Below are 115,343 nucleotides of genomic sequence, written 5' to 3'. Positions count from 1 at the left end.
GCGCGGCGGCGTCGGCGGCCTCGCGGGCGTACAGCCGGGCGGCGGCCCGCCGCTGGCGGGGCAGCCAGCGGGCCACGGCGCCGTCCAGGGGCGGCAGCCAGCGGGCGGGCTCGCTCAGGAAACGCCCGTAGGGCGGGGTGTCGTCGAGCACCACGTCGAGCAGGTCGGTGCGGCGCAGCGTCAGCAGGCGCAGCACCTCGGGGAGCACGGCCGCGGAGGGGTCGAGGGCCAGCACCTCGGCGACGCGCTCGTCGCGGGAGGCGGGGTCGGCCAGCCACAGCGGCACGGCCTCGCGCACGGTGGCGTCGTCGCCGAATCGGACGGCCTGGCGCAGCAGTTCCTGGAGCTCGGGCATGCGCGCGGCACGGCGGCCGACGGCGCGGGCGAGGGCGAAGGTCAGGCCGTGGTCGACCTTCTCGGCGCCCGCCTCCAGCCAGGGCCGCAGCGCCTCGAAGACCTGGTGCTCCTGGCCGCGCCTGAGGGTGCGGTCCAGCCGCCCGAGGTCGGCGCCGCCGGCGTTTCCGCAGAGGCGGACCACGGTGCGCAGGGCCCAGCCGACGAGGTCGCGGTGTGCGGTGGCGGCGTGTTCGCGCAGCACGGCGTCGGCGAGGCGGCCGAGGGCGGCGCGGAGCGGGGCGGAGGAGTCGCGGGCGGCGATGGCGTCGGCGGCGAGGCGGTCGAGGTGGTCGGCGGCCTCCTCGGTGAACAGGCCGGGGTGGACGCCCGTGAGGGCCTCCAGGGCGGCGTGGCGGACCCGCTCCTGCTCGTTGCGCAGCCGCGTCGCGGCGTCGTCCAGGGCAGCGGTGACGGCCCGGGGGTCGGCGGAGAGGGCGGCGTTGCGGGCGAACAGGCGCCAGGCGGCGGCGCGGTCGTCGGCGTTGGAGTCGTGCGTGGCGGCGAGCAGTTCGGCGCGGACCTCGGCGGGCGGCAGGTGGACCAGCGCGGACAGCTCGACGAGCCGGGGCCGCCGCTGCTCGCGCGCCCGGTGGGCGAGGCGGCGCGCCTCGGCGTGGCGGCGGGCGTGGGGCAGCAGGGCGAGAATCCGGTCGTCGACGGGGCGCTCGGGGCGCTCGCCGTCGGCCCCGGTGCCCGGGTCGGTGGCGACGGATTCGAGGAGTTCGGCGCGGCGGGAGGGTGGCACGGCCCGCACCAGCTGAGCGAGGCGGGCCGGGTCCTCGGCCCAGGCGCGGCCGAGGGCGGCGAGGGAGGTGAGGGAGGGCAGCTGGTGGTGGACGAGGCGGCGCAGCAGCTTGCGCGGCAGGCCGGAGTGGGCGAGCTGGTTGACGCGGTACGGGTCGCTCAGCAGCAGGCGCAGCGTGCGGCCGGGATCGGCCGCGGCGAGGCGGTTCAGCCGTTCCCACAGCGGGCGGGGCAGCCACCCGAAGGTGTGGCGTTCCAGCAGGTCCAGGACGCGGGCCGGGCGGCGGTCGGCGGCCAGCGCCATGCCCGGGGCGTGCCGATCCCACCACATGCCGTGCGATGCGTCGGGGAGGGCGGCGAGCTGGCGTTCCGCCTCGTCGAGCAGGGCGTCGGGGTGGCGGCGGAGCATCGCGTGCCAGGTGCGCAGGGCGGGGAAGAGCTCGGGCAGCAGGCGCGCGACGGTCTCGGGGCCGCAGCCGGGCAGCAGCCGGGCCGCCTCGGCGTCGCCCCACGCGGCGCGGTGGCGGTCGATGAGCTGGTCGGCGAGGGTGGTGCGGCGGCCGGTCACGATGGTGGCCAGCAGCTCGCGGCGGACGGCGGCGGGCGCGTCCTCCAGGGCCACCTCCAGGGCGTAGTCGCCGATGTCCAGCCGGGTGGCGGCGCGCAGGGCGTAGCGGCGCGCGACCGGGTCGGGGTCGGTGAGGTGGCCGGCGAGGTAGCCCTTGTCGCCGCCCGCGGCGGCGGCCGCGGCTGCCAGCCGACGGCCGTGAACGCCGTGCCCGGCGAGGTCTTCGAGCAGGTCCCTGAGCTCCCCGCGGGCGGCGGACAGGCGGGCGCGGGCGGCCAGTTCGCGCATGCGCCGGGGGTACGGGAGGGCGTCGAGGTCGCTGAGGAGACGGTCCGCTCCGGCTTCGGTCATGCGGGCGATTGTGCCCTCCCGCGCCGGGGGGAGGCCGCGCCGGGCGGCGCAGGCGGTTTCCGGCAGCTCGGGAGTCAGTTCGGTTTCCCGGTCGTAACATGCCCCCATGCGACCCCACTCGACGCCTCCCGGGCTGCGCGAGCGCAGGAAGCTGCGCACCGAGCAGGATCTGCTGCGTTCCGGCCTCGAGCTGTTTCTCAGCCGGGGGTACGCCCAGACGACGGTCGGGGACATCGCGCGCGGCGCGGAGGTGTCCGAGCGCACCTTCTTCCGGTACTTCGCCAGCAAGGAGGAGCTGGTGCTGCGGCCGATGCGGGAGGCCAGCGCGCTGTTCCTGGCGGAGGTGGAGCGGCGGCCGCCGGGCGAGGAACCGCTGTGGGCGCTGCGGGAGGCGGGCCGCTCGGTGATGCGCGCCATGTCGGGCGAGAGCCAGTGCACCTATCTGCGGGCGATGCGGCTGATGTGCACGGAGTCCGACGTGCTGGCGGCGGCGCTGCGGCTGGCCGCCCAGCAGCAGTGCCTGCTCGCACGGGTGCTGTGCGTGCGGGAGGGGATCGACCCGGAGGATCCGCGTCCGGCGCTGCTGGCGGGGGCGTTCCACTCGGCGTGGCTGCTGGCCGCGCTCGCCTGGGACAAGCGCTGCGACGGCAGCCCGCAGGCGTTGCAGGACGCGGCCGACGACCACCTCGGGCTGATGCGCGCGGCGGTGCAGGGCAACTGGCGGGACGCCCCGTAGGTCCTGTCCCGCGTCTCGCCGGCAGTGGCCGGAGAGCGGTGGTCAGCCGGTGGTGGCCGCGGCCTTCCGGCGCCGCTCGTCGTAGCGCCGCTGGGTGGCCAGGACCTCCGGCAGGCTGCGCTCGACCCAGCGGGCCAGGTCCCAGACCTGGCGGGCGGCCTCCTCGCCGAGGGGCGTCAGCGAGTAGTCCACGTGCGGGGGGATGACGGGGCGGGCCTCGCGGCGGACGAAGCCGTCGCGCTCCAGGGTCTGGAGGGTCTGGGCGAGCATCTTCTCGCTGATGCCGCCGATGGAGCGGCGCAGCTCGCTGAAGCGCAGGCTCTCCTCGCCCAGCAGCCGGGCCAGCAGGAGCACGCCCCACCGGCTGGTGACGTGCTCCAGCACGCTGCGCGAGGGGCAGTTGGCGGCGTTGACGTCCGGATTCTCGCAAGGGCTCACTCCCATGCCAGTACCTTACGTCAGCGTGGGTACTTACACCAGGTTAGTGTTGAGGTTAGCGTGGGTGGCGAGCCACTCAATGGGATTAACGGAATCAATGAAATGAAGGGGACGTACCACATGCTCGTCGTCACCGGAGCCACCGGCCACCTCGGCCGCCTCGTCATCGAAGCCCTCCTCACGACCGTGCCCGCCGACCAGGTCGCGGCCGTCGCCCGCGACGAGGAGAAGGCCCAGCCGCTCGCCCAGCGCGGCGTGGAGGTGCGCGTCGGGGACTACGACCGGCCGGACACGCTCGGCGGCGCCTTCCGCGCCGGGGACCGGGTGCTGTTCGTCTCCGGCAGCGAGGTCGGGCGGCGGGTGCCGCAGCACGAGGCGGTCGTCGCCGAGGCCAGGCGGGCGGGCGTCGCGCTGCTGGCGTACACGAGCATCCTGGGCGGCCCCGCCGCGGACTTCACGCTCGCCCGGGAGCACCAGGCGACCGAGCGGATGATCCTCGACTCCGGCCTGCCCTACACCTTCCTGCGCAACGGCTGGTACCACGAGAACTACACCGAGAACCTGGCCCCGGTGCTGGAGCACGGCGCGGTCGTCGGCAGCGCCGGGCAGGGCCGGGTCGCCTCGGCCTCCCGCGCCGACTACGCCGCCGCTGCCGCCGCCGTGCTGACGGGCGAGGGCCACGAGGGCCGGGCGTACGAGCTGAGCGGCGATGTCGCCTGGAGCTACGCCGAGTACGCCGCCGAGGTGGCCCGCCAGTCGGGCCGGGAGATCGTCTACTCCGAGGTGCCGCCCGAGCAGCACGTGGCGATCCTCACCGGCGCCGGGCTGCCGGAGCCGCTGGCGCGGGTCCTCGTCGACGTGGACGCGGCGATCGGGCGCGGGCTGCTGGCGGGCACCACGGGCGAGCTGGCCGCGCTCATCGGCCGCCCGACCACGCCGCTCGCCGACGCCGTCGCCGAGGGGATCGCGGCGGCCAAGGCGGCGTAACGCCCCGGCGCAGGGTCCCCGGAGGCCGGCCACACCCGGTCGGCAGTCTGCCGCACCGGGAAGGCCGGCCTGAGGTGATGTCACCCCAGCCACCCCAACGAGTGATATGAACTCCTCGTGTGTAGCTGAATTCCTTGCGGACTGCCGGGAGTTACGGGCAGGGTGCGAGACATGACACAGCGCACTCGATCCATGACTCACCGTGGGACATCCGGAGGGACCGTGACGCTCACCGGCAGGGAAGCCGATCCGCGTCTGCGCTCGCAGAGCTGGCCGCTCACGGCACGCCGGGAGGATCTGGCGCGCTTCAGGCGGCTGGCCTCACTCGCCATGCGGGAGTGGGGCCAGCCGCCGCGGGTGGCGGAGGTGGTGCTCCACGGCGTCACCGAGCTGCTGTCGAACGTGGCGCGGCACGTCCCCGATCCCCGCTGCACGCTGGAGCTGGCGCTGACCGCCGACGCCGTCGAGGTCACCGTCCACGACCGCTCCCCGACGCTGCCCCGCATCACGCTGCCGGACTGGACCGCCGAGGAGGGCCGCGGCCTGTGGCTGCTGCGCGAGATGGCCGACGGGCTCGGCTACGCCCCGACCGAGAACGGCAAGCGCGTCTGGGTCCGCGTCAGCACCGACCGGGCGGGTTGGTGAATTCCTCCAGGGCCTGGAGGAGCCGAAGGGCCGATCCGGCAAGATCGCCTGAGCAGGTCACGCAACACCGACCTCTGGCACGGGGTGCGCCCCGATCCCGCGAGACGGTCACACGCTCCGACCTGGCCGACTGAGCCGGATTCGGCCCGGCTAGCACTCCAGTCTGGCTTCGCGATCTTGTGTCCGCCCCGGCCGGGAACGGGTACGGCCACCGCGTGATCATCGGGGGTCGTGCGGACTCCTGAGGATCGTGCGGTGGCCGCGGGCCACAGCGTGGACCCTGTCCGCTGGCGGATGATGGTCGACCGGGCCATGGCCCGAATCGCGGGCCGGTTCGGCGCGTGGAACCCCGAGCGAGCGCCCGCTCCTCTTTGCCGGGCCTGCTCTCGGGCGTCGAGCGGAAGACCTGCCGGCGGCTTGCCGAACAGGCCGGCCTGGCCCGGCCCGGGCCGATGCAGCGCCTGCTGCGCTTCGCCCGCTGGAACGCCGACGCCGTTCGCGACGAGGTACGCGCCTACGCCGCCGAACACCTGGGCACCGACATCACGCTCGCCATCCTCGCCCGGCCTTCCTCACGGCCGTCGCCGCCACCCTCACCCAACCCGTCAGCCCCTGTCGCAAGACGCCACTTTCTGATTAGTTGTGATCATATACAATATGATCAAGTCCAGTTCTATTGACTCATGTTCATCTCTGGTCCATCGTGCTTAGGCATGGTCGGCCCTGCGCCCCGGCACGCAGTCCCACCACGTCGCCTGATTCCTCGGCGACGGCTTGACCGAGCCAGAGCCGCCCAACACAGCTGTGTCCGGAGCCGGGTCCAGCGACGAGAGCCGTCGCAGGGCACGCACCGGCGCAGACAGCCCGGAACACGATCTTCCGGGGTGTCTGTGCGGGTGCTCCGGCGTGGTTCCGGCTTCACACCGGATGACAAATCGATCCGGGTGCTCGCACGAAGTCCGTGAGGGAAGCGGGGGCGCGACCCGAAGGACGACGGACGATGGAGTGCGCCAACGGTTCCGCACGCCTGGGCGTGCGGCGCAGATGTGCCCTGAAGGGTACGGCGGCGGGCGCCGAAGCGGTCGCGCTCGGCCCGACGCCGCCGTGGGCAACCAGGGCCGCACCCCCGGCGAGCGGCCGGCAGGCGTGAAGCCTCAATCCTGGCGCAGCCAGCCGGTCACAGACCAACAGCCCCCACGGCAGCGGCGCAGTACGGAGACGCGGGCGGCCTCCCTGCCGGGCTCACCCCCGCCAGCAGGTCCCGGGCAGCTCGGTCCTCCCCCCTACACCCCCACAAGGAGTCACACATGTCCATGCGCAGGCGCGCATTCCTCACGCTCGGCGCCGCAACCGGCGTGGGCCTCACCCTGACCGGCGCCGGTCGGGCACTCGGCCGCTCCCCCGCCCCCCGGGCCCACACCCCCCGGCAAGCGCCGGCCGAGCCGTTCGCCATCGGCGTGCGCGAGTACGCCTGGACCCGCGGCGACCGCCCGTGCACCACCTTCGTCTACTACCCCGCCACCGGCGAACCCGGCGGCGACCCCATCCCCGACGCCCCCGTCGCCGAAGGCGCCTTCCCCGTCTGCAACTACACCCACGGCCTCGGGGCCAGCCCGCAGGGCTCCGAGTTCGTCATCCGCCCCCTGGCCGAGGCCGGCTTCATCGTCCCCGCCCCCTACTTCCAGATCAACATGGGCGACGTCTACAGCGGCGAACAGTCCAAGGACGTCTCCGAGATCCTCACCCAGACCCTCGCGCTCAACGAGGCCGACGACCCGCTGGCCGGCCACATCGACGCCTCCCCCGGCGTCGGCGTGTCCGGCCACTCGGCCGGTGGCATGACCACCCACGGCCTGCTGACCATCGCGCCCGACGACCGGATCACCGCCGCGATCCCGCAGTCCACCGTCGACATGGGCGACCCCGACGGCACGGTCGCGGCCAAGACCCTGTTCGTCCACGGCGACCAGGACCCCACCTGCCCCTACGACGAAGGCCGCCAGGCCTATGAGGAACTGCCCGCGCCCAAGGCGTTCCTCACCTTCCTCGGCGGGGACCACGGCAGTTTCTGGAGCGACGACCGCTTCCCCCTCACGTGCGTGGACTGGATGCGCTGGAGCCTGTACGGCGACACCGCCGCACTCGAGCGCCTGCCCGAGGACGCCGCCGGCGACGACACCTCCTGGGAGTTCGTCCAGGAGTAGGCCCGCCGGCGCGGAGGCGGTGTCGGAGCTGGTTTTCGTCCGCACCGCATCCGTGCACCTCCGAGCGAAAGGAGTGATCATGATACGTACCACCCGTGTGTATCCGGGACGACGGCGGCTGCTGGTCGCCGCGTCGTTGTTCGCGTTGGTGGCGGCGCTGCTCTCGGCGGCCGGTTCCGTTGCCGCGACGGGGAGCAGGGCAGGCGGCGAGGCCGCATCACGCGGGCCTCTCGTCGCGTTGTCCGAGCAGGTCGCCCACTACGCTGCCGCGGACTATGCGGCCGGCTCCTGGGCATCCTTCGCGTCGGCCAGGGACGACGCCGCGCAGCTGATCGAACAGGGCGACGCAACCGCCGCGGAGCGTACCCAGGCGCGCGCGGCGCTCCAGGAGGCCACCGGCGACCTGGTGATGGTGCGCGGCCTGAAGACTCTGGTCGCCGACTATGAGACGCGCGTCCCGGCCGACTACACCGCGGAGTCCTGGGCCCCCTTCGCCGAGGCGTTGACCACCGCGGCCGATGTCGCCGGCGACCCGTCCGCGACCACTCCGGAGGTCGCGGACGCCAAGACGGACCTGCAGACCGCCGCGTCCGGGCTGGAGCCGTTGCAGGGGTCGTTCGAAACCATCACCAACGACACCTTCTGGAACGACACCGACGGCAACCCCATCTACTCGCAGGGCGGTGGGGTGTTCCGGTTCGGCGACACCTACTACTGGTACGGCGTTCACTACGCCGGCGCCGAGTACTACAGAGAGGATCCGTCCCGGCAGTACGACGACGACGTCACCTTCGTGTCGATCCCGGTGTACTCCTCCAAGGACCTGGTGAACTGGACGTTCGAGAACGAGGTCGCCACCGCCGACACGGAGAACCTCTTCGGCTGGGTGGGACGTCTTGGCGTGGTGTACAACGAGAACACCGGCAAGTACGTGCTCCTCACGCAAGGGCCGGGCGGGATCGTGTTCCTCCAGGGCGACTCGCCCACCGACGACTTCGCCTACGCCGCCACCCAGGGGCAGATCGAAGGCAACCCGACGCCGGGCACCGGAGACCAGACCGTCTTCACCGACGACGACGGGCAGGACTACCTGGTCTACTCCAACTCGGAGGGACGCAACCACGCCTTCGTCTCCAAGATCGCCGAGTCCGACTCCCTCAGCGTGGAGCCCGCAGTGGAGGTCGGCTACCACGCCGATGGCCGCGAAGGCAACGCCATGTTCAAGCTGGATGGCACCTATTACGTGGCGGCATCCGACCTGCACGGCTGGAACTCCTCGGTCAACCACGTCATCGAGTCCGCCTCCGGCGACATCCAGGGTGACTACTCCGAGGAGTACACCCTCCCGGGCACCGAGATGGACTACAGCCACGTGACCCAGACCGGCTTCTTCGTGACCGTGGGGGGAACCCAGCAGACCACGGTGCTCTATGCCGGCGACCGCTGGGCCGACTTCGCCTGGAACGGTATCGGCTACAACCAGTGGATGCCGATCACCCAGAACGACTCCGGGGAGCTCCGGTTCCACTCGGTGAGCCAGTGGCAGTTCAACGCCGTCACCGGAGAATGGCGCGTCGGGCCGCAGAACAACCACATCCTCAACCCCGACTTCCAGGCCGACCGGATCATCGTCCCCGAAGTGCAAGGGTGGACGAACTACGTCGACTCCGGGCCGGACATGGTGACCAATGTCGAGGGGGGCGCCAACTCCAGCCGCTTCGCGCTGCAGCTGGGCGCCGAGGAGTCCTACTCCGGAGGCGTGCGGCAGGAGATCGACGTGCCGGCCGGCGTCTACACGCTGTCCTTGTCCGCCTGGGCAACTGATTCGCTCGACTCCGCGGAGGTAGTGATCACCGACGCCGACGGCAACGAGCATTCGCTCGACGTCTCCTCCCCGAGCGACTGGGCCGGTCACGAACTGCCGGGCATCGACCTGCCCGGCGGGCCTGTCACCGTCACCGTCCGAGCGTCGGACGCGGACGGCGGCCAGTACCTCGGCGTCGACGGCCTCTCACTCGTCCAGCAGAACGCGTAAATGACTCCCGAGCCGTTGGGGTGCCGGCCGCGGCCGGCACCCCAACGGGCACGCACAGGTCGACACGGTCGCCGGCTCGGCGCGGGCGGGTCGGCAGTGCGTTCCAGCAGGCTTTGCTGTGCGGCTGTGCGGCGTGTGGTTCAGGTGGGGGCCGATCGAACTCGCGCCGCATGTACCGCATGTACCGCATGTACCGCACGTACCGCACGTACGTCGATCGGAGGATTCCCGATGCCCCCCACCGCCCGTGCCGCCGCGCTGTCGGCCGCCGTCTGCGCCACCGTCCTGCTCTCCGCTCTGCCCAGCGGCCCCGCCTTGGCCGCGGCAGACCCCGGTGCGGTGGCGGTCGAGGGCTGCACCGGCACCGCGCCCGTCGTCTGCCACGTCGACGTCGCCCCCGGCACCTACGACGTCACCGCCGTCCTCGGGGGCGCGGAGGCGGGCTCCACTGTCGTCACCGCCGAGGCCCGGCGCACCATGCTCGGGGCGACGGAGACCGCCGCCGGGGAGCAGGTGGCGGAGAGCTTCACCGTCAACGTGCGCGACCCGGAGGGCCAGCCGACCGGGGACACCGGCAGCCCCGGGCTCGACCTGTCCTTCGGCGGCCAGGCGCCGCGGCTGGCCGACCTCACCGTCACCGCCGCCCAGCATCAGCAGCTCTTCCTCGCCGGCGACTCCACCGTCTGCGACCAGTCCACCGCCCCCTACACCGGGTGGGGGCAGGAGCTGCCGCAGTTCTTCACCCAGGGCCTGTCGGTCGCCAACTACGCCGACTCCGGGGAGAGTTCCGGATCCTTCCTGGCCACCTCACAGCTCTTCCCGACCATGAGCCCGCTCATCGGCGAAGGCGACGTGGTACTCATCCAGTTCGGGCACAACGACAAGGAGACCAGCGCCGAGGACTTCCGCGCCAACCTCACCGGCCTGATCGACGGCGTACGCGACCAGGGCGGCACGCCCGTCCTCGTCACGCCGATCGTCCGCCGCTGGTTCAACGACGACGGCACGCTGAACAACGCCACCGCCCTGCACGTCAACGGGCTCGGCGTCGACCTCCCCGCCGAGATGCGCAGCCTGGCCGAGGAACAGGGCGTGGGCCTCATCGACCTCACCGCCCTCACCCAGCAGCGCGTGGAGGAACTCGGCCCGGAGGCCTCCGAGGCCCTCTTCCTCACCAACGAGGCCGACGACAACACCCACACCTCCGAACACGGCGCCACGGAGTTCGCACACCTCGTCCTCAACGAGCTGCGCGCCCAGGAGGTACTCCCCGCCGACGTGTTCCGCTGAGCTGTTCCGCTGATCCAGGCACGGCCGCGCGGGGAGCCCGGTTCCCGGGCTCCCCGCTGGCCTGCGGGGCCTCTCGTGCCGCGCAGGCGCGGGCGAACGGCCGGCGGCTACCGCTCCTGGAGCACGGCGAGAACGTTCCCGGCCGGGTCCTTGAACCACGCGATGCCAACCGGCATGCCCTCCCCGCCCGGGCCGCGCACGATGCCCCGCTCGTCGGCCTCGAAGCCCTCGTACCGCTCGAACGTGATCCCGCGCTCCCGCAGCTGGTCAACGGCGGCGTCGATGTCTCCGACCGGGAAGTTCAGGATGGTGTACGTGGCGGGCACGTGGTTGGGCTTCGGATACACGAGCGTGTCCCGGTCACCGGCGAGATGCAGGATCAGCATGTCACCCGTCACGGACGTGCGAATCCCCAGCGTCTCGCCGTAGAACCGCCTGGCCGCCTCGATGTCGTCCACCGAGAAGCCACTGAACGCCTTGCTGTCGCGGAACACCGCGGTCTCCTTTCACCGACTTCGTTCTTCCCCTTGAAGGGAGACCGCCTCGCTGGCCCGGACTCATCGGTCGCTCACCCCAACGCACCAACGACTCACGCCCGTGGTCGCCGACGCCGCGGCGCTGGCGGCCGCGGTCTCAGACGACTGCGAAGCCGGCCATCACGGCCATGTCCTCGTGACTGGAGCAGGCGGACCATGACGTGGGGGTGTGAACGCCGGAAGTTCGCGACGACGCCGGTCCCCGTCTGAAGGATCCGCAGTCCGTGCAGGTCCATGCCGGCCGGACTCCCACGACGGCCCGGTCTCCCCCGGAGGATGAGCCGGCCACCATCAGGGAACATCCTGGGTACACAGGCCCGGCCACGCCGCCCGCCACCCAGCCCGGCCCACGCGCCCGCCCCCACCAGGAGCCCGGCATGCCCCACACCGACAGCCCCAGGGCCGTCATCACGCCGATGACGGCCGCCCACGCCCGGGAGGTCCTGGCGATCTACCAGGCCGGGATCGACGAGGGCAACGCCACCTTCGAGACCGCCGCGCCCACCTGGGACGCCTTCGACGCCGACCGGCTGCCCGGGCACCGCTTCGTCGCCCTCCACCCCGACGGCGGGCGGGTCCTCGGCTGGGTCGCGGTCAGCCGCGTCTCCCCTCGCGCCGCCTACGCCGGCGTCGTGGAGCACTCCGTCTACATCCACCCCGACGCCCGCGGCCGGGGCGTCGCGACCGCCCTGCTGACCACGCTGATCACCTCAACCGAGGCCGCGGGCGTCTGGACCATCCAGTCCGGCATCTTCCCCGAGAACGCCGCCAGCCTCGCCCTCCACCAGCGCCTCGGCTTCCGCGTCTTCGGCACCCGCGAACGCGTCGGCCGCCACCACGGCGTCTGGCGCGACGTGATCCTCATCGAACGCCGCAGCCCCGCCGTCACGTGAGGTGGTACGCCCCCGGTCCGGTCAGGCGGCGGACGGCCCGGAAGCGGCCGCTGGTGTGGGCGGGAAGATCAGGGCGACGAGCGCCAGCCCGATCGCGGCACCGGCCAGCTGGGCCGCGAGGAAGGCGGCCACCGCGCCCGGGGCGATGCCGGCGAAGGTGTCGGTGAAGGCGCGTCCGATCGTCACCGCCGGGTTGGCGAAGGAGGTGGAGGAGGTGAACCAGTAGGCGGCGCCGATGTAGGCGGCGACGGCCACGGGCGCCAGGTGCGCCCGGTCGGCACGGGACAGGCCGAAGATCAGCAGGACGAGCCCGGCGGTCGCGACGACCTCGCCGAGCAGCAGGTGCCCGGCCGAGCGGTCGTGCGTGGACCAGGCCACCACCGGCTCGGCGAACATGGCGTTGGCCAGCATCGCCCCGCCTATCGCCCCCGCGATCTGCGCCGGCATGTAGGCCAGCGCCTCCCGTGCGCTGGCCCCGGGGCCGCCGCGCCGGCCGGTGAACCACGCCGCGAGGGTGACCGCCGGGTTGAAGTGCGCCCCGGAGACCGGGCCGAGGAGCGCGATGAGCACGCCGAGACCGAAGACCGTGGCCAGGGAGTTGGCCAGCAGCTGCACGCCCGCGTCCCGGCTCAGCTCGGTTGCCTGGATGCCGGAGCCGACCACGACGGCCACCAGCGCCCCGGTTCCCAGCAGCTCGGCCGCCGCCCGGCGGGCCGCGAGGAGCCGGGTGGGCGCGGCGGTGGCGGTGCCCTGGGGTGTGGCGTCGGTGGTGCTCAACGGCGGTCTCCTCAAGGAGCGGGGAGCGGGAGGGCGGGAGGGCGGGAGGGCGGCGGGGTGTCAGGGGCAGGCGCGCTTGACGGCGTTCTCGGCGGTGGCGCGGGCGGCGGCGGCCAGCTCGGCGAAGGCGTCGGCGACGGAGGCGATGACCTCGGGCCTCAGCCGGTAATAGGTGAACCGGCCGCACGGTTCGGTCTCCACCACCCCGGCCTCGCGCAGCACCCGCAGGTGGTTGGAGAGGTTGGTCTGCCGCGCTCCGGTCTCCTCGACGAGGTGGGTGGTGCACAGCGTCTCGCGGGCGAGCAGGGCCACGATCCGCATCCGGAGCGGGTCGGCCAGCACCCGGATGAGATCAGTATCGACTGACGTCAGCATGAGCTGATACTGTCACACATCAGCGTGGGCTGACACCACCCTGTGCTGATGACGAAGCCGCCGAAGGCCGATCCCATGACCGCCTCGCCGCACGCCCCGTCCCCGTTCTGCCCGACGACCGCCTGGCCACCGGCGAGGCACGCCCCTCTGACCCGCACGCCGCCGCCACTCGCCGCGAAGGAAGAACGCCCGATGACCTCCTCCCCCGCCGCCTCCGTGCTGTTCGTCTGCGTCCACAACGCAGGGCGCTCCCAGATGGCCGCCGGGTTCCTCTCCCACCTGGCCGGCGACCGCATCGAGGTCCGCTCCGCCGGCTCACTGCCCGCCGACCAGGTCAACCCCGCCGCCGTCCAGGCCATGAGCGAGGTCGGCGTCGACATCTCCCGGCGAACGCCCAAGGTGCTCACCACCGAGGCCGTGATGGCCTCCGACTACGTCATCACCATGGGCTGCGGCGACGCCTGCCCCGTCTTCCCCGGCAAGGCCTACCTCGACTGGGAGCTGCCCGACCCCGCGGGCAGGGGCGTCGACGCCGTCCGCCCCATCCGCGACGAGATCAAGGCCCGCGTCGAGGCCCTCATCGCCGAGATCGACGCCCGGCAGGACCGGTGACGGCCCGAGCCGCCGCCGCGGCCACGCCTCACCCAGAGGCGGCTTCCTGGCGCTCCTCCTGACAGGGCGCCGGGACGCGCGATGCTGGAAGACGGGAGCCCGAAGACCCTGGTCGTTGCCACCAGGGCCTCGCCGGATCTCGCCGGAGGTGGATGATCATGATGCGCGCCGTGTGGAACGGCGCGGTCCTCGCGCGGGCGGACCGCACCGTCGTCGTGGAGGGCACCCACTACTTCCCGCCCGAGTCGCTTCATCGCGCGTACTTCACCGAGAGCCGCGCGAGGTCGCTGTGCCCGTGGAAGGGGATCGCCCGCTACTTCACGGTGACCGTCGACGGCGACGTGAAGGCGAAGGCCGCCTGGCGCTACCCGCACCCCAGCCCGTTCGCCAGGAGGATCAAGAACCAGGTCGCCTTCGGGAACGGCGTCACGGTCGAGGAAGTCGTCACGGTCGAGGATGCCGAGGAAGCGGCGTCGGAGGACGGCAGGTGAGGCTCACCCACTCCCCCGACGCGGCGGAGCGGGCCATGGCGTCCTGTGCCACCGCGCTCGCCACGGCGTCGTCCAGCGTCGCCCCGTGCGGGGTGCCCTCGACGACCGAGCGCAGGAACTGGTACGCCTCGATGACCTTCAGGTCGTCGTAGCCCATGCTCATGGCCGCCCCCGGCTGGAAGGCGGCGTACTCGCCGTGGCCCGGGCCGGCGTGCACCGTGCTGACGGGCTGGTCCTGGTAGCCGGTCCCACGGCTGACACCGAGCTCGCCCATACGCCGGAAGTCCCAGAAGAGCGCACCGGTCGTGCCGTGGATCTCGAAGCCGTAGCTGTTCTGCTCCCCGACCGAGACCCGGCACGCCTCCAGCACGCCGCGGGCGCCGGAGGCGAAGCGCAGCAGGCAGCTCACGTAGTCGGCGTTCCCGACCCGTCCCGGCTCGCCGCCCGCGGCGCGGGCGTGACCGGAGGTGGCGCCGGTGGGCCGGGGCCGCTCGGGCACGAAGACCGCGGTGTCGGCGGTCAGCGAGTCGATCTCGCCGAGGAGGTGGCGGGCGAGGTCGACGCCGTGCGAGGCCAGGTCCCCCAGCACGCCGCTGCCGCCGCGCTCGGGCTCGAACCGCCAGGTCAGGGCGCCCTCGGGGTGGGCCGCGTAGTCGCTGAACAGGCGGATGCGGGCGTGCGTGACCGTGCCGATCTCCCCGGCGGCGATCATCTCGCGGGCGGCGGCGACGGCGGGCGCGTGGCGGTAGTTGAAGCCGACCGCCCCTCGCACGCCCGCTCTGGCGGCCGCGTCCGCCACCGCGCGGGCGTCCCCGGCGGTCAGGCCGACCGGCTTCTCGATCCAGAGGTGCTTGCCCGCCTCGGCCATCGCCACGCCGATCTCGCGGTGCAGGAAGTTCGGGGCGGTGACGCTCACCGCCCGCACCCGGGGGTCTGCGGCGACCTCCCGCCAGTCCCGGGTCGCGGAGGAGAAGCCGTACCGCCCCGCCGCCTCCTCGGCCCGGCCGGGCACCTCGTCGGCGACGGCCACGAGTTCCGGCCGCACGGGCAGCTGCGGGAAGTGGTGCGGCAGGCGGGCGTACGCCTGGGTGTGCACGCGCCCCATCCAGCCGAATCCGACCACGGCGACGCCGAGCGTGTTCACGATGACCGCCCCTCCTTCTTTTGGACCGTTCCAGAGCCTGGCGCCCCACCATGAGTGCCAATCCCAGGATGTATGGAACGGTCCATGACCATGAGAGCTCCGGCCATCCGTGATGTCGCCGAGCGGGCCGGCGTGTCGAAGTCGGGCACCACGGCCCCGCCGTCACCCGGCGTCTGAGGGCGAACCGCCGAGGCGGCCACACCATCGCGGCCCGGGGGTGCCCCCCGAAGAGGCACTCCCGGGCCGGCGTACGATCCGGGCCTGGGGCCCGGGGCAGGCGGCTATTCGGCGTGGACGAGCTCGCGTTCGTCCGTGTCGTCCGCCCGCTCCGACCGCTTCCCCCGCGGTGCGTCCTCCGCGCCAGGCGCAGGCTCCGCGTGCCGCGCGGCGCCGCGCCGGGGCACGATCCCGGTCACGGCGATGACCAGGCCGATCACGGCGAGTGCCGTGACGACGTAGAGGGCGGGGTCGAAGCCGGCCAGCAGGGCGTCGGCCCCGGTCCGGCCCTCGCTGTTGGCGGTGAGCACGGCGGTGACGACGGCGAGCCCGATGGCGCCGCCGACTTGCAGGGAGGTGTTGAGCAGACCGCCCGCCAGGCCCTGCTCCTCGTTGGGGATGCCGGCGGTGGCCTGGATGTTGAAGGAGGCGAACGCCAGGGTGAAGCCGATGCCGAGCAGGACCATGCTGGGCAGGGTGCCCACCGCGTAGGGGGCGTCACGGTCGATGAGCAGGAACAGCACGTAGGCGAGCACGTGGGCGACCAGGCCGCCGGCGATGGTGAGCGCGGTGCCGGCCCGTTCGATCAGCGGCTCCATCCGCGGCGAGCCGAAGGCGACGATCAGCGCGGCGGGCAGGAAGCCGAGCGCGGTCTCCAACGCCGACCAGCCCAGCACCGACTGCAGGTACTGCATCACGACGAACTGGAAGCCGAGGTAGCCGCCGAAGAAGACGGCGATGCCGAGGTTGGCCCTGGCCAGCGGCCCCGAGCGGAGTATGCCGAGCCGCACCAGCGGGTGCTTGCTGCGCTGCTCGATGGTGAGGAAGGCGGCGAGCAGCAGCGCGGCGACCGCGAACTGCAGCAGCGTGCGCGGGTCGCCCCAGCCCGTCTCGGGCGCCTCGACGACGGTGTAGACCAGCAGCAGCATCGCGGCGACGCCGGTGATCGCGCCGGGCAGGTCGTAGCCGCCGGTGCGCGGCGTCCGCTCCTCCTTCGGCAGCACCTTGAGGGCCGCGAAGAACGCGATGAGCGCCACCGGGAAGGGCAGGAAGAAGGTCCACCGCCAGCCGACCTCGGTCAGCAGGCCCGAGAAGACCAGGCCGGCGGAGTAGCCGCTTGCGCCGAAGACGGCGAAGATGCCCAGCGCCTTGTTGCGCGCCGGCCCTTCCGAGAACGTGGTGGTGATGATCGACAGCGCGGCAGGGGCGGTGAACGCCGCCGCCGCGCCCTTCAGCAGCCGGGTGGCGATCAGCAGGCCGCCGTCGCTGACGAGGCCGCCGAGCAGCGAGGTGATGCTGAAAACGGCGACGGCGGCGAGGAAGACCCGGCGCCGTCCGAGCAGGTCGGCGGTGCGCCCGCCCAGCAGCAACAGGCCGCCGTAGGTGAGGACGTAGCCGCTGACGACCCACTGCAGCGTGCTGGTGGACAGGCCGAGGTCGGACTGGATGGCAGGTAGTGCCACGCCAACCATCGAGACGTCGAGCGCGTCAAGGCCGACGACGAGAGAGACGGTGAGCAGGATGCCCCAGAGCCGGGCGTCCCACGTGGTGGAGGTGGTGGACGTGGTGGAAGTGCTCATGACGCGAGACACTACATGCATGCGCAACTAATGACAATGCAATAAATGAGATTGCATAAAATTCCTGCGCGTGCTAACGTCGCCCCCGTGAGCTTGCCCGAGGAACGCGCCCTGGTGGCTCAGTGGCAGGAGCTACTGACCCGCCACGCGGCCGTGTGGCACCCGCTCGAGCGCGAGCTGCAGCAGCGACACGGCATCGGCGTCAGCGAGTTCGAGGCGCTCGAACTGCTCGCCACCCGCGACCACGACAAGTGCCGCGCCGCGGAGCTCGCCGAGGCGGCGCATCTGAGCCAGAGCGCCGCGTCCCGGATGACCGCGCGTCTTGAGCGGGCCGGGCTGGTCCAGCGGGCCGTCTGCGACCTCGACCGCCGCGGCATCTTCGTGACCCTCACCGAGGAGGGCCGCCGCCGCTACGCCGAGGCGAAGCCGACGCACCGCGCCGTGCTGGCCGAGATCCTGGGCGCCCCGGCCTGAGCTGGCGCACCGGGACGGGCTGAGGCCGTCCCGAGAGCCTCGGTCCACGGTGCCCACTGCGGAGCGGCCACGCACGGCACGTGCGCCGGCGCCGCGGCGACCGCGTCAATGTCCCCCACCGATGCCCCGCGCGGCGCGCCGAACCCGCCGGCCTGTGCTTCGGCCGCTGCGCTCGTCCCCTTCTGCGGCATGTCGATGGGGTCCTACGACCTCACGGCGTGTTACACCCGTACGGGCGGGCTCCGCTCGACGAGATGGGTCACGTCCGTCGATGGTCTCCAACGCCGCCCTCCTCGGCCGATCAAGGCGCCGTTTCCCGCCCCGCCCGCCCCGTGGCTCACAGTCGTAGGAGGCGTGTGACGCACAAGAATGGTCCGACGAAAGGCATGTCATGAAGATCGCAGTCCTCGGCGGCACCGGGCTGATCGGGTCACAGGTCGTCAAGAAGCTGAACGCCGCCGGGCACGAGGCCGTACCGCACTCCCCGTCCACCGGAGTCGACGTCATCAGCGGCCAGGGACTGGACGACGCGGTGGCGGCAGCGGACGTCGTCGTCAACCTGACGAACTCCCCGACCTTCGACGAGGCCTCCCCGGCCTTCTTCCAGACCTCGATGGACAACCTTCTGGCCTCGGCCCGGAACGGCGCCGTCGGCCACGTCGTCATCCTCTCGATCGTCGGCGCGGACCGGGTACCGGAACTGGACTACTACCGGGCCAAGGTGCTCCAGGAGAAGATCCTCGCCGCCGGTCCGATTCCCTACTCGATCGTCCGGGCGACGCAGTTCATGGAGTTCATGGACGCCGTCCTGTCCTGGACCGCCGACGGCGACACCGTCCGGTTGCCCGCCACGCCGATCCAGCCGATCGCCTCCAGGGACGTGGCCAACGCCGTGGCGGAGGTCGCCGTGGGTGCCCCGCTGAACGGCATCCGCAACATCGCCGGCCCCGAGATCTTCTCCCTGGACGAACTGGGCCGGATGACCCTGTCCCGCAAAGGCGACAGCCGTACCGTCATCACCGACCCCGCCGCCGGCATGTTCGCCCTCGTCAAGGGTGACGTCCTCACCGACACGCACGCTCACCTCGCCCCCACCCGCTACGCCGACTGGCTCGCCTGACTCTTCGCCCTGTCCACACCCCACCCCGGCACGCGGCCCGGGCAGCGAGCCCGGGGTGCCGAGGGCCTGACGGCCCAGGAGGGAATATCCCGAGGGGGACTTTGCTTGCCGGTTTCTCGCCAGTTCGCGCCAATGCCCTGGTCGCCGCCACCTGCGTTTGTCTCGTTTTCTCGCTTCAGCGCACTTCTTCGCCCTCGTAGAATTAGCGTGCTGCCGTCGAATCCGGAGAAGGGAACGCTACTGTCATGGGCTTAGTCACGACCACGGGAGAGTGGACGGGCGTCAGCGTGTCCGATTTGACGGGCCTCGCAATTCGTCAGGATGATCGCGCCAACAAGAGCGAAATCAGGTGGGGCACGCCCGCCGAAGGCAGTCAGAGCGGCTATGACTTCGAGGGCTACGCCACCGATGCGGTCCTCGACGGTACTGATTTCGCGCTGGGCAAGTTCACGCACCACAACTACCCGATCGTGCTGAACCACGAGCAGTTCTGGGTGTACCTCGCGGTCAGCGTCTACTTCCAGGACAATGATTTCGAGCACCGATTCAAGCTGCGTTTCCGCCATGAAGAGACACCCAACGTACCCGGCTATCAGAACGATCCCGTCAAGCTGCCGGACGTCCACGAGAACGACAGAGTGTATGTCGACGGTGTCGAGTACGAGGTGACCATGACTGGTTTCCTGGTGGAGCATGGGCAGAGAAAAATAAAGATGCCCAATTTCGACACTCCCGAAAAGGGCCACGCCAGCGCCAAGATCTTCGCCCAGTTCAAGCAGACGAGTTCGCCGTCCTCCTGAGCCTCGCGTCCGGCTGGGCCGCTTCTGTGGCCGCCCATCACCGCGATTCCGGTGGCGTCCAGCCGCCCGAACAGCAGCAGTGACAGCGCCACAGCGGCGAGGTGAAACACCAAGCCACAGCCTCAGGACTTACTCATCCGGCCGCCCGGCGCGCGTTCGGCGAAGGTCTCGCCCCGCGCCGCCATCGCCTCCAGTGAGGCGGGCGGCGTGAAGCGGTCGCCGTAGCAGGCCGCCAGCTCCCGCGCGCGGGCGGCGAACCCGGCCGGCCCGCCGGCGTAGCCGTCCACGTACTGGAGCACCCCGCCGGTCCAGGCGGGGAAGCCGATGCCGAGCAGCGAGCCGACGTTGGCGTCCGCGACCGAGGTCACCACGCCCTCGTCCAGCAGCGCCACGGCCTCCAGGACCTCGCTGAACAGCAGCCGCTCGCTCAGGTCACGCAGCCCGTCCGGCGCGGGCTCCGTCGGCGCGGACGCGGCGAAGTGCCGCCGCAGCCCCGGCCACAGCCCCGTACGCCGGCCCTCGGCGTAGTCGTAGAAGCCCGCGCCGGCCGCGCGCCCCGGCCGCCCCAGCTCGTCCGTCATCCGCGCGAAGACCGCCTCGGCCGGATGCGTACGCCACTCCACGCCCGCCGCCTCGGCCGCCGCGCGGTTCTCCTCGCGGATGCGCCGGATGAGCGTCAGCGAGATCTCGTCCACCAGCGCCAGCACCCCCGTCGGATACCCGGCCTGCCGCGACGCCTGCTCGACGGAGGCCGCCGGCACGCCCTCGCCGAGCATGGCGGCGCCCTCGTCGAAGCGGCGCCCGATGACGCGGGAGGTGAAGAAGCCGCGGGAGTCGTTGACCACGATCGGGGTCTTGCCCAGGTGCCGCACCAGGTCGAAGGCGCGGGCCAGCGCCGCCTCGCCGGTCCGCTCCCCCTTGACGATCTCCACCAGCGGCATCCGGTCCACCGGCGAGAAGAAGTGCAGGCCGACGAAGTCCTCAGGCCGCTCCACGCCCTCGGCGAGCCGGCTGACGGGCAGGGTGGAGGTGTTGGAGCACAGCAGCGCGTCGGGCGGAAGGACGTGCTGCGCCTCCTGGAACACCTTCTGCTTCAGGCCCGGGTCCTCGAAGACCGCCTCGATGACGACATCGCAGCCCGCCAGGTCCGCCACGCCGCCGGCCGGCGTGATGCGCTCCAGCAGCGCGCGGCTCCGCTCCGGGGTGGTGTGCCCGCGCTCGGCGGCCGACGCCAGCCGCTCGGCCACGCGCTCCCTGCCGCGCCGCGCCGCCTCCTCGGTGACGTCCTTCAACGCCACCTCCAGGCCCGCCGCCGCGCAGGCCTGGGCGATGCCCGCGCCCATCATCCCGGCGCCCAGCACCGCCACGCGGGCGGCGGCTCGGCGGGGCACGCCGGCGGGGCGGCTGCGGCCGGCGTTGACGGCGGGCAGGTCGACGCCGAAGGCACGGGTCATGTTCCGCGCGGTCTGGTCGATGGCCGCGGCCGCGGCGTACCGGGCCTCGATCAGCTCGGCGGTCTCGAAGCCGACCTGGGCGCCCTCGACCGCCGCGGCAAGGATGTCGCGCGGCGCGCGGTAGGGGGCGCCGCCGGTGCGCTTGCGCAGCAGCGCGGGGAGGCTGGGCAGCACCGCGTCCAGGGCCGGGTCGCCGGGGGCGCCGCCGGGCACCTGGTAGCCGGGCGCGTCCCAGGGCTGCCGGGCCCCGGGGTGGGCTTCGATGAACGCCCGGGCGCGGGCGGCGAGTTCCTCGCGGGTGTCGACGACCTCGTCGACCAGGCCCGCCGCCAGGGCGCGGGCCGGGGTGTGGCGCGTGCCCTCCAGCAGCACCTGCCGCAGCGCGTCGGCGATGCCGAGCAGCCGCACGGCGCGGACGACACCGCCGCCGGCGGGCACCAGGCCGTAGCGGGCCTCGGGCAGGCCGAACCGGCTGGCGGGGGCGTCGAGGGCGATCCGGTGGTGGCAGGCGAGGGCGATCTCGAGACCGCCGCCGAGCGCGGATCCGGTCAGCGCCGCGACGACGGGCCTGCCCAGGGTCTCGATGCGGCGCAGGGCGCGCTTGAGCCGCGTCCCTGCGTCGAGGACCGCCTGGGCGGCGGGCGGCGTGGGCCCGGCGAGCTCGCGCAGGGCGGCCCCGGCGTAGAACTCTGCGCCGCCCAGCTCGATGACGACGCCGCGCACGCGCTCGCCGCCGGCCTCGGCGGCGTGCGCGGCGCCGAGCCGGTCGGCCGCGGCCTCCACGGCCGCCGCCGCGTGGCCGGGGTCGTCGGGGCGCAGGTCGAGGGCGAGGGTGAGGACGTCGTCGGCGTGGGCGGGCTGGCGCGTGGGCTCAGGCATGGTGGCCGGTCTCCCGGGGTGGCTGCGGGTTGGCGGGACGGCGGGGGAGGAGGAGACCCGCCGGGGTCACTGGTCGACTCGCTCGACGATCGTGGCGATGCCCATGCCTCCGCCGACGCAGAGCGTGGCCAGGCCGTAGCGCAGCTCGCGGCGTTCCAGCTCGTCGATGAGGGTGCCGAGGATCATCGCGCCGGTGGCGCCCAGCGGATGGCCCATGGCGATGGCGCCGCCGTTGACGTTGACCCGGTCCAGGTCCACGCCCATCTCCTTCACGAAACGCAGCACCACGGCGGCGAACGCCTCGTTGATCTCGACGAGGTCGATGTCGTCGATGGTGAGCCCGGCCCGGGCCAGCGCCTTGCGGGTGGCGGGGGCGGGGCCGGTGAGCATGATGGTGGGCTCGGACCCGACGACGGCGGCGGAGACGATCCGGGCGCGCGGCGTGAGCCCGAAGCGCTCGCCGGTCTCGCGGCTGCCGATGGCGACCAGCGCCGATCCGTCGACGATGCCGGAGGAGTTGCCCGCGTGGTGGACGTGGTCGATGCGCTCCACCCAGTGGTACTTCTGCAACGCCACCGCGTCGAAGCCGCCCTGCTCGCCGATGGCGGCGAAGGCGGGCTTGAGCCCGGCGAGCGTGTCGGCGGTGGTCCCGGGGCGGATGTGCTCGTCGCGGTCGAGGACCACAAGGCCGCCGGCATCGGTGACGGGGACGACGGAGCGCGCGAAGCGGCCGTCCTTCCAGGCCGCGGCGGCGCGCTCCTGCGAGAGGGCGGCGTACTCGTCCACGTCCCGGCGGGTGAAGCCCTCGATCGTGGCGATGAGGTCGGCGCCGACGCCCTGCGGGATGAAGCCGAGCTCGTGGTTGGTCATCGGGTCCATCGACCAGGGCCCGCCGTCGGAGCCGATCGGGACGCGCGACATCGACTCCACTCCCCCGGCGAGCACCAGGTCGTCGAAGCCGGCGCGGACCTTGGCGGCGGCCAGGTTGACGGCCTCCAGGCCCGAGGCGCAGAAGCGGTTCTCCTGTACGCCGGCCACGCTGTCGGGCAGCCCGGCGGCGACGGCGGCGATCTTGGCGATGTCGGAGCCCTGGTCGCCGTGGGGGCTGACCACGCCGAGCACGACGTCGTCGATGGCGGCCGGGTCGAGGCCGGGCAGGCGGCGCCGCAACTCGCGGATGAGGCCGACGACGAGGTCGATGGGCTTGGTGCCGTGCAGCGCCCCGTTCCGCTTGCCGCGCCCGCGCGGGGTGCGGATCGCCTCGTAGACGTAGGCTTCGGCGGTCATGGGTCCTCCTCCGGGGGGTGGGGCAGCGGTACGCCCCAGTCGCGGGCGATGGCGGCGGCGTCCGAGCCGGGCAGCGCGGGAGAGCGGCGGATGCCGCCGGGGGTGGCGGAGAAGCGGGGCGCGGGGGCGGGCTGGACGACGCCCGCGTGCGTGGTGAAGGTCGCGCGGGAGGCCATGTGGGGGTGGGAGGCGGCCTCGCCGGGGCCGAGCACCGGGGTGACGCAGGCGTCGGAGCCGGCGAAGACCTCTGCCCACTCCTCCCGGGTGCGGCCGGCGAAACGCCGGGCGATGAGGGCGCGCAGCTCCGGCCAGCGGGCGGGGTCCTCGCGGTCGGGGGCGTGGCCTTCGATGCCGAGCAGCCGGACGAACTCGGCGTAGAAGCGCGGCTCCAGCGCGCCCACCGCCATGTGGCCGCCGTCGGAGGTGGCGTAGACGGCGTAGAACGGGGCGCCGCCGTCCAGCAGGTTGGCCTCGCGGCCCTCCCGCCACGTCCCGGCGGCGAGCAGGCCGTGGATCATGGTGGCCAGGTGGGCGGCGCCGTCCACGATGGCGGCGTCCACGACCTGGCCACGGCCGGTGGCGCGGGCGTGGTGCAGCGCCGCGAGGACGCCGACGATGAGGTAGAGCGCGCCGCCCGCGTAGTCCCCCAGCAGGTTGGCGGGCACGGACGGCGGGCCGTCGGCCGGGCCGATCATGGCGAGGGTGCCGCTGAGGGCGAGGTAGTCGATGTCGTGCCCGGCGCGGTCGGCCAGCGGCCCGTCCTGGCCCCAGCCGGTCATCCGCCCGTACACGAGCCGGGGGTTGCGGGCGTGGCAGGGGCCGGGGCCCACGCCGAGGCGTTCGGCGACGCCGGGGCGGTAGCCCTCGATCAGCACCTCGGCACGCTCGGCGAGGTCGAGCACGAGGCGCCTGCCGTCGTCGGTCTTCAGGTCCGCCGTGAGGGAGCGCTTGTTGCGGCCGGTGAGGTCGTCGGCCGGATCGACACCGGTCCAGGGGGCGTCGGGGCGGTCGACGCGCACCACGTCGGCTCCCAGGTCGCCCAGCAGCATCGCGGCGAAGGGGCCGGGGCCGATGCCGGCGAGCTCGACCACGCGCAGGCCGGCGAGAGGGCCCATGCCGTGCCGCGTCGCTGCTGTCATCGAGGGCCCCCAGGCGTGCTCCGCGTTCGTTGCGGTCACAGTCGCGATGATAAGAACGTGTTTCAGTTCTTATCAAGTGCGCCTCGCCCGGGCACGCACGCCGGCCGGCGGCACGACGAAGCGGAGACGCGCACCGGGTGTGCGCGCCCCCGCGTGGGCCGGGTCGGCAAGGGCCCGTCAGCCGTCGCTCTCGGGCGTTCGGCGGTGCGGGCCCGGCCGAGGCTCGGCCGAGGCTCAGCCGAGGTCGATGCCCGGGTAGAGCGGGTGCTGGGCGAGGAGCTCGCCGGCGCGCTCGGCCGTCCGCTTGGCCACGCCGTCCGCCAGCACGTGGCTGGCCTTCGACGGCTTGCCGCTCTTGGTGGTGCCCGGCGTGGTCTGTGAGAGAACGCCGTCGATGAGCGCGGCGACCTCGTCCATGTCGGCGGTGCCGAGGCCCCGTGTGGTCAGCGCCGGGGTGCCGAGCCGGATGCCCGAGGTGTACCAGGCGCCGTTGGGGTCGCGCGGGATGGAGTTGCGGTTGGTGACGATGCCGGACTCCAGGAGCGCGGCCTCGGCCTGGCGGCCGGTCAGCCCGTACCCGGAGACGTCGAGCAGCACGATGTGGTTGTCGGTGCCGCCGGTGACCAGCCGGGCGCCGCGGGTCAGCAGGCCCTCGGCCAGGGCGCGGGAGTTGTCCACCACGTGCTGGGCGTAGTCGCGGAACGCCGGCTGGCGGGCCTCGGCGAGGGCGACGGCCTTGGCCGCCATCACGTGGGGCAGCGGCCCGCCGAGCACCATGGGGCAGCCCCGGTCGACCTGCTGGGCGAGCGAGTCGTCACACAGCACCATGCCGCCGCGCGGGCCGCGCAGCGACTTGTGGGTGGTGGTGGTGACGATCTGGGCGTTCGGCACCGGGTCGAAGTCGCCGGTGAGGACCTTGCCGGCGACGAGCCCGGCGAAGTGCGCCATGTCCACCATGAGGGTGGCGCCCACCTCGTCGGCGATCTCCCGCATGACGCGGAAGTTGATCAGGCGGGGGTAGGCGGAGTAGCCGGCGATGAGGATGAGCGGGCGGAACTCGCGGGCGGCCGCCCGCACCGCGTCGTAGTCGAGGAGGCCGGTGGCGGGGTCGGTGCCGTAGCTGCGCTGGTGGAACATCTTGCCGGAGATGTTGGGGCGGAAGCCGTGCGTGAGGTGGCCGCCGGCGTCCAGCGACATGCCGAGCATCCGCTGGTTCCCCAGGTCGTGGCGCAGTTCCTCCCAGTCGGCCTCGGTCAGGTCGTTGGCCTGCCGGGCGCCGGCCCGCTCCAGCGCCGGGGACTCCACGCGCTGGGCCAGGACCGACCAGAAGGCGACCAGGTTGGCGTCGATGCCGGAGTGCGGCTGCGCGTACGCGTGGCGGGCGCCGAACAGCTCGCGCGCGTGCTCGGCGGCGATGGACTCGACGGTGTCGACGTTCTGGCAGCCGGCGTAGAAGCGGTGCCCGATGGTGCCCTCGGCGTACTTGTCGCTCAGCCAGTTCCCCATGGCCAGCAGCGTGGCCGGGGAGGCGTAGTTCTCGGACGCGATGAGCTTCAGCGACTCGCGCTGGTCGCGCAGCTCGGCGCCGATGGCCTCGGCGATCCGGGGTTCGACGGCGCCGATGACGTCCAGGGCGCCGCGGAAGGCGGCGGACGCGGTGTGCGTGGTGTCGGGGGTGCTCGAAGTCGACATGCGGGCCTCCATGACGAAACGTCTGTGACGGCCCAGGCGCACGGCACCGCCTCGCTCGGCGAGGGGCCGCTCCCCGATGGTCAATTCCATCCGAACGCGCCAGTCACGGCCCGGGGCGAGCGTAGCACCTGGCCCTGGCCGGGCGGGCTCGCCGGATCGGCTCCTGGGCGGAACGGGCGGCGTGGCGCGTGGACGCGGCCGGCCCGGCGGGGGCCGGCCCGCGCGGGCCGGTGTGCCGATGCTGCGGCGTCGCTGCCGCGGCCTGGGGGCCGCGGGCCGCACCGGGTCGAGAGCCGTGCGGGCCCTCACCGGCGGCCGTGGCGCGGTCGTCGTCGGCGCCGAGGCGTCACGAGGTGTGCCAGGCGGCCAGCTCGGTGCGGGTGGGCGGGTCGGCCCCGACGCGGGTACAGGTCAGGGCCGCCGCGGCGGCGCAGCGGGCGAGGGTGGCGGCCAGCTCCTCCTGCCCGGTGGGCGGCCCGCCGTGCCCGGCGATGGCGTCCAGCAGCGCGGACTGGAAGGAGTCGCCCGCGCCCACGGTGTCCGCCACCGCCACGTCCGGGGCTCCGACCCGCACCCCGCCCTCGGCGGTGACCGCCAGCGCGCCCTCGGCCCCCAGGGTCACCACGACCAGGGGCGGCCCCTCGGCCAGCAGCTCGCGGGCGGCGTCCGGCGCGGACAGTCCGGGGAGGAGCCACGCCAGGTCCTCGTCGCTCGACTTCAGCACGTCCACCGCCCCGGCCAGGCTGCGGGCGGTGGCGAGGTAGGCGTCGCGGTCCGGCTGGACGGCGGGGCGCACGTTCAGGTCGGCGACGACCGTGCGGCCCAGCCGCCGCTGTTCCCGGCACAGCTCCAGGACCCGGGAGGCGCCCGGCTCGATGACGACGGCGAGCGAGCCGGTGTGCAGCACGGCGGTGTCCTCGGGCACGGGCAGGTCCAGCGGGTCCCAGTCGGCGAGGAAGTCGTACCGGGCGCCGCCGTCCCGGTCCAGGTACGCCAGGGCCACGATGGTGCGGCCGGGCGGGGTGGTCTTCGCGCGCGTCACCGTCAGGCCGGCGTCCGCCAGGTGACCGCTCACCAGCGCGCCGGGGACGTCGTCGCCCCAGGCCGTGACGAGGGTGACCGGCCGGTCCAGGCGGTGCAGCCCGACCGCCACGTTGGCCGGGCTGCCGCCGGGCACGGCGCGCACCTCGCGCTCGCCGGTGCGCCACAGCAGGTCGACCAGGGCCTCCCCGACGACGGTGACGCGGGCGGAGTCGTTCACGGTGCCTCCAGACTGAGTGCGCGGGATCGCTGGGCTCACTGGGTTCGCGGGGCTCGTGGTCACGCGGACCGCGTCATCCTCGGCCGCGCGTCGCCGCCCGCGCAAGGTTCTCCGTCCGCCGCGCGGTCACCGCCGGCCGGCGGGCGGCGGCCCCTCCCACGGCTCCCACGGCGTCGCCCGGGGGACCCAGGCGGGAACGGCGGCGCGGTAGGCGTCGTACGCCGCGCCGTACGTGCGCCGCAGCCTCGGCTCCTCGTACCAGCGGACGAACGCAGCGCACGCCAGCCAGACCGCGATCCCGTACAGCAGCGGCTCGGGCCGCACCAGCAGCAGCCCCTGCCCGGCGACGATCGCCGGCACCGCCACGTACATCGGATTGCGCACCCGCCGGTAGAGCCCCCCGACGACCAGCCGCTCGGTCGGGGCGAGCGGCGCCGGGGTGCCGCGCCCCTCGCGGACGAAGCGGGCGAACGCCGCCGGCAGCGCGGGCACGGCGACCACCAGCAGCGCGAGCCCTGCCAGCCGCAGTGGCAGGACGCCGAGGTGGTCCCACGGGTAGGGCGACCGCCAGCGGGTCAGCAGCCATGGCAGCAGGCGACGACGGTGCCCGGTGCCGCGAGGAAGAACGCCGAACTGCCCACTGCCGCCATGCCGGTGCGCACGCCGGCATTATCGCCGCGTTCCGGGCTCAGGGAACCGTCGGGACCGTCGCGGTGGCGAGCAGGTGGCCGCTCGCGCCCAGCAGCGACGGCTCGCACTCCACCGCGCGCAGCGCGTCGAGCACGGCCGCGCGCTCCTCGGCGTCGTCGAGGCGTTCGCCCATGCCGCCCACCAGCCAGGCCGCGCCCTCCAGGCCGCGGACGACCGGGGCGGGCAGGCCCGCTTCGGCGAACTCCCCGGCGAGATCGGCGGGATCGTGGAAGTACGCCTCCGTGAACGCGCCGTCGGCACCGGGGCTGTGGTGGCCGGTCCGCACGACCTCGAGCGTGCGTTTCCGCCGCTCCTCGTCGAAGAGGTAGCCCTGGACCAGACCGTCGTGCAGCGGCGCCCACCGGCTGATGGCGGCCGCGGCCACCAGGCCCCCGGGGCGGGCGACGCGGCGGGCCTCGGCCAGCGCGCGGATCCGCGCCGCGCGCTCGGGCAGGTGGTAGAGCGGGCCCAGCAGCAGCACGGCGTCGAAGCCGCTGTCCGCCTCGGGGAGTTGGCGGGCGTCGCCCTGCCGCGCCGCGATGCCCTTGCCCCGCGCCTGCTCGACGTGGAGCGGCACGGGATCCAGCAACTCGACCTCGTGCCCGTCTGCTTGCAGCCAGGCGGCGTGTACGCCGCTGGCGCCGCCGACGTCCAGCACGCGGGCGGGCGGGGCGGGCAGCACGCGGCGCAGCACGTCCCGGGTGCGCCAGAACTCGAGCCTGGAGTCGGCCGGGCGGCCCGGCTCGGGCGCGAGACGGGTCTCCTCGCCGCCTCGCTCGTAGTAGGCGCGGATCGCGGGATGCAGGGTCGGCTGCGCTCTCGTCTCCATTCCCGGATCGTGCCGGGCCGGCGCCATCAGCGGCAACGCTATTTTGGTGCGATGTACCAGGGAGAGGCGACGGAGATACGGGTGCCGGTGGGGCCCGGCGCCGAGCGGTGGGCCACGCGGGCGGGGTGCCGGCGGGTGCTGCTCGTCGTGCACAACGTCACCGCCGCGACCCGGCTGATTGACGTGCTCCCGCTCTTCCGCGACGACCTGCGGATCCAGCTCCTCGCCACCTGCCCGGGATCCTCGCCCTTCCGGGCGGGGGTCCAGGAGCTGCTCGCCGACCTCGGCCTGCCCGTGCTGCCCTGGGAGCAGGCGGTACGCACGCCCGTCGACCTCGCCCTCGCCGCCAGCTACGGGGGCCAACTCCACGCGCTCACCGGCCCGTTGGCCGTTTTGTCACACGGTGTGGGATATAATAAGAAGCTGCCGAACGCCGAACGCCGAACGCCGAACGCCGAACGCCGAACGCCGAACGCCGAACGCCGAACGCCGAACGCCGAACGCCGAACGCCGAACGCCGAACGCCGAACGCCGAACGCCGAACGCCGAACGCCCTGCCCGTGCCGTGCCCGTCTTCGGCATGTCGCCCGAGTGGCTGCTGCACGAGGGGCGCCCCATCGCCACCGCCACCGTCCTCTCCCACCCCGAGCAGCTCGCCCGCCTGCGCGCCGCCTGCCCCGAGGCCGCGCCCACCGCGCGCCTGGCCGGTGACCCCTGCTACGACCGGCTGCTGGCCGCCCTCCCCCACCGCGACCGCTTCCGCCGGGCGCTGGGGATGGCCCACGGCCAGCGGCTCGTGCTCCTCACCTCCACCTGGAACCCCGAATCCCTCTTCGGCGACGGCGGCGGCGACGTCCTGCCCGCCCTCCTCCCCCGGCTCGCGGGCGAGTTGCCCGCGGACGAGTACCGCACCGCCGCCGTGCTGCACCCGAACATCTGGCACGGCCACGGCCCCGGCCAGGTCCGCGCCTGGTGCCGCCGGGCCCGGCAGGCCGGGCTGACGCTGATCGACCCCCTCGCCGACTGGCGGCAGGCGCTGATCGCGGCCGACTGCGTGATCGGCGACCACGGCTCCGTCACCTTCTACGCCGCCGCACTCGGAATCCCCGTGCTGCTCGGCGCGTTCCCTCACGACCAGCTCGACCCCGACTCGCCCGTCGCCGCGCTCGGCCGGGCCGCGCCCGCGCTGCGGCCCGCCTCCCCGCTGCTGCCGCAGCTCGCCGCCGCCATCGACGGCCACCGCCCCGGCCGAAGCTACGCCCACCTCGCCGCCCAGGTCAGCTCCGCGCCCGGCGAGTCCGCCGCGCTGCTGCGCCGCCTGTGCTACGGGCTGATCGGCGTACCGGAGCCCGCCGACCGCCCCGCGCTGCTCGATCCGCTGCCGCTGCCGGACTACCAGCCGCCCGTCCGCACCGCCCCGCTGACCGCGTTCACCCGGCTGCTGGGCGCCGCCCCCGGCGAGCCGCCCGAGATCGAGGTGGCCCGCTTCGCCGGCCCACCGCCCGCGACCGGCTACGCCGTGCACGACACGCACACCGTCGTCAACGAGGACTGCCCCGACCCCAGCCGTCTCTCCCTGGCCGGCGTCATCGTCCGCTACGGCCGCGAGGACGACCCCCGCCTCGGACCCGCCGACGCCTGGACCGCCGAGGCCGCCGCCCGCCACCCCTACGCCGCGCTCACGGCGTTCGTCGGCGGCCCGGACCGGTGCACGGTGCGCACCGGGGACGGCCGCGTGCTCACCCTCGCCGCCGCGCCCGGGCCGCACGGCCGCCGCGACCTCGCCGACCCCGCGGCGTACGCCTCCGCGCTGTACGCCTGGCTGAGCAACGGCAAGTCCGTGGCCGAGCTGGCCGGTGGCATGACGGTCCGCACTGGAGCCGCACGCCACCGGGTGTCGGTCAGCCCTGCGCCGCTCCCGGGTCCCCTCGGCCCGCCGCTGTGAGGCGCTCCCGCGTGCGCGCGACGCCCTCCGCGTCGCCCAGCGCCACGCGAAGCTGCCAGGCCCGCTCCCACCAGGGGCCGCCGCGGGCGTCGTCCGGCTCGCAGCGGGCGCGCAGCTCGGCCACGGCCGCCTCCTGTATCCAGGCGCCCTCGGCCATCATGATCTCCAGCGCCTCGTCGAGCGGCCCGGCCGCCGCCGCGGGGTCGCCCGCCGCGAGCCGGGTCTCGCCGACGCTGGTGAGGACCCGGCCGACGTTGTACCGGTCGGGGACCGGCAGGGCGCGCATCGCCCGCAGCGCGCCGTCGAGTTGCTCCAGCGCCTCGGCGAACCGCCGCCGGCCGCCGAGGGCGCGCCCGATGTGGTGGGCCAGCAGGGCGAGGGCGCGCGGGTCGCCGGCGCGTTCGGCGTGGGGCAGGGCGTCGCGGAAGAGGCGTCCGGCCTCCTCGTGGCGGCCCTGGTCGAGCCGCAGCAGGCCCAGCGACTCCACCGCGGTCGCCATGCCGCGCGGGTGGTCCTCGGGCTCGGTGGCGTACGCCTGCCGGAGCGCGGCCTCGGCCCGCTCGTGCTGCCGCGTCGCCCACAGCGAGAAGCCGCGCTGCACCAGCATCCGCGCCTCGGCGCGGCGGTCGCCGCATGCCCTGGCCGCCTCGATGCCGCGCCCGTGGGTCGTCAGGCAGTCGTCGTGGAAGCCGAGCCGCAGGTGCAGCGCCCACATCGACTCGCACAGCTGCCAGGCGACGTCGTGCAGGCCCGCGTCGGCCGCCGCGCCCACGGCCGCGACCAGCACCGGGCGTTCGGCTCGCAGCACGCCCAGGGCGGCGGCGGGATCGGCGTACGCCGGTGGCCGCCCGGCCAGTTCGCGGGCGAGCCCGCCCAGATACCAGCGGCCCGGCATCACGCTGGTCTGTGCCTCGGCGGCGGTGCGCAGGCACCACTCGGCCCAGGCGCGCAGGGCGCCGGCCGCCTCCGCCTCCGGCTGGGCGGCGGCGTGACGGTGCGCCGGGGCGGACAACCGGACGCGCTCGCCCTCCCGTTCCAGCAGCCCGCCGCCGGTCAGCTCGCCGAGCAGCGTCTCCGTCTCCCCGCGGTCGCGACCCGCCAACGCCGCCAGCGCGGGCACGCCGTGCGACACCCGGGGCAGCCGCCCCAGCAGGCGGTGCAGCCGCGCGGCCCCGGTCGTGAGCCCCCGGTACGCCCGCCCCGCCGCCTCGCCGGCCGGATCCGGTGCGGCGCCGTCGAGTTCACGCGCCATGGCGTCCCAGTCGGGCGACCGGTCGAAGTGCGCGAGCGCGCCGAGGTCGCAGAGGGTGCGGGCGTGCCCGCCGCAGCGCCGCGCGGCCTGGCGGGCGGCCTCTCCCCCGGCCCGGAAGCGGTCCTCGCCCGCGACCATGGCCAGCAGTTCCTCGGCGTCCGGCTGGGCGAGCGGCCCCACGTGCACGACGCGGGCCCCGTGCGCGGCCACCAGAGCGGGCATGCGGTGGCTGGCGGTGACGACCGTGACCGTGCCCGGGGCGCCGACCAGCAACGGCGCCACCTGCTCCGCGGAGCGGGCGTTGTCCAGCACCACCAGCGAACGCCGGCCCGCCAGCCGGTCACGCAACGCCCGCACCTTGCCCGTGAGGTGGGAGGGGATGAGGTCGGGCGGCACGCGGAGGTCGAGGAGCAGTTCGGTGGCGGCCGTGTCGGGGGTCAGTTCCTGCCCGGCGGCGGGCCCGGCGAGGTCGACGGACGGGTGATGGTCCGGCAGGAGATCGGCCAGCTCGTGGGAGAGGTGCCGGGCCAGCAGGCTGCTGCCCGCCCCGTCGCGCTCCCCGAGCAGGAGGAGCAGCAGTGGCCGGCCCGTCGCCTGCCCGACCAGCCGCCGCACCTCGGCGAGTTGCTCCTGACGATCCACCAGCCTGCGGTGGGGAGCGGGAACGCGCACGGCGGGGAGGCCCAGGTGCTGACGGGCGAACTCCTCCAGCAGCGCCGCGATCGCACGGTCCTCGCGGGCCGCGTTCACCACCTCCTCGGCGCGCCGCCGTGCCTCCTCGGGATCGGTCGGCGGCTCGCCGTCCCCGCTGTCGCCGTCCTGCCCGTCCTGCCCTTCCTGCCCGTCCTCCTCGTCCTCCGAGCCGCGCCGCCGCAGGCGCGCCCGGCCCAGCAGCGCGGCCAGCAGGCCAACTCCCCGGCGGCCGCCCTCGTCCGCCGCCGCGACCGCCATCTGTCCCGCCAGCGCCCCGATGACCGCCGTGCCGAACAGCTCCATCTCTTCCCCTCCGTCACGCGCCGTCATCCGTGAACAGCGCTACCGTACCGGGCCGTTCTCTCGCCGGGGCATGACCTCCGAGGTCATCGACGGTCCGGACGCCGCGGGCGATGGTGGGTGCCCCAGGTTCCGCACCCCCGAAGGAGGGCGATGCCCATGTCCGCTATCACCACCTCAGCGCCCCGCACCTGGCTGCGCCGCTGGCTGGCCCTGGACGCGGCCGTCACCACCGCGAACGCCCTCGCCTACCTGCTGGCGGCCGGACCGGTCGGGCGGCTGCTCGGGGTCGACGGCGGACTGCTGGCCGCGCTGGGCGCGTTCCTCCTGCTGTACGGGGCGGCGGTCGGCTGGCTGGCGCGCAGCCCCGAGCCGCGACCGGTGGCGGTGAACTGCGTCGTGGAGGCGAACATCGCGTGGACGGTGGCCAGCTTCGCGGCGCTCGCGCTGTGGCTGGACCCCAGCACGGCGGGCACGGTGTGGATCCCCGCGCAGGCCGCGGTCGTCGCGGCTCTCGCGGCCGCGCAGTACGCCACGCTGCGCGCGGCGCGCACGGCCACGGCCACGGCCACGGCCACGGCCTGACGCGAGCACGCCCCTCAGCCGATACTCCCTCGTCCCCGCGTCGGTCGCGCCGGTAGTGTCCGGCGGGTGAGGTGAATCTCCGGCGGCGCGTCACCGCGCCGTGCACGAGGTCGGACCAGCCGCCATGTCGGGCGGTTCCTTCGCCGTTCCCGGAGATGCTCACCCATGTCACACCACACCACGGTGCCCCGCAGCCAGACGATTGCCGACGCCCTCGCACGCCACTGGGCCCTTCCCGACGCCGAGGTCAGCCCCCTGATGGGGGGCATGAACTCCGTGACCTGGCACGTGAGGCACGACAACGCCGCGTGGGTCGCGAAGGCCGTCCCTGAGGGGCCGCCGGCGGTCCAGCTCCGCTACGGGCTGGAGCTGGCCCTGCGGGTCGAGGACGCCGGTATCCCCTCCGGTGCCCCGGTGCCGGCCAGGGACGGACGCCGTACGGTCCCCGTCGCCGGTCACGAGCTGGCGCTGCTGCGCTGGGTGCCGGGCAGGGAGCTGGACGGCCACGACGAGGGGGACATGCTGCTCATGGGCGCGACCCTCGCCCGCGTCCACCGGGCGCTCGGCTCCGAGCCGGTGTCCAGGGACGAGGCGTGGTCGCGTTTCGACCTGCTGGCGGGGATCGACGACGACGCCGTCCTGGACGCGCGTCCGTGGATGCGGCCCGCGATCGAAGCGGTCGCGACGCGGCTGCGCCGGCTCCGCCCCGAGACTCTGACGTGGGGCCCCGTCCACGGCGATCCCGCGCCCGAGCACTTCCGGTTCGACCCCGCCACCGGCCGGTGCGGCCTCATCGACTGGGGCGCGTCCAGCCCGTGGGCCCGGGTGTACGACCTGGCCACGGTCGTGATGGACGCCGGCGGTCCGCACCGCGCGCGGCCGCTGATCCGTGCCTATACCGACCGGGACGCGCTCTCTCCGGAGGAGACCGACCGCGCCCTGGACGCGCTGCTGGACTACCGGTACGCCATCAACGCCCTCTACTACGCCGGGCGGATCCTGCACGGCGACGTCACCGGCGTCGCGGATCAATCCGGCAACGAGGAGCGCCTGGAGCGGGCACGCCGCTGGCTCGTCCGGCCCTCACGGTGATCAGGGTGGCGCCCGCTGGGTTCGTGGCGGCCGGCTCGCGTGCGCGCATCGGCCATCGGGGCGCCGCGGCGGACGTCCACCACGAGGGCCGGCGTCGCGGGCCCGGCAGGATCGCCCGGACAGAACCTAGCCAGCCGCGGCCCGGCGCAGGTGGTCCGCCGTCTCCGGGTCGGCCGGGAGGAAGGTCTCCACCGCCAGTTCGGAGACCGTCACGTCCACCGGCGTGTTGAAGGTGGCGATCGCCGACAGGAACGACAGCCGCCGGCCGGCGTGTTCGATCACCATCGGCAGCGCGAGCGGACTGCCGGCGTGCCCATCGCCATGGCCATCGCCGGCCCGATCCTCCCCGCCGGGCGGCACCGGCGGCAGCGGATACGCGGCCACCTCCTCGTACAGCTCCCGCAGTGCGCCCGAGCGCGGCAGCGCGAGCTGGCGCCGCATCCGGTCCAGCAGATGCTCGCGCCACTCGCGGAAGTTGAGGATGCGGGGCGCCAGCCCCTCGGGGTGGAGCGCGATCCTCATGGCGTTCATCGGCGGCTGGAGCAGCCAGGGCCGGACGCCGTCGAGCAGCATGGCGATGCCCCGGTTGGCCACCAGCACCCGGAAGCCGCCGTCCACCACCACCGCCGGGTAGGGCTCGTAGCCGGTGAGCAGCCGCTCCAGGCTCTGCCGCACCACGGCCAGCCCGGGGGCGTCGAGCGGCGTCTCGGGGTAGCGGGGGGCGTAGCCGGCCGCGACCAGCAGGGCGTTGCGTTCGCGCACGGGCACGTCCAGGTGCTCGGCCAGCCGCAGCACCATCTCCTCGCTCGGCCGGGACTTGCCGGTCTCGACGTAGCTGATGTGCCGGGACGAGGAGTCGGCGCGCAACGCCAGCTCGAGCTGGCTGATGCCGGCGCGGCGCCGCCACTCCCGCAGCAGCGGGCCGACGCCGTGGCCGGTCGCCCGGACGGTGGCTGGTGTCATGCCCGGAGGCTACCGCCGGAACGCCGCGCGCCCCGCCCGCGCCCGCGCGGGCACCCACACGTCCGGCCGCCCCCCATGGGGGCGGGGGCGGCCGGACGTGTGGCGGTGGAGGCGAAGCGTCAGCCGAAGTTCACGTCCGCGCACCAGTAGTAGACCTGGTCGGCGTGGCCGGCCTCCCAGATCGTGTACACGATGTGGTGTCCGGTGCGTCCGGGCGCGCTGACGTCCAGGGCGTAGTTGTAGCCGCCCTCGGGGTTCGCGGTGCCCGAGCCGGGCGCGTAGGCGTCGGTCTCCTTGACCAGCTCCAGGTCGTCCCAGGTCAGGCGCTGCGTCTTCGGGTCGAAGCCCTGCTTGGTCACGTAGACCATGAAGTACTTCGCTCCGTGGTCCGCCTGGTCCCAGACGTCGACCGAGAAGCTGCCGCTGTTGGCGATGTCGGTGGTGGTCCAGTTCCCCGGGGTGTCGAGGGCGTCGTACGTGCCGTCGCCGGTGTTCCCGGCGCTGCACAGGCTGCCGTCGGGGACGGCGTCCTGGTGGTTGCCCTGCACGTTCTCCCGGTAGAGGCCGTTCCAGTTCCACATGGCGCTGGTGTTGGCCTGCCAGGCCTGCCAGCACATGGGGTCCTCGGTCTCCATATCGGGGTTCTGGAAGTCATCGCCCCACCGGTACCAGCAGCCGTAGTTCCGCGACATGGGGTCGACGGTCGAGCCGTGGGCGCTGGCGGTGTCGCCCGCCCACGGGATGAGGAGGAGCAACGACGCCGTCGCGGCCGCCATGGCCCTGAGCAGCCACGCCCTTCGCTCGCGGGTTCCTTTCATGCTCATGACACCTTGCATGCGTCCTCCATGCGTGCGGCTCGGTGGTTGGGAGCGCTCCCAGACTAGGGGGCGGCCCGTCGAACAGCCAGTCGAAGAACGCGCGAAGGTGTGCCGACGAAGGGGAGCTTCGTGAAGACGAGCTCACCCTGTCGTCACAGCGAGCGCTTGAGCCCGTCGAGAAAGCGCAGCCCGTCGAGGAACTCGGCCGTCTTGCCGTGGGGCTCGGCGGTGGCGCACAGGCTGTCCATGACCGCCATGTAGTCCTCGACGTCCTCGCGCTTGTCCATGTAGAGCGCGCTGTTGAGCTGCTCCAGGTAGACGATGTCGGGCAGGTCCGGCTCCCTGAACCGCAGGATGGTGACCGGGCCCGCCGCAGCGAGCCCGCCGAGGCGGAAGGGGGCGATCTGGAGGGTGATGTTGGGCCGCTCGGCCAGCTCGCGCAGTCGGCGGATCTGCTCCCGCATCGCCTCGGCCCCGCCGAGCGGACGGCGCAGCGCCGCCTCGTCGACCACCGCCCACAGCTTGGGCGCCTCGGGACGCAGCAGCAGCTTCTGCCGCTCCAGGCGCAGCTCGACGCGGCGTTCGACCTGCCGGTGGGAGGCGTGGGGGTGGCCCAGGCGGATGCAGGCGCGGGCGTAGTCCGCGGTCTGGAGCAGGCCGGGGATGAACTGCACCTCGTAGGTGCGGATCACCGAGGCGGCCTCCTCGAGGCCGATCAGCGTCTCGAACCAACTCGGCAGCACGTCGCTGTACTTCTGCCACCAGCCGGGGGTGCTGGCCTGCCGGGCGAGCGTGAGGAACTGGTCGCGCTGCTCCTCGTCGACCACGCCGTAGAGCGTGAGGAGGTCCGCGATGTCCCGCCCCTTGGCGCCCACCCGGCCGAGCTCCAGGCGGCTGATCTTGGCGTGCGAGCCGCGAATGGCGTCGCCGGCCGCCTCCCGGCTGATGCCGGCCCTCTCGCGCAGCCGGCGCAGGTGGGTGCCGAGCACGATCCGCAGCACGGTGGGCCCGCCCCGCGGGTGGGACAGGATGTCCGTCACCGACGAGACGCGGCCTGGCTGAGGCTGAGCTGACGCCATGAGGTCCCCTGAGTGGTGGAATATGCGCCCCAGTGTTCCACTGTCGGGACGCGGCGTACAGCCGCCCTCACCGGTGGCTCCCTGCCGCTCGGGCGGATCGGCGGGCGGCGGACCGGTCAGCCTGCCGCCGCCTCCGGGCCGACGAGGTCGTCGAAGTCGCCGTCCTTGGCCCCCTGTATGAAGGCGGTCATCTCCGCACGGGTGTAGATGAGCGCGGGCCCCTCCGGGTCGCGGGAGTTGCGCACGGCTACCTCGCCGCCGGGCAGCCCGGCGAGCTCAACGCAGTTTCCGTTGGGGTTGCTTCGTGCGCTCTTGCGCCAGACCGCACCGTCGATGCTGGTCGCCGGGAGGCCGTTGGTGAACCGCGGCATGTGCTCTCCTCTGTTGCGTGCTTCGGGTCTCCCGCCCCGTCGTCGCCGGGACGGCTACTGACCGAATACTGCCCTGGATTGACGCGTTCTTGCATCTGTTCATGCATCGGTTCTTGCATCTGTTCGTTCAGATGTACTTGCAGGGATACGCTGGGTTCCACCAGGATGGACCCGGTGGAGTGGTGCCGTGGGCAGGGTCGGGTCACAAGCGCTGCGGAGGTCGTGATGACAGCTCACCCGGCGTGGTGGACAGGCGAGAAGACCGCCGACGGCGTGCTGGGCGGCCGGCGGACAGCGGCCCTGGCCCCACTGCCCCCCTCGGGCCGGCTCCCCTTCGCCGCCCTGGCGCGGCAGCCGTCCGCCGAGCCGCGCGAGGACCGGCAGGCCCCCGACTCCGGTGACGACCCGGGCGCGGACGCCGCGGGATTCGTGACCTTCCCCCTGGCCAACGCCCCCGAGTCGCCCGGCGCCGCGCGCGGCCTCACCCGCACGACGCTGCACGGCTGGGGTCTTCATGAGCTGGCCGACGACGCCTCGGTGGTCGTCTCGGAGCTGGTGACCAACGCCCTGCGGTACGGCGTTCCCCCCGAGGGACAGCGCCGCCCGCTGCCGCCCGCCACCACCGAGCAACCGTTTCTGTTGAGCCTGGTCCACTACGGCGGGTCCGTGCTCTGCGCGGTCTTCGATCCGGGGGCCGAGGTCCCGGTGGTGCGGGAGCCGGACTTCCTCCGCGAGTCGGGGCGCGGCCTGCACGTGCTGCAGTCGCTCTCCGAGAGCTGGGGGTGGACCACGCCCGACCGGCACGGCAAGGCGGTCTGGGCGCTGCTGCAGTCGGGGCGGGAGACGGAGTCGGGGCAGGAGCCGGTCGCCGGCTCGCCGCTCGGGCCGGCCGACGCCGAGTGGGAGCCGCTGACCCGGCTGCTGCTCCTGCTGGAGCTGCTGAGCGGCCCGTCGTGGCTGAAGGCCCTGGGCGCCTCGGCCCGGGGCCCGCTCGGCGGCGGCGAGCACGCGGACTGAGGCGCACGCGGGGCGAAGCGGGCGAATCGTTCTTCCGCTCTGGCCCGCCGGGCCGCCGGCGCTACCCGGGCATGGCGGTCCCGTGCGGTCCAGTGCGGTCCCGTGGTTATCCTCTTCTCTTGTTTCCAAACGACGCCAGCGCCGACGCCGTGAAGGCGTAGCGGCACCGCCCGGATACGCGGCGGCCACCGGGCGGCTTCTGGCCGGTCGGCAGGCGGACGCCGCGACGTCGCGTGACCGGGACATGCTCTGGCGAGCACATCGAGCCACCGGATGGGGAGAAGACCAGACGATGCCGCGGCAAGAGACCACCAGCGTGCTGCGGCGGCTCCCGTGGCGGGGGATCCTCACGCTGCTGCCGCTGGCCGGCGTCGCCTGGTGGGTGGTGGCCAACCGGTCGGTGATCGGCGAGGGTCTCCGGCAGGCCCTCGCCGCCGACGGGACCTGGCTGCTGGCGGCGGTCGGCTGCACCGCGCTGGGCTTCGTCGCGGTGTCCTTCGCGCGGCAGGGCACGGTCCTGGAGCGGCTGCCGGCCGGGCGGCTGCTGGTGACGCAGTTCGCCGCCGGGGCCGCCAACCACCTGCTGCCCGCCGGGATAGGCGGCGGCGCGGTCAACATCCGGTTCATGGCCCGCTGCGGCCTGCCGCCCGCCCGCTACTCGGCTGCGCTCGCCCTGTACTTCCTCGCCGAGGGCGTCTCGCGCGTGGCGCTGCTGCTGGCGCTCCTCCTCGCCTTCCCCGAGGCGCTGCGGCTCCAGGCGCTGCTGCCGGACCGGGTCGGGCTGCCGCTGGTGGCGGCGGGCGCGGCGGTGGTGGCCGTCGCGGCGGTGGCCGTGACGCTGGCGATACGCCGGGTGAGGCGGGCGATACGCACCTTCCTCGGCACGGCGTTGCGGGACGTCCGCGCCGTGCACGCGCGGCCCTCGCGGGTGCTGGCGCTGTGGGGCGGCTCACTGGCGTTTCCCGCGCTCCAGGCCGCCGGGCTGGTGGCGGTCGCGCTGTCGCTGGAGCTGGGAGTGCCCGTGGGGCACGTCGTGCTGGCCTACCTGGCCTCCTCGGTGGTGGCCGCCGCGGTCCCCACCCCCGGCGGCTTCGGCTCGGTGGAGGCCTCGCTCGTCGTCGCGCTGGTCGCCACCGGCGCGAACGTGGCGGCGGCCACCGCGACCGTGCTGGCGTACCGGGTCATCACGGTGTGGCTGCCGCTGCTGCCCGGCGCGCTGGTGCTGGGCGCGCTGGTGCGGCGGGGCATCGTCTGACGCCCCGCCGCGCGATTCGCACGGTCCCCGCGCGGGTCCCTACTGGCCCACCAGGCCGGGCTGGAGCGTCTTGGTGAAGAGCACCGCCCCGCCGACCTCCCGCAGCCGGACCGTCATCTCGCCGCCGTCGCCGTCGATCTCGACCTCGCCGTAGAACTGGTAGCCCTCGGCCGGGGAGACGTTGGCGCGCGTCGGCGCCTTGACGAAGACCCGCTCCGGGCCGAAGGTGGCGTCCAGCTCGCTGGCGGGGAAGGCCCCGGCGTTCAGCGGCCCGGTCACGAACTCCCAGAACGGCGCGAAGTCGGTGAACGCCGCCCGCGCCGGGTCGTAGTGCTGCGCGGAGGTGTGGTGCACGTCCGCGGTCAGCCACACCGTGCCGGTGATGCGGCGGTGCTTGACGAAGCGCAGCAGCTCGGCGATCTGCAGCTCGCGGCCGAGCGGCGCGCCGGGGTCGGCGTTGGCGACGGCCTCGAAGTCGGTCTCGCCGTCCGCGACCACCAGACCGAGCGGCATGTCGGCGGCGATGATCTTCCACATCGCCCGCGAGCGCGCCAGGCCGGCCTTGAGCCATTCCAGCTGCTCGCGGCCGAGGATGCCGACGGGGTCGGAGGCCTGGTCGTTGGGGGAGTTGGCGTTGCGGTGGGTGCGCATGTCGAGCACGAAGACGTCGAGCAGCGGGCCGTGGCGCACCACGCGGTGGACGCGGCCGTCGCGCGGCAGCGGGAAGTACTCGGTGAACGCCTGGCGGGCACGGGCGGCCAGCACGTCCGCCGACTGCTCGGTGTAGCGGCTGTCGCCCAGGATCTCGCCCGGGTACCAGTTGTTGGTCACCTCGTGGTCGTCCCACTGCACGATGGAGGGCACCTGGGCGTTGAAGCGGCGCAGGTTCGCGTCGAGCAGGTTGTAGCGGAAGTTGCCCCGGTACTCGGCGAGGGTCTCGGCCACCTTCGCCTTCTCGGCGGTGGTGACGTTGTGCCACACCCGGCCGTCGGGCAGGGTGACGCTGCCGGTGAGCGGCCCGTCGGCGTAGATGGTGTCGCCGCTGAAGAGGAAGAAGTCCGGGTCCAGCAGGCGCATTTCCTCGAAGGCGCGGTAGCCGCCGATGTCCGGGTTGATGCCCCAGCCCTGCCCGGCGAGGTCGCCGGACCACACCAGGCGCACGCCGTCGCCGCGCCGGGCGGGGGCGGTGCGGAAGGTGCCGGTCACCGGCTCGCCGGTGCGGCGGGGGTCGTCGGGGTCGGCCAGCAGCACCCGGTAGTGGATCTGCTCCCCGGGCGGCAGCCCGAAGAGCGGTGTCGTGCCGGTGAGGTCGCTGCCGGGGGTGAGCAGCGGGCCGGGGAAGCGGCGCGTGGTGCGGAACGACTCGGTGGCCGAGGTCTCCACGATCATGCGGGCGGGGCGGTCGGAGCGTACCCACACCAGCCCGGAGGAGGCGGTGACGTCCCCGGCCTGCACGCCCCAGCGGGCCTGCGGGCGCCCGGAGAGCGCCAGCGCGGGGGCGGCGCCCGTCAGCGCGGGCAGCGCCGGCAGCGTCAGCCCCGCCGAGGCGAGGACGCCGCCGCGCAGCAGGGACCGCCGCCGCACGGGGCCCGGTTTCCCTCCGGGTCCTCCTGATCCGCTCGCCGTCGCCATCGCGTACCTCCTTGGCTGGATATGCTCGAACTGTGGAACGGGCCGCAGCATGGCCCGTCAACCGGAACGCCCGGCAAACGGGGAGCCAACGTTGCCGCCCGGCGGCCGGCGGCGGGCGGCGGCGCGCCCGGCGGTAGGCTCGGGTACGCCGATGGTTCGCCCGGCTCCCGCGCCCGCGGGGGGCGGGCGAGGCAACAGGGAACCCGGTGCGAATCCGGGACTGCCCCGCAGCGGTGAGCGGGAACGACCGCCGTCATCAGGCACTGGGCGCGCATGCGCCTGGGAAGCGACGGCCAGTAGGTTCCGCCGGTCCGGCCCGACGGACCGGCGAACGCCCGCGAGTCCGAATACCTGCCGTCGGTGCGCGCGCCGCCGGTGCGCGCCACAAGGTTTCGGGCCTCGCGGGTGGGTCCGTGCGCGCATGCCGCCGCGCCGTTACGCCGTGGCGGCGGCCGTCGCATGCCACCCTCGGTGCTCGGGGCCTTGCAGGTCAGCGAGCTCGCGAGGAGAGAGCTGTGATCGACAACCCCACCCGCCCCACCGACCCCGCCATCGGATCGACCGTCCTCGGCTACCCCCGGATCGGCCCCCGCCGGGAGCTGAAGCGCGCCGTGGAGCGCTACTGGGCCGGCCGCCTGAGCGCCGAGGAGCTCGCCGCGGCGGGCCGCGAGCTGCGCGCGCGGACCTGGACCGAGCTGGCCGGCAGCGGCCTGACCTCGGTGCCCGGCAACACCTTCTCCCTCTACGACCAGGTGCTGGACACCGCCGTCATGGTGGACGCCGTGCCGCCGCGCTTCCGCGCGCTCGGCCTGCCGCCCCTGGACACCTACTTCGCGATGGCGCGCGGCCGGGGGGACCGCGAGGGCCACGAGGACGTCGTGCCGCTGGAGATGACGAAGTGGTTCGACACCAACTACCACTACATCGTCCCGGAGCTGGGCCCCGGCACCGCCTTCGCGCCGGCCGGAGAGGCAGCCGGGGACCAGGACGTCAAGCCGGTGTCCGAGTACCGGGAGGCGGCGGCGCTGGGCGTGGAGACCCGGCCGGTGCTGCTGGGCCCGGTGACGTTCCTGCTGCTGTCCAAGCCCGCGCCCGGAGCGCCCGCAGGCTTCGCGCCCCTGGACCTGCTCGACCCGCTGCTGGAGTGCTACGCCGAGGTGCTGCGGCGGCTGGCCGCGGCCGGCGCCGCGTGGGTGCAACTCGACGAGCCCGCCTTCGCCGCCGACCGGACGGGTGCCGAGCTGGCCGCGCTGCGCCGCGCCTACGAGCGGCTGGCGGCGGCCCCGGACCGTCCCCGCCTGCTCGTGGCCGGGTACTTCGGCGACCTGGGCCCCGCCCTGCCGGTGCTGGCCGACAGCGCCGTGGAGGCGATCGCCGTGGACCTGGTGGCCGGGCCGGAGGCCGCCCGCGAGATCCCCGCGCTGCCGGGCCTGCGACGCAAGACGCTGGTGGCCGGCGTGGTCGACGGCCGCAACGTGTGGCGCGCCGACCTGCCGGCCGCCGCCGCGACCTGCGCCAGCCTGCTGGGCTCCGTCGGCTCGCTGGCGGTGTCCACCTCCTGCTCGCTGCTGCACGTGCCCTACGACCTGGACGCCGAGACCGGCCCCGACCCGCGGCTGCGCGAGCGGCTGGCGTTCGCCCGCCAGAAGGTGGCGGAGGTGGTGCTGCTGGGCGAGGCGCTGCGCGCGCACGACCCGGCGGTCACCGGGCGGCTGGCGGAGGCCGGCGAGGCGGTGCGGCGCGGCCGGGCGTCGGCGCGCCGCGACGACCGGGTCCGGGCGCGGATCGCGGCGCTGCGGCCGCACCACCGGCGGCGCGCCCCGTACGCCGAGCGGGCACGCGCCCAGGACGAGCGGCTGGGGCTGCCGCCGCTGGCGACCACCACCATCGGCTCGTTCCCGCAGACCGACCAGGTGCGCCGGGCCCGGGGCGAGCTGCGCGCGGGGCGGCTGGACGAGGCGGGCTACACGCGGCGGATGCGGGGCGAGATCGAGCGGGTCATCGCGCTTCAGGAACGCCTGGGCCTGGACGTGCTGGTGCACGGCGAGCCGGAGCGCAGCGACATGGTGCAGTACTTCGCCGAGCGCCTGGAGGGCTTCGCCGCCACCGAGCACGGCTGGGTGCAGTCCTACGGCTCGCGGTGCGTGCGCCCGCCGATCCTCCACGGCGACGTGGCGCGCACCGGCCCGATGACGGTGGAGTGGAGCGCGTACGCCCAGTCGCTGACGAGCCGTCCGGTGAAGGGCATGCTGACCGGGCCGGTGACGATACTGGCCTGGTCCTTCGTCCGCGACGACCAGCCGCCGGCCGCCACCGCCGACCAGGTGGCGCTGGCGCTGCGCGACGAGGTGCGCGACCTGGAGGCGGCGGGCATCCGGATCGTGCAGGTGGACGAGCCGGCGCTGCGCGAGCTGCTGCCGCTGCGGGCAGCCGACCGGCCCGGGTACCTGCGGTGGGCGCTCGACGCCTTCCGGCTGGCGACCGCGGGAGCGGCCGACGCCACGCAGATCCACACCCACATGTGCTACGCGGAGTTCGGCGACGTGATCGCGGCGATCGACGGCCTGGACGCCGACGTGACGACGATCGAGGCGGCCCGCTCCCGCATGGCGGTGCTGGGCGACCTGCGCGCCGCCGGCTTCGGGCGCGGCGTGGGGCCGGGCGTGTACGACATCCACTCGCCCCGCGTGCCCAGCGAGGACGAGGTGGCCGAGGCGCTGGCGGCGGCGGTGCGGACCGTGCCGGCCGAGCGGCTGTGGGTCAACCCGGACTGCGGCCTGAAGACGCGCGGCTACGAGGAGGTGGAGCCGGCGCTGCGCCACATGGTGGCGGCGGCGCGGCGGGCGCGGGTGGCCGCCCGCGGCTGAGCCCCGCGCAATTCGTCCCATCCGGCGCCGGGCGCACGATCCGGCGCCGGATTCGTCTCGGTGTGGTCTCGCCATTCGGCGGCGGGTCGTCGGATTATGACGGACGGGCGTAATAGCCGTCAGAGCCCGTCTGGCGTCGCTCCGGCGACATCTTCCCCCCTCACGGGATAACGGCCTCTGAACCGGTGGCGCGACACCCGATCGCGGGTGTGGAGGTAAGAGGAACATAGATGGGAGGTCGCGCGATGATGTGGTGGCTCGTCGCCACAATCGGCGTGAATCCCCCGGCAATTGGCGCCTCAGACGCCAGTTCGGGCCTGTGATCTCTCCCACAGTGAGGGCCTGGGGGGCAAATCCGGAGTTTCGCTTTCATGACAGGTCTATGTCGCCCGCATTGCGGCAGCCCGCGGCGGGTAGATAAAAGACCAGCGTGTCCTGGTGAAGCGGCGATTCGACCGTTCTGGCGTCCGTGAGGGGGCGCGGCCACCGCACGCGAGCCTCGCGAATTTGACCGCATGGAAAAGCAGCTACTTTACTGCTTCCTGCTAATTCGGTTATATGATCCAGCGGTCGGGAGTGTTCATGCCGATGCCGGTGTCCACGCGGTCCGGTCTGGTCGTCGCGGTCAACCCCGTGCACCGCCCCTCGCCACGTCTCACAGTGGCCGCCGCGCGAGCCGGGGCGCTCGGCATACTGGAGCTTCCCACCGGCGACGAACGGCGCGTCGCTGACTGCCTGGACGTCACCAGCCGCTGGTCCTCACTGCCGTTCGGGGTGCGCGTACGCCCCGGCTGCCCGGTCACCGCCTCCTCGCTGCCCGCCCTGGCGGACACCGTGCTGCTCGCCGACCCGGGCCGCTCCCCCGCCGAGTTCGGCGAACGCCGCGTGCTGGCCGAGGTCACCGACCTGCCCGGTGCCCGCCGTGCCGCGCGCGGCGGCGCCGCGGGCCTGGTCGTGCGCGGCGCCGAAGCCGGAGGCGCCGTCGGCGAGTTGAGCACCTTCGTCCTGCTGCAGCGCGTCCTCGCCGACCCGGAGCTGGCGGAGCTCGCGCTGCCGGTCTGGGCCTGGGGCGGCATAGGTCCCCGCACGGCCGCCGCCGCCGTCGCCGGAGGCGCCGCCGGCGTGGTGCTCGACACCCAGCTCGCGCTCTACGACGCGGCGGGCCTGCCGTTCGAGATCACCGAGGCGCTCTCCGGGCTCGACGGCTCCGAGACCGTGCTCCACCACGGCGTTCGCGTGCTGCGCCGCCGAGGCCCGGGCGCGCCCGGGCTGCCGCGCGACCGCGCCGAGTTCCTGGCGTTTCTCGCCTCGGCGGCCGGCGAAGGCGGCGGCGAGCCGGGGACGGGCCTCCCGCCCGTCCTGCCGGTCGGGCAGGACGCCTTCCTCGCCTCCTGGTTCGCCCGCCGCTGGCCCTCGGTGGCCGAGGCCGTCAAGGGCGTCGCCGCCGCCATCACCGAGGCCGTCGAGGAGGAGACGCCCGCCGCCGCGCTCGCCCCCGGCTCCCCCGCGGCCAGGGCGCTGGGGACCGCGCTGCCCATCGCCCAGGGCCCGATGACCCGGGTCAGCGACCAGCCCGAGTTCGCCGCGGCCGTCGCCGGCGCCGGCGCCCTGCCGTTCCTCGCGCTCGCGCTGTCCTCCGCCGAGCAGACGCGCTCGCTGCTCACCCGCACCCGGCAGGAGCTGGGCGACGCGCCGTGGGGAGTGGGCATCCTCGGCTTCGCCGACGAGGAGATCAGGGCCGCCCAGCTGGCCGCCGTGCGCGAGCTGAAGCCCTCCCACGCGATCATCGCGGGCGGCCGCCCGGCCCAGGCCGCCGCGCTGGAGGCCGAGGGCATCACCGCCTTCCTGCACGTCCCCTCCCCCGGCCTGCTGCGGCAGTTCCTCGCCGCCGGGGCCCGCCGCTTCGTCTTCGAGGGCGCCGAGTGCGGCGGCCACGTCGGGCCGCGCCACAGCTTCCCACTGTGGGAGGCCCAGGTCGCCGAGCTGCTGGCGTTCGCCGAAGAGCAGGGCCCCGAGGCGGCCGCCTCGCTCACCGTGCTCTTCGCGGGCGGCATCCACGACGAGCGCTCCGCCGCCATGGTGGCCGCGCTCGCCGCCCCGCTCACCCGCGCCGGGGCCGGCGTTGGCGTGCTGATGGGCACGGCGTACCTCTTCACGGAGGAGGCGGTGCGGGCCGGCGCGATCCAGCCGCTGTTCCAGCGCCAGATCCTGGCCACCGACCGCACCGAGCTGCTCACCACCGCCCCCGGGCACGCCACCCGCTGCGCGGCCAGCCCCTTCACCGAGGACTTCGCCCGGCTCAAGGCGGAGCTGCGCGAGCGCGGCCTGCCCGAGCGCGAGGCGTGGGAGCGGCTCGAGCGGTTCAACGTCGGCAGGCTGCGGCTGGCCAGCAAGGGCATCGAGCGGGTGGGCGACGAGCTGCGGGAGGTCGGCGAGGAACGGCAGGCCGGCGAGGGCATGTTCATGGCCGGGGACGTCGTGGTGCTGCGTGAGCGGGTCACCACGATCGCCGCCCTCCACGACGCGGTCTCGGCCGGGGCCGCCGGATGGCTGCGCGAGCGGGCCGCCGCGCTGCGCGCCGAGCTGGCGAACGCCGGCTCCGCCCGCCACGCCGGGCCGCCCGCCCCCGAGCCGCTGCGCATCGCGGTCGTCGGCATGGCCGGCATGTTCCCCGGCGCGCCCGACCTGTCGGCGTTCTGGGCCAACATCCTCACCGGCCGGGACTGCGTCACCGAGGTCCCCGCCCACCGCTGGGACCCCGAGCTGTACTTCGCGCCCGACGGCGAGGGCGAGCACACCCCCTCCCGCTGGGGCGGCTTCCTGCCCGAGATCCCCTTCGACCCGCTGCGCTACGGCATCCCGCCGGCCTCGCTCGGCGCCATAGAGCCCGTGCAGCTCCTGGCGTTGGAGGCCGCCCGCCGCGCGCTGGCCGACGCGGGCTGCGACGCGCCGGGCACCGACCACTCCCGCACCTCGGTCGTCTTCGGCGCCGAGGCCGGCAGCGACCTGTCCAACGCCTCCGCGCTGCGCACCGTGCTGCCCGCCTACACCGGCGCGCTGCCGCCGGCCCTCGACGAGCAGCTGCCGAGGCTGACCGAGGACTCCTTCCCCGGCATGCTCGCCAACGTCATCGCCGGCCGCATCGCCAACCGGCTCAACCTCGGCGGCGCCAACTACACGGTGGACGCCGCCTGCGCCTCCTCCCTCACCGCCGTCGACGTGGCGTGCAAGGAGCTGGCGCTGGGCACCAGCGACCTGGTGCTGTGCGGCGGCGCCGACCTGCACAACGGCATCAACGACTACCTCCTCTTCTCCTCCGTGCACGCCCTGTCCCCCACCGGCCGCTCGGCCACCTTCGACGAGACGGCCGACGGCATCGCGCTCGGGGAGGGCGTGGCCTGCGTCGCGTTGAAGCGGCTGGCCGACGCCGAGCGCGACGGCGACCGGATCTACGCCGTCATCGACGGCGTCGGCAGCGCCAGCGACGGCCGCGCCCTGGGCCTGACGGCGCCGCGCCCCGAGGGCCAGCGCGCCGCCCTGACCCGGGCGTTCGCCAACGCCGGCGTCTCGCCCGCGCAGATCGGGCTCATCGAGGCCCACGGCACCGGCACCGTCGTCGGCGACCGCACCGAACTCACCACCCTCACCGAGGTGTTCACCGAGGCCGGCGCGGCGCCGGGCTCCTGCGTGGTCGGCTCGGTGAAGTCGCAGATCGGCCACACCAAGTGCGCCGCGGGCCTGGCGGGGCTGATCAAGGCGACGCTCTCGCTCTACCACGGAGTCAAGCCGCCGACGCTGCACCTGTCGCGCCCCAACGCCGCCTGGCAGGCCGACCGCAGCCCCTTCGCGTTCCACACCGCCGCCCGCCCCTGGGTTGCCGAGCCGGCCGAGCGCGTCGCGGGCGTGAGCGCCTTCGGCTTCGGCGGCACCAACTTCCACGTGGTGCTGCGCGCCCACGACCAAGCCCCGGCCGCGCACGCGCTCGACGAGTGGCCGGTGGAGCTGTTCACCTTCCGGGGCACGGACGAGACCGCCGCCCGCCGTGCCGTGCGCGCCCTCGCCGAGCTGATGACGCGGGCCGAGGCCGACGGCCGGCGGTGGCGGCTGCGCGACTACGCCCGTGCCGCCGCCCGCCGCAGCGACCTGGCCGCCGGGCGCGGGGAGCCGGTGCGGATCGCCGTGCTCGCCGGGAGCCTGGCCGAGCTGGCGGAGCTGCTGGACCGGGCCGCGGCGGGCGAGCACGACCCCGGCGCCGGGCTCTACGCCGCCGAGCCGGACGGCAGCGACGGTGCGGCGCGCGGCAAGCTGGCGTTCCTCTTCCCCGGCCAGGGCAGCCAGCGGCCCGGCATGCTCGCCGAGTTGTTCGTGCTCTTCCCCGAGCTGCGGCGCCACCTCCGCGAGGGCGCCCGGTGGGCCGAGGCGCTCTACCCGCCGGCCGCGTTCGACGAGGAGTCCGCGGCCGCGCAACTCGCCCGCATCACCGACACCGCCGTGGCCCAGCCCGCGCTCGGCATCGTCGAGCTGGCCGCCGCCGAGCTGCTGACGCGGCTCGGGGTCCGCCCGGACATGGCCGGCGGGCACAGCTACGGCGAGCTGGTGGCGCTCGGCGTCGCCGGCTGTCTGACGCCCCGCGAGGTGCTGGCCGCCTCCGCCGCCCGCGCCGAGGCGATCCTCGGCCAGGTGCGGGACGCGGGCGACCCCGGCGCCATGGCCGCCGTCACCGCCGCCCCCGAACGGGTGGACGAGGTGCTGCGGCTGGCCGGCCTGGACGGCGACGTCGTCACCGCCAACCGCAACTCCCCCAGCCAGACCGTGATCTCGGGCCCGGCCGGCGCGGTGACCGCCGCCGTCGGCCGCCTGAGGGACAACGGCCTCGCCGCCCGGCCGCTCACCGTCGCCTGCGCCTTCCACAGCCCGCTCGTGGCCGGGGCGGGCAAGGAGTTCGCCGCCGCGCTCGACGCGCTCGACGTGCGGCCGCCCGGCTTCCCCGTGTGGGCCAACAGCACCGCCGAGCCGTACCCGGCCGACGCCGAGGGAGTGCGCGCCCGCCTCGCCGAGCAGATCGGCGCGCCCGTGCGGTTCGCCGAGGAGATCGAGGCCATGTACGCCGCGGGTGCCCGGGTCTTCCTCGAGGTGGGGCCGGGCAAGGTGCTCAGCGGACTGGTCTCGGCCGTGCTCGACGGCCGCCCGCACCGCGTGATCCGGCTGGAGGGCCGGCCCGGTGAGGGGCCGCGGGGCCTCCTCGCGGCCGTGGCCCAGCTCGCCGTCGCCGGCGTGGACCTGCGTACCGGACCGCTCTTCACCAGCCGCCAGGCTCACGACCCGGAGACCGCCACGGCGGCCACGCTCGCCGCCTCCCCCGCCGGGTGGACCGTGGACGGCCAGCTCGTCCGGCGCGCCGACGGCACCATCCCGCCCAACGCACTGCACCCCGCCCGCCGCATCGCCCCGGAGCTCATCGTGCCCGACACCCCCACTCCCACGCCGACCCCCACCGCCCCGTCCCCGTACCCGTCCGGCCCCGACGCGCTGATCGCCGAGTTCCTGCGCTCGAGCCGGGAGATGATCGCCGCGCAGCGCGACGTGCTGCTGGGCTACCTCGGGGCCGCGCCCGGCGCGCCCGCGGCGCCGGCCCACACGCCGGTGCCCCTGCCGCAGGCCCCCCAGGAGCCATGGGGCGCCGCTCCGGCCCTGGCGCCGGGCGCGCCTGCCCCGGCCCCGACGGCGGAGGCGGCGGCCCCCGCACCGGCCCCGGCACCGGCGCCCGAACCGGCCACGGCCGGGCCGGCGCTGGACCGGGAGGGTGTCCTCGCCTCCGTGCTGGAGGTGGTGGCCGACCGCACCGGCTACCCGGTGGAGATGATCGAGCCCGACCTCGACCTGGAGGCCGACCTCAGCGTCGACTCCATCAAGCGCGCCGAGATCGCCGGCGAGCTCGCCACCCGGCTCGGGCTGCCCATGGCGGCCGGGGCGGACCTCGACGAGCTGAGCACCGCCCGCACCGCTGACACCATCACCGAGCTGCTGCTCGCCCACGTCGGCGGCGCGGACGCGGCGCGCCCGGAGACCGAGCACGCCGACAGCGGCACCGACGCCGAGGCCGCGGCCGGGACCGACACCGGGGCCGGGGCCATGGGCGGGACCACGGACGCAACGACCGCCGAGGGCAGCGTGGTGCCGCCGCAGCGCCTGGAGTTCGCCGAGACCGAGCTCCCCGCTCCCGCCGCCGCGCCCGCCCCCGGCACCGCCGTGCTGCTGCTCGGCGGCGCCGAGCCCACCGCCGCCGCCCTCGCCGAGCGGCTGCGCGCCGCCGGGCTGCGCGCCGAGACCGCCCCGGCGGACGCCGTCGAGGCGAACGCCACCGTGCTCTACCTGGGCGCGCTCGACGCCGAGGAGCCCCCGCTGCCCGAGGCGTTCGAGCTCTTCAAGGCCGTGCTAGCGGCCGGGCCCCGACGCCTGCTCGCCGTCGAACGCCGCACCACCGGCCCCGTCACCGGCCTGCGCGGCTTCTTCCGCTCCGTCGCCCGTGAACACCCCGGCACGGCCGCGACCCTGATCGAGGTGGGCCCCGACGAGGGCCCGGAGGCGCTGGCCGGCGCCGTGCTGGCCGAACTCGCCGCCGCCCCCGCCGACTCCGAACCCGTGGTGCTGGCCGACGGCGGGCGGCGCCGCGCGCTCACCCTGGCCCTCACCGGCCTCGGCCCGCTCGCCGCCACCGGCGCCGGCCCCGCGGGCGACGGCGCGGCCGAGGCCGCCGCGGCCGGCCTGGACCGCGACTCCGTGGTGCTGCTGGTCGGCGGCGCGCGCGGCATCACCGCCCGCTTCGCCCGTACCCTCGCCGCTGCCGCCCGCTGCCGCGTCGAACTGCTGGGCCGCACCCCGCTGTCCGCCGGGCCCGAGGACCCCGCCACGGCGTCGATCCCCGACCGGGCCGGGCTGCGCGCCGCGCTCGCCGCCTCGCGCGCCCCCGGCCTGGAGACCCCCGCGGCGGTCGAGCGCGCCGTCTCCGCGCTGCTGGCCGAGCGCGAGGTCCGCGGCACGCTCCAGGCGCTGCGCGACCTCGGCAGCCCCGTGCGGTACCACGCGGGCGACGTGCTCGACGCCGAGGCGCTCCGCGGTGTGGTCAAGGACATCCACGCCGAACACGGCCGCCTCGACGGCGTGGTGTACGCGGCCGGGGTGATCGAGGACAAGCTGATCGCCGAGAAGACGACCGACTCCTTCCGCCGCGTCTTCGCCACCAAGGTGGCGGGCGCCCAGGTGCTGCTCGACGCGGTGAACGCGCTGCCCGCCGGCTCCCGGCCCCGGTTCGCGGTGCTCTTCGGCAGCATCGCCGCCGCGCTGGGCAACCGCGGCCAGTCCGACTACGCCGCCGCCAACGACGCGCTGGAGGAGCTGGGCCGCCGCTGGTCGGCGCCGGAGGAGGGCCGTCGTGGCGTCACCGTGCACTGGGGCCCGTGGGCCGCGGCCGAGGCCGGCGGCGGCATGGTCACGCCCGAGCTGATGCGCTCCTACGTCGCGCGCGGCATCAAGCTGATCGACCCCGAGGAGGGCCCGCTCGCCCTGCTGCGCGAGCTCGCCTGGGGCGACCCCACGGTCCACTCGGTGGTCTACACGGCGTCCGGCTGGTGAGCCGTGCCATGAGCGAGCGAGGAGAGGCATCGCGCACACCGGTGGCCATCGTCGGCATGGCCGCGTTCTTCCCGGGCTCGCGGGACCTGGCGGGCTACTGGCGCACCATCGTCGACGGGGTCGACGCCATCACCGAGGTACCGGCCGGGCGCTGGGACGCGGAGTTCTACGCCCCCGACGGGCCGCGGCGCGCCGACCGGATGTACTGCCGCCGGGGCGGCTTCGTCGACGCGGACGCCGAGTTCGACCTGGCCCGCTTCGGCATCATGCCCGCCTCCGTGCCCGGCACGGAGCCCGACCAGCTCATCGCCCTGCACGTGGCGCACGAGTCGCTGGCGGACGCGGGCGGCGACGCGGCGCTGCCGGCCGACCGGCAGCGGGTCGGCGTCGTCCTGGGCCGGGGCGGCTACCTCACGCCCGGCCTGGTCCGCCTCGACCAGCGGGTCCGCACCGCCAACCAGCTCACCCGCACGCTGCGGGAGCTGCTGCCGGAGCTGCCGGAGGAGCGGGTGGAGGCGGTGCGCGCCGCGTTCGCCGAGCGACTCGGCCCGGAGCGGCCCGAGTCGGCGATCGGCCTGGTGCCCAACCTCGCCGCCTCGCGGGTCGCCAACCGCCTCGACCTGCGCGGCCCGGCGTACACGGTGGACGCCGCCTGCGCCTCCGCGCTGGTGGCCGTGGACCACGCCGTGCGCGAGCTGGACGCGGGCCGCTGCGACCTCGTGCTGGCCGGCGGCGTTCACCACTGCCACGACATCACGCTGTGGAGCGTCTTCAGCCAGCTCGGCGCCCTCTCGCCGAGTGAACGCATCCGGCCGCTGGACCGGGGCGCCGACGGCGTGCTCATCGGCGAGGGCACCGGCGTGGTGGTGCTGAAGCGGCTGGCGGACGCCGAGCGCGACGGCGACCGGATCTACGCCGTGGTCGCCGGCACCGGCGTGGCCAGCGACGGCCGCGGCGCCAGCCTGCTCAACCCCGACCCGGCCGGGCAGCTGCGGGCGGTGCGGCAGGCGTGGGACGCGGCGGGCCTCGACCCGCGGGCGCCGGACGCCATTGGGCTGCTGGAGGCGCACGGCACCGCCACCCCGGCCGGCGACAGGGCCGAACTCGCCACCGTCGCCGAGGCGTTCGGGCCCGGCGGGCGGGGCGCGTCGCGGGCGGCGATCGGCTCGGTGAAGTCGATGATCGGCCACACCATGCCCGCCGCCGGCATCGCCGGGATGATCAAGACCGCGCTCGCGCTCCACCACGGCGTGCTGCCGCCCACGCTGCACTGCGAGGACCCCAGCCCCGCGCTGGAGGCCACCCGCTTCGCGCCGCTGGCGGCGGCCCGGCCCTGGCAGGGCCCTGAGCGCGCGGGCGTCAACGCCTTCGGCTTCGGCGGCATCAACGCCCACGTGGTGCTGGAACGCCCCGCGTCCGCCGCCCGCCCTGCGCGCCGCCACGCGGTCACGGTGACGGAGCCGGAGCGGGTGCTGCGGCTGGCCGCGCCCGACCCGGCCGGGCTCGCCGCGCTGCTGGACCGCCCCGACGCGGAGGTGCTGGCCGCCTCGCGGGACGAGCGGGAGCTGGTGGGGGCGGACGAGCCCGCCCGGCTCGGCATCGTCGACCCGACGCCGCGGCGGCTGACGCTGGGCCGCAAGGCGGTGGCGCGCGGCGCGGCCTGGCGCGGGCGCGGCGAGGTGTGGTTCAGCCCGCGCCCGCTGCTGGGGCCCGCGGGCGGGGGCCTCACGGCGTTCGTCTTCCCCGGCCTCGAGGCGGAGTTCGACCCGCGCGTGGCGGAGCTGGCCGCGCACTTCGGCCTGCCCTGGTCGGCCGGGGGCGACGCCAGGGTCGGGGACGTCGGCCGCCACGGCACGGCCGTCTTCGAGCTCGGCAGGCTGCTGGACACCGCGCTGCGGCGGGTCGGCGTGCGGCCCGACGCGGTCGCCGGGCACAGCGTCGGCGAGTGGACCGCGATGGCATGCGGCGGCTTCCACTCCCCCGAGGAGGTCGACGCCTTCCTCGCGGACTTCGACCCGGACGCGCTGCGCGTGCCCGGTGCGGTCTTCGCCGTGCTCGGGATGCCCGCCGACCAGGTGACGGCGGAGCTCGCCGGGCGCGAGGATGTCGTCCTCTCCCACGACAACGCGCCGAACCAGTCGATGGTCTGCGGCCCGCAGGACGCGGTCGGCGACCTGGTGGCGCGGATGCGCGAGCGCGGCGTGATCAGCCAGGTGCTGCCGTTCCGGTCCGGCTTCCACACGCCGATGCTGGCCCCCTATCTCGACCCGATCCGGCGGGCGGCGGAGGGCTACACGCTGCACCGCCCCACGGTCCCCGTCTGGTCGGCGACGACGGCCGCGCCCTACCCCGAGGACGCGGACGCGGTGCGCGAGCTGTTCGTGCGCCACCTGCTGGAGCCGGTGCGGTTCCGGCTGATGATCTCCGCCATGTACGAGGCGGGCCACCGCGCGTTCGTCCAGCTCGGCGCGGGCCAGCTCGGCTCGCTGATCGGCGACACGCTGTCCGGGCGCGAGCACCTGGTGGTCTCCGCCCACGCGGGCACGCGCGACAGCCTGGCGCAGCTCCGCCGCGTCGTCACGGCCCTGTGGGTGGACGGCGCGGAGCCCGACGCCGCCCCGCTGCTCGCCTCCGGCGGCCGCCGGGCCGAGCCCCGCCGGCCCCGCCTGCCCGTGCGTCTGGACCTGGACGGCGCGCTGGTGTCGCTGCCGGAGACCGCGCGGGTGGCCGCCGTCGGCGGCTCCGCCGCCACGGCACCGGCCGGGGGCGTGGGTGCGACCGGTGTCCGGCCGCACCCGGCGCGCGCGTTCCCGGCCCGCGGAGCCCCCGCGTGGGCCCCGGCCGCCGCCGCCCCGCATGACACCCGCGGCCCGGCGGGCCCGCCGGCGCCCGCACCGGGCAGGACCGCGCATCCGGCCCGCGTCCCCGCAACCGGCGCCGCCGCCACGGGAGACCGGGACACCGTCTCGGGCGCACTCGCCGACGGCACGTCCACGGCGGCCCACGCCCCTCCGGCCGCCGACGGGCGGGCCCCGCGCCCGGCCACGCCCGCACAGGCGGGCGCCGCCCACCCACCGGCAGGGCCCACCACGGCGACGGACATGGACACGGACACGGCGGCGACCACCCGAGGCCCCGCCCACCATCCGGCCTCAGCCGTCGGAGCGCCGAACGCACCGCACCCCGCGACAGTCCAGGGCCACCGCGGCGGGACCGTGGCCCCCGCCGAGGGCTCGCACCCGGCAGGCGTGGGCGTCGGGCGGGCGCACGCGGGCCCGGGCGGCTCGCCGGGTGCCGTCGGGCCCGTGCGCGGGGACGCCGCCGCGGCGCTCGCGCGCCTCGCGCAGGCGGCCGGCGGACACCCCGTCGCCGCCGAGTTGTCGGCGTTGCTGAGCGACACTGCCGCCGTGGCCGCCGAGTTGATCGGCGCGGCGGCGAAGGCGGGGCCGGCGGCACGGCCGCGCCCGGCCGCGCCGCCACCCCCGGCCCTCCGGGTGCCCGGCCCGCCGCCGAGCGTGCTGCGCGTCGACGTCGCCGCGATGCCCTACCTCCTCGACCACTGCTTCTTCCGGCAGCGGCCGGGCTGGCCCGACGACGCCGACCGGTGGCCGGTGGTGCCCGCCACCACCGTGATCGCGCACCTGATGGAGATCGCCGAGCGCGCCGCCCACGGCCTGCGCGCGGTCGCCCTGCGCGAGGTGCGGCTGCTGAAGTGGATCGCGGCCATGCCCGCCGTGGACGTCCCCGTCACCGTCGCCCGCCCGGCGCCCGACCGGGTCGAGGTGAGCCTGAACGGCTCGGCCCGCGCCGTGGTCGAGATGGCGCCCGGTTACGCCGCCCCGCCCGCGCCCTGGCGTTTCGACCCGGCGGGCGAGCGCGTGCCGGAGATGACGGCCGACCGGCTCTACGGCGAGCGGTGGATGTTCCACGGCCCCCGATTCCAGGGCGTCAGCGAGCTGACGGCCATCGGCGAGCGGCACGTGCGCGGCGTCATCACCGCGCCGGAGGCGCCCGGCGCGCTGCTGGACAACGCCGGGCAGCTCCTCGGCTACTGGATCATGGCGACGCTCACCGAGCGGACCACGGTCTTCCCCATGCGGATGGACCGCATCCGCTTCCACGGCCCCCACCCGCGCCCCGGCGCGCGCGTGGCGTGCCTGGTCCGGATCACCGGCGTCACCGACGAGACCCTCGTCGCGGACGTGCAGCTGGTGCACTCCGGCCGGGTGTGGGCGGAGATCACCGGCTGGGCGGACCGGCGTTTCGACACCGACCCGGGCATCCGGAAGGTCGACCGCTACCCCGGCGCGCACACGCTCTCCGCCCGCCATCCCGAGGGCTGGACCGTGGTGCACGAGCGCTGGCCCGACCTGGCGACCCGCGAGCTGATCATGCGGAACATGCTCGGCGGCGGCGAGCGCGCCGCGTACGAGGCGCTGCCGCCGGTCCGCCGCCGCCAGTGGCTGCTGGGGCGGATCGCCGCGAAGGACGCCGTGCGCGACCTGCTGTGGCGGGAGAACGGCCGCGAGGACATCTACCCGGCCGAGCTCGCGGTGGGCAACGACGAGGCGGGCAGGCCGTTCGTGCGCGGGGTGCACGGGCGCCGGACGGGCGAGCTGACGGTGTCGATAGCGCACCGCGCCGAGGCGGGCGTGGCGATCGCCCGGCGCGGCGGCGGGCCGTGCGGCATCGACATCGAGGAGATCGCCGACCGGCCGCGCGCGACGCTTCGGGCCGCATGCGGCGCCGGGGAGCTCGCGCTGCTCGACCGCCTCGCGGCCGGGAACGGCGGCGGGGGCCAGGACACGGGGCTGTGGTTCACGCGCTTCTGGGCGGCGAAGGAGGCCGTGGCGAAGGCGCGCGGCACCGGACTCAGGGGCCGCCCGGCCGACTACCGGGTGGCCGACGCACCGCCGCACGAGCGGGGCGGTGCGCTGCGGGTCGCGGTCGGGAACGAGTCGTACCTCGTGCGGCTGCGACAGGTGGCCAACCCGCCCACGCTGCCCGAGCGGCGGTACGTGGTCGCGTGGACGGCCAGCGAGAGGGAGGAAGAGGAAAGGCGACATGACTACTGACACACGTACGGGGAGCACCGCCGGCCTGGTCGCCGACGGGGCCGCCGTCCTGGCGGACCTGTCGCGCATGCTGCGCGAACTGCTGGAGGACTACGGCCTCGACGACGCCGAGATCGGCAGGGAGACCACCTTCCACGGCGACCTGGAGCTGGAGAGCATCGACCTGGTGACGCTCTCGGGGAAGCTGCGCGATCACTACGGCGACCGCGTCAACTTCGCGGCGTTCGTCGCCGGTCTCGAACTCGACGAGATCATCGGACTGACCGTGGGCGAGCTGGTCGACTACGTCGTCGCCTCGCTGCGCGCGGGCGAGGCGGGCTGAGCGATGACCGTGATCAACACCGGCGCGATCACCACCCACGTGCAGCGGCTGGACGCCCAGCGCACCGGCGCGGAGGGCGAGGGCGTGGCCGAGGGCGAGCCGCCGGTCGTCGTCTTCGTGCACGGCCTGCTGACCGACAGCCTCGCCAGCTACTACTTCACGCTCGGCCCGGCGTTCGCCGCCGAGGGCATCGACGTGATCATGTACGACCTGCGCGGTCACGGCCGCAGCGACCGCCCGGCCACCGGCTACCGGCTGGAGTGCTTCGTCGAGGACCTCACCGGCCTGCTGGACGCGCTGGGCGAGCGCCGCCCGGTGCACGTGGTGGGCAACTCCTTCGGCGGCACCATCGCCGTCGCGTTCGCCGCCTGGCATCCCGAGCGGGTCGCGACCGTGACCATGATCGAGTCCGAGCCGCCGGTCGCGGCCTGGAGCCGGCACATCGCCGAGGGCCTGGCCGACGCCCGCGAACGCCTCCGCCACGAGGACGCCATCGCCTGGATCGCGGAGCACCACGGCGCCCACACCGCCAAGCTCTCGCGCGCCGCCGGCCGCATCCTGCAGACGACCCCGCTGGCGCAGGAGGTGCCCGCCGGCCGCCTCATCGACGACGACCTCAGCGCCCTGGACCGCCCGCTGCTGGCGATCTACGGCGACCAGACGGGGCTCTTCGAGCAGGCGCCGGAACTGGAGGCGAAGGTGGCCCAGTGCCGCACCGTGGTCATGCACGACCAGGGGCACTCGGTCCTGGTGGAGCGGACCGCCGAGACGCGGGACCTCATCCTCGGTTGGGTACGCGAGCACACCCTGGTGGGGGCCTGACCGGATGGGGCGCGTGAGGCGTTTTCTCTTCGTCGTGCCCCCGCTGGTCGGGCATGTCAACCCGCTGCTCGGGGTGGCCGATGAGCTGACCGGCCGGGGGCACGAGGTGGCGTGGGCCGGGCATGCGGAGCTGATCCGGCGGCAGGCGGGCGACGGGGCGCGGGCGTTCGACTGCGCGGTGCCCGGCGGCGAGCTGCGCCGGCCCCCGGGGCTGACCGGGCCGGAGGCCTTCCGGTTCCTGTGGGAGGAGTTCTTCGTCCCGCTGGCCGAGGCGATGGCGCCGGGGGTCGAGGCGGCGATCGACGCCTTCCGGCCCGACGTGGTGGTCTCCGACATGCACGCACTCGCGGGCGCGCTGGTGGCCGAACGCCGCGGCGTGCCGTGCGTCACCTCCGCCAGCACCTCCGCGGAGCTGGTCGACCCCCTGGCCGCCATGCCGAAGGTGGCCATGTGGGTGGAGGGCCTGCTCGCGGGCCTGCGGGAACGCGTCGGCGACCCCGACTCGGAGGCGGGCGACCCCCGCTTCCCGCCGCACGGCACGATCGCCTTCACCGGGCGGGCGCTGCTGGGCGACGCGGAGCTGACCGTGCCCGAGGAGCAGGTGCGGCTGGTCGGCCCCGCGATCGCCCCGGGCGCGCGCCGCAAGGTGGCCGGGGGCGGGGGCGGGTCGGACGACTTCCCCTGGGAGTGGCTGGACCCGGCGCGGCGCGCGGTGCTCGTCACCCTCGGCACGGCCAACGCCGATGCCGGCGGCCGCTTCCTGGCCGAGGCGGTCGCGGCGCTGGCGGGGCTGGGAGAGACGGTGCAGGGCGTGGTCGTCGATCCCGGCCGCACCTTCGACGCGGCGGGCGTCGCGGTGCCGCCCGGCGTCCTGGTGCGCGAGCACGTGCCCCAGCTGGAGCTTCTCGAACGGGTGGCCGCCGTGGTCTGCCACGCCGGGCACAACACCGTCTGCGAGGCGCTGTGGCACGGCGTGCCGCTGGTGATGGCGCCGATACGGGACGACCAGCCGATCGTCGCCGGGCTGGTGGTGGACGCGGGCGCGGGCGTGCGGGTCCGCTTCAACCGGGTGGACGCGGCCAGGCTCCGCGCCGCCATCGGGGCCGTGCTCGACCCGTCGGGCGGGCACCGGGCGGCGGCCGGGGCGATCGGCCGCTCGTTCCGCGCGGCGGGCGGGGCCGCCGCCGCGGCGGACCACCTCGACCGGGTGGCCGGGCGCGCCGCGGCCCCGCCCGCCAAGTCCGGGCGATGACGAAGTATTTCGCAGCTTTGCCGGAGTATTTCAGGAAGGGCGCCCGTCAACTGTGACTTATCCGACCCGCCGAGGCCACCCGTGGCGTCTGGATGGGCCCTGGCCAGTGTGGCATTGTGCGCGGGAAACGTGACTCATAGGGTCATCGGAGTTTGGGCACGGCGTCAGTGGCAAGCCCTCAGACTAATCCCATAGAGTCAGTGGGAAAGTATTACTGGAGGCGTTGCCGTGAACTGGTTGATGGCGTTGACCGGCCTCGGAGTCGGCACCGTGGTCGGTATGACGGGAATGGGCGGCGGCGCCCTGATGACACCGATCCTCGTCCTCTTCTTCAACGTGAACCCGCTGACCGCGGTCTCCAACGACCTGGTCGCCTCGGCGGTGATGAAGCCGGTGGGCGCCGGGGTCCACCTCCGGCACGGCACGGTCAACAAGCGGCTGGTCTACTGGCTGATGGCCGGCTCGGTCCCGGCCGCCTTCGGCGGCGTGCTGCTCGCGAAGTGGCTCGGCTCGGGCGAGGACGTGGAGCACGTCATCAAGACCGCGCTGGGCGTGGCGCTGCTCATCGCCGCGGGATCCCTGGTGGCCAAGGCGTATCTCCAGATGCGCGAGCGGGTCCAGGGCAAGAAGGTCAGCGACGACGGCGCGCTGTCCATCCGGATCAAGCCGCTGCCGACGGTGATCATCGGCATCGTGGGCGGCGTCGTCGTCGGCATGACCTCGGTCGGCTCGGGATCGCTGATGATCATCGCGCTGCTGGCGCTCTACCCCACCCTGAACGCCAGCTCGCTGGTCGGCACCGACCTGGTGCAGGCGGTGCCGCTGGTCATGTCGGCGGCGCTGGCCCACATCCTCTTCGGCGACTTCGAGTTCGGCATGACGGCGTCGTTGCTGATCGGCTCGATCCCCGGCGTCTATCTCGGCGCCCGATTCTCGTCCCGGGTCAAGGGTGGCCTGGTGCGCAAGGTGCTGACCGTGGTACTGGTGGCATCGGGTCTGCAGTTGCTGGGTGTGCCCATCCCGGCCACGGCGGTCATCGTCGGGCTCGCGATCGTACTCGGCCCGATCGGCTGGATGTGGGCACGCAAGCTCAACGGACTGCCGGCCGTGGCCAAGGTCGAGGCGCGAGAGGTCGAGGCACGAGAGGGTGCGGTGAGTCAGTGACTCCGACGACAGCGACGGAAGCGACGGACGAACGCCAGGCGCCGCCGGACGGCCGCGCCCCGATACTCGTCACCGGCCTGCCGCGCAGCGGCACGAGCTGGGTCGGCAAGATGCTCCAGTCCACCGGCGAGGTGGTGTACGTCAACGAGCCGCTCAACCCCCACCGCCCGCCCGGCCGCTCCCCCGGCGTGCTCAACGCCTCGGTCAGCCACGCCTTCCAGTACATCTGCGCCGACAACGAGGAGCCGTGGCTGCGGGCGTACCGGGATACCACGCGGCTGCGCTACCGCCCGCTGGCCGAGCTGCGCGCCAACCGGGCGCTGCCGGACCTGGCGCGGCTGGCGAAGAACCTCACGGCGTTCTCCACGGGCCGCCTGCGGGGCCGCCGGGCGCTGCTGGACGATCCCTACGCCGTGCTGTCGGCCGCCTGGTTCGCGCGGCGTCTCGGCGCCGTCACCGTGGTGCTGGTGCGCGACCCGGTCACCTGGGCGGGCAGCTGGCGCAAGCTCGGCTGGACGACGTACTTCCACGAGCTGCTGGAGCAGCCGCTGCTCGTGCGCGACCTGCTGGGCGAACGCGCCGAGGAGCTGCGCGCCCTGGTGGGCAGCCAGGACGAGCTGGCGAAGAACGCCACGCTGTGGCGCGTCACCTACGAGGCCGTCGACGCGATGCGCGGGCGGGCCGCCGGTTCGCTGCACGTGGTGCGGTACGAGGACCTGGCCGCCGACCCGGAGCGGGCGTTCGGCGAGCTGGCCCGCACCTGCGGGCTGACGTGGGGCGAGGCGGCGCAGCGGACGGTGCGCGAGGCCACCACCGCGGGCAACGCGCCCACGCGGGCGATGTCGTGGACGCTGAAGGGGGGTCTGTCGCGCACCGCCTACCAGCCGATGGACTCCCAGGCGGCGCTGCGGACGTACAAGGAGCGGCTGACCGCCGAGGAGATCGACCGCGTCACGGAGCTGACCCGGGAGGTCAGGTCGCGCTTCTACGACTGAGCCCTCCGAGGCCGAGCGGGGAGGCCGGGCGCGCGGCCCGGCCTCCCCGCCGGGCCCCGGGCCGGGCCCCGCGGCCGGCTCCTACGGCTGGGCGCGGCGGCGCAGCGGCAGCAGGGAGCGCCGGGTGGGTTTGGTCATCAGCTCCTCCACGAGCACGCCGAAGCGCTCGATGGTCTGAGGCAGGTCGCTCACCTCCGGCTGGGCGGCGAACCGCTCGGGGCGTTCCAGCGCGGCGGCGACCAGGGTGCGGAAGTCGTCCTCGTCCTCGGCCAGCCGGATCAGGCCGTCGGCCGCCACCCGGCGGCTGAAGCGGAGCTGGTGGTCGTCGACGTGCTCGCCGAGGTCCGAACGCCGGGGGACGACGACCGGCACCTTGCCGGCGCCGCGCGCGTCCATGATCGAGCCCGGCCCGCCCTGGCAGACGACGACGGCCGCCTCGCGCAGCGCCTCCTGCAGCTCGTGGTGCGGCAGCAGTTCGTGGGCGACGACGCCCCGGCCGACGGGTGCCGGGGTGTAGCCGTGCTGCACGAGCCACCGCAGCCGGGGCCCGCTGGCGGCGTAGCGCTCGATCCAGCCCATGAGCCGGGGGAAGGGGTGGTGGTCGGTACCGACGGTGACCAGCACCAGCGGGCGCGCGGCGCCGTTTTCAGCCATGCTCATGTCACAGCACCTTTCCGACGACGACGGAGTCGTCGTACAGCTCGCGCTGGTCCTCCCACTGCACGAGGAACAGGTCGGTCACCGGCTTGCACAGCCGCCCGGTGACGGTCCGGCTGTCGATGCGGTCGAAGACCTCCAGGTAGGCGGTGCGTATGCCGCGGAGCCTGGCCACCCAGAAGAAGGGCACGGCGACCCCGGCCCCGGAGCTGATCACCAGGTCGGGGCGGTAGCGCGGGATCAGCCACCAGGCGAGCCGCAGGTTGCGCAGCAGGTTGCGCAGGTTGCGGGTCGTCGGGTGGAACGCCCAGGTGACCTCCTCGTCGGCGAGCAGGGAGCGGGCGTCCGCGCTGTCGAAGGTCACCCACCGCCGCTCGTGCCGCCGCCACCACGGGCTCAGCCGGTGCAGCTGCGCCAGATGGCCGCCGGCGGAGCAGACCATCAGCACCCGCAGCGGGCGCTCGCCGGGTTCCCCCGGCGTTCCGTACCCCTCCTGACCTCGGGGTCTCTTCGGATCCTCGGGCCTTTCGATATTTTCGCTGCCGTTGTGTTCGAAGGTTTCACTGACCATCGGTTCGGCTCTCACCTCCACTGCCGCTCTGTGCGGGTCCGCCGCCACTTCGGCGTTCGCCGCCGCCCAGCCCGTAGCCGTAACGCAGCATGGCGGGCGCGGTCATGGCGGTGACGACGGCCTTGTCCCGGGGACGCATTGCCGACCGCCAGGCGTCATCCACGCGCAACGGAACGGTTCCCTCGGAGAAACGCATCGGGTTGCCGGAAACGCTGTGTTCGGGCGACAGACGCAGTCCCGACGCCTCGACGAAATCGAGATCCCCAGGCCGCATTTCATGGCCCGCCATGGCCGAAATCCGACGCAGCGTGTCCTCGGGATCGGCGACGAAGCGTTCATAACGCAGCGTCATACCGCCCCGGTGAAACAGTCGCAGAACGTCGAAGAGGCCGTTGTATGCGGACCATCTCGCCGCAAGCTTAGGAATCGGAATCCTTGCCATATAGGCGTCTTCTGTGACGATCTCCGGGCGCTTCACCTTCTTCGCCCAGGAGTGGGCGACGCCCCGGCTGTCCCGCATCACGTGAAGTAGCCGCAGGTCAAGGCCGGGGACGCGGCGCAAGACGGCGGCGTAGGAGACGTGTTTGGAGGAGTCGACGATCACCGGGCAGCCGCTGACCTCGCGTATCGCCTGGTAGAGCTGTCCCAGCACGTCCGCCATCTCGCCGAGACGGCCGGCGAATTCGGGGGGCGGGCGGCGGCGCAGCAGCCTGGGCAGATAGCGGGTGCGGTCCACCCGGCGTTGCAGGGCGGCCACCCGCTCGGGGTCGACCGCGTCCCACCCGCCGAACGCCCGCTTGCCGACATCCGTCCAGAACGGACAGGCGTGGAAGCGATTCCCGCAGCCGCACAGGTGGTTCTCCATCGCGCCGCGGGTCCAGAGGAAGACCAGTTCACCGACGTGGCAGAAACCGGGGAGCTCGCCGAGAGCGCGGGAGAGAATCGTGCTTCCGCTGCGGCCTAGCCCTCCGATGTAGAGCACTCGGACCGGATCCATGGAAGCGGAGCATAGGCGCGCCCGAAGCGCGAACACAATGATAACTGGGATAAACACACAACACCCGCACCACCGTCAAAACACGCTCTCGTTATGGCTATGAACAGTCAGTAGACTTCGCGCACGTGACGACGACCGCGACAGGAGTAACGGAGCAGCCCGAAGCGGGAGCCAGCAAGGCTGACCTGGCCGGGGCCGCACGCAGCGGCGCGCTGGGGTTCGCCGGGGCGGTGGTGGCCGCCCTGGGCGGCTTCCTCCTCACCATCGTCATCAGCCGGGGCCTGGGCTCGGCGGGCGCCGGCGTCTTCTTCCAGTCCTTCGCGATCTTCACGATCCTGTCCGCCGCGGGCACGGCCGGGGCCGACACCGGACTGCTGTACGTCGCCACCCGCAGCCGGGCGCTGGGCCGCGTCGCCGAGCTGCGCCGCACCATGGCGATCGCCTTCGGGCCGACGGTGCTGGCCGCGACCGCGATCGCCGTCTCCGTCCACCTCGCCGCCCCCGGCCTGTCCGAGCTGCTCATCGACGAGCAGTACCAGGAGCGGGGCGCCGACTACCTCGCGCTGCTCGCGCCCTTCCTCGTCATCGCGATCATCGGCCTCATCGGCGTCCAGGCCACGCGCGGCTTCGGCGGCCTGCGCTGGTTCGTGGCGATCCAGCAGCTCCTGCTGCCGCTCGGCCGGGTGGCCGCCGTCGCCCTCGTGCTGGCCCTCGGCCTGAGCGGCCTCGCGGTGCCGATGGCCTGGGCCGCCCCGCTGCTGCTCGCCTGCCCGCTGGCGCTCGCCGCGCTCTACCGCCAGCTGCGGCGCGTGGAACGCAACCAGCTCGCGCGGTCGGCGCCGCCGCGCCCGGTCGGGGCGATCGCGAGGGAGTTCTGGGCGTACTCGGCGGGGCGAGGGTTCGCGCAGCTCTTCACGCAGACCATCGTCTGGTTCAACGTGATCATCGTCGGGGCGCTGGGCTCGGCGGCGGAGGCCGGCGTCTTCGCGGCCCTCAGCCGCTTCGTCACCACCGGCACGCTGGTGATGCAGGCGATGCGCCTCGGCATCCAGCCCCAGCTCGGAGCGGCGCTCGCGGTGGGCGAGACCCGCCGGGCGGAGGATCTCTACCGGATCACCACACAGTGGATCATCGCCTCCTCCTGGCCGCTCTACCTGGTCCTGGCGGCGTTCGGGCCGCAGGTGCTGCGGCTGTTCGGCGGGGAGTTCACCTCCGGCGCGGACGCGCTGACGATCCTCACGCTGACGATGCTCTTCAGCCTGGCCACCGGCAACGTCAACACGGTGCTGCTGATGGCGGGCCGCAGCCGCTGGACGGCGGCCAACACCGTCGCCGCGCTCGTCGTCAACATCGGGCTCAACCTGCTGCTCGTGCCCGCCCACGGCATCATCGGGGCCGCCATCGCCTGGTCGGCCAGCATCCTCACCGAGCGGGCGATGGGGATGTACCAGGTGCGGGTGCTGCTCGGGCTGCGCGGCTACGGCAAGGGCTTCGTGCTGGCTATCGCGCTCGCCGCGCTGGTCTACGGCGGCATGGGCCTGGCCATCCGTCTGACCGCGGGCGCCACGCTTCCGGCGTTCGCCGTCTACCTGGCCGTCACCAGCGTCGTCTACCCGGCGGCGCTGTGGGCATGCCGCGACGCGCTGGGGCTGCCCGCGCTGATGGCGGTCTTCCGCCGCCGCGGCGGCGGTGGCGGCGCCGCGGCGGCGGCGGTGCCGGCAGCCCAGGCGGGTCCCCACCCCCGCGACCACGCGCCGCAGCACGCCAAGCCCCGCCACCACGGGCTCTCGCGCTACGCCCGCTGCCGCCGGCGGCGACCGGGAACCCGGCACGACGGCCGCACGGGCTGACGCGCGCGGCTCCGCAGGGGCGTCCCGGCGGGGGACGCCGAGGCACCTCCTCCGGGCCGTGGCGGTGTCGGCGCACGGCGGAGCCACCGGCGGCTTGGGAGAGATCCCTCCGCGCCACGACGCGGAGTCCACCGGCCGCGGCCGGGTTTCCCGCTGCGGCCCTATGGCAGGGACAGGCAGGGACAGAAGAGGCCCCAAGGACCTCGGCAGCGCCGACACGTGCCAAGCCTTCAGCGGCTTCGGAGGCTTCCGCCACGCCACTGGAGACCACCGGTCGGTCGGGGGACGGCGGGTGCCTCCAGGCCTCGCCGGCGTCGGCGCATGCCGGAGCGTTCGACAACGCGGAGACGGCAGGCCGCACGCCCGGCGGCGAGGCCCTCGGATCACCCGGCGGCGGTGACGCCCAAGCGCGGCGCGGTCACAGCCTCCGGCACGGCGCGGCTTGGTGACGGCCCGGTCCCGCCTCAGTTCCGGCGCGGACGGCGAGGCGCCTCGGAGCCCTCGCTGCCCGCCTCCGCCGCAGCCCGTCGGCCGGTACAGCCAGGGGCGTTTCCTCCCGGCCGTGGCCGGGAGGAAACGCCCCCCGTGCGTGACGGTCCGTCAGGGCAGCGGCTACGCGCGGACCGTTCCGTCGGTCCGCGCCGGCGGCACGCGGCGGTGGGCGCCGCCGGCGGGTGCGCCGCGGTCCTCGCGGTCGCCCGGCTCGCTCCGCTCGGACCGGCTCGCGCGGCGGCCGCCGATGACGGCGCAGCCCGCGATCGGCGTACCGAGCCGCTCCAGGCTCAACGCCAGCGCCTCCAGCTCCGGCGCGGTGCTGCGCCCCACCTGGCCGACCACGATCGCCACCGCGCCCGGCAGGCCCGCCAGCGTGAGGATCTCCGAGCGCGTCAGCTGCCCGGAGGCGTCGAGCACCACGTAGCCGCCGGAGGCGGCGAGGTTGGCGACGAGCGCCTGGCCCTCCTCGCCCGCCAGCAGCGCGTGCGCCGCGTCGCCGTGCGCGGCCCGCAGCCCGGGGACGCTCGTCGGCCGCACCGCCTCTCCGCCGTCCGCCTCCTCGGCGCCGGGCAGCAGCGTGGCATACCCCTGGACGCCGTGGGCCCGGGGCCGCCCGGCGTCGAGGGCCGCGAGCCCCGCCGCCTCGCCGCTGGGCCAGCCGGGCATCAGCAGCACCACGTCGTGGCGGGCCTGGGCGATCGCCACGGCCAGGCCGGCGCCGGCCGTGCCGGATCGGGCCGCGCCGCCCTCGTCGGCGACCACGATCACGCGGGTGCCGGCCCGCCGCAGCGCCGGGAGGAGTTGGGCGCGCAGCACGCGGTACGCCTCCGCCGCCGGGCCGGACGGGTCGTCCACGAGCGGGGCGGCGGCGTTGCTCTTGGGGATCTCCGCCAGCACGGGCGCGTGCGCCGCCTGGCCGACGTCGCGGGCGGTGCGCACCCGCTTGTCCAGCCCCTCGCGGGCGAACGCCGCGAGCAGCGCCAGCACCAGGGAGGCGAGCACGCCGCCCGCCAGGAAGGTGGTGCCGCCGGTCAGCGAGGCGGGGCTGGCGGACTCGGCCTCGCGCAGCACGCTGCCCGGCTCGAACGACATGGTCTGCAGGTCGCCGCGGCGGGTGGAGAGGCTCTGGATGCTGCGGTCGGCGATCTGCCGGTCCGCCGCCGCCTCCCGTGCCTCCTGCGAGCCCTCCTCGGCGTTGGCCACGGCCTCCTCGGCGGCGATGAGGTCCTCGCGGGCCGCGTCCAGCGACTCCTCGACGCTGGCGAGCAGTTCCTCCTGCTGCCCGCGCGCCTCCGCCTCCCGGTGGTCGAGGAAGGCGCTGGCGTAGGCGTTGGCGCCGTCGCGGGCCTCCTGCCGGGTGTCGGCGGTGTAGGTCAGGGTGAGGCTCGCGGTGTCGCTCGACGCCGTCACCGACATACGGTCGCGCACCGCGTTCGCGTCGTCGGGCGACCGCAGCAGCTCGGCGAGGCGCTCGGCGACATCGGCTGAACGGGCGGTCTGCGCCTCGGAGTCGGTGTTGACGAGCTGGTCGGCGGTTCTGCCGCTGCTGAACGGGTCGGCGCCGATGGGATTGACCCGGACAATCGCGCTGGCCTCGTACGAGGAGGACCCCAGTTGCGCATAGGCCGCGAACCCCGCGATACCGACCAGAGCGACGAGGAGCACAATTCGCCATCGGCGGCGAGGCACCTCGAAATACCGCCTCACCTCTACGGACTGCGCGTCGGATGTGCCAGTCATGGGAACCACCCGCACGACGATACAACCTGCCCTTTGATCATCTTGAGACGATCCCGTGAACATATAAACATGACATGAACAAAAAACGGCACTCGAGCCGATCATCCGTCCACCGCGAATGCTAATCTCGGGCCCCTGGTCGCTCGGATGGTTTCGGATCGTTAACGGAAGCCGGAGCGGGCTGGATCAACCGGGAAATCAACCAGATTCGGTCCGAATCAACCTGATCAACCTGGATGAGGTCACGCCATGAGTGAGATCACCGCTGAGATCACCGCAGCGACACGCGCCCCGTCGGTGAGCGTCGTCGTGCCGACGCGCGACCGCCCCGAGCTGCTGCTCCGCGCGGTCACCGCGATCCTGGGACAGCGCTACGAGGGCTTCGTCGAGTGCATCGTCGTCTTCGACCAGAGCGACCCGGCGCCCGTGCCGGTCGAGGTGGGCGAGAACCGCGCGCTGAAGCACATACGCAACGAGCGCACACCCGGCCTCGCCGGCGGCCGCAACACCGGAATCCTCGCCGCCAAGGGCGATCTCGTCGCCTTCTGTGACGATGACGACGAATGGCTGCCCGACAAGCTGAGCGCCCAGGCGGAACTGATCGAGCGACACCCCGAGACGCCCCTGGTCTCCAGCGGGATCATCGTCTCCTACGGGGACAAGAACGTTCCCCGCCTCGCCCCCGACCGGGCCCTGATGCGCCCCGACTTCCTGCGCGACCGGATCATGGAGGTGCATCCCAGCACCGTGCTGATCCGCCGCCCCGTGCTGCTCGATCGCATCGGGCTCGTCGATGAGGAGATTCCCGGCGGGTACGGTGAGGACTACGAGTTCCTGCTGCGCGCCGTGGACGTCGGCAGCATTCACGCCGTGAACCGTCCGCTGGTCAAGGTGCTGTGGCACGCGCGGTCATTCTTCTTCGACCGCTGGAAGATGATCATCTCCGCGCTCCACTATCTGCTCGACAAGCACCCCGACTTCGCGACCGAGCCGGTGGGCATGGCGCGCATCGAGGCGCAGCTGGCGTTCGCCCACGCCGGGCTCGGCGAGATGCGGCAGGCCCGGCGCCTGGCGCTGCGGGCGCTCAAGCACAACTGGCGCGAGCAGCGCGCGTACGCCACGCTCCTGGCCAGCACGCGGCTGGTGAAGGTGGACACGATCGTCAAAATGGCGCACCGAGCGGGCCGAGGGATCTAGGGATCCGCCGCCAAGGGATCCAGTGATCTGCCACACCGTCCGAGGAACGTGAACCCCATGCCCGCGACCGCGACTCCCACGCCACCCGCACCGCCCTCGCCCCTGGCCGCGCCCGCGCCCGGGGCCCCGGCGGGCCGCGCCCCGCATCCGCTGCCGCGCTGGCCGCTGTACGCGCTGTTCGTGGTCTTCCCCGTCTGGTGGCTCATGGGCCTGGGCGACATGATCTGGCCCCTGTTCGCGCTGCCGATGTCGGTGCTGCTGCTGCGGCACGGCCAGCTGCGGGCGCCGCGGGGCTTCGGCCTCTGGCTGCTGTTCCTGGTGTGGATGTTCGCCTCGGTCATCGAGATCGACACCGGCGGCCGCATGATCGGCTTCTTCTACCGGGTGCTGATCTACCTCGCCGCCACCGTCATCTTCCTCTACGTCTACAACGGCACCGAGCGCGACCTGCCCGCCCGCCGCGTCGCGCTGGCCCTGACGGCGTACTGGGCGGCGGTGATCGCCGGCGGCTACCTGGGCGTGTTCTTCCCGCACAGCTCGATCAGCACGCCGATGGCCCAGATCGTCCCGCAGGGCCTGCAGTCGAACGAGCTGGTCTCGCACATGGTCACGCCGCGCTTCGCGCAGGGCGACCCGGAGGGCTTCTACGCCAACAAGCCGCGCCCGTCGGCGCCGTTCGCCTACACCAACGGCTGGGGCCACAACTACGCCGAGCTGATCCCGTTCGTGCTGGTCGCGCTGGCCTTCCTGCGGCGCAGCAGGCTGTTCTGGCTGGTGATGGTCCTGCTGCCCCTCTCGCTCATCCCCGCGTATCTCACCGTCAACCGCGGCATGTTCGTGGCGCTGGGCCTGGGCCTGGCGTACGCCGCGCTGCGGATGGCGCTGCGCGGCAACACGCGCGGGCTGGTGGCGCTGGGCGGCCTGATCGTGGTGGCGCTGGGCGTCAACCTCGCCGTCGGCGTCCAGGACCGCGTGGCGGAGCGGGTCGACAACAGCCAGACCAACGAGACGCGCCTGGCGGTCTACGAGGAGGCGTACGAACGCACCCTGGACTCGCCGCTGTTCGGCTACGGCGCGCCGCGCCCCTCGGAGCTGGGCGAGGGCGTGCCGGCGGTCGGCACCCAGGGCCAGTTCTGGAACGTGCTGTTCTCCCACGGCTTCGCGGGCGCCGCGCTCTTCCTCGGCTGGTTCGTCTGGCTGTCGTGGCGGACGCGGGGCTCCCCCACGCCGCTGGCGCTGTGGATGCACGTGGTCGTGCTGATGACGACCGTGATGATGTTCTACTACGGCCTGATGGACTCCGGTCTCATCATCGTGATGATCGCGGGCGCCCTCGCCCTGCGGGAGGCCGAACGCCAGCCGCCGGCCCGGCGGCGGGCCGCACCGCTTCTGACCGGCTGACGAGGGTCCTCTGACGTTCGGTCCACATGGAGTTCATGGGCCGAAATACTTGTGAAGATGTGCCCGATGACACCCCAAGGCGGTCTGGACGCCGCGCCGCGCTCTCACCATAATCGGGGCTCGCGGGGTTCCCGGGGCTGGGTACGCGCGGTGTGGGCTGGGCCGTGCGGAAACGCGAAAGGCACGTTTTCGATGCATGAGTGAACGCGAGGAGAACCATGGGCGCCCACACGCCTGCCAGTACCCGAAGCCCGGAGCGATTCCGCCGGGACCGATTCCGTAAGAGGCGACTACACCGCCGCAGCCGCGGCCTGATCGCGGCGGGACTCGGAATCACCCTTCTCGGGCCGCTGGCGGTCAGCTCCACAGCGGCAGACGCCGCACCCGCCACCGCCTCCAGCGAGAGCGTCCAGTGCGCGCTCAGCGAAATCCTCGTCCCGAGCTGCGGGTTGCTCTGGGGCATCTACACCACGCCCGAAGGAGGAGGCCGGAGCCTCTACGAAGACGTGACCGGCATCGAATCCGACATCGGCCGCGAATTCGACATCATCCACCGCTATCACGACTTCTCGAACAAGGGCTCGCAGGGCATCTTCCCCGACCAGTGGGAGCGGCGGCTCGCCAACGGCGAGGACGGCGCGGACCGCACGCTCCTGCTCAACTGGACCACGCGGATCCATGGCTCCGACGAGCGCGTCTCCTGGCAGCAGGTCGCGAGCGGGGCGTACGACGAGTCGGTGATCCGGCCGGCCGCGCAACGGGTGAAGGAGTGGGACAGGCCCATCTTCCTCGCCTTCGACCACGAGGCCGAGGGCAACCGCCGCCCCACCCAGGGCGATGGAGCGGACTACGTCGCGGCGTGGCGCCACATCTACGAGATCTTCCAGGAGGTCGGCGCCGACAACGTCATCTGGACGTGGATCCACGTCGGCTGGATCGGCCTCGAGCACACCGTCAAGAGCTTCTACCCGGGGGACGAGTACGTCGACTGGATCGGCTACGACCCGTTCAACTACTACGTCTGCCGGGACAATGAATGGCGCTCGCCGGGCGAGGCGATCGGACGCTGGTACAACTGGCTGCAGCGAAACGGCTTCGACCACAAGCCGATCCTGCTGGGCGAGTACGGCACCGTCGCCGATCCGGAGAACGAATGGGCGCAGGCGGAGTGGTATCGCAACCTCGTGCCCGCGTTGCGGAAGTTTCCGCGTATTCGGGCCGTCGCCCACTTCAACACCCACAAGGTGTGCGATACGCGCGTGACCACCCGCCCCGACGTGCTGGAGGCGTGGGGCGAGGCCGGCAGGCATCCGTACGTCACCATCCAGAACGACTGAACCGGCCGGGCCGATCAGCCCGGCCGATGTTCGGATCCGTTCACGCGGATTCCACACATCACCTACATCACCCGTCAGTTGAGCTATTGACATGCATAAGGTCACATTGCTGTACTTATCGCCGCTGCTGCAGAACACACGCTGCACATTGGGGGTTCGATACGGCATTCACGCCATGTGCACGTCTGAAGGGACTCGTCAGGTCTCGCGGCGGCCGTGGGAAGCACCGCTTCCCACCCGCGCGGGGCCGGCGGCAGGCCCCCAGCCTGCAGCAGACGCCCATCTGAGGACATCGCCCCACCTGGTCCTCACACCGCGTCAACCTCTCGTCGCAGAGGCACGGTGACACCGTCGTCGCCGTCCCCCACCCTCTATCACCACGAGAAATGCGGTCACCACCATGACGCAGTCATCCCCCACCGCGGGCCGCGTCCGTCAGCGGCCCGGTGCCGTCACCGTCTCCGTTCCCAGGCGACGGCCCGCAGGGTCGCGGGCGCCGCGATTCACCGGGCTCATAGCCCACGGGCGGCGGTAGCCATGCCACTGCCCACCCTTGAGCTCGCCGAGCCGGGCCCGTTCCGGCCCCACCCCCCACACCGATTCCCCCATCCCTCCGGCCGCGCCCGGGGCCGCCGCTCCAAGGCCCACCGCTGGGAGCGGCGTTACGTCGCCGGCCTCGTCGCGGTGGACGCGCTGGTGGCGGTCGTCGCCACCGCGGCCGCGTGGATGGCGCGGCTCAGCACGCCCGCCAGCAGCGGCCGCCTCGTCCTCAGCCTCCTCCTCCCCGTTCTGTGGGTCGCGGCGCTCGCCATCTGCCGCGCCTACGACACGCGTTTCCTGTTCGTCGGGCCGGAGGAGTACCACCGCACCCTCATGGCAGGGCTCGCCCTCACCTCCGCCGTGGCGGTGATCTCCTACGGCGCCGCCCTGGACGTCGCCCGCGGCTACGTCGCCCTGGCCCTGCCGGGCGTCCTGCTGCTCGACCTTCTCTGCCGCTACGTCATGCGCAAGTGGGTGCACCGACGGCGGGTGAAGTCCGCCCGGTTCATGCAGCGCGTCATGGCCGTCGGCTACGAGCGCCCGATCGCCATGCTGGCCCGGGAGCTTCACCGCCACCGCTACCACGGCATGCGCATCGTCGGGGCCTGCCTGCCACCGCACCGGCCCTACCGCGAGCGCATCGAGGACATCGACGTGCCGGTCTACGGCCGGTTCGGCGACGTCGTCGAGGCCGTCGAGGAGGCCGGGGCCGACACCGTCGCCGTGCTGTCCTGCCCCGAGCTCGACGGCACGGAGCTGCGGCGGCTGGCGTGGCAGCTGGAGGAGAGCAACGTCGACCTCGTCGTCGCGCCCGCGCTGATGGACGTCGCCGGCCCGCGCACCACCATCCGTCCCGTCGACGGCCTGCCGCTGGTGCACGTCGACCACCCGAGGCTCTCGGGCGGGCGGCGGATCGCCAAGGAGCTCTTCGACCGGGCGAGCGCCGGGCTGGCGCTGCTGCTGCTGGCGCCGCTGCTGATCGTCATCGGCGTCGCGATCCGGCTGAGCAGCCAGGGCCCGGCGCTGTTCAGGCAGACCCGGGTCGGCAAGAACGGCGAGACCTTCACGGTGCTGAAGTTCCGCTCGATGTACGTCGACGCGGAGGCCCGCCTGACCGAGCTGCGCGCGGTCAACGAGAAGGACGGCGTGCTGTTCAAGATGCGCGAGGACCCGCGCGTCACCCGGCTGGGCCGGTGGCTGCGGCGTTACTCGCTGGACGAGCTGCCGCAGCTGTTCAACGTGCTGGCCGGGCAGATGTCGCTGGTGGGCCCGCGGCCGCCGCTGCCGAGCGAGGTCGCGCAGTACGCCGGGGACGTCAACCGCCGCCTGGTGGTCAAGCCAGGGCTGACCGGCCTGTGGCAGGTCAGCGGGCGATCGGACCTCTCGTGGGAGGAGTCGGTCCGGATCGACCTGCGGTACGTCGAGAACTGGTCGCTGGCGCTGGACGCGATGATCCTGTGGCGCACCGTCTTCGCCGTCGTCAGATCGCAGGGCGCCTACTGAGGCGCTTCGAGCCCCCCGCGCCTGAACGCCGCCGCCCGCTCGGGCGGCGGCGTTCTGGCGGGCCCGGCTCGGCGGGTCGGGCTCAGGCGGGTCCGAGGGACAGGTGCGCCGGGGGCAGCCGGTCGATGTCGAGCAGGCTGTAGCCGTAGGCGTTGGCCCGCTCCTCGTACCTCTCGCACAGCCGCCGGAACCGGCGGCGGTTCAGGGGGTCGGTGGCCTCGGCCAGGCGCAGCCAGCGGGTGCGGTAGCCGCTGCTGCGGTCGGCCACGGAGTCAGCCGGTATGTCGCCGGGCAGGCCGAGGAAGTCGCGTACGCCGTCGAGGGTTTCGCGGGGCCTGGTCACCAGGCGCTCGTAGCTCAGCAGATGCAGCGCCTTGATGTGCGAGGCGTCGGCGCGCAGCGTGTCGTGGGCGCGGAACCAGTTCTCGAAGAGTGTGGAGAGGCGGGTACGCGGCGCCCATTTCCTGGTCGAGAGTGTGACGATCGCGGGATGGCGCATGATCACCACGAAGCGCGCGTCCGGGAAGAGCTTCTGCAGGAATCGCGTCATGACGAGATTGGCCGGCGACTTCTCCACGAGGAAACGGCGTTCCAGGTCCCAGTACCGCCCCCAATCGCGCAGCAGGCGCTCCCCGTTGCCCGGGGCGGCGAGCGGGGAATTCTCGGTCATGTGGGCCGCGGGCGAGAGGGCGAAGCGGCCGGGCCCGGAGCGGGTGCGCCTCGCGGCGGTGGGATACACCGACTGCAAATACTGCCCTTCGTCCTCCATGACCCCGGTGTCATGAAATCCGCTGACCTCCGGGTGGGCCGCGAGGGCGCGGGTCAGGGGCGTCGTCCCGCTGCGGTGCAGGCCGCCGACGAATACCAGCGTCTGGTCGGGCCGGGGCAGCGACGGTGCCGTTGCGTCTGACACGGAAAGGTCCCTTTCACGCGAATTCCCGGGCTGCGGACGTCATCCGCGCTCATCATATGAGCCCCCGAGCCCCGGCGAAAGATGTCGAAAACACTCGAAACCCTTGGCAAGTGAACAGCGGGCTGTTTCTCTTCAAATGTTTGCGTGCGTGGGGGCCTTGAGCGAAGGGTCTGTGCGTGACAGGAAAAGTGAGCCGCAAGCTGGCCACGGGATTGCTCGCCGCCGTCGTCGCGGCGGGCGGGATCACCGCGGTCTCGGCCACCACGGCGACCTCGGCGGAGCCCCCGGCGACGCTGGCCGGCGAGCCGACCGATCCGAACATCCGCTTCACCGGCCGCTGGGACACCAGCGACCCGGGGGCGTACACGCCCTACTGGGCGGGAGCCTACCTCAGCGTGGGATTCACGGGCACGACGGTGACGCTCCAGCAGCGGGACACCATCGACCTGTACGCCAGCGTCGACGGCGGCCCGATGGTGCTCTTCGACGACGTCAGCGGCGAGGTGAACGTGACGCCCGAGCCGCTCGCCGCGGGCGAGCACACGCTCGTCGTCAGCTACCGCGTGGTGGCGGGCTCGTACACCGGCGACGCGGTCTTCCAGGGGCTGAGCCTGGACGAGGGCGCCGAGACCTATCCCATGCCCGAACGCGAGCACCTGATCGAGTTCGTCGGCGACTCGATCACCGTCGGGACGACGACCTCGGCCAACCACCTCACGGCGTATCCGTGGCTGATCGGCGAGCAGCTGGGCGCCGAGCACACGGCGATCGCGCAGGGCGGGGCGTGCCTGGTCGCCGCCGACTGCGTCGGCCTGGAGCAGCAGTTCGCCAAGCTCAACCCGAACGCCCCCGAGCCCGACTGGGACTTCTCCCGGTACCAGGCGGACGCGGTGGTCATCAACCTCGGGACGAACGACATCGGGCACGACGTGAGCGGCGAGCAGTTCCAGGCGGCGTACACCAATCTGCTGCGCACCGTCCGTGCCTCCTACCCGGACGCCTGGATCTTCGCGATGCGGACCTTCCGGGAGCGGTACGTAGCCGAGACGCAGGCGGCGGTCGACACGGTGATCGGGGAGGGAGACGACCGGGTCTCGTTCGTGGACACGACCGGCTGGCTCGGCGAGAGCGACCTGTCGGACGCGGTGCACCCGAACGACCAGGGGCACCGGACCATCACCGAGCACCTGGCGCCGATCATCGCCGAACGCCTGTGACGCCTCCCGCCGGAGGCGATCGGTGGCCCGGCTCCCGTCTCGGGCAGCTCGTGCAGGTCGCCGGCCAGTGAGCCGGTGTCGATGTCCGCGGCGCTCGGGGGCGGTTTGAGGTGGTGCAGTGCGGTGATCATCAGCTCCGGCTTGCCGCCCCCACTGCCGGCAGAGCGTGGCCCTGCTGGTCCTGGCACACGCCCCGCAGATCCGCCACCGCGAGACCACGACGGGTTCGCGCGGTGGCGGATCAGGCGTCAGACATTGCTCTCGAACTGCTGGCCCGAGTTCGACCAGCCGGGGCTGGCCGAGCCCAGTCGCTCGACCTGGGAGGTGAAGTCGGCGGCGAGCTGCCGCGCTTCGCCCTCGGTCGGGGACGAGGAGGTGATGTTGACGGCCACCGTCAGCACCCCGCTGACCGGCGCCTTGGGCGACAGGCGGACCGGTGTGCAGGTGAAGGTGAAGGTCTGGGGCGAGCGGGAGTCGTAGGAGGCGATGCGGGCCTCGGGGAGGGTGGTGGTCTGGCCGGTGTGGAAGGCCCGGTCCATCGTCGAGAAGACGCCGACGGCGTCGAGGCCCGGCAGCACCTGCCGCCCGGGGCTCAGCTGCTGGACCCGGCCGAAGGCCGCGCCCTGCCGGGCGTTGGCGTAGCGCAGCAGGTGTTCCGGCCCCTGCGTGAGCATGATCGGGAAGGGCGCGCCGTCGAAGACGGCGAACAGCTCCTGCTGCTGGATCAGCAGGCTGTCGCGCAGCTGGAACTCCGACAGGAGGGTCTGGGCCAGACTCTCCATGTCCTCCATGTGCTGGCGGGTCCACCGGCGCGGGCGGAAGTCGAGCACGCAGACCGTGCCGAGGGGCATGCCGGTGTGGTCGAGCAGCGGCGTGCCGAGGTAGGAGCGGGCGCCCAGCTCGTTGACGACGGGATTGCCCTTGAAACGCGGGTAGTCGAAGACATCGTCGAGGGCGAGCTGCGAGCGCTGGGCGATGACATGGGGGCAGAAGCCGAAGTGCAGCGGGCCCTCGCGGCCGACCTTCTCCGGGAGCTCGCTGAGGTCGAAGGATACGCCCCGGTCCTCCGCCTCGCCGCCGTCCTCGGGCTGGGCGGGCGGGGTGTAGACGCCGCGGAACATCTGCCGCTCGTCGCTGATGAAGTTGACCAGAGCGACCGGGGCCTGCGCGAAGTGCCCCGCAAGACGGGCTATGCGGTCGAATTTGGCCTCGGGTTCGGGCGCATTTAGGCCGAGAAGTTGCAGTCGGCGCCTGCGCTGTTCACCCTCGTGCTGGGCTTGGTCGGGTGTCAGAGGGTCCATGACGACACATGAAACCAGACCTGATACCCAACGCGCCGCCCCGCCAGAGAACATCGGATGCCTCAGGCCACAGCCGCGGCGCGCCACCAGGCCGTTGGCCGCGCGGGGAGCATACATACGCCCAACCCTGGATCCTGTCCCGATCGAGCCACGCCCAACCGCCCATCGATCACTTCCCGTCAATCCACGATCGACAACAAACGGAAGCGGCTAGTCGTACGACAATCTTGCTGTGGGCATGTCGTCATCAACCGTGTACGTGCTGCTGCCCCGGCACCGGACCATCCGCAGGCCTGCGGACGTCCGGGGCCCGGTGCTGCGCGCGATCGCTCCGTCGTCAACGCCGCCGTCCGAGACATCGAACGGCCGCCGGAGGAGACGAGTAGGGCGTCGTAGACCAGGCAGACCTCCTCGCGCGGGGTCGTTCCGCCCTGGTGCGAGGCAGCACACCGCCGGGACCCGCGTGTGTATGAAATATCTCACAGCACAGGGTGGTTGTGGCGGTTTAGCGACGCGAATGGCGCAAGTCTGCCCAGTTGGTCCTCCCTTGGACGCTGGCCGCGACATATGGCCGGGAACGTGCGCACCGGCAAGGCGTCTGGCCGGGCCCCGCATGGGTGTCGGTGACCAGAACTGACCAGAGGCAAAACGGGGCTCATTCACTCAGAGGCGACTCGAAAGCGACAGCGGCGAGTTCCAACCTGACTGAACGCACACGTCAGGAGCATCGGAGGAGATTACTGGTGAAGAGGTCAACAGCAGACATCGAGGCCCGCTCGGTGGCCGTGATCGGCATGGCCTGCCGGTTCCCCGGCGCCTCCGGCACCGACGAGCTGTGGGAGCTGCTGCGTGACGGCGTGGACGCCACGAGCGAGACACCCAGCGAACGCTATGACGTGGACGCCCTGTACTCCTCCTCCCCCCGCCCGGGCCCGGGAAGGATCGGCACGCGCCGGGCGGGATACATCGACGGAGTGGCCGACTTCGACGCCGAGTTCTTCGGGATGTCGCACGCCGAGGCGACGGAACTCGACCCGCAGCAGCGCCTGCTGCTGATGACCGCGTGGGAGGCGCTGGAGGACGCGGGGCAGCGCCCCGAGGACCTGGCCGGCAGCCGGACCGGCGTCTTCGTCGGCAGCTCCCGCGCGGATTACCTGGACGCCCAGACCCGGCGGGGACGCGAGGCGTTGAACCCGTCGCTCTATCACAACTTCCGTGCCATGATGCCCGCCCGCCTCTCCTATGTATTCGATCTCCGCGGGCCCAGCGTGCTGCTCGACACCGCCTGCTCCTCCTCCCTGATGGCCGTGCACTCGGCCGTGCAGAGCCTGCGCGCCGGCGAGAGTCCGCTGGCGCTGGCCGCCGGCGTCAGCCTCGCGCTCAGCCCGGACGAGGGCATCATCATGACGAGCGCCGGGATCCTCGCCCGCGACGGCCGCAGCAAGTTCGGCGACGCCGGCGCCGACGGGTACTCCCCCAGCGACGGCGTGGGCGTCGTCGTCCTCAAGTCGCTGGCCGCCGCCCGCGCCGACGGGGACCGCATCCGGGCCGTGATCCAGGGCAGCGCCGTCAGCAACGACGGCCGCAGCGGCGGCGCGCTGATGACCCCCTCGGCCACCGGCCAGGTCGAGGTCCTGCGGTGGGCGTACGAGGACGCCGGGATCTCCCCCGCCGACGTCGACTTCGTCGAGGCGCACGGCACGGGCGACGCGGTGCTGGACCCCGTCGAGTTCGGCGCGCTCGGCGAGGTCCTGGGCGAGGGCAGACCGGCGGACCGGCCCTGCCTGGTCGGCTCGGTCAAGACGAACGTCGGGCACGCCCAGGCGGCGGGCGGCATCGCGGGCTTCGTCAAGGCCGTGCTGTGCCTGGAACACGGCGAGGTCCCCGCGAGCCTCAACATCGACAGCCCCAACCCCCGCGTCGCCTGGGACGATCTGCCGTTGACGGTGCCGGCCAAGCCGCAGCCGCTGCCCGACCACGGCAGGCCCGCCTACGCGGGCGTCACCGGGCAGGGCATCTCCTCGCTCAACGCGCACCTGGTGCTCCGTCAGGGCGAGACGCCCCCCGCCGCGGCCGCCGCCGAGGGCGAGCCGACGCCGTACGTGCTGGCGCTCTCCGCCCGCTCCCCCCGGGCGCTGGCGGAGCTGGCCCGGTCCTACGCCGCGTATCTCGGCCCCGGCGGGAAGGGGTCGGCGTTCGAGCTCCGCGACATCTGTTTCAGCGCCGCCACGCGACGGCAGCACCACGCGCACCGGCTGGCCGCGGTGGCTTCCTCGCATCAGGAGATGGCCGCCGCACTGCGGGCCGGGATCGACGCCGGGGCCGGGGCCGGGGTCCCGGGCGCGCAGGAGCGCGCCGCGCTGCCGGCCGCGGTCGCGGAGCGGTACCTCAGCGGCGAGGCGGTGAACTGGGGCGCCCTGTTCGGCTCCGACTGCAGCTTCGTGCCGCTGCCTGCCTACGCCTGGCAGACGCGGCGTTACTGGCACGACGGGCAGGCCGGCCACGCGGACCCGCCGGAGGAGGCCGCGCGCGAGGCGCGGGCGGAGCGGGCGGCGCCCGGCGCGCGGTCGCCCGGCGCGCGGACGGACGACCTGGCCGCGGCGGTGCTGCGGGAACACGCCCGCACCCAGGCCGCGGACTACTCCGACAGCTCCCTGCTGTCCGACATGGGCATCGACTCGCTGGCGAGGCTGCGCATCATGCTGAAGCTCGCCAGCGACCACGGCTACGACATCGAGGCCGACGAACTCGCCGAGCTCCGCACGGTGGGCGAGTTCCGCAGGTGGCTCAACGTGCAGGAGGCACAGGCGGCATGACGACCACACCGCGGACCGAGCCGGGGGCCCCGCCGCCAGGGCCCCCGCCGCTGACGCTGTACGAGTGGTTCGCCCGCTCCGCGGACCGGTTCGGAGACGCCACCGCGCTGGAGGTGGGGGCGGAGCGGCTGAGCTACCGCGAGCTGCGGCGGCGTGCGGAGGCGCTCGCGGCCCGGCTGCTGGCCGCCGCCGGCGGCGATCGCGCGCCCCGGCGGATCGGGGTGCTCGCCGACCGCTCGGTGGCCACCTACGTCGCCTACCTCGCCGTGGCGCGGACCGGCGCGGCCGTCGTGCCGCTCAACCCGGAGTTCCCCGCCGCCCGCAACGCCGCCATCGCCGCCGCCGCGCGCCTGGAACTGGTGGTGACCGACGCCTCCCCCGAGGCCGCCCTGGCCGGCGCCGCGCTGGGCGTACCGCTGCTCGCCGCGGACCCCGCCGAGCCGTCCCCGGACGCCGGCCCGCCGCCCTGTCCGGCCACGCCGGAGGACATCGCCTACATCATCTTCACCTCGGGATCGACCGGCACCCCCAAGGGCGTTCCGGTGCTCCACCGCAACCTCTCCGCCTACCTGGCCCACGTGGTGCCCCGCTACGGCGCCGGGCCCGACGGCAGGTTCTCCCACACCTTCGACCTGACCTTCGACGCCTCGGTCTTCGACCTGCACGTCGCCTGGGGCTCCGGCGGCGCGCTGGTGGTGCCGAGGCGCAGCCTGCTCATGTCCCCCGTCCGGCTCGTCAACGAGCACCGCATCACCCACTGGTTCTCGGTGCCCTCGGTCGTCTCCTTCGCCGAACGCCTGGGCATCCTGAAGCCGGGCAGCATGCCGACGCTCCGATGGAGCCTGTTCGTGGGCGAGCCGCTGTCCCTCACGGCGGCCGAGGCGTGGCAGGCGGCCGCCCCCGGCAGCACCCTGGAGAACCTCTACGGCCCCTCCGAGGTCACGGTCAGCTGCACCGCGTACCGGCTGCCGCACAGCCCCCGCGACTGGCCGCGGCCCGCCAACGGGACCGTGCCCATCGGCACGTGCCATCCCTCGCTGGAGTACCTGCTGCTCGGCGAGGACGGCCGGCCCGGCACCGACGGCGAGCTGTGCCTGCGGGGGCCGCAGCGCTTCCCCGGCTACCTCGAACCGGAACAGAACATCGACCGGTTCCTGTCCGTGGACGATGACGGTACGGTACACACCTATACCGGCGAGTCACCGCTGACCGATCGTCACTGGTACCGCACCGGTGACCGAGTCGCCGTGCAGGAGGGGTGTCTGGTGCACATGGGACGGGTGGACCACCAGGTCAAGATCCGTGGCTACCGCATCGAGCTCGGCGAGATCGAGGCCGTGCTCAGGCAGCAGGCGGGAGTCAGGGACGCGGTGGTGCTGGCCGTGGACGGCAGCGACGGGGAGAAGGAGCTGCACGCCGTCGTCACCGGTGACTGCCGCGACACCGAGCCGGTCTACGTCGCCCTCGGCGCCCGGCTGCCCTCGTACATGATCCCCCGCCGGATCGCCGTCTTCGACCAGCTTCCCCTCAACGTGAACGGCAAGATCGACCGGCTCGCCCTGGCCGACACGCTCAGGGGGACGCGCACCTGACTCCTCCCCACTCCCCCACTCCCCTGACTCCCCGATCGCCCGGCACCGTCCGAGAAGCCCACCGCGCTCGACCCACGGCGTTCACCATCCCGCTCTCCTGACTGTTTGCGAGGCCCGCACATGTTCGATGTCATCGTGGTGGGGGCGCGGTGCGCCGGATCTCCCACGGCCATGCTCCTGGCCCGCGCGGGATACCGGGTGCTGCTGCTCGACCGGGCTGACTTTCCCTCCGACACCCTCTCCACGCACCTCATCCACCAGCCCGGCGTCGCCGCCCTGGCCCGGTGGGGGCTGCTCGACCGGGTGCGCGCCTCCGGCTGTCCGCCGCTCGACCGGGCCGTCTACGAGGTGGCCGACGTGCGCCTGGAAGGCTGCAGCCGGGGCGTGGACGGTCAGCGGGCGGCCTATGCGCCGCGCCGCCACGTGCTGGACTCCATCCTCGTGGACGGGGCCGTCGCCGCCGGCGTGGAGTTCCGCGGCGGCTGTTCCGTCAGCTCCCTGCTCCACGACGAGGCCGGGCGGGTGGTCGGCGTGCGGGGCACCCACCGGGGCCGGGCGTTCACCGAACAGGCCCGCCTGGTGATCGGCGCGGACGGCATGCGCTCACGGGTCGCCCGCCTCGCGGGGGCGGCGTTCACCGTGCGCAAGCCGCGCCTGACCTGCGCCTACTACGCCTACTGGCAGGACGTGCCGGCGGCGTTCGAGTCGTACGAGGCCCCCGGCGGCTGGGTGGTCACCGTGCCGACGAACGACGGCGCCACGCTGGTCCTCGCCTACTTCCCGCAGTCCCGCTTCGGCGCGGTCCGCGCCGACGCCCAGCAGGCGTACGAGGAGCAGATTCGCGCCACCGCGCCCGCGGTCTTCGAGCGGCTGCCCGGCGGTCGCCGCGTCGAGCGGCTGCGCGGCACGGGCGACCAGCAGAACTTCTTCCGCCAGGCCACCGGCCCCGGCTGGGCGCTGGTGGGCGACGCCGGGCACCACAAGGACTCCATCACCGCGCGCGGCATCACCGACGCCTTCTTCCAGGCGGAGTCCCTGGCGCGGCACATCGGCGACGGGCTGGCCGAAACGCCGCGACTCGACCAGGCGCTACGCGCGTACGCCGCCGAGCGGGACACCGCACTCGCCGAGGGCTTCGAGGCGACGCTGAGCGTGGCGCGCCTGGAGACCCACGAGCAGCGGCTGGAGCTGCTGCGCGCGGTGGGCCGGGACCCGGAGCTGACGGCGACCTACTTCGACCTCGTGGCGGGAATCGCCCCGGCGAAGGCCCTGTACACGGCGAGGCTGATGGCACTCATGTGACGTTGTGTGATCCTCGCCCCTTCGACCTCGAAGTGCCGCGTGACCTGGTACGGTGCAGCGGGTCGGTTGACCCGTTGTTGACGTCACGTCAGGCCGTCACAACCATCCCCCACCCGGGACAACCGGTCACCGCGCACATCCTTCCCTGTGTGTCCCCTAGCTCCATCACTGATCCGCCGCCGTACGAGGAATCAGATGTCAGGCATACGCGACCGGCACAGAGTGCCCAGGGCCTATCGCAGAACGCTCCGGTTCTCACTTGCGCTGCCCGTCCTCATCGCCGCGCTCGCCCTCACGGCGCTGTGGGCGTACGCGGGCAGCGGGCTCGTCAAGGACGGGCTCCGGCTGCGCGACGACGCCGATCTCGCCGAGTCGGTGGCCTCGCCCGCCCATGACCTCCTCACCCTCCTCCAGGACGAACGCCGCCTCACCGCGGCCTGGCAGGCGGACCCGACCGACGAGGCCCGCGCCGCGCTGGACGACGCCCGCAGCGACACCGACGTGGCGGCCGAAACCCTCCGCCGGTCGCGCGCGGGCTTCGACTCGGACCGGGCGTCGGTGCGCGAGCACAGCGCGAGCCTGATCGACGCGCTGGACGAGCTGTCGGAGCAGCGGGAGGCGGTCGACGATCACGCCGTCACCGCCGTCGAGACGTTCCGGGCGTACACGGACGCGGCCACCGAGTCGCTCGGCCTGTTCGGCGCGGCGATCAGGCTCGAGGACGGCGAGCGGCTGGCGCGGGACTCCGCCGCCGCCGTCTCCCTGGTGGAGATCGGTGAGATGGTCTCGCGTCAGCGGGCGCTGGTCGCCGGCGTGAGCCCTGGCGGCGACGTGGACGCCGCCGTGCGCGAGGAGTTCACCCGCGCGCTGGCGCTGCAGCTGCAGGCCCGCACCATGGTCGCCCCCGAGGACCTCCCGGAGCCGGAGGCGGAGGGCTACGAACGCCTCATCGGGTCGCCGCACTTCGCGCAGCTGGTGACGCCGGAGGACCCGGACGGCACCGGGACCGCGGAGCTGCCCGACCCGCCCACGGACTGGCAGGCGGCGGCCGAGACCGTCGGCGAGGAGCTGCGGCGGCTGTCCACGGACGCCATCGACGGCGTGGCGGACGAGGGCTCCTCGCAGTCCGGCCGGCTGCTGCTGACGGCCGTGCTGGGCACCCTGGCGGCTCTCGCGGCGCTGGCGGGTGCGATCGTGCTGGCCCGGCGCCTGACGCGCTCCCTGATCGGCCGCGTCTCCCGGCTCCGGCGCACCACCGAGGAGCTGACCGACAGCGCGCTGCCGCAGCTCGCGGAGCGGCTGGGGCGCGAGCAGCAGTCCGACGCGGCGGCAAGCCCGGGGCTGGAGGGGGACTACGGCGCCGACGAGATCGGGCGGCTCGCCGCCGCCATGCGGCACCAGTGGCAGGAGGTCGTGGAGACCATCAACCGGCAGGCCCGGGGGCGCGAGGGCTCCGAGACCGTCTTCCTCGGCCTGGCCCGCCGCACCCAGGTCCTGATCAACCGCATGATCCCGATGCTCGACAAGCTGGAGCGCCAGCATCAGGACTCGCGGCTGCTGAAGGACATCTTCGCCGTCGACCACCTGGCCACGCGCGTGCGGCGGCACACCGAGAACCTGCTGATCCTGGGCGGCGCCCTGCCCGCCCGCCGCTGGGGCAAGCCGGTGCCCATCTACGAGGTGATGCGCAGCGCGATCTCCGAGACCGAGGACTACAGCAGGGTCGAGGCGCTGCCCGCCCCGCCGGTGTCGCTGACCGGGCGGGCGGTGGCCGACGTCGTCCACCTGCTCGCGGAACTCATCGAGAACGGCACGTCGTTCTCCCCCCCGGAGACCAAGGTGACCGTCAGCGCCGAGGTCGTCGCCCGCGGCCGGGTGGCGCTGGAGGTGGTGGACCGGGGCCTTGGCATGTCGGAGGATGAGTACGACCGCGTGAACCGTCTGCTGGCCGACCCGCCGAAGCTCGACGTGATGACGCTGGGCGAGGCCCCGCGCCTCGGGCTGTTCGTGGTGGCCCGGCTGGCGAAGCGCCACGGGCTGGAGATCGCGCTGCGCAAGTCGCCCTACGGGGGCACGCTCGCCGTCGTGCTGCTGCCCAGCGAGCTGCTGGAGGAGTCCCGTTCGCTGCTGTCGAGCATCCTCCCCGACGCCGCCGCGTCCGACCCCGACGCCGACAGCTCCGCCGCCGACGCCGCCGCCACCGCGGCGACGGCCGCCTTCGCCCCCCCGGCCGCCGTCGAGCCGGAGGAGCGGGACGCGCGCGAGACCCGGGCGGGGGACGGGGCCGGTGAGCCACGCGAGGACGAGGCGCCGGTGCCCGCGGCCGAGGCGGCGCTGGCGGCGGTCCCCGCCAGCGACGGTCTGGACGTCGCGCCGCCGTCGCTGTTCGACTACGACCACGACGACCACAGCGGATATCCCGCGTATGGAGGTGCGGGCCTGTTGCCGAGCACACCGGGCGGGCGGGGGTTGCCCGCCGAGGACGCCGCCTTCACGGAGGGGCGCGCACACCCCCCCGTGGACCGGCCCGCCGACACAGCGAACGCCGCCGCTCCCGCCGGCGACGACGACGTGACACCGCAGCCGTCCGTGCGGACGAAGAGCTCGCTGCGGCTTCCCGTGAGGGTGCGCGGGGAAAGCCTCGCGGAACAACTGCGCCTGGAGCAGCAGGCCGCGTCCACCGGGCAGGGGGACGAGGAGCAGGGCACCGTGCCCTCTCCCGACCGGGCGGGGGCCATCATGGCCGCGATCCAGTCGGGGAACAGGCGCGCCCGCAACGCGAATCCAGCGACGCCAGCAGGTGATCATGACTCCGAGGCGACGACGCCCGGGCACGACGCCGATGCGGAAGGACCTGCGAGGAAGGATCAGCGATGACTGACCAGACCCAAGCCAGCGCCCACCTGAACTGGCTTCTGGACAACCTGGTGGCCGGCGTTCCCGAGACCCACCACGCGATCGTGCTGTCGCAGGACGGGCTGCCGCTCGCCCGCTCCGCCGGCCTCAACCAGGACGACGCCGAGCACCTGTCGGCGGTCGCCTCCGGCCTGCAGAGCCTCTCCCGGGGCGCCGCGCGCCGCTTCCATGGCGGGCACGTGCGGCAGACCGTCATCGAGATGGACAACGCCTTCCTCTTCGTCACGAACGCCGGCCAGCGCGCCCAGCTGGCCGTGCTGGCCTCGGACAAGGTGGACGCGGGCATGGCGGCGTACGAGATGACCCGCATAGTCCAGCAGGTCGGCGACTACCTCAGCGCCGCGCCGCGCACCGAGGCGCCGTCGGGTAGGCACGGTCAGAGTCTGTGACAGCTTCGGAGAACGCGTCGTGGTTTGACGAGGGCTCCGGATACCTCGTTCGGCCCTATGCCATCACCGGGGGTCGCACCCGCCCCAACGGGTCCGACTTCGCGCTGATCACCCTGGTGATGGCGAGCCCGTCCTCCCGTGCTCTCGACAGACGCATGGAGCAGCCCGAACTGAGCGCCATCCTCGACCTGTGCCAGGAGAGGCCACTGGCGGTCGTCGAGATCGCGGCGAAGCTCGACCTTCCGGCGAGCGTGGTGAAGGTGCTCTGCGGAGACCTGCTGGACAAGTCAATGATCTCGATCAAGGCGCCGAGCAGGGAGTCGGCCGCCCCCAGTGTGGAACTACTTGAGAGGGTAATCGATGGCATCCGGAAGCTATGACCGGACGAGTGGTTCCTTCGCCGTGCCTGCGATGCCGACAGCGCTGAAGATCCTGGTCGCCGGCGGCTTCGGCGTGGGCAAGACCACCATGATCGGATCGGTGAGCGAGGTTCCGCCACTGGAGACCGAGGAGTACATGACCCAGGCGAGTCTGGGGATCGACGACCTGGCCGGCACACCGGACAAGGCGACGACCACGGTGGCGATGGACTTCGGCCGGATCACTCTCGACCCGCAGCACGTGCTGTACCTCTTCGGCACGCCGGGTCAGGAGCGCTTCTGGTTCATGTGGGACGACCTCTCCTACGGCGCCCTCGGGGCCGTGGTGCTGGCCGATCCGCGGCGGCTGGCCGACAGCTTCGCCTCGGTGGACTTCTTCGAGCAGCGGCGCATCCCGTTCGCCATCGGCGTCAACTGCTTCTTCGGCCGCCGCGACTGTACGGCCGAGGAGGTGGGCGCCGCCCTGAACCTGCGGTCGCCCGCGCCGGTCATCATGTGTGACGTGCGGCGCCGCAACTCCAGCAAGCGGGTGCTGCTGGCCCTCCTGGAGTCCGCCAAGTCGCTCGCGGTGCGCTGAGAAAAACCACGGATGCCGCCCGCGCCCCGGTTGCTAGGGTGGGCGCCGAGCCGTGACTGGCGTGCTGGGATGGGGAGAACCATCGGGGAGCGGCTCCGTCACCCGAGGACGTCGTGCCGCGCGCCTGGGCCCTTGGCAGCAGACCAGGAGGCACGGCGTGACCCAGCACGTGACCAGCTTCACCAGGCCCCGCATCGTCGGGATCGTCAACATCACCGAGGACTCCTTCTCCGACGGCGGGCTGTACCTGGCCACGGGGGACGCGATGGAGCACGCCCGCCGGCTGCGCGCGGAGGGGGCCGACATCGTCGAGCTCGGCCCCGCCGCGAGCCATCCGGACGCCGCGCCGGTCACGCCCGGGCAGGAGCGGCAGCGGCTGGCCCCGGTCCTGGACCGGCTGGCCGAGGAGAACATCCCGGTCTCGGTCGACTCGTTCCTGCCGGAGACGCACTCCTTCGCCATGGCCAGGGGCGCGGCGTATCTCAACGACATCCAGGGCTTCCCCGACGCGGGCCGGTACGGGGAGCTGGCCGCCGGGGACTGCCGGCTGGTCGTCATGCACTCCGTCCAGCGGCGCGGGCCCGCGACCAGGATGGCGACCGATCCGGCCGCCGTGTGGGAGGGCGTCGAGGGGTTCTTCGCCGAGCGCCTGGCGGCGCTTCAGGCCGGCGGCGTCGCGCGGCACCGGCTGGTGATCGACCCGGGCCTCGGATACTTCCTCGGCAGCACGCCGGAGCCCTCGCTGGCCGTCCTGGCGGGCCTACGCCACCTGAGGGCCCGCTTCGGCGTGCCCGTGCTCGTCTCGGCCTCGCGCAAGTCGTTCCTGCGGGCGCTCACCAAGCGCGCCATCGCCGACTCCGGACCCGCCACCCTGGCCGCCGAGCTGTACGCCGCCTGGCAGGGCGCGGACTACATCCGCACCCACGACGTGGCCGCCCTCAACGACGCGCTCACCGTCCTGGCGGCGATCGCCGACGGCGGCCGGCCCTGGGCGGTCACGCCCTGACGCCTCCCTAGGGCAGGCCCTGGCGGGCCGCCGCCACCCGGTGGAGCACCTGGGCGAGGATCTGGCTGCCGCCGGGCACCGACGGCGGCTCGTAGGTCCAGGCGTGCCCGACCCACGGGTCGGCGAGGTGGTCGTCGGGCACCGGCGTGACGCGCAGCAACGCCCGCCACAGCGGGTCGAGCACCGGCCCGTACGCCCGCGCCTCCTCGCGGTCGGCGACCATCATCACGTTCACCCCCACCGAGGGGCCCTCGTCGGCGATGTAGCGGAGCTGGGTGACGGAGCGGTCGTCGAAGCCGTGGGGGAAGTCGTGGACGATCAGCAGCTGCTCGGCGGTGTCCAGGCCGGGCGGCAGGGCGTCGGTGGCGCCGCTGCGCACCGCCATCTGCGCCAGGTCGACGCGCTGGGTCAGCCGGGCCAGCACCGTGCTCACGCCCGCCGCGCCGGCGGCGGGCGGCTCGCGCAGCACACCGGAATCCAGCAGCGGCGCCAGCGAGCGGGCGGCCGAGCCTGCCGGGTCGATCACGTGGACGCTGAGGTCGCCGACGGGGTGGACGGCGAGCAGCCGGGCCGCGATGGTCGTGGCCGTCTCGGCGGCGAGCCGCCGCAGCTCGTCGGAGTCGACCAGCGCCGACTCCACCGAGGAGCCGCCGGAGCGCCCGCTGTCGATCCACAGGCCGCGCTGCAGCGGGAGCCTCACCAGCATGGGGACCCGCAGGCCGAGGGCCTCGGGGATGCTGAGGTCGCCCAGGCGCAGCGCCATCGGCGGCTCGGTCGGCACCTGGTACGCCTGCCAGACGGGGTTGTCCCAGCCGGCGTAGGCGGGCGGCAGGGCGGGCTCGACGACCTGCGACTCGGCGGTGAGCTGGGCGAGGTCGCGGTCGAAGGCGGCGCGGGCCTGGTCGACGAGCTGGGTGTGCTTGGCGCGGGCCTGGGTGCGGGCGGCGTCGGCGGCCGGGCCGACGCGGGTCCGCGGGTCGGAGAGCACCTTGTCGAGCTCCTGCTCCATGCGGGAGTCGGCGAAGTCGACGGCGCTGCGGTATGCCGCGGCGCTGCGGGCCAGGTCCTCGAACATGCCCCAGACCTGGTTGTAGAGCCGCTCCTCCATGGTCCAGCCGGTGGCGTCGCCCGCGACGGGCTGTCCGGGCTGACCGGGCTGCGGCGCGGGCGCCGCGGGCGGGGGCGGCGGCGTGGCCGGTGCCGCCGGTGCCGCCGCGGCGGACGAGGCGCGGCCCGGGTGCTGGTAGTTGATCCGCCCGTCCGAGGACTGGCCGGACGGCTGCGGGGACGGCTGCGGGGAGGCGGGCGGGGTCTCGGGCTGCCGCGACGCGGTGCCCCCGCCGACCGGCGCGGCGCGCCGGGCGCGGTTCCCGCCCGGCGGCGGCGCCACCGAGCGGGCCATGCCGCTGGCCACGGCCTCGTTGATGGTGGCGGCGAGCTGCTGGGCCTGCGGCAGGCCCTGGTCGCTCAGCATCGCGGCCAGCCCGCCGGCGTAGCCCTGGCCGACGGCCCGCACCTTCCACGCGTCCTGCCTGCGGTACAGCTCGACCGCGACGACGGCGGACTCGGAGCCGAGATCGGTGATGGTGTAGCTCGCGATCTCGGCGCCGTCCAGGGCGGTGACGGCGACGAACGGGGCGGCGACCGCGCCGAAGCTGGTGGGCCCGCCCACCCCCGTGGGCAGCGCGAGCATGACGTTGACCCGGTGCACGGCCTCGGGCAGGGCGCCGAGGTCGACGGCGAGGCGGTGGTCGGCGGCGGCCTGCCGGGAGACCTCGAGCCCGGGCAGCTGCGGCGAGGCGGGGTGAGCTATCCACTCGGCGTCCCGCATCTTCCACTGCTCGTCGTTCAGCGTCGCCCCCGCCACGATCGGCGTCCCGGCCGACACGCGGATCTCCAAGCGGGTCTCGGGCAGAGGGTGGTTCTGCCCGCGGATCAGCTCGGCCGTCATCGATGCGCCCCCTTAAGGCTTCGTTCGCTCGCCTGCGTCCCACGTCGTGCCGCACGGTCCCGGCGGCGTCACCCGCCGCCGGGCACCGGGTCAGCGTATCGGTGCCGCCACCGGCTCACAGATGCGGCAGCAGCGCGGGAAGCAGGTCCTGGAAGGTGCGCCCGTTGGCGGGCTCGCCGATGGCGGTCATCGTCCAGCCGCCGCCCTGACGGTGGACCTTGGCCATGACCTGCGCGGTGTACTGCCCGCCGCCGGTCAGCGTGTAGCGGGCGAGCTCCTGGCCGTTGGTCTCGTCGACCAGGCGGCAGAAGGCGTTCTGCACCTCGGCGAAGGTCTGCCCGGTGAAGGAGTTCACCGTGAAGACGATCTGGTCGATGTGGACCGGCACCCGCTGGAGGTCGACGAGGATCGCCTCGTCGTCGCCGCCCTGCCCGGCGCCGCCGACCAGGTTGTCGCCGGTGTGCCGGACCGAGCCGTCGTCGCTCACCAGGTGGCGGAAGAAGACGACGTCGACGGCCTGCTTGTCGGCGAAGAGAACGGCCGACGCGTCGAGGTCGACCTCGCGCGTGCGCGACCCGAACAGTCCCCGTCGGGGCGCCGCCTGCCAACCGAGTCCCATCCGCACCGCGGTCAGGGTGCCCCCGTCGGACTTCTGCAGGCTGATCGCCTGTCCCTTGGACATGTTGACACTCACGTGCTGTCCCCTCTCGGTTCTCTCACCGTCCTTCCGACGGCTGCCTCGAGACTACGCACTGCCACCGACACTCCGACGCCATGGGCCGCCATTTGTATCGATCCTGCAATACTCCGCGCACGCGCAGGAAATCCCGCAGGCCCAGGGCGCGTGGCACGAACGGGCCGACGGCGGTGAGCGGCGTTCAGCCTCCGGAGGTGTGTTCCTGGATGAGGGAGGCGAACCGCGCCCGGTCGTTCTGGTGCGGGTAGGGCGTGTCGGGCACCGGGACCCCGAGGAAGTCGCACAGCGGCCGCCAGCCGTCGGCGACGTCGAGGACGAGCAGCCGGCCGGGGTCGATCTCCCGCGCCACGGCCTCGTTGTGCTCGCGGAAGACCCGCAGCGCGTGGTCCCTGTCCGTGAAGCGGCCGCCGAAGAGGCCGTCCCAGACGACCTCGCGCGACATGGCCCGCAGCGCCTCGAACGCCTCGCTTGCGCCCGGCTGGGGCGGGGCGGTGGCGGCGGGATAGATGCTGCGGGCGGAGCTCTCGTACCAGCGGTCGGGGTCGCGCACGGTGAGGATCACCTTCGCCTCGGGGAAGGCGGCGGTGATCTCCCGCCAGAAGCGGGATCCGGGCAGGTTGACGCTGGAGCGGTAGCCGGCGTAGATCTCCCGCCAGTTCACGGCCTCGCCGGCGGCGGCGCGCCGCCAGGACGGGACCTGTTCGGGGTGCTCCAGCATGCCGAGCATCGTGTGGCAGGGGCCGAAGCCGAGCCGTTCCAGGGCCGCCGTCAGGGAGTGGGCTCCGGTGCGCCCGAGTCCGGCGCCGAAGACGTCAAGCATGTGTGGTTCCTCTCGGGGGGTGGGGGGTGAGGGTGGCAGCGCGTGAGGGCGGCGAGTGGGGAGCGGCGGCGAAGGGGAAACGCCGAACGCCGCTCACGCGCCTCGTATGAGCAGGGCCCAGATGGTCGCGCCGGGGCCGAAGGCGAGGGCGACGCCGTGCTCGCCGGGGCCGAGGGGGCGGGCGGACTGGAGGCGTTCGACGACACCGAGGACGGCCGGGGAGGCGGTGTTGCCGAACTCCGCCATCGCCGCGCGGGAGGCGGCCACCGACTCGGGCGGCAGCCGCAGGGCCTCCTCGACGCGGTCGATGATGCGGCGGCCGCCGGGGTGGACGGCCCACCAGGCGACCTCGTGCCAGGCGATGCCGTGGCGTTCCAGCAAGGCCCGCGCGGGCACCGCGACGCGGGAGGCCACGACGTCGGGCATGGAGGGCTTGAGCGTGATGCGCAGGCCACGCTCGCCGAGGTGGACCTGGAGGTCGGCGGCGTGGGCGGGCACGGTGAGCTGCTCGGCGTCGATGACGTCCGCCCCGGCGAGGCCGGGGGCGGCGGGGCTGAGCACGACGGCGGCGGCGCCGTCGCCGAAGAGGGTCAGGACGACGGCCGCCTCCTTGTCGTAGGGGGGCGGCTGGACGTGGGGGGAGAAGAGGTCGACGGCCAGCAGCACGGCGGGGCGTTGGTGGCGGGCGACCCAGTCGGCGCAGGTCGTCAGCGCGGGCAGCGCGGCGTAACAGCCCATCGGGCCGAGGGAGAGCACCTGGGCGTCGTCCGGCAGGCCGAGTTCGGGGGCGAGCGCGTCGAGGCCGGGCGCGGAGTGGGTGGTGGTGGTGACGGTGGCGAGCAGCCCGACGTCCCGGGGCGGCAGGCCGGCCCGGCCGAGGGCCCGCGCGACGGTGTCCCGGCCGAGCCGCCTGGCCTCGGCGAGGCCGCGGTCCATGCGGCGCCTGGTGGGCCACCAGCGGGAGTCCTCCTGGAGGAGGTTGACCGCCATGCCCTTGGTGACGATGGCGGAGTTGCCGATGACCCGGGCGACAGCGTCCCCGCCCGCGTCGGCGGCGGTGAGGTGGGCCAGCTCGGCCATCTTCACCGCCGGCGGGGCGAGGAAGCTGACGTCCACGATGCGGGCGTGCGTCATGAGGCGTCGACGTCCACCGTCTGGACCGGGGAGGCACCGATCACCCGGCCGCGCTCGTCGAGCGCCTCGACGCGGAGGTGGTCGATCCCGGTCAGGCCCGGCTCGGGCAGCGGCACCGGCGTGTCCATGCCGTCCCAGGGCGCCCGGGCGAGCGGGCGCAGCTCGTCCTCGGAGTCGCCGCCCAGGACGCGCCACTCGGCGACCCCGGTGGCGCCGTTCCAGATCGCGTGGACCTGTCCGGACGCGCCGTCCACGGTGGCCCCGGGGTCGCCGGCCGGCTCGCCCTCCCAGGCGCATCGGTAGGCGCGGTAGCTGCTGACGCCGGGGGCCATCGCGGCGTCGAAGAGCAGCTCGCCGCCGGGCGAGAACTCCGAGACGCGGCCGGCCCAGCCCCAGCTGACCAGGGTGTTGCCGCCTGGCAGGAGCTGGGCGCCGCCCTCGGCCGAGGCCGACATCAGCTCCGGGTGGATCTGCTGCCTGAGGAGGGTGGCGGTGCCGTGCTCCTCGTCGATCTTGACCCAGACGACGCGGGACTCGTAGCCCATGACGAGGCTGGCGGCGCCGTTGTCGAAGATCCGGTAGACGCCCTCGCCCTCGCCCTGCACGTCGTGCTGCTCGATGAAGCGGGCGCCGAGGCCGAGGCGGAAGTCGCTGTTGCGGCCGCCGAGGCGCCAGATGACCTCGCCGGTCTCCCGGTCGACCTTGTAGACGGTGCTGGCGTGGCGGCCGGAGATGAGCAGGTCGCCGTCGGTGTCGAGGGAGACGGAGTTGACGTGCAGGTAGTCGAGGCGGTCGCTGCCCTGGCCCAGGTGGTCGGTCTCCTCCAGCGGGACGTGGTCGAGGCTGTGCCAGTCGAGGAGCACCTCGCCGGTGGCGATGTCGATCTCCTGCACGACGGCGTCGACGGCGGTGCCGTCCTCGGGTCCGCCGACGGGGCGGAGGTCGTGGGGCACATCCTGGTAGCTGACGACGAGCGCCGTCCCCCGGGGGGTGAGGGTGAACTCGTGGAGATCGATCATCTCGCCGCTGTCCGGGGTCTGGACGGTCGCGATGATCTCGTAGTTCTCGTCGGCGATGTAGCCGGTGCCCCGCCCCATCCCGAGCTCGGTGGTGGTTCCCTCCCACCAGGTCAGCACCGGCTCGCCCCGGTAGGTCTGGACGCGGAAGTTGGTGGCGTTCAGGCCCTGCTCGACCGGGCGGAACCAGACCGTGCGGCCGCGGTCGTCGACGATCTGGGGGCCGCGCAGCGACTCCGCGTCGAGGTACTGCTGCGGCGTGAGGAAGAGCAGCCCGTCGGCCGTCCCGGGGCGGCGGGTGAGGACGTCGATGCCCGGGGGCTTCGAGTCGGCGGTGTCGGGGGAGCCGGCCTCCGGGGCCGCGGTCAGAGCGGCCGGCTCGGGCGACGCGGCAGCCGGGGGGTTCGCCTGCGGTCCGGCCGGTCCGAGGGCTCCCAGAGTGACGGCGAAAATACCGCCGAGCACCACCGCGGACCATTTTCTGGACAGATGCATCTCAGCCTGCCATTCACCTGTGTTTTTCGAGCACGAAGTCGCATTCGATCGCAGGCCCGTTCTATTACGACAGTATTACGACCTCGCCCCTGACCTGGTAATTCGCTTATTTAACATGGCTGTTGAATAAGCTGTCAACGGAACGTTGACCCCCGTTGACTGGGGAAACGATTTATCGCCTGGGGGCGGCGAGAAAAGACCGCGGACACCACCGGATCTCACCACGGAGTTCGCGCGGCTCTCGCGCGCCGCGCCCGTTTCGCGGGGGACGCGCCGTCCACCCGGCGCACGCCCGCCGTATGCTCCCTCGCGCCCTCGGCACCCGCGCGGCCCGCGGCCCGCGGAGGGCGCGCGCGCCCCGGACCGCCCTGACCTGCGGAGATCTCGCAAAACAATCAATCTTGAGCACATATACGAAGAGGTATTGCCAAAGTCGCTCATCTCATGCAATCTCTTGCGTACTTCGCGCTGGCCCTGATCACCGAGCGGACCGCATCCTGCACGAGGCTGCATCCGCCTGATCGAAAGCGACGACGCACGAGAGGACGGCCCATGCCGCACGAACCCCGCCCGGACGCCGGCCCCGACGGAGGCGTCGACATCGACGTCTTCCTGTCCGGCCTGCTGTACTGGGACATCGGCTTCACCGGGCTGGACACTCCCCCGACGTCCGGGGCCGAGGTGTGGTCGCGCGGCATGGGCACCTCCCCGGGCGGCATCGCCAACTTCGCGGTGGCGCTCGCCCGCCTCGGCCTGCGCACCAGCCTGGCGGCGGCCTTCGGGGACGACCTGACCGGCGCGCACTGCTGGCGCGCTCTGGCCGAGACCGAGGGCGTCGGCCTCTCCCGCTCCCGCCGCCTGACGGACTGGCCCACGCCGGTGACCGTCTCGCTGGCGTACCACGGCGACCGCGCCCTGGTCACGCACGGCTCACCCCCGCCTCTGACCCCCGACGAGCTGATCGGCAAGCCACCCCGCAGCCGCGCCGCGATCGCGCACATCGGCCCCGAGCCGCAGGAGTGGATCCGGCTGGCCCACGAGGCGGGCACGCGGGTCTTCGCCGACGTCGGCTGGGACCCGGACGAGCGGTGGAGCGGCGCCGTCCTGGAGCAGCTCCGGATGTGTCACGCGTTCATGCCCAACGCCGAGGAGGCGATGGCGTACACCCGCACCTCCTCGCCGCCCGCCGCGCTGGCGAAGCTGTCCGAGCTGGTGCCGCTCGCCGTCGTGACCTGCGGCGGCGACGGCGTGTACGCCGTGGACGGCACCACCGGGGAGAGCGCCCGCGTGCCGGCGGTGAGGGCCGAGGCCGTCGACACCACCGGCGCCGGCGACGTGTTCGGCGCCGGGCTCGTCGCCGCCACGCTGGCCGGCTGGCCGCTGGTGACGCGGCTGCGGTTCGCCTCGCTGGTCGCCGCGCTGTCCGTGGGGCGCGTCAGCGGGGCCGCGGCCGCCCCCGACTGGCACCGCGTCGCCCGCTGGTGGCACGCGGTCCGCACCGCGCCCGGGACCGGCAACGCCGGCCTGCGCCGGGACTTCGCCTTCCTCGACGAGGCGATCCCCGGCCACGACCCGGGAGCGGTTCTCCCGGAACGCCTTCCAGCAGGCGACCAGGCGGCCCCGCCCCCCGGCGCCGATCACTCCGAACGGTAGGAGACGACAAGTGGATCTGTCCCGTAGACGGTTCGTCCAGACGGCGCTGCTCGCCACGGCGGGCACGCCACTCATGGCCGCGTGCGGCGGCGGCTCGGGAGGCTCGGGCACGACCGACGGCAAGGAACTGACCCTGTGGTACTGGGGCGGCGGCCTGAGCGACAGCGTCGTCGACGACGCCAAGCGGCGCTTCGCCCGCCGCGAGGACATCGAGCTGAGCTCCAGCCTCATCGGCGGCAACTTCCGGCAGAAGCTGCTCACCTCGATGAACGCCCGCAGCAACGTGCCCGACATCACCGGCATCAAGGGCGAGGACATCGCCGCTCTCCTGCCCAACGCCGACCGCTTCATCGACCTCAACACCCTCGGCTTCGACCGGCTCCGCTCCGACTACCTGGAGTGGAAGTGGAAGCAGGGCCAGAGCCAGGACGGCGTCCAGGTGGGCTTCCCCATCGACATCGGCCCCACCGCGCTGTTCTACCGCCACGACCTCCTCGCCGACGCCGGCCTGCCCGCCGAGCCCGACGAGGTGGCCGCCGCCACGGCCACCTGGGACGACTACTTCGCCCTCGGCCAGGAGTTCACCAGGGCCGTCCCCGGCGCGTTCTGGGTCAGGAACACCGGCACCGTCTTCAGCATGGCCATGGGCCAGGGCTCCAGCCGTCTCATCGACGAGAACAACACCTTCATCGGCGACCAGGACCACGTCCGCGCCGCCTGGGACCTCGCCGTGCGGCCCTACGAGCTCGGCATCGACGCGAAGATCAACGACGAGAGCCTCGCCGCCGCGCTGGCCGCGGGCGACCTGGTCACCGAGACCGGCGCCGCATGGGCCGCCCTGGACATCGCCAGCATGGCCCCGGACACCGAGGGGAACTGGCGGGTGGCCCCCCTCCCGGGTGGCCCGTCCAACCTCGGCGGCTCGTTCCTGGCGCTGCCGCGCGAGTGCCGCAACCCGGAGGCGGCGTTCGACATCATCACCTGGCTGCTCAGCCCCGAGAACCAGGCCCGCGGCTTCGAGGAGGCCGCCCTCTTCCCCTCCGCCCCCGCCGCCTACGACCTGCCCGCGCTCACCGCGCCCGACCCGTTCTTCGGCGGCCAGAAGACCGTCGAGGTCTTCGGCCCGGCCGCCGAGGGCATCCCCGCCTTCTACGAGGCCCCGGCCGACGCGGCCGTCTCGGTGCCGTACTACACCGAGCTGACCACCGTCGAGGTCCAGGGAAAAGACCCGGAGGACGCCTGGGAGGACGCCGTCGACGCGGCCCGGCAGATCGCCCGGCAGGAGGGCGTGGGCTGACGTGTCCTCACCGATCAGGCCCGCCGGCCCCGCCGCGGCCGCCCCGGCCGCCGGGCCCGCCACGGCCGGATCCGCCGCGCCCCCGGCCGCCGCGCACGGCCGGGGCGGGCGGCCCCGCCGCCTCGTCCGTCACGCCCGGCCGCCCCGCCGGCACGAGCCGGCCGGGCGGCGGATGCTGTCCAGCTGGCCGCAGTATGTGGCGATCGCGCCGTTCTTCGTGCTCTTCAGCGTCTTCCTGCTCTACCCGATGGTGTACTCGCTGGTCCTGTCGTTCCAGCGCTGGGACGGCTTCGGGCCGCGCGAGTGGGTGGGGCTGGAGAACTTCCGCTTCCTGCTGGACGACCCGACGTTCTGGCTGGCGCTGCGGAACACCCTCGCCATCTGGGTGCTGGGCACCTTCCCCATGCTCTTCATGGCGCTGGTGCTCGCCGCGCTGATCAACTCCACCCGCCGCTTCACCGGCTTCTACCGCATCGCGTACTTCATACCGAACGTCACCTCGATCGTCGCGATCTCGATCTTCTTCTTCGCGATCTTCAACGACCGGTACGGGCTCATCAACGCGACCCTGGAGGCGGTCGACCTGCCGACCGTCCCGTGGATGACCAACCCGTGGGCGATCAAGATCGTGATCGCCTCGCTGATGACCTGGCAGTGGACCGGCTACAACATGATCATCTATCTCGCCGGGCTCCAGGCGATCCCCTCCGAGATCTACGAGGCGGCGCGGATGGACGGCGCGAGCCCGACGCGGATCTTCTTCAGCATCACGGTGCCGCTGCTGCGCCCGATCATCCTCTTCACGGTGGTCATCTCGACCGTGACGGGGCTGCAGAGCTTCACCGAGCCGCAGGTCCTCTTCGGGTCCAACGCCGCCACCAACCCCAACTCCGGCGGCCCGGGCCAGGCCGGGCTGACGACGCTGCTGTACTTCTACCACCAGGCGTTCGACAACCTGAACTTCGGCTACGCGGCCGCGATCGTCTGGGCGTTCTTCCTGGTGATCCTCATGTTCGTCATCGTCAACTGGCGTCTGGTGCAGCGAGGGGGACAGCGATGAAACGCCACACCGCCGCGCGGGCCAGGGGCTTCCTCGTCCACGCCGTCCTGATGACCGGCGTCGCCGTCTCGCTCTTCCCGTTCTACTGGATGATCGTGATGGCCACGAACTCCTCGCGCGACATCACGAGCTATCCGCCGAAGCTGACGCCCGGCCCCCACCTGCTCGACAACATCCAGCGGCTGCTGGAGTCGATCGACTTCTGGGGCTCCATGCTGAACACGGTCATCGTCGCCGTCTCCACCACCGCGCTCGTCCTCTTCCTCGACTCGCTGGCGGCGTTCGCCTTCGCCAAGTACGAGTTCCCCGGGAGGCGTGTGCTGTTCGGCGCGCTCATGGCCATCTTCCTGCTGCCGCTGCAGCTCGCGATCATCCCGCAGTACGTGATCATGGCGGAGCTGGGCTGGCTCGGCTCGCTCCACGCCCTGATCGTCCCCGCGGCGGCGAACGCGTTCGGCATCTTCTGGATGCGGCAGTACATGACCAGCGCCGTGCCGACGGAACTGCTCGACGCCGCCCGCATGGACGGCTGCGGCTTCTTCCGGCAGTACCTGTACGTGGGGCTGCCCTGCTCCCGCCCGGGCCTGGCGTTCCTGGCCATCTACACCTTCGTCGCGGCGTGGAACGACTACGTCTGGCCACTGGTCGCCCTCGTCAACCCCGACCGGCTGACGCTGCAGGTGGCCCTCGCCCAGCTCAACGTCAACTTCGGCCGTCAGGACTACGCCATGGTGATGGCGGGCGTGCTGCTCGCGACCCTGCCGCTGGTGCTGGTCTTCGCGCTGTTCGCCCGCCAGTTCGTCGCCGACGCCGCGAAGGGGGCGCTGCGTGACTGAGGCCCCGATCCGAGAACGCGCAGAAACGAGCAGCGAAAGCGGCCGAAAATGCTTGGAATTGACGAGACATGACGAGTAACGTTCGTGTCGTGCTGGCTGAGCGACGACATCAACTGATCCTGCGGGCCCTGCGATCCGGCGGCCCCTCCACCGTGAGCCACCTCTCCGAGCGGCTCGGCGTCAGCGCCGCCACCGTGCGCCGCGACCTGATGAAGCTGGAGGAGGACGGCCTGCTCACGCGGGTGCACGGCGGCGCGGTCGTCGACGAGGGCGACCAGCCCTTCGCGGAGGTCGCCGAGGTGCGCGTGCCGGAGAAGGACGCGATAGCGGCCCGGGCCGCCGAGCTGGTCCAGGACGGGCAGACGGTGCTGCTCGACATCGGCACCACCGCGTACCGCCTCGCCCGCCAGCTCCGCGGCCGGCGCCTGACCGTCATCACCAGCAACCTCGTGGTCTACGAGGAGCTGGCCGACGACGCCGGCATCGAGCTGGTGCTGCTGGGCGGCATGGTGCGGCGCGAGTACCGCTCCCTCGTCGGCTTCCTGACGGAGGACAACCTCCGCCAGCTCCACGCCGACGTGCTGTTCCTCGGCACCAGCGGCATCCGCCCCGACGGGCAGGTGATGGACACCACCGTCGTGGAGGTGCCCATCAAGCGGGCGATGATCGCCTCCAGCGACCGGGTGGTGCTGCTGGCCGACGTCAGCAAGCTGCCCGGCACGGGGGTCGCCCGCGTCTGCGGGCCCGACGAACTCGACGTCCTGGTGACCAACTCCGCCGCCTCGGACTCGGCGACCTGCGCCGGGCTGAGGGAGGCGGGCGTGAAGGTGGTATACGCATGAGGCTCACGATCCTGGGCGGGGGCGGCTTCCGCGTCCCGCTGGTCTACGGCGCGCTGCTCGACGACCCGGACTCGCCCATCACCCACGTCGTCCTGCACGACCTGGACCCGGACCGGCTCGCGGCCATCGCCGGCGTCCTCACCGAGCAGGCCGAGGCCGCCGCGGGCGCCGCGGGCGCCGCGCCCGGGATCACCGCCACCACCGACCTCGCCGAGGCACTGCGCGGCGCGGACTTCGTCTTCTCCGCCATCCGCGTCGGCGGCCTGGCGGGCCGCGCCGCCGACGAGCGGATCGCGCAGGCGGAGGGCGTGCTCGGCCAGGAGACCACCGGCGCCGGCGGCATCGCCTACGGCCTGCGCACCGTCCCCGTCGCCACCGACATCGCCCGCCACGTCGAACGCCTCGCCCCCGACGCCTGGGTCATCAACTTCACCAACCCCGCCGGCCTGGTCACCGAGGCCATGTCCCGCGTGCTCGGCGACCGCGTCATCGGCATCTGCGACTCCCCCGTCGGCCTCGGCCGCCGCGTCGCCCGCGCCGCCGGCGTCGATCCGGACGCGGCCCGGCTGGACTACGTGGGCCTGAACCACCTCGGCTGGCTGCGCGGCCTCCACGTCGCCGGCCGCGACCACCTCCCCCGGCTTCTCGCCGACCCCGAGGCCCTCGGCTCCTTCGAGGAGGGCAAGCTCTTCGGCCCCGACTGGCTGCGGGCGCTGGGCGCCGTCCCCAACGAGTACCTGCACTACTACTACTTCCACCGCGAGGCGGTCCGCGCCCACCGCGAGGCGAAGCAGACCCGCGGCGCCTTCCTGCGCGAGCAGCAGACCCGCTTCTACGCGGGCAGCGGCGAGCCCGGCGGCGCCCTGCGCGCCTGGGGCCGGACGCGCGCCGAGCGCGAGGCCACCTACATGGTGGAGAACCGGGACGCGGCAGGCATCGGCGAGCGCGACGCCTGCGACATGGAGTCGGGCGGCTATGAGCGGGTAGCACTGGCCCTGATGCGCGCCATCGCCACAAACCAGCCCACCCGCCTCATCCTCAACGTGCGCAACCGCTCCACCCTCGACGCCCTCGACGCCGAGGCCGTCATCGAGGTGCCCTGCCTCGTCGACGGCAACGGCGCCCGCCCCCTCGCCGCCGACCCGCTGCCGTCCTACGCCGCCGGCCTGGTCACCTCCGTCAAGGCCGTGGAACGGGAGATCATGACCGCCGCCGCGACCGGCTCCCGCGCCGCCGCCGTCCGGGCCTTCGCCCTCCACCCCCTGATCGACTCGGTCCACGTGGCCGAGCGCCTCACCGATGCGTACACCCGCGAGCACCCTGGACTCGCCTACCTGCGCCGGAACCGCTAGGAGCCGCACCCCATGCACGACGAACGCCGCCGCATCGAGGAGCGCGTCGAACGCCTCCTGACCCAACGCGTCCAGCCCGCGGTCTACGCCGACTCCGTGCCGCTGGCGCTGGAGGCGTGGCAGGTGCCCGACGAGCCGGTGCCCTTCGCCGAGGCCGCGGCGGCGCCGTACGAGCCCTTTGCCGTGGGCACCCCGTGGGGCCCGCCCTGGGGCACGACCTGGTTCCGGGTGCGCGGCGAGGTGCCCGCCGCCTGGGCGGGGCGGCGCGTCGAGGCCGTCTTCGACCTCGGCTTCGTCGGCGACTGGCCGGGCAACCAGGCCGAGGCCCTGGTGCACACCCTGGACGGCAGCCCCCTCAAGGCCGTCAACCCGCAGAACCAGTACGTGCCCGTCGCGCACCCCGCGCACGGCGGCGAGAGCGTGGCGTTCCTGGTCGAGGCAGCCTCCAACCCCGACATCCTCGCCAACGAGTTCCGCACGCCCACCCCGATGGGCGACAAGACCACCGCCGGCACCGCGCCGCTGTACACCTTCGGCCGCGCCGACCTGGCCGTCCTCGACGAGGACGTCTGGCACCTGGCGCTGGACTGCCAGGTGCTGCGCGAGCTGATGCTGGAGCTGGCCGAGCACGACCCGCGCCGCCACGAGATCACGCACACCCTGGACCGGGCCATGGACGCGCTGGACCTGGACGACGTCTCCGGCAGCGCGGCCGAGGTCCGCGAGGTGCTGCGCGACACGCTCGAACGCCCCGCCCACGCCAGCGCCCACACCCTTTCGGCCGTGGGCCACGCCCACATCGACAGCGCCTGGCTGTGGCCGATCCGCGAGACCAAGCGCAAGACGGCGCGCACCTTCTCCAACGTCACGGCGCTGGCCGGCGAGTACCAGGAGCTCGTCTTCGCCTGCTCGCAGGCCCAGCAGTACGCCTGGGTGAAGGCCAACCACCCCAAGGTCTGGGAGCGGATCCAGCAGGCGGTGAAGGACGGGCAGTGGGCCCCCGTCGGCGGCATGTGGGTGGAGGCCGACGGCAACCTGCCGGGCGGCGAGGCCATGGCGCGGCAGTTCGTCCACGGCAAGCGCTTCTTCCTGGAGGAGTTCGGCGTCGAGACGCGCGGCGTGTGGCTGCCCGACTCCTTCGGCTACACCGCCGCCTTCCCGCAGCTGGCCCGGCTCGCGGGCATGGAGTGGTTCCTGACGCAGAAGATGTCGTGGAACCAGACCAACCGCCTGCCCCACCACACCTTCTGGTGGGAGGGCATCGACGGCTCCCGCGTCTTCACGCACTTCCCGCCCGTGGACACCTACAACGCCAGGTTCACCGGCAGCGAGATGGCCCACGCGGTGCGCAACTTCCAGGACAAGGGGCGCGGCACCCGGTCCCTGGCGCCCTTCGGGTGGGGCGACGGCGGCGGCGGCCCGACCCGGGAGATGCTGGAGCGGGCCCGCCGTCTGGCCGACCTGGAGGGCTCGGCGAAGGTGCGGATCGAGCACCCGGACGCCTTCTTCGCCGCCGCCCGCGCCGAGTACCCCGACGCGCCCGTGTGGCGCGGCGAGCTGTACCTGGAGCTGCACCGGGCCACCTTCACCTCCCAGGCGCGCACCAAGCAGGGCAACCGGCGCAGCGAACACCTGCTGCGCGAGGCCGAGTTGTGGGCCGCGACCGCCGCCGTGCGGGCGCCGGGCTACGCCTACCCGTACGAACGCCTGGACCGGCTGTGGAAGACGGTCCTGCTCCACCAGTTCCACGACATCCTGCCGGGCAGCTCCATCGCCTGGGTGCACCGCGAGGCCGAGGCGGAGTACGCGCGCGTGGCGGCCGAGCTGGAGGAGGTCATCGGCGAGGCGCTCGGCGCGCTGGGCGGCGGGGACGGGACCTCGGGTCTCGCCGTCTTCAACGCCGGCCCCCGGGACCGCGCCGAGGTGGTCACGCTGCCCGACCGCTCCGGCGCGGCGTTCGTCGCGGTCCCGGCCTCCGCCGGCGCGCCGCTGACGCCCGCCGCCCCCGCGCCACCGCCGGTGACGGTCACCGGCCGCGTCCTCGACAACGGCCAGATCCGCGTCGAGGTCGCCGAGGACGGCACGCTGGCCTCGGTCCGCGACCTCGCCGCCGACCGTGAGGTGCTCGACCCGGCCGGCGGCGGCAACCTGCTGCGCCTCCACACCGACCTGCCGAACTACTGGGACGCCTGGGACATCGACAAGCATTACCGGAACCGCTACACCGACCTGCGTGAGGCCGACTCCGTCACGGTCACCGAGACGGGCCCGCTGGTGGGCGCCGTCCGCGTCACCCGCTCGTTCGGGAAGGGCTCGCGGATCGTCCAGACCGTGTCCGTCCGGGCCGGCTCGCGGCGCGTCGACGTCCGCACGGAGATCGACTGGCACGAGGCGGAGAAGATCCTCAAGGCGGCGTTCCCCCTGGACATCCACGCCGAACGCTCCTCGGCCGAGATCCAGTTCGGCCACGTCCAGCGCCCCACCCACACCAACACCAGCTGGGAGGCGGCCCGCTTCGAGGTCTACGGCCACCGCTGGGTGCACGTCGGCGAGCCCGGCTACGGCGTCGCGATCATCAACGACGCCACCTACGGCCACGACGTCACCCGCGCCACCCGCGAGGACGGCGGCACCACGACCACCGTCCGCCTCAGCCTGGTCCGCGCCCCCCGCGTCCCCGACCCCGGGGCGGACCAGGGCCGCCACGCCTTCACCTACGCGCTGCTGCCCGGCGCGTCCGTCGAGGACGCCATCGCCGAGGGCTACGCCCTCAACCTGCCGCTGCGCCCGGGCCCCGGCGGCGCGCAGGCTCCGCTGGTGACCAGCGACCACCCGGCCGCCACCATCGAGTCGGTCAAGCTCGCCGACGACCGCTCGGGCGACGTGGTCGTCCGCCTCTACGAGTCCCTCGGCGGACGGGCCCGCGCCACCCTCCGCACCGGCTTCCCGCTCGCCGGCGCGCGCGTGGCCGACCTGCTCGAACGCCCGCTGCCCGACGGCCCGCTGGCCGCCACCGAGGACGGCGTCGCCGTCGAGCTGCGGCCCTTCCAGATCCTGACGCTGCGCCTGCGGCGCGCCTGAGAACACCTCGGAGGCCGACGTGACGAACACCGGGGCCGGAGCCCGGACCGACGGATGGTTCGCCGACGCCAAGTTCGGGGTCTTCATCCACTGGGGCGCCTACTCGGTGCCCGCGTGGGCGGAGCCGACCGGCGAGCTGGGCGCCATCGACTCGGAGGTGTGGTTCGCGCACAATCCGTACGCCGAGTGGTACTGGAACACCAGCCGGATCGAGGGCAGCCCGGCCCACGAGCACCACCGCACGGTTCACGGCGGGCGGCCCTACGACGACTTCCTCGACGCCTGGCGGGCCGAGCGCTTCGACGCCGCCGACTGGACCGACCTGTTCGCGCGCGCCGGCGCCCGCTACGTCGTGCCCACCACGAAGCACCACGACGGCATCGCCCTGTGGGACGCCCCCGGCACCGGCACCCGCAACACCGTGCACCGGGGCCCGCGCCGCGACCTCGTCGCCGAGCTGGCCGCCGCCACCCGCGCCCGCGGCCTGCGCTTCGGCGTGTACTACTCCGGCGGCCTGGACTGGTACGCCGGCCGGCGGGCCGTCATCCGGCACGAGGACGAGTTCGACGACCACGGCCGCCCGCAGGAGGCCGCGTACGCCGCGTACGCGCTGCGCCACCTCCGCGACCTGATGGACCGCTACCGGCCCGACGTGCTGTGGAACGACATCGGCTGGCCGGAGCTGGGCCGGGCCGACCTGCCGGGCCTGTTCGCGGACTACTACGCCGCCGTGCCCGAGGGCGTGGTGAACGACCGCTGGGACGGCGTCCACGCCGACTACCTGACCAGCGAGTACCAGGCGGGCCGCGACAACGAGCGGGGCGGCGGCGCCTGGGAGAACTGCCGGGGCATCGGCCTGTCCTTCGGCTACAACCGCAACGAGGGCCCCGGGCATCTGCTGGACGCGGCGGCGGCCGTCCGGCTGCTGGTGGACGTCGTCTCCCGGGGCGGCAACCTGCTGCTCAACGTCGGCCCGAAGGCCGACGGCACGCTGCCCGGGGAGCAGCGGGCGGTGCTGGAGGGCATGGCGGCGTGGATGGCCCGCCACTCCCCCGCCGTGCACGGCACCCGCCCGCTGCCGCCGGACGCCGCGCCCCCGGCCGACGGCACGCCCTGGATCCGCTGGACCCGGGACGAACGCCACGCCTACGCCTTCGTCGCCGCCGCGGGCGGGGAGGGCGGCGGCGACGGGGGCGAGGTGCTGCTGAGGTGCCGTCAGGGACTGCTCGACCCGGCCACGGCCGGCCGCCTGGACGGCGAGCCGGTCCGGGCGGCCGCCGCCGGGGCCGACGGCGTCCGCCTCGACTCCCCCGGCCTCGGCGCGGCGACCCCGGCCGTGGTCCGCTTCGCGCTGCTCAGCCCTTGAAGGCCCCTTCCATGATGCCCGCGACCATGCGGCGTCCGACGAAGACGAACAGCACCAGCAGCGGGAGGGTGGCCAGGAAGGAGCCCGCCATGGCCAGGCCCAGGTCGACGTCGAGGTTGTTCTGCAGGGCCTTGATGGCGATCTGGGCGGTGTACAGGTCGGGGGACTTCAGCACGATGAACGGCCACAGGAAGTCGTTCCAGGCGGTGACGTAGGCGAAGAGGCCGAGGACGAACGCGGCGGGGCGGACGATCGGGAAGGCGATGCGCCAGAAGATCTGCCAGCTGTTCGCGCCGTCGATCCGCGCCGCGTGCATGAGTTCGTCGCTGAGGGTGATGGTTATGTGCTGCCGCATCCAGAAGATGCCGAACGCGCTGACCAGGCCGGGCACGATGATCGCCTGGAGGGTGTCCGCCCAGCCGAGCTCGGAGACGATCAGATACTGCGGGATGACCGCGAGCTGGGTGGGCACGGTCATGGTGAGCAGCACGATCAGGAACAGCGCGTTGCGTCCTGGGAAGCTCAGCTTGGCGAAGGCGAATCCGGCCAGGGAGCACAGGATCGCGTGGCCCACGCCGATGGCACCGGCCACGATCACGCTGTTGATCATGGACTGGAGGAACGGGACGGTGGTGAAGACGAGTTCGGCCAGATGGAAGAAGTTGTCGCCCGGCACGATCTCGGGGGGCATCTCGGTGGCGGTGGCCGTGTCGGTCGAGGCGATGATGAACATCCAGTACAGGGGGAAGAGGCAGATCACCGCCGCCACCACGAGCAGGGCGTAGGCCCACCAGGGGACCCGGCCGACGTCTCGACGCTGTTTGGTCTTCATCATCGCTCCGAGCGGATGCGGGTGGACAACAGGTAGTTGATCAGCGAAAGGGCCACGATCATGACGAACAGCGTCACGCCGACGGCCGAGGCGTAGCCGAACTCGAAGCCGCCGAAGCCCTGCTCGTAGAGGAAGAGCGTCATCGTCTGGCACTCCCGTTCCGGCCCGCAGGTCAGCGTGCCCGGCGCGACCAGCAGCGGCTCGGTGAAGATCTGGAGCCCACCGATGGTCGAGGTCACGACGGTGAAGATGATGATGGGCCGCAGCGAGGGCACCGTGATGTGCCAGAACTGCTTCCAGCCGCCGGCGCCGTCGACGGCCGCGGCCTCGTAGGTCTCGCGGGGAATCGACTGGAGCGAGGCCAGGTAGAGCAGGGTGGTGTAGCCGAACCATCGCCAGGTGACCATGACGGCGATCATCAGGTGGGTGCCGGCGACGGACTGTTCGAAGTTGACCGGGCCGATGCCGACCAGCCCGAGAAGCCAGTTCAGCAGGCCGTAGTCGCGGTCAAACATCTGGGCGAAGACGATCGCGGTCGCGGCCACCGAGGTGATGTACGGGACCAGCATCGTCATCCGGAAGAACCCGGCGTAGCGCAGCCGCGCGTGGTTGAGCAGATGGGCCAGGAGGAGCGCCAGCATCAGCTGGGGCACGGTGGAGAAGAACCAGATGCTGATCGTGTTGCGCGTGGCGTTCCAGAACCGCGGGTCGTCGTACAGGCGGGCGAAGTTGTCGAAGCCGATATAGGTGTGCTCGCCGATCGGGTTCCAGTCGAACAGGGCTATGTAGAAGGTGAACAGCAGCGGAAAGAGGCCGAACACCGCGAAGATGAGGAAAAAGGGCGCGATGTAGGCGTACGGCGCGAGCCGCTCTCTGATCCGGTGCCGTATGCGCGTGGTGGCCGGACGCCCCGGGGCCCCCACAACGGGGGGCACCGGCGGCGCCGGGCTGAGAGGTGTCGTCGTCACGGATCAGTCCTCACCTATGGCGATCTCGATGTTGTGCAGGGCCTGGTCCCACGCCCGTGCCGGATCGCCGCCGCCCTGTTCGACGTCGATCAGGGCGTTGAGGAACTCCGTGCCGATGACGGCGCTGTCCGGCCCGATGTGGAAGGGTTCGAGCCCGATCAGGGAGTCGGTGTAGATGCGGCCGGTCGGTGCCTCCGAGAAGAACGGGTCGGCGTGCGCCTGGAGGCGATCGTCCTCGTACACCGACGGCGTGGTGGGCAGGGAGCCGACCTCAAGGAAGTGGTTGAGCTGGCCCTGGGGGGAGAGAATCTCCCTGATGTAGGACCACGCGGCCTCGGGATTCTCCGCGTTCGCCGGGATCGTCAGGTAGCTGCCGCCCCAGTTGCCGACGCCGCCGGGGATCGTGGCGACGTCCCACTTGCCTTCCGTGTCCGGGGCGGTGTTGCGGATGCTGTTCAGCAGCCACGCGGGGGCGGCCACGACGGCGTAGTCGCTGTGCTGCATCGCGGCGCTCCAGCCCTCCGTGAAGGTGCTCTGCCGGGCGGTGATGCCCGCGTCAATGGCCTCGAGCGCGAGGTCGAATGCGTACCTGACCTCCTCGTTCCGGTCGTGGATGAGCTCGCCGTCGTCGTCGTAGTACTTCTGCGACCCCTGGTTGACCGCCTGGTAGAAGATGCTCGTCGGAGCGTTGTCCACGAACGCCTCGCCCGTCGTCTCCTTGTACTGCCGCCCGACCTCGATGAAGTCCTCCCAGGTCGGCCACAGCGCGCCAACCTCGTCGCGGTCCGTGGGGAGCCCGGCCTCGGCGAACAGGTCCTTGCGGTAGGCGATGGCCATGCCGCCGACATCGGTGGGGATCCCGATGATCGAGCCGTCCTCGGCGGTGGCTTGGCTGATCACCCAGTCCAGGTAGTCGCCGGCGATCTCGTCGGCGCCGAACTCCCGCAGGTCGCGGAAGTTCTGCGGCTGGTCCACGAACCGTGGCAGGTCGTCACCCTGGATGAGTGCCAGATCGGGGCCCTTGCCGCCGGCCAGCGCGGTCATGAGGGCCTGGGCGGTCTCCGTCGAGCCGCCGACCTCTGTCAGTTTCACGTCGATCTCGGGGTGTTTCTCCTCGTAGACCTGCACGTCGGTCTCCTGGTCGATGCCGGTGAACGACCAGAACTCGAAGGAGCCGTCGTCGCCGCCGTCCACGCCGAACTTGGCGCAGCCGGTGGTGACGAGACACAGCAGGCTCGCGAGCGCGATCGACGCCGCGACGCGGAACCCGGCCTGGGTCTTCCTCATCGTCATCGGACGCCCCTGTCCTGAAAAATTTTCGGAAGAATTATCGAATGGTAGGTGCGGAACTGTAGGAAGATCCCGAGAACACCGTCAAGACTTCCGACATGACGAGCACGATCGCCCCGAAACGATCGAGCGCCGCGACGTGAGAAACTGCGCCAATGACCTCGCCCCACGGACGTGAGCCGCTGACGATCGCGCAGATCGCCGAGCGCGCCGGGGTCTCCGTCGCCACGGTCTCCAAGGTCGTCAACGGCCGGACGGACGTCGCCCCGCGGACCCGGGCCCTCGTGGAGGGCGTCATACGCCGGCACGGCTACCGCCGCCAGAAGAAGGCGGCCGACCCGGCGGCGTTGCTTGAACTGGTCTTCCACGAGGTGAACAGCGTCTACCCGTTCAGCGTCTTCGAGGGCGTGCACCGGGTGGCGCGAGAGCATCGTCTGGGCGTGGTGCTCTCGGAGCTGCAGGGCCGGCACACGCCGGGCCGCGGCTGGGTCGAGGACGTGCTGGCACGCCGCCCGATCGGCGTCATCGCGGTGTTCTCCGGTCTGACCGACGAGCAGAGCGGCCAACTCCGCACCCGCGGCATCCCCTTCGTGCTGGTCGACCCCTCCGGCGAGCCCGGCCACGACTCGCCCTCGGTGGGGGCGAACAACTGGAACGGCGGCCTGGCGGCCACCCGCCACCTGCTCCAGCTCGGCCACCGCCGCGTCGCCGTCATCACCGGGCCCGAGCATGCCCTCTCCAGCCGCGCGCGCCTCGACGGCTACCGCGCCGCGATGGACATGGCGGGCGTGCCCGTCGACCCGGAGCTGGTGCGCGTCGGCGACTTCCGCATCGGGAGCGGCCGGGAGCGGGCGGGCGAGCTGCTGCGGCTGCCCGACCCGCCGACGGCCGTCTTCGCCTGCAACGACGCCCTGGCGCTGGGGGCGTACCAGGCGGCGGACGATGCCGGGCTGCGCGTCCCGGACGACCTGAGCGTCGTCGGCTTCGACGACCTGGACCCGGCGCGGTGGACCATCCCGCCGCTGACGACGATCCGCCACCCGCTGACGGAGATGGCCGCCGCCGCGGCGGCCATGGTGGTCAGCCTGTCCCGGGGCGAGTCGCTGCCGCGGAACCGCGTCGAGCTGGCCACCGAACTCGTCGTCCGTGGCAGCACCGCGCCGCCCCGCGGCGCGTAGGCGGCGCGGGGCGGGCGGTCCTGCGGGCGGTCCTGTGGGGGTGCTCGCGCGGACTACGGCTCCTCGGGGTGGATGCCCCCGACCGCGCCGGAGATGGCCAGCCCCACCACGTCGGCGTTGCGTTCCCGGCCGGTCATGAACGCCGCTTCCGCCAGGGCGCTGTGAACGTGTTGCCAGGTCGGGCGCGGGATTCTTTCGACCGCCGTGCCGACCGAAACGATCGGCCCGGGGCCCCATTACCGGCGCGCGGGCCCTGCCCGCCAAGCCGGAGCACGCCGTGGAGGTCGGCTTCCACCGGCTGCCCGACGCGGTCGGGTGGGCCCGCTTCGGGATCTCCGCCCCGGCCGCGCTGCTGCCCTGGCCGGGCTCGGCGGCGATCCAGAGGCAGTGGACGGCGTTCCTGGCCCCGTGGGCGGTCCGCCTGAACGCCGGCTACGGGCACCTGAGCGACGACGCGGACCTGGTGTGGGGGACGGCGCTGGAGCGGATGCTGAGCCTCTTCCCCGAGGAGACGGTCCCGCGCAGCGGGGAGACGCTGCGCGGCTACTCCTGGACCACCCTCTGCCCGGCGGAGGCCGCCGGGCGTCTGGGCGGCCCGGCGGCGCTGCGCGCGTCGGGCGCCTTCCACGAGGTGACGGAACTGCCGGGCGGCCGCCTGCTGGTGCGGGCCACCCCGCTGCTGGAGAGCTACGCCGGCGAGGCGCCGCCGCGGGTGCTGCGCGCCCTGGCACCGGCGTTGCCCCACGGGCGGACGCGGCGCGCGTACCTGCACTCCTGGATGCGCCAGGCCCCGGACGGGGACGCGGCCGACCACCTGCCGGGGCGGTGAACACCGCGAACGCCGCGAACGCCCCGCTCGGAGGCGTGGTGGCGGCGCCGCGCGCGCCACCGTACGATTCGTCCGCTTCGCTTCGCCGCCTGCCTGCCCGCCCGAGGAGGCTCACTGACGCATGGCCACCTTCCGCAACCCGGTCATCCCCGGCTTCGCCCCGGACCCGAGCGTCTGCCGCGTGGGCGACGACTACTACCTCGCGGTCTCCAGCTTCGAGTACTTCCCCGGCGTCCCGATCTGGCACAGCCGCGACCTGGTGCGCTGGCGGCAGATCGGCAACGTCCTCGACCGGCCGGAACAGCTCGCCCTGCCGCCGGCGTTGCACGCCTCCGGAGGCGTCTACGCCCCGACGCTGCGCCATCACGACGGACGCTTCTGGCTGGTGACCACCGTGGTGGGCGGCGCCGGCACCATCATCGTCACCGCCGAGGATCCGGCCGGCCCGTGGACCGACCCCGTACGCCTGGACATCCCGAGCATCGACCCGGACCTGGCCTGGGATGAGGACGGCCGGTGCTGGTGCACCTTCGCCGGCGTGCGCACGGTCCCCATCGACCCGGTGGCCGGAAGGCTCCTGGGCACCCCGCAGCGGATCTGGTCCGGCACCGGCCTGCAGTACCCGGAGGGCCCGCACCTCTACCGGATCGACGGCTGGTGGTACCTGCTGCTCTCCGAGGGCGGGACGGAGCGCGGGCACGCTGTGTCCATCGCACGCGGGCGCACGCCGCGCGGCCCGTTCGAGCCCTGCCCGGCCAACCCGATCCTGTCGCATCGCAGCACCGACCACCCGATCCAGAACACCGGCCACGGCGACCTGGTGCGGGCGCGGGACGGCTCGTGGTGGATGGTCCTGCTCGGCGTGCGCCCGCGCGGGCGCACGCCGTCGTTCCACGGGCTGGGCCGGGAGGTCTTCCTCGCGCCCGTGCGGTGGGAGGACGGCTGGCCGGTCGTCGGCCCGCTGGAGCTGGAGCAGCCGGCGCCCCCCGGGGTGGAGGGCGTTGACGCCGCCGAGGGTACCGACGCTTCCGACGGCTTCGACGACTTCGACGAGCCGCGGCTGCGCCCGTGGTGGGTCTCGGTGCGCGAACGCCCGGCCGGGGCCGTACGCCTGGACGAGCGGCCCGGCCACCTCGTGCTGCACGCCCGCGGCACCACCCTGGACCGGCCCGGCGCCGTCCTCGTCGGCCGCCGCCAGCGCCACCCCGACACCTCCGCGCGCACCCGCGTGGACGCCGCCGAGGGCCGCGGCGGCCTCACCATCCGCCTCGACGAGGCCCACCACTACGAGGTGGAGGCGGACGGGGGCGAGATCCTGGCCCGCGCCCGGATCGGGCCGCTCTCCCAGGAGTGGGCCCGCCATCCGGCCCCGGCGGATCCCGTGCTCCGCATCGACGTCCGCACCGACCCGGTGCCGGCGGACGCCCCCGACGCGGTCGTCCTCGGCTACCAGGACGGCCCGGACGGCGCCTTCGTCCCCCTCGCCGAGCTGGACGGGCGCTACCTCTCCACCGAGGTCGCCTCCGGCTTCACCGGCCGCGTCATCGGCATGTACGCCACACGAGGGACGGTCGCCTTCGACTGGTTCGACCTGCGCCCGTGAGGCCGGCGCGCGATCGCCGGGCGGGTATCCTCGGCCGGGCCATGGCAATCTGCGTCTACGGAGCCGGAAGCATCGGCTGCTACGTCGGCGGCCGGCTCGCCGCCACCGGCAGCGAGGTCGTGTTCGTCGGCCGCGAGCGGCTGGCACGGCAGGTCGCCGGGCACGGGCTCACCCTCACCGACTGGCGCGGTGCCGAGCTGCGGGTGCCGGCGCCCCGATACGAGACCGTGCCGGACCCGGCCGCCGGGGCCGACCTCGTGCTCGTCACCGTGAAGTCGGCGGCCACCGCCGAGGCGGGAGAGGAGCTGGCGCCCCGCCTGAAGCCCGGCGCGCTCGTCATCAGCCTCCAGAACGGCCTGCGCAACGCCGAGCTGCTGCGCGACCGCCTCCCCGGCGCCACCGTGCTGGCCGGCATGGTGGCGTTCAACGTGGTCAACCGGGGCGCGGGCAGGTTCCACGGCGCGACCGAGGGCGAGCTCGAGGTCCAGCGGCATGCCGGACTCGACGCGCACGCGGCGGCGTTCGAGCGGGCCGGCCTGCCGCTGGTGCGGCACGACGACATGGCGGGCGTGCAGGCGGCGAAGCTGCTGCTCAACCTCAACAACGCGATCAACGCCCTCTCCGGCCTGCCGCTGAAGGAGGAGCTGTCGCGGCGGGCCGGAGCGGCGCTGCCTGGCGATGGCGCAGCGCGAGGCGCTGCGGGCGTACGCCGCCGCCGGGCTCGGCCCGGCCAGGCTCACGCCGGTGCCCCCCCGCTGGATGCCGGCGGTGCTCTGCGTCCCCGACGCGGTCTTCGCGCGGGTGGCCGGCCGGATGCTCGCGATCGACCCGCTGGCGCGCTCCTCGATGTGGGAGGACCTGGAGGCCGGGCGCGCCACGGAGGTGGACCACCTCAACGGCGAGATCGTCACGCTGGCGCGCCGGCACGCCACCCGGGCGCCCGCCAACGAACGCCTCGTCGCCCTCGTCCGCGATGCCGAGGCGGGTGGGCGGCGCGAGTGGTCCGGCGAGGAGCTGCTCGCGGAGCTGACGCGACCCAGCTAGTCCGCTGCCTCGGCGAGGCTGCGGGGACGCATGTCCGTCCAGTGCTCCTCTATGTAGTCAAGGCAGGCCTGGTGGCTGTCCTCCGGAAGGGCCACGGCCCAGCCGGCCGGGACCTCGGCGAAGGCGGGCCAGAGGGAGTACTGGCCCTCGTCATTGACGAGCACGAGGAAGGTGGCGTCGTCGGCGGGGTCAAAGGGATTCGTCATTCAGGAACGCTCGCTCTCGTCGCTGGCTTCGGATACCTGGAACTCATGGGAGGCGGTGCCCCGGAGCGCTTCGCGAAGCCGCGCCTCGATGACCGGGCCGAGGCGCCGCAGGACCTTCGGGGTCACGATCGTGCCGTGCTTGCAGTCCACCCACTCGTGGGTGATGTCGCCGACCACGTACGGGCGCCACAGGTCGGGGGTGAGCAGGGGCGTGGTCTTGTTGGAGGCGGCGAGGACCAGCATGTTGGTGGGAACCCGTTCGTGCCGGTAGGCGGTGCTGATCTGGCCGTTGTGCTGCACGAGCGTGAGCATCGTCGTCATCTCCTCCTCCGAGAGGCTGCCCAGCGCCGCGGTCGTGGTCCGGGCCACCTCGGCGAACTGCTGGTAGGTGAGCGAGGAGCCGGGGATGTCCCGTGGATCGACCCCGAACAGCTCCAGCATCTCCGCGTACATGCGCCCGGTGTCCGTCAGGACGTCCCACTCTTCTTCCTTGATGTGCCGGGCCGGCTCGGCGTCCAGGGACACGATCAGTTCGACCCGTTCGCCGTTCCTGTGGAGCAACGCCGCCATGGCGTGGGCCACCGTGCCGCCGAACGAGTGCCCCAGCAGGTAGTACGGGCCGTGCGGCTGTACGCGCTTCATCGCCGCCACGCAGTCCTCGGCCACCTCCTCGACGGACTGCCGGATTTCGTCCGGGTGCATCAGCGCGTGCGATTGGAGTCCGTAGACGGGGAAGTCGGCGCTGAGATGGGGCAGCAGTCCGGCGTAGGACCAGCACATGCCGCTGCCCGGGTGCACGCAGAACAGCGGCGGCAGCGTGCCGCCCGGGCGCAGCGGCAGCAGCACGTCGAGCGCCCGGTCGTCTCCGTCGTCCCCTTCGAGCAGCGGCGCGAGTTCGGCGACGGTGGGATGGCCGAAGAGGACGCGAAGTGGCAGGTCGACGCCGAGGGTGGTGCGGATGCGGCTGATGAGTCTGGTGGCGAGGAGTGAGTGTCCGCCGAGGTGGAAGAAGTTGTCGTCGATGGTGACGCGGGTCAGGCCGAGGACGTCGGCGAAGAGGGTGCACAGGATCTCTTCGCGCGGGGTGCTGGGCGGGCGTCCGTCGCTGCTGGTGGTAGTGCTGGGGGCGGGGAGGGCTTGGTGGTCGGTCTTTCCGTTGGGGGTGAGGGGGATGTGGGTGAGGGGGATGATGCTGGCGGGGTGGAGGTGGTCGGGGAGGTGGTCGGTGAGGTGTTGGCGGAGTGTGGTGATGAGGTGGGTGGTGGTGGCGGGGTTGGCGGGCTGGTTGGTCAGGGCGGGGGGTGTGGTGGGGGTGAGGTAGG

The 115,343-nt window shown here is 73.5% G+C and carries 88 protein-coding genes, 3 pseudogenes and 3 riboswitches (1 of these 94 running past the window's edge); of the genes and pseudogenes, 54 read left to right on the top strand and 37 right to left on the bottom strand.

The genetic code is table 11. The features are described from left to right. On the bottom strand, window positions 1–2,059 hold the 5' portion of the coding sequence (locus ACTWQH_RS00455; protein ID WP_443284225.1) for a hypothetical protein. It extends 1,397 nt beyond the left edge of the window; only the first 2,059 of its 3,456 coding nucleotides appear in the window; the start codon lies at window positions 2,057–2,059; its stop codon lies beyond the left edge, outside the window. 106 nt (window positions 2,060–2,165) lie between these two features. Here ACTWQH_RS00455 and ACTWQH_RS00450 point away from each other — a divergent pair, with 106 nt between their 5' ends. After that, window positions 2,166–2,795, top strand: coding sequence for a TetR/AcrR family transcriptional regulator (locus ACTWQH_RS00450; RefSeq protein ID WP_443284224.1), 630 nt, complete (start codon window positions 2,166–2,168; stop codon window positions 2,793–2,795). 42 nt (window positions 2,796–2,837) lie between these two features. Here the strand turns inward: ACTWQH_RS00450 and ACTWQH_RS00445 are convergent, their stop codons facing one another. After that, window positions 2,838–3,239 (bottom strand): winged helix-turn-helix transcriptional regulator, encoded by a 402-nt coding sequence (locus ACTWQH_RS00445; protein ID WP_443284223.1) that lies wholly within the window; start codon window positions 3,237–3,239, stop codon window positions 2,838–2,840. Window positions 3,240–3,335: 96 nt separating this feature from the next. Between ACTWQH_RS00445 and ACTWQH_RS00440 the strand changes: the two genes are divergently transcribed. The 6 genes and pseudogenes from ACTWQH_RS00440 (at window position 3,336) to ACTWQH_RS00415 (ending at window position 10,394) form a co-directional block, all read left to right on the top strand. After that, complete coding sequence (locus ACTWQH_RS00440; protein WP_443284222.1) at window positions 3,336–4,220, top strand: SDR family oxidoreductase; 885 nt, start codon at window positions 3,336–3,338, stop codon at window positions 4,218–4,220. Between the two features lie 222 nt (window positions 4,221–4,442). Next, window positions 4,443–4,865 (top strand): ATP-binding protein, encoded by a 423-nt coding sequence (locus ACTWQH_RS00435; RefSeq protein WP_443284221.1) that lies wholly within the window; start codon window positions 4,443–4,445, stop codon window positions 4,863–4,865. 312 nt (window positions 4,866–5,177) lie between these two features. Continuing rightward, a pseudogene (locus ACTWQH_RS00430) lies at window positions 5,178–5,407 on the top strand (IS701 family transposase); the annotation flags it as partial. A gap of 765 nt (window positions 5,408–6,172) precedes the next feature. Then, window positions 6,173–7,069, top strand: a complete 897-nt coding sequence (locus tag ACTWQH_RS00425; RefSeq protein WP_443284220.1) for an alpha/beta hydrolase family protein — start codon at window positions 6,173–6,175, stop codon at window positions 7,067–7,069. Between the two features lie 79 nt (window positions 7,070–7,148). After that, window positions 7,149–9,104, top strand: coding sequence for a family 43 glycosylhydrolase (locus ACTWQH_RS00420; RefSeq protein WP_443284219.1), 1,956 nt, complete (start codon window positions 7,149–7,151; stop codon window positions 9,102–9,104). 231 nt (window positions 9,105–9,335) lie between these two features. Further along, the gene (locus ACTWQH_RS00415) at window positions 9,336–10,394 is read left to right on the top strand and encodes a rhamnogalacturonan acetylesterase (protein ID WP_443284218.1); all 1,059 of its coding nucleotides are present in this window, start codon (window positions 9,336–9,338) and stop codon (window positions 10,392–10,394) included. Between the two features lie 107 nt (window positions 10,395–10,501). Here the strand turns inward: ACTWQH_RS00415 and ACTWQH_RS00410 are convergent, their stop codons facing one another. After that, on the bottom strand, window positions 10,502–10,888 hold the full coding sequence (locus ACTWQH_RS00410) for a VOC family protein (RefSeq protein ID WP_443284217.1): 387 nt from the start codon (window positions 10,886–10,888) through the stop codon (window positions 10,502–10,504). Between the two features lie 419 nt (window positions 10,889–11,307). Between ACTWQH_RS00410 and ACTWQH_RS00405 the strand changes: the two genes are divergently transcribed. Further along, entirely contained in the window at window positions 11,308–11,823 is a 516-nt protein-coding gene (locus ACTWQH_RS00405; RefSeq protein WP_443284216.1) for a GNAT family N-acetyltransferase, read from the top strand. A 21-nt stretch (window positions 11,824–11,844) separates the two neighbouring features. Here the strand turns inward: ACTWQH_RS00405 and ACTWQH_RS00400 are convergent, their stop codons facing one another. Both ACTWQH_RS00400 and ACTWQH_RS00395 read right to left on the bottom strand, forming a co-directional pair. Then, window positions 11,845–12,600: an aquaporin gene (locus ACTWQH_RS00400; protein ID WP_443284215.1), complete on the bottom strand. Its 756-nt coding sequence runs from the start codon at window positions 12,598–12,600 to the stop codon at window positions 11,845–11,847. Between the two features lie 60 nt (window positions 12,601–12,660). Next, window positions 12,661–12,975, bottom strand: coding sequence for an ArsR/SmtB family transcription factor (locus tag ACTWQH_RS00395; RefSeq protein WP_443284214.1), 315 nt, complete (start codon window positions 12,973–12,975; stop codon window positions 12,661–12,663). Between the two features lie 192 nt (window positions 12,976–13,167). Here ACTWQH_RS00395 and ACTWQH_RS00390 point away from each other — a divergent pair, with 192 nt between their 5' ends. Then, window positions 13,168–13,587, top strand: coding sequence for an arsenate reductase ArsC (locus ACTWQH_RS00390; protein ID WP_443284440.1), 420 nt, complete (start codon window positions 13,168–13,170; stop codon window positions 13,585–13,587). Window positions 13,588–13,745: 158 nt separating this feature from the next. Continuing rightward, window positions 13,746–14,078, top strand: a complete 333-nt coding sequence (locus ACTWQH_RS00385; RefSeq protein ID WP_443284213.1) for a DUF427 domain-containing protein — start codon at window positions 13,746–13,748, stop codon at window positions 14,076–14,078. Here ACTWQH_RS00385 and ACTWQH_RS00380 read toward each other — a convergent pair. Together ACTWQH_RS00380 and ACTWQH_RS00375 are read right to left on the bottom strand one after the other, a co-directional pair. After that, window positions 14,032–15,225, bottom strand: coding sequence for a Gfo/Idh/MocA family protein (locus ACTWQH_RS00380; RefSeq protein ID WP_443284439.1), 1,194 nt, complete (start codon window positions 15,223–15,225; stop codon window positions 14,032–14,034). The genes ACTWQH_RS00385 and ACTWQH_RS00380 overlap by 47 nt on opposite strands. Before the next feature lie 278 nt (window positions 15,226–15,503). Next, a complete protein-coding gene (locus tag ACTWQH_RS00375; protein ID WP_443284212.1) occupies window positions 15,504–17,018 on the bottom strand; it encodes an MFS transporter in 1,515 nt (504 codons plus the stop codon). A gap of 87 nt (window positions 17,019–17,105) precedes the next feature. Here ACTWQH_RS00375 and ACTWQH_RS00370 point away from each other — a divergent pair, with 87 nt between their 5' ends. The 3 genes from ACTWQH_RS00370 (at window position 17,106) to ACTWQH_RS00360 (ending at window position 19,412) form a co-directional block, all read left to right on the top strand. Then, window positions 17,106–17,492, top strand: coding sequence for a MarR family winged helix-turn-helix transcriptional regulator (locus tag ACTWQH_RS00370; RefSeq protein ID WP_443284211.1), 387 nt, complete (start codon window positions 17,106–17,108; stop codon window positions 17,490–17,492). 391 nt (window positions 17,493–17,883) lie between these two features. After that, window positions 17,884–18,612 (top strand): SDR family oxidoreductase, encoded by a 729-nt coding sequence (locus ACTWQH_RS00365; protein ID WP_443284210.1) that lies wholly within the window; start codon window positions 17,884–17,886, stop codon window positions 18,610–18,612. Between the two features lie 245 nt (window positions 18,613–18,857). Continuing rightward, window positions 18,858–19,412, top strand: coding sequence for a choice-of-anchor K domain-containing protein (locus tag ACTWQH_RS00360; protein WP_443284209.1), 555 nt, complete (start codon window positions 18,858–18,860; stop codon window positions 19,410–19,412). A 122-nt stretch (window positions 19,413–19,534) separates the two neighbouring features. Here the strand turns inward: ACTWQH_RS00360 and ACTWQH_RS00355 are convergent, their stop codons facing one another. The 7 genes from ACTWQH_RS00355 to ACTWQH_RS00325 all read right to left on the bottom strand — a co-directional run bounded on the left by ACTWQH_RS00355 (window position 19,535) and on the right by ACTWQH_RS00325 (window position 28,643). Further along, window positions 19,535–21,745, bottom strand: coding sequence for a 3-hydroxyacyl-CoA dehydrogenase NAD-binding domain-containing protein (locus ACTWQH_RS00355; protein WP_443284208.1), 2,211 nt, complete (start codon window positions 21,743–21,745; stop codon window positions 19,535–19,537). A 66-nt stretch (window positions 21,746–21,811) separates the two neighbouring features. Next, window positions 21,812–23,032: an acetyl-CoA C-acetyltransferase gene (locus ACTWQH_RS00350; RefSeq protein ID WP_443284207.1), complete on the bottom strand. Its 1,221-nt coding sequence runs from the start codon at window positions 23,030–23,032 to the stop codon at window positions 21,812–21,814. After that, entirely contained in the window at window positions 23,029–24,171 is a 1,143-nt protein-coding gene (locus tag ACTWQH_RS00345; RefSeq protein WP_443284438.1) for a CaiB/BaiF CoA transferase family protein, read from the bottom strand. The genes ACTWQH_RS00350 and ACTWQH_RS00345 overlap by 4 nt, the downstream gene beginning before the upstream one ends. A 234-nt stretch (window positions 24,172–24,405) precedes the next feature. Beyond that, window positions 24,406–25,863, bottom strand: coding sequence for a glycine hydroxymethyltransferase (locus tag ACTWQH_RS00340; protein ID WP_443284206.1), 1,458 nt, complete (start codon window positions 25,861–25,863; stop codon window positions 24,406–24,408). A 23-nt stretch (window positions 25,864–25,886) separates the two neighbouring features. Further along, a riboswitch (ZMP/ZTP riboswitch) is annotated at window positions 25,887–25,980 on the bottom strand. A gap of 229 nt (window positions 25,981–26,209) precedes the next feature. After that, window positions 26,210–27,124: a carbohydrate kinase family protein gene (locus ACTWQH_RS00335; RefSeq protein WP_443284205.1), complete on the bottom strand. Its 915-nt coding sequence runs from the start codon at window positions 27,122–27,124 to the stop codon at window positions 26,210–26,212. A gap of 126 nt (window positions 27,125–27,250) precedes the next feature. Next, window positions 27,251–27,616 (bottom strand): methyltransferase family protein, encoded by a 366-nt coding sequence (locus tag ACTWQH_RS00330; protein ID WP_443284204.1) that lies wholly within the window; start codon window positions 27,614–27,616, stop codon window positions 27,251–27,253. Between the two features lie 196 nt (window positions 27,617–27,812). After that, on the bottom strand, window positions 27,813–28,643 hold the full coding sequence (locus tag ACTWQH_RS00325; protein ID WP_443284203.1) for a class I SAM-dependent methyltransferase: 831 nt from the start codon (window positions 28,641–28,643) through the stop codon (window positions 27,813–27,815). A 51-nt stretch (window positions 28,644–28,694) separates the two neighbouring features. On the opposite strand from ACTWQH_RS00325, the gene ACTWQH_RS00320 reads away from it, so the two are divergent. Both ACTWQH_RS00320 and ACTWQH_RS00315 read left to right on the top strand, forming a co-directional pair. Continuing rightward, a complete protein-coding gene (locus ACTWQH_RS00320; protein ID WP_443284202.1) occupies window positions 28,695–29,354 on the top strand; it encodes a hypothetical protein in 660 nt (219 codons plus the stop codon). Continuing rightward, window positions 29,239–30,588, top strand: a complete 1,350-nt coding sequence (locus ACTWQH_RS00315) for a hypothetical protein (RefSeq protein WP_443284437.1) — start codon at window positions 29,239–29,241, stop codon at window positions 30,586–30,588. Before ACTWQH_RS00320 ends, ACTWQH_RS00315 begins: the two co-directional genes overlap by 116 nt. Here the strand turns inward: ACTWQH_RS00315 and ACTWQH_RS00310 are convergent. Next, entirely contained in the window at window positions 30,545–32,836 is a 2,292-nt protein-coding gene (locus ACTWQH_RS00310; protein ID WP_443284201.1) for a tetratricopeptide repeat protein, read from the bottom strand. The two genes, ACTWQH_RS00315 and ACTWQH_RS00310, sit on opposite strands and share 44 nt — an antisense overlap. Before the next feature lie 156 nt (window positions 32,837–32,992). Between ACTWQH_RS00310 and ACTWQH_RS00305 the strand changes: the two genes are divergently transcribed. Together ACTWQH_RS00305 and ACTWQH_RS00300 are read left to right on the top strand one after the other, a co-directional pair. After that, complete coding sequence (locus tag ACTWQH_RS00305) at window positions 32,993–33,418, top strand: hypothetical protein (protein ID WP_443284200.1); 426 nt, start codon at window positions 32,993–32,995, stop codon at window positions 33,416–33,418. A 165-nt stretch (window positions 33,419–33,583) separates the two neighbouring features. Beyond that, complete coding sequence (locus tag ACTWQH_RS00300; protein WP_443284199.1) at window positions 33,584–34,510, top strand: phosphotransferase enzyme family protein; 927 nt, start codon at window positions 33,584–33,586, stop codon at window positions 34,508–34,510. A gap of 126 nt (window positions 34,511–34,636) precedes the next feature. Here ACTWQH_RS00300 and ACTWQH_RS00295 read toward each other — a convergent pair whose 3' ends face one another. From ACTWQH_RS00295 to ACTWQH_RS00280, 4 genes are all read right to left on the bottom strand, one after another. Then, window positions 34,637–35,473 (bottom strand): helix-turn-helix domain-containing protein, encoded by an 837-nt coding sequence (locus ACTWQH_RS00295; RefSeq protein ID WP_443284198.1) that lies wholly within the window; start codon window positions 35,471–35,473, stop codon window positions 34,637–34,639. 119 nt (window positions 35,474–35,592) lie between these two features. Continuing rightward, window positions 35,593–36,297 carry a lytic polysaccharide monooxygenase auxiliary activity family 9 protein gene (locus ACTWQH_RS00290; RefSeq protein ID WP_443284197.1) on the bottom strand — a complete coding sequence of 235 codons (705 nt, stop codon included), beginning with the start codon at window positions 36,295–36,297 and terminating at the stop codon, window positions 35,593–35,595. Between the two features lie 146 nt (window positions 36,298–36,443). Next, window positions 36,444–37,370: a helix-turn-helix domain-containing protein gene (locus ACTWQH_RS00285; protein ID WP_443284196.1), complete on the bottom strand. Its 927-nt coding sequence runs from the start codon at window positions 37,368–37,370 to the stop codon at window positions 36,444–36,446. Between the two features lie 116 nt (window positions 37,371–37,486). Further along, window positions 37,487–37,741, bottom strand: a complete 255-nt coding sequence (locus tag ACTWQH_RS00280) for a DUF397 domain-containing protein (RefSeq protein WP_443284195.1) — start codon at window positions 37,739–37,741, stop codon at window positions 37,487–37,489. A gap of 225 nt (window positions 37,742–37,966) precedes the next feature. On the opposite strand from ACTWQH_RS00280, the gene ACTWQH_RS00275 reads away from it, so the two are divergent. Together ACTWQH_RS00275 and ACTWQH_RS00270 are read left to right on the top strand one after the other, a co-directional pair. Continuing rightward, window positions 37,967–38,758, top strand: coding sequence for an ATP-binding protein (locus ACTWQH_RS00275; protein ID WP_443284194.1), 792 nt, complete (start codon window positions 37,967–37,969; stop codon window positions 38,756–38,758). 292 nt (window positions 38,759–39,050) lie between these two features. After that, window positions 39,051–40,013, top strand: a complete 963-nt coding sequence (locus tag ACTWQH_RS00270) for a lysylphosphatidylglycerol synthase transmembrane domain-containing protein (protein WP_443284193.1) — start codon at window positions 39,051–39,053, stop codon at window positions 40,011–40,013. Between the two features lie 39 nt (window positions 40,014–40,052). On the opposite strand, the gene ACTWQH_RS00265 is transcribed toward ACTWQH_RS00270, so the two are convergent. After that, window positions 40,053–41,645, bottom strand: coding sequence for an alkaline phosphatase D family protein (locus ACTWQH_RS00265; protein ID WP_443284192.1), 1,593 nt, complete (start codon window positions 41,643–41,645; stop codon window positions 40,053–40,055). A gap of 135 nt (window positions 41,646–41,780) precedes the next feature. Then, window positions 41,781–42,018, top strand: a riboswitch (cobalamin riboswitch). A 142-nt stretch (window positions 42,019–42,160) separates the two neighbouring features. Between ACTWQH_RS00265 and metE the strand changes: the two genes are divergently transcribed. From metE to ACTWQH_RS00225, 8 genes are all read left to right on the top strand, one after another. Next, a complete protein-coding gene (gene metE, locus ACTWQH_RS00260; protein WP_443284191.1) occupies window positions 42,161–44,512 on the top strand; it encodes a 5-methyltetrahydropteroyltriglutamate--homocysteine S-methyltransferase in 2,352 nt (783 codons plus the stop codon). Window positions 44,513–45,100: 588 nt separating this feature from the next. Further along, entirely contained in the window at window positions 45,101–52,144 is a 7,044-nt protein-coding gene (locus ACTWQH_RS00255) for an SDR family NAD(P)-dependent oxidoreductase (RefSeq protein WP_443284436.1), read from the top strand. An 8-nt stretch (window positions 52,145–52,152) separates the two neighbouring features. Further along, window positions 52,153–57,219 (top strand): beta-ketoacyl synthase N-terminal-like domain-containing protein, encoded by a 5,067-nt coding sequence (locus tag ACTWQH_RS00250; RefSeq protein ID WP_443284190.1) that lies wholly within the window; start codon window positions 52,153–52,155, stop codon window positions 57,217–57,219. Then, complete coding sequence (locus ACTWQH_RS00245; protein WP_443284189.1) at window positions 57,209–57,541, top strand: acyl carrier protein; 333 nt, start codon at window positions 57,209–57,211, stop codon at window positions 57,539–57,541. The genes ACTWQH_RS00250 and ACTWQH_RS00245 overlap by 11 nt, the downstream gene beginning before the upstream one ends. Window positions 57,542–57,544: 3 nt before the next feature. Next, window positions 57,545–58,363: an alpha/beta fold hydrolase gene (locus ACTWQH_RS00240; protein ID WP_443284188.1), complete on the top strand. Its 819-nt coding sequence runs from the start codon at window positions 57,545–57,547 to the stop codon at window positions 58,361–58,363. Window positions 58,364–58,376: 13 nt separating this feature from the next. Then, window positions 58,377–59,615, top strand: a complete 1,239-nt coding sequence (locus ACTWQH_RS00235) for a glycosyltransferase (protein ID WP_443284187.1) — start codon at window positions 58,377–58,379, stop codon at window positions 59,613–59,615. A gap of 228 nt (window positions 59,616–59,843) precedes the next feature. After that, window positions 59,844–60,779, top strand: a complete 936-nt coding sequence (locus ACTWQH_RS00230; RefSeq protein ID WP_443284186.1) for a sulfite exporter TauE/SafE family protein — start codon at window positions 59,844–59,846, stop codon at window positions 60,777–60,779. Beyond that, on the top strand, window positions 60,776–61,774 hold the full coding sequence (locus ACTWQH_RS00225; RefSeq protein ID WP_443284185.1) for a sulfotransferase: 999 nt from the start codon (window positions 60,776–60,778) through the stop codon (window positions 61,772–61,774). Before ACTWQH_RS00230 ends, ACTWQH_RS00225 begins: the two co-directional genes overlap by 4 nt. An 81-nt stretch (window positions 61,775–61,855) precedes the next feature. On the opposite strand, the gene ACTWQH_RS00220 is transcribed toward ACTWQH_RS00225, so the two are convergent. Genes ACTWQH_RS00220 through ACTWQH_RS00210 form a run of 3 tightly spaced genes read right to left on the bottom strand, consistent with a single transcriptional unit; the run spans window position 61,856 to window position 63,999 of the window. Next, entirely contained in the window at window positions 61,856–62,434 is a 579-nt protein-coding gene (locus tag ACTWQH_RS00220) for a glycosyltransferase (protein WP_443284184.1), read from the bottom strand. Window position 62,435: 1 nt separating this feature from the next. Next, window positions 62,436–63,002 (bottom strand): hypothetical protein, encoded by a 567-nt coding sequence (locus ACTWQH_RS00215; protein WP_443284183.1) that lies wholly within the window; start codon window positions 63,000–63,002, stop codon window positions 62,436–62,438. Continuing rightward, window positions 62,992–63,999 (bottom strand): sulfotransferase, encoded by a 1,008-nt coding sequence (locus tag ACTWQH_RS00210; protein ID WP_443284182.1) that lies wholly within the window; start codon window positions 63,997–63,999, stop codon window positions 62,992–62,994. Before ACTWQH_RS00210 ends, ACTWQH_RS00215 begins: the two co-directional genes overlap by 11 nt. 125 nt (window positions 64,000–64,124) lie before the next feature. On the opposite strand from ACTWQH_RS00210, the gene ACTWQH_RS00205 reads away from it, so the two are divergent. Next, window positions 64,125–65,849 (top strand): MATE family efflux transporter, encoded by a 1,725-nt coding sequence (locus ACTWQH_RS00205; protein ID WP_443284181.1) that lies wholly within the window; start codon window positions 64,125–64,127, stop codon window positions 65,847–65,849. A gap of 612 nt (window positions 65,850–66,461) precedes the next feature. Here ACTWQH_RS00205 and ACTWQH_RS00200 read toward each other — a convergent pair. Next, complete coding sequence (locus tag ACTWQH_RS00200) at window positions 66,462–68,084, bottom strand: Wzz/FepE/Etk N-terminal domain-containing protein (protein WP_443284180.1); 1,623 nt, start codon at window positions 68,082–68,084, stop codon at window positions 66,462–66,464. Window positions 68,085–68,333: 249 nt separating this feature from the next. Between ACTWQH_RS00200 and ACTWQH_RS00195 the strand changes: the two genes are divergently transcribed. The 4 genes from ACTWQH_RS00195 to ACTWQH_RS00180 all read left to right on the top strand — a co-directional run bounded on the left by ACTWQH_RS00195 (window position 68,334) and on the right by ACTWQH_RS00180 (window position 74,062). Continuing rightward, complete coding sequence (locus ACTWQH_RS00195; RefSeq protein WP_443284179.1) at window positions 68,334–69,281, top strand: glycosyltransferase family 2 protein; 948 nt, start codon at window positions 68,334–68,336, stop codon at window positions 69,279–69,281. 57 nt (window positions 69,282–69,338) lie between these two features. Next, window positions 69,339–70,682 (top strand): O-antigen ligase family protein, encoded by a 1,344-nt coding sequence (locus tag ACTWQH_RS00190; RefSeq protein ID WP_443284178.1) that lies wholly within the window; start codon window positions 69,339–69,341, stop codon window positions 70,680–70,682. Between the two features lie 506 nt (window positions 70,683–71,188). Further along, window positions 71,189–72,019 (top strand): glycoside hydrolase family 26 protein, encoded by an 831-nt coding sequence (locus ACTWQH_RS00185; protein WP_443284177.1) that lies wholly within the window; start codon window positions 71,189–71,191, stop codon window positions 72,017–72,019. Window positions 72,020–72,556: 537 nt separating this feature from the next. Then, window positions 72,557–74,062, top strand: coding sequence for a sugar transferase (locus ACTWQH_RS00180; protein ID WP_443284176.1), 1,506 nt, complete (start codon window positions 72,557–72,559; stop codon window positions 74,060–74,062). An 82-nt stretch (window positions 74,063–74,144) separates the two neighbouring features. On the opposite strand, the gene ACTWQH_RS00175 is transcribed toward ACTWQH_RS00180, so the two are convergent. Beyond that, window positions 74,145–74,975, bottom strand: a complete 831-nt coding sequence (locus tag ACTWQH_RS00175) for a sulfotransferase family protein (protein WP_443284175.1) — start codon at window positions 74,973–74,975, stop codon at window positions 74,145–74,147. Window positions 74,976–75,151: 176 nt separating this feature from the next. Here ACTWQH_RS00175 and ACTWQH_RS00170 point away from each other — a divergent pair, with 176 nt between their 5' ends. Next, the gene (locus ACTWQH_RS00170) at window positions 75,152–76,192 is read left to right on the top strand and encodes a GDSL-type esterase/lipase family protein (RefSeq protein ID WP_443284174.1); all 1,041 of its coding nucleotides are present in this window, start codon (window positions 75,152–75,154) and stop codon (window positions 76,190–76,192) included. Between the two features lie 44 nt (window positions 76,193–76,236). Here ACTWQH_RS00170 and ACTWQH_RS00165 read toward each other — a convergent pair. Together ACTWQH_RS00165 and ACTWQH_RS00160 are read right to left on the bottom strand one after the other, a co-directional pair. Further along, window positions 76,237–76,375, bottom strand: a pseudogene (locus tag ACTWQH_RS00165) (TetR family transcriptional regulator); the annotation flags it as partial. A 65-nt stretch (window positions 76,376–76,440) separates the two neighbouring features. After that, the gene (locus ACTWQH_RS00160; RefSeq protein WP_443284173.1) at window positions 76,441–77,493 is read right to left on the bottom strand and encodes a GAF domain-containing protein; all 1,053 of its coding nucleotides are present in this window, start codon (window positions 77,491–77,493) and stop codon (window positions 76,441–76,443) included. Between the two features lie 743 nt (window positions 77,494–78,236). Between ACTWQH_RS00160 and ACTWQH_RS00155 the strand changes: the two genes are divergently transcribed. The 8 genes from ACTWQH_RS00155 (at window position 78,237) to folP (ending at window position 88,471) form a co-directional block, all read left to right on the top strand. Next, window positions 78,237–80,309 carry a beta-ketoacyl synthase N-terminal-like domain-containing protein gene (locus ACTWQH_RS00155; protein ID WP_443284172.1) on the top strand — a complete coding sequence of 691 codons (2,073 nt, stop codon included), beginning with the start codon at window positions 78,237–78,239 and terminating at the stop codon, window positions 80,307–80,309. Next, window positions 80,306–81,901 carry an amino acid adenylation domain-containing protein gene (locus ACTWQH_RS00150; RefSeq protein WP_443284171.1) on the top strand — a complete coding sequence of 532 codons (1,596 nt, stop codon included), beginning with the start codon at window positions 80,306–80,308 and terminating at the stop codon, window positions 81,899–81,901. Before ACTWQH_RS00155 ends, ACTWQH_RS00150 begins: the two co-directional genes overlap by 4 nt. Window positions 81,902–82,021: 120 nt before the next feature. After that, window positions 82,022–83,203, top strand: a complete 1,182-nt coding sequence (locus tag ACTWQH_RS00145; RefSeq protein ID WP_443284170.1) for an NAD(P)/FAD-dependent oxidoreductase — start codon at window positions 82,022–82,024, stop codon at window positions 83,201–83,203. A gap of 195 nt (window positions 83,204–83,398) precedes the next feature. Continuing rightward, window positions 83,399–86,080: a sensor histidine kinase gene (locus ACTWQH_RS00140; RefSeq protein WP_443284169.1), complete on the top strand. Its 2,682-nt coding sequence runs from the start codon at window positions 83,399–83,401 to the stop codon at window positions 86,078–86,080. Then, on the top strand, window positions 86,077–86,508 hold the full coding sequence (locus ACTWQH_RS00135) for a roadblock/LC7 domain-containing protein (RefSeq protein ID WP_443284168.1): 432 nt from the start codon (window positions 86,077–86,079) through the stop codon (window positions 86,506–86,508). The genes ACTWQH_RS00140 and ACTWQH_RS00135 overlap by 4 nt, the downstream gene beginning before the upstream one ends. After that, window positions 86,505–86,888 carry a DUF742 domain-containing protein gene (locus ACTWQH_RS00130; protein ID WP_443284167.1) on the top strand — a complete coding sequence of 128 codons (384 nt, stop codon included), beginning with the start codon at window positions 86,505–86,507 and terminating at the stop codon, window positions 86,886–86,888. The genes ACTWQH_RS00135 and ACTWQH_RS00130 overlap by 4 nt, the downstream gene beginning before the upstream one ends. Window positions 86,889–86,919: 31 nt before the next feature. Beyond that, window positions 86,920–87,465, top strand: a complete 546-nt coding sequence (locus ACTWQH_RS00125; protein WP_443284166.1) for a GTP-binding protein — start codon at window positions 86,920–86,922, stop codon at window positions 87,463–87,465. A gap of 42 nt (window positions 87,466–87,507) precedes the next feature. Continuing rightward, window positions 87,508–87,602, top strand: a riboswitch (ZMP/ZTP riboswitch). 56 nt (window positions 87,603–87,658) lie between these two features. Beyond that, a complete protein-coding gene (folP, locus tag ACTWQH_RS00120) occupies window positions 87,659–88,471 on the top strand; it encodes a dihydropteroate synthase (protein WP_443284435.1) in 813 nt (270 codons plus the stop codon). Between the two features lie 7 nt (window positions 88,472–88,478). On the opposite strand, the gene ACTWQH_RS00115 is transcribed toward folP, so the two are convergent. The 5 genes from ACTWQH_RS00115 to ACTWQH_RS00095 form a co-directional block, all read right to left on the bottom strand. After that, a complete protein-coding gene (locus ACTWQH_RS00115) occupies window positions 88,479–90,422 on the bottom strand; it encodes a TerD family protein (RefSeq protein WP_443284165.1) in 1,944 nt (647 codons plus the stop codon). A 115-nt stretch (window positions 90,423–90,537) separates the two neighbouring features. Further along, complete coding sequence (locus tag ACTWQH_RS00110) at window positions 90,538–91,116, bottom strand: TerD family protein (protein ID WP_443284164.1); 579 nt, start codon at window positions 91,114–91,116, stop codon at window positions 90,538–90,540. 184 nt (window positions 91,117–91,300) lie between these two features. Next, the gene (locus ACTWQH_RS00105; protein ID WP_443284163.1) at window positions 91,301–91,939 is read right to left on the bottom strand and encodes a sulfotransferase family protein; all 639 of its coding nucleotides are present in this window, start codon (window positions 91,937–91,939) and stop codon (window positions 91,301–91,303) included. Window positions 91,940–92,032: 93 nt separating this feature from the next. Then, complete coding sequence (locus ACTWQH_RS00100; protein ID WP_443284162.1) at window positions 92,033–93,073, bottom strand: type III polyketide synthase; 1,041 nt, start codon at window positions 93,071–93,073, stop codon at window positions 92,033–92,035. Next, on the bottom strand, window positions 93,070–94,584 hold the full coding sequence (locus tag ACTWQH_RS00095; protein ID WP_443284161.1) for an arylsulfotransferase family protein: 1,515 nt from the start codon (window positions 94,582–94,584) through the stop codon (window positions 93,070–93,072). The genes ACTWQH_RS00100 and ACTWQH_RS00095 overlap by 4 nt, the downstream gene beginning before the upstream one ends. Window positions 94,585–95,136: 552 nt before the next feature. On the opposite strand from ACTWQH_RS00095, the gene ACTWQH_RS00090 reads away from it, so the two are divergent. The 8 genes from ACTWQH_RS00090 (at window position 95,137) to ACTWQH_RS00055 (ending at window position 106,071) form a co-directional block, all read left to right on the top strand. Further along, entirely contained in the window at window positions 95,137–96,237 is a 1,101-nt protein-coding gene (locus ACTWQH_RS00090) for a carbohydrate kinase family protein (protein ID WP_443284160.1), read from the top strand. Between the two features lie 10 nt (window positions 96,238–96,247). Beyond that, window positions 96,248–97,534, top strand: coding sequence for an ABC transporter substrate-binding protein (locus ACTWQH_RS00085; RefSeq protein ID WP_443284159.1), 1,287 nt, complete (start codon window positions 96,248–96,250; stop codon window positions 97,532–97,534). Between the two features lie 172 nt (window positions 97,535–97,706). Then, window positions 97,707–98,594: a carbohydrate ABC transporter permease gene (locus tag ACTWQH_RS00080; protein ID WP_443284434.1), complete on the top strand. Its 888-nt coding sequence runs from the start codon at window positions 97,707–97,709 to the stop codon at window positions 98,592–98,594. Beyond that, window positions 98,591–99,430, top strand: coding sequence for a carbohydrate ABC transporter permease (locus tag ACTWQH_RS00075; RefSeq protein ID WP_443284158.1), 840 nt, complete (start codon window positions 98,591–98,593; stop codon window positions 99,428–99,430). Before ACTWQH_RS00080 ends, ACTWQH_RS00075 begins: the two co-directional genes overlap by 4 nt. A gap of 89 nt (window positions 99,431–99,519) precedes the next feature. Continuing rightward, window positions 99,520–100,272: a DeoR/GlpR family DNA-binding transcription regulator gene (locus ACTWQH_RS00070; protein ID WP_443284157.1), complete on the top strand. Its 753-nt coding sequence runs from the start codon at window positions 99,520–99,522 to the stop codon at window positions 100,270–100,272. Then, window positions 100,269–101,624, top strand: coding sequence for a 6-phospho-beta-glucosidase (locus tag ACTWQH_RS00065; protein ID WP_443284156.1), 1,356 nt, complete (start codon window positions 100,269–100,271; stop codon window positions 101,622–101,624). The genes ACTWQH_RS00070 and ACTWQH_RS00065 overlap by 4 nt, the downstream gene beginning before the upstream one ends. Before the next feature lie 12 nt (window positions 101,625–101,636). Further along, window positions 101,637–104,705, top strand: a complete 3,069-nt coding sequence (locus ACTWQH_RS00060) for an alpha-mannosidase (protein WP_443284155.1) — start codon at window positions 101,637–101,639, stop codon at window positions 104,703–104,705. A 19-nt stretch (window positions 104,706–104,724) separates the two neighbouring features. Beyond that, window positions 104,725–106,071 (top strand): alpha-L-fucosidase, encoded by a 1,347-nt coding sequence (locus ACTWQH_RS00055; RefSeq protein WP_443284154.1) that lies wholly within the window; start codon window positions 104,725–104,727, stop codon window positions 106,069–106,071. Here ACTWQH_RS00055 and ACTWQH_RS00050 read toward each other — a convergent pair. Genes ACTWQH_RS00050 through ACTWQH_RS00040 form a run of 3 tightly spaced genes read right to left on the bottom strand, consistent with a single transcriptional unit; the run spans window position 106,061 to window position 109,164 of the window. Then, window positions 106,061–106,906 (bottom strand): carbohydrate ABC transporter permease, encoded by an 846-nt coding sequence (locus ACTWQH_RS00050; RefSeq protein ID WP_443284153.1) that lies wholly within the window; start codon window positions 106,904–106,906, stop codon window positions 106,061–106,063. The two genes, ACTWQH_RS00055 and ACTWQH_RS00050, sit on opposite strands and share 11 nt — an antisense overlap. Then, complete coding sequence (locus tag ACTWQH_RS00045) at window positions 106,903–107,871, bottom strand: carbohydrate ABC transporter permease (RefSeq protein WP_443284152.1); 969 nt, start codon at window positions 107,869–107,871, stop codon at window positions 106,903–106,905. Before ACTWQH_RS00045 ends, ACTWQH_RS00050 begins: the two co-directional genes overlap by 4 nt. A gap of 3 nt (window positions 107,872–107,874) precedes the next feature. Next, window positions 107,875–109,164 carry an ABC transporter substrate-binding protein gene (locus tag ACTWQH_RS00040; RefSeq protein ID WP_443284151.1) on the bottom strand — a complete coding sequence of 430 codons (1,290 nt, stop codon included), beginning with the start codon at window positions 109,162–109,164 and terminating at the stop codon, window positions 107,875–107,877. Window positions 109,165–109,316: 152 nt separating this feature from the next. Here ACTWQH_RS00040 and ACTWQH_RS00035 point away from each other — a divergent pair, with 152 nt between their 5' ends. From ACTWQH_RS00035 to ACTWQH_RS00015, 5 genes and pseudogenes are all read left to right on the top strand, one after another. Then, entirely contained in the window at window positions 109,317–110,339 is a 1,023-nt protein-coding gene (locus ACTWQH_RS00035) for a LacI family DNA-binding transcriptional regulator (protein ID WP_443284150.1), read from the top strand. Window positions 110,340–110,616: 277 nt separating this feature from the next. Further along, on the top strand, window positions 110,617–111,168 hold the full coding sequence (locus ACTWQH_RS00030; protein WP_443284149.1) for a hypothetical protein: 552 nt from the start codon (window positions 110,617–110,619) through the stop codon (window positions 111,166–111,168). A 121-nt stretch (window positions 111,169–111,289) separates the two neighbouring features. Continuing rightward, a complete protein-coding gene (locus tag ACTWQH_RS00025) occupies window positions 111,290–112,771 on the top strand; it encodes a glycoside hydrolase family 43 protein (protein WP_443284148.1) in 1,482 nt (493 codons plus the stop codon). A gap of 41 nt (window positions 112,772–112,812) precedes the next feature. Next, window positions 112,813–113,205, top strand: a pseudogene (locus ACTWQH_RS00020) (2-dehydropantoate 2-reductase N-terminal domain-containing protein); the annotation flags it as partial. Between the two features lie 244 nt (window positions 113,206–113,449). Next, on the top strand, window positions 113,450–113,815 hold the full coding sequence (locus ACTWQH_RS00015) for a ketopantoate reductase C-terminal domain-containing protein (RefSeq protein WP_443284147.1): 366 nt from the start codon (window positions 113,450–113,452) through the stop codon (window positions 113,813–113,815). On the opposite strand, the gene ACTWQH_RS00010 is transcribed toward ACTWQH_RS00015, so the two are convergent. Beyond that, window positions 113,812–114,021, bottom strand: a complete 210-nt coding sequence (locus tag ACTWQH_RS00010) for an MbtH family protein (RefSeq protein ID WP_443284146.1) — start codon at window positions 114,019–114,021, stop codon at window positions 113,812–113,814. The two genes, ACTWQH_RS00015 and ACTWQH_RS00010, sit on opposite strands and share 4 nt — an antisense overlap. Beyond that, window positions 114,022–115,343 (bottom strand): alpha/beta fold hydrolase (locus tag ACTWQH_RS00005; RefSeq protein WP_443284145.1); only part of this gene is annotated, 1,322 nt, incomplete at its 5' end.

The sequence above is a fragment of the Streptomyces sp. 6N223 genome, assembly GCF_052246635.1.
In the GTDB taxonomy this organism is placed as follows: Bacteria; Actinomycetota; Actinomycetes; order Streptomycetales; family Streptomycetaceae; genus Streptomyces.
Note: the sequence above shows the minus strand (reverse complement) of the source record. Positions and strands in the feature narration are given on the sequence as shown.

Excerpts from the sequence above, each read along its gene's own strand:
- ACTWQH_RS00200 (WP_443284180.1), bottom strand. The coding sequence starts at position 68,084 with ATGACTGGCACATCCGACGCGCAGTCCGTAGAGGTGAGGCGGTATTTC.
- ACTWQH_RS00320 (WP_443284202.1), top strand. The coding sequence starts at position 28,695 with ATGTACCAGGGAGAGGCGACGGAGATACGGGTGCCGGTGGGGCCCGGC.
- ACTWQH_RS00115 (WP_443284165.1), bottom strand. The coding sequence starts at position 90,422 with ATGACGGCCGAGCTGATCCGCGGGCAGAACCACCCTCTGCCCGAGACC.
- ACTWQH_RS00090 (WP_443284160.1), top strand. The coding sequence starts at position 95,137 with ATGCCGCACGAACCCCGCCCGGACGCCGGCCCCGACGGAGGCGTCGAC.
- ACTWQH_RS00135 (WP_443284168.1), top strand. The coding sequence starts at position 86,077 with ATGACTGACCAGACCCAAGCCAGCGCCCACCTGAACTGGCTTCTGGAC.
- ACTWQH_RS00105 (WP_443284163.1), bottom strand. The coding sequence starts at position 91,939 with ATGCTTGACGTCTTCGGCGCCGGACTCGGGCGCACCGGAGCCCACTCC.
- ACTWQH_RS00150 (WP_443284171.1), top strand. The coding sequence starts at position 80,306 with ATGACGACCACACCGCGGACCGAGCCGGGGGCCCCGCCGCCAGGGCCC.
- ACTWQH_RS00275 (WP_443284194.1), top strand. The coding sequence starts at position 37,967 with ATGACAGCTCACCCGGCGTGGTGGACAGGCGAGAAGACCGCCGACGGC.
- ACTWQH_RS00375 (WP_443284212.1), bottom strand. The coding sequence starts at position 17,018 with ATGAGCACTTCCACCACGTCCACCACCTCCACCACGTGGGACGCCCGG.
- ACTWQH_RS00280 (WP_443284195.1), bottom strand. The coding sequence starts at position 37,741 with ATGCCGCGGTTCACCAACGGCCTCCCGGCGACCAGCATCGACGGTGCG.
- ACTWQH_RS00340 (WP_443284206.1), bottom strand. The coding sequence starts at position 25,863 with ATGTCGACTTCGAGCACCCCCGACACCACGCACACCGCGTCCGCCGCC.
- ACTWQH_RS00310 (WP_443284201.1), bottom strand. The coding sequence starts at position 32,836 with ATGGAGCTGTTCGGCACGGCGGTCATCGGGGCGCTGGCGGGACAGATG.
- ACTWQH_RS00065 (WP_443284156.1), top strand. The coding sequence starts at position 100,269 with ATGAGGCTCACGATCCTGGGCGGGGGCGGCTTCCGCGTCCCGCTGGTC.
- ACTWQH_RS00385 (WP_443284213.1), top strand. The coding sequence starts at position 13,746 with ATGATGCGCGCCGTGTGGAACGGCGCGGTCCTCGCGCGGGCGGACCGC.
- ACTWQH_RS00255 (WP_443284436.1), top strand. The coding sequence starts at position 45,101 with ATGCCGGTGTCCACGCGGTCCGGTCTGGTCGTCGCGGTCAACCCCGTG.
- ACTWQH_RS00010 (WP_443284146.1), bottom strand. The coding sequence starts at position 114,021 with ATGACGAATCCCTTTGACCCCGCCGACGACGCCACCTTCCTCGTGCTC.
- ACTWQH_RS00040 (WP_443284151.1), bottom strand. The coding sequence starts at position 109,164 with ATGACGATGAGGAAGACCCAGGCCGGGTTCCGCGTCGCGGCGTCGATC.
- ACTWQH_RS00445 (WP_443284223.1), bottom strand. The coding sequence starts at position 3,239 with ATGGGAGTGAGCCCTTGCGAGAATCCGGACGTCAACGCCGCCAACTGC.
- ACTWQH_RS00265 (WP_443284192.1), bottom strand. The coding sequence starts at position 41,645 with ATGGCGACGGCGAGCGGATCAGGAGGACCCGGAGGGAAACCGGGCCCC.
- ACTWQH_RS00440 (WP_443284222.1), top strand. The coding sequence starts at position 3,336 with ATGAAGGGGACGTACCACATGCTCGTCGTCACCGGAGCCACCGGCCAC.
- ACTWQH_RS00285 (WP_443284196.1), bottom strand. The coding sequence starts at position 37,370 with ATGGCGTCAGCTCAGCCTCAGCCAGGCCGCGTCTCGTCGGTGACGGAC.
- ACTWQH_RS00425 (WP_443284220.1), top strand. The coding sequence starts at position 6,173 with ATGTCCATGCGCAGGCGCGCATTCCTCACGCTCGGCGCCGCAACCGGC.
- ACTWQH_RS00355 (WP_443284208.1), bottom strand. The coding sequence starts at position 21,745 with ATGCCTGAGCCCACGCGCCAGCCCGCCCACGCCGACGACGTCCTCACC.
- ACTWQH_RS00220 (WP_443284184.1), bottom strand. The coding sequence starts at position 62,434 with ATGAGCATGGCTGAAAACGGCGCCGCGCGCCCGCTGGTGCTGGTCACC.
- ACTWQH_RS00325 (WP_443284203.1), bottom strand. The coding sequence starts at position 28,643 with ATGGAGACGAGAGCGCAGCCGACCCTGCATCCCGCGATCCGCGCCTAC.
- ACTWQH_RS00215 (WP_443284183.1), bottom strand. The coding sequence starts at position 63,002 with ATGGTCAGTGAAACCTTCGAACACAACGGCAGCGAAAATATCGAAAGG.
- ACTWQH_RS00210 (WP_443284182.1), bottom strand. The coding sequence starts at position 63,999 with ATGGATCCGGTCCGAGTGCTCTACATCGGAGGGCTAGGCCGCAGCGGA.
- ACTWQH_RS00395 (WP_443284214.1), bottom strand. The coding sequence starts at position 12,975 with ATGCTGACGTCAGTCGATACTGATCTCATCCGGGTGCTGGCCGACCCG.
- ACTWQH_RS00025 (WP_443284148.1), top strand. The coding sequence starts at position 111,290 with ATGGCCACCTTCCGCAACCCGGTCATCCCCGGCTTCGCCCCGGACCCG.
- ACTWQH_RS00365 (WP_443284210.1), top strand. The coding sequence starts at position 17,884 with ATGAAGATCGCAGTCCTCGGCGGCACCGGGCTGATCGGGTCACAGGTC.
- ACTWQH_RS00390 (WP_443284440.1), top strand. The coding sequence starts at position 13,168 with ATGACCTCCTCCCCCGCCGCCTCCGTGCTGTTCGTCTGCGTCCACAAC.
- ACTWQH_RS00015 (WP_443284147.1), top strand. The coding sequence starts at position 113,450 with ATGGCGCAGCGCGAGGCGCTGCGGGCGTACGCCGCCGCCGGGCTCGGC.
- ACTWQH_RS00140 (WP_443284169.1), top strand. The coding sequence starts at position 83,399 with ATGTCAGGCATACGCGACCGGCACAGAGTGCCCAGGGCCTATCGCAGA.
- ACTWQH_RS00095 (WP_443284161.1), bottom strand. The coding sequence starts at position 94,584 with ATGCATCTGTCCAGAAAATGGTCCGCGGTGGTGCTCGGCGGTATTTTC.
- ACTWQH_RS00250 (WP_443284190.1), top strand. The coding sequence starts at position 52,153 with ATGAGCGAGCGAGGAGAGGCATCGCGCACACCGGTGGCCATCGTCGGC.
- ACTWQH_RS00180 (WP_443284176.1), top strand. The coding sequence starts at position 72,557 with ATGCCACTGCCCACCCTTGAGCTCGCCGAGCCGGGCCCGTTCCGGCCC.
- ACTWQH_RS00405 (WP_443284216.1), top strand. The coding sequence starts at position 11,308 with ATGCCCCACACCGACAGCCCCAGGGCCGTCATCACGCCGATGACGGCC.
- ACTWQH_RS00305 (WP_443284200.1), top strand. The coding sequence starts at position 32,993 with ATGTCCGCTATCACCACCTCAGCGCCCCGCACCTGGCTGCGCCGCTGG.
- ACTWQH_RS00290 (WP_443284197.1), bottom strand. The coding sequence starts at position 36,297 with ATGAGCATGAAAGGAACCCGCGAGCGAAGGGCGTGGCTGCTCAGGGCC.
- ACTWQH_RS00350 (WP_443284207.1), bottom strand. The coding sequence starts at position 23,032 with ATGACCGCCGAAGCCTACGTCTACGAGGCGATCCGCACCCCGCGCGGG.
- ACTWQH_RS00160 (WP_443284173.1), bottom strand. The coding sequence starts at position 77,493 with ATGGACCCTCTGACACCCGACCAAGCCCAGCACGAGGGTGAACAGCGC.
- ACTWQH_RS00050 (WP_443284153.1), bottom strand. The coding sequence starts at position 106,906 with ATGATGAAGACCAAACAGCGTCGAGACGTCGGCCGGGTCCCCTGGTGG.
- ACTWQH_RS00190 (WP_443284178.1), top strand. The coding sequence starts at position 69,339 with ATGCCCGCGACCGCGACTCCCACGCCACCCGCACCGCCCTCGCCCCTG.
- ACTWQH_RS00145 (WP_443284170.1), top strand. The coding sequence starts at position 82,022 with ATGTTCGATGTCATCGTGGTGGGGGCGCGGTGCGCCGGATCTCCCACG.
- ACTWQH_RS00450 (WP_443284224.1), top strand. The coding sequence starts at position 2,166 with ATGCGACCCCACTCGACGCCTCCCGGGCTGCGCGAGCGCAGGAAGCTG.
- ACTWQH_RS00415 (WP_443284218.1), top strand. The coding sequence starts at position 9,336 with ATGCCCCCCACCGCCCGTGCCGCCGCGCTGTCGGCCGCCGTCTGCGCC.
- ACTWQH_RS00075 (WP_443284158.1), top strand. The coding sequence starts at position 98,591 with ATGAAACGCCACACCGCCGCGCGGGCCAGGGGCTTCCTCGTCCACGCC.
- ACTWQH_RS00195 (WP_443284179.1), top strand. The coding sequence starts at position 68,334 with ATGAGTGAGATCACCGCTGAGATCACCGCAGCGACACGCGCCCCGTCG.
- ACTWQH_RS00060 (WP_443284155.1), top strand. The coding sequence starts at position 101,637 with ATGCACGACGAACGCCGCCGCATCGAGGAGCGCGTCGAACGCCTCCTG.
- ACTWQH_RS00300 (WP_443284199.1), top strand. The coding sequence starts at position 33,584 with ATGTCACACCACACCACGGTGCCCCGCAGCCAGACGATTGCCGACGCC.
- ACTWQH_RS00345 (WP_443284438.1), bottom strand. The coding sequence starts at position 24,171 with ATGACAGCAGCGACGCGGCACGGCATGGGCCCTCTCGCCGGCCTGCGC.
- ACTWQH_RS00360 (WP_443284209.1), top strand. The coding sequence starts at position 18,858 with ATGGGCTTAGTCACGACCACGGGAGAGTGGACGGGCGTCAGCGTGTCC.
- ACTWQH_RS00125 (WP_443284166.1), top strand. The coding sequence starts at position 86,920 with ATGCCGACAGCGCTGAAGATCCTGGTCGCCGGCGGCTTCGGCGTGGGC.
- ACTWQH_RS00295 (WP_443284198.1), bottom strand. The coding sequence starts at position 35,473 with ATGACACCAGCCACCGTCCGGGCGACCGGCCACGGCGTCGGCCCGCTG.
- ACTWQH_RS00240 (WP_443284188.1), top strand. The coding sequence starts at position 57,545 with ATGACCGTGATCAACACCGGCGCGATCACCACCCACGTGCAGCGGCTG.
- ACTWQH_RS00245 (WP_443284189.1), top strand. The coding sequence starts at position 57,209 with ATGACTACTGACACACGTACGGGGAGCACCGCCGGCCTGGTCGCCGAC.
- ACTWQH_RS00270 (WP_443284193.1), top strand. The coding sequence starts at position 39,051 with ATGCCGCGGCAAGAGACCACCAGCGTGCTGCGGCGGCTCCCGTGGCGG.
- ACTWQH_RS00035 (WP_443284150.1), top strand. The coding sequence starts at position 109,317 with ATGACCTCGCCCCACGGACGTGAGCCGCTGACGATCGCGCAGATCGCC.
- ACTWQH_RS00080 (WP_443284434.1), top strand. The coding sequence starts at position 97,707 with ATGCTGTCCAGCTGGCCGCAGTATGTGGCGATCGCGCCGTTCTTCGTG.
- ACTWQH_RS00420 (WP_443284219.1), top strand. The coding sequence starts at position 7,149 with ATGATACGTACCACCCGTGTGTATCCGGGACGACGGCGGCTGCTGGTC.
- ACTWQH_RS00100 (WP_443284162.1), bottom strand. The coding sequence starts at position 93,073 with ATGACGCACGCCCGCATCGTGGACGTCAGCTTCCTCGCCCCGCCGGCG.